This window comes from Streptosporangium heterodermiicola, from assembly GCF_051390675.1.
Taxonomy (GTDB): Bacteria; Actinomycetota; Actinomycetes; order Streptosporangiales; family Streptosporangiaceae; genus Streptosporangium.
Genome location: NZ_JBPJSR010000017.1, coordinates 1 through 112,803 on the forward strand (window position 1 = coordinate 1; position 112,803 = coordinate 112,803).

Here is a 112,803-nt window from a genome sequence, read left to right on the forward strand (position 1 = left end):
TGTGACGGGGCATCGCCGGGTGGTGATGCAGTTGATCGCGGCCAATCGGCACGACGCGCGGATCGGCGCGTTGGTGGGCCCGGCCGCACAGGACGGCATCTTCGCCCTGGAGTTACCGTCCGGCGGCACCCTGGCGGAGGCCACCCGTCTGGGACATCGCCAGGCGCTGACCGGCTACCGCCACGCGCTCTACGAACCGTTCGAGATGATGGAGCTCCAGGCCGAGATCGGCCGCGAGCGGGGCGGCCCCATCGACCTGTCGGCCTACTTCAACGACGCGCGGAGCACCGGCGACTGGCCCGATCTTCCCGCGGTGGAGCCGCCGGGGGATCCGGCCGCGATCGCCGCCCTCACCGCGCGGACCACCTTCTCCCTCAGCGGTTCCTGGACGAGGGTGGACGCCACGGCGCAGTTCGCCACCGGTCAGGCCAGGGACGCCTGTGAGCTGCACCTGCTGGCCGACACCGCGTACCTGCCCCGGAGCACGGTGTACGCGTTGCTGCGCGGGATGGAGACCCTGCTGGTACGCGCCGTCGCCGGGGACGTTCCCCTCGACACCGTCGCCGGGCTGTGCGGCCTCACCCCGGCCGGGCGCCCCGACGGCTGGGATCGCTCCACACCCGGCACCGCCGGGACCGGAGCCGGGGGCCCGGTGCGGGCACCGGCCCGTACGTAAGGGGTCGTGAGCGGGGTGCGGATCGGAATCTTCCTGGTCGCGGCGGGTTTCCCCGGCAGGCCGCAGGGGCGGGTGCTGCGTGACTGCGTGGAGGCGATCGAGGTCGCGGAGGAGGCGGGATTCGACGACGCGTGGATCGCCGAGCACCACTTCATGTCGTACGGGGTCTGCCCGTCGGCGGCGACGTTGGCCGCCGTGGCGCTCGGGCGTACGCGGACGATCGGGGTGGGGAAGGCCGTGAGCGTGCTGTCCACGCGTCACCCGGTGGCGCTGGCGGAGCAGGCGGCGATGTTGCACCACCTGTCCGGCGGGCGTTTCACGCTGGGAGTCGGCAGGGGCGGGCCCTGGGTCGACCTGGAGGTGTTCGGCACCGGCCTGGCGAGGTTCGAGCGCGGCTTCGCCGAGTCGCTCGACCTGCTGTGCCGGGCCCTGGGGCGGCGCACGGTGTCGGCCGAGGGGGAGTTCTTCCGTTTCCGCGAGGTCGCGATGGTCCCGGCGGCGTCGATGCGGCCCGTCGTGGCGTGCACCTCGCCGGAGACGACGCGGCTGGCGGCCGAGCGGGGGCTGCCGATGCTGCTCGGCATGCACCTGGACGACGCGGGCAAGGCCGCGATGCTCGCCGACTACGACACGACGCCTCCATCCGCTTCCTTTATTTCACCCGCGACGGAAGCGGGCATGGAAGCGGGCGCGGACATGGCCCGGCCCGCGGTCCGGCACGTGGCCGCCGTCGTCGGGCACGTGGCCGACTCGACGAGGGCGGCCGTACGGGAGCTGAGAACCGCCATGCCCCGCTGGCTGGAGCCCGGCCTGGCGGGATACGTGCCGGTGGACGGCCGGCGGCGGCCCGTACGGGATGTGGGGGAGTACGTCGACTTCCTGACCGGCGTCCACCCGGTGGGTGACGCCGGCCGCTGCGTGGAGACGATCCGGCGCACCCGCGAGGTGACCGGGCTCGAACACCTGATCCTCATGGTCGAGGGTGCGGGCGAGCACGCCCGCACCCTGGAGAACATCCGCCGGCTGGGCGCCGAGGTGCTGCCCGGCCTCGACGGCTGACACCCGGCGGCCGAGAACGCGTCAGACGTCTCGGACGACACCGCCCGACACTGTTTTGATCTACATTGTAAAGGTGATCGGCGGTTGTCCGAAAATCACAACCCCCAAAACCAGGGGAACCCCTACGGGGTCGCGGGAATTCGCCGCACAGGATTTCGGCTCTCGTTTTACGGCTTTTGAATAACCGTAATGAAATATCTGTCAAAAGGATTTATCTGTCGATTATCGGGATGCATGTGAAATCGCAACTCATATGGCAACAAAACACTGCTTAACGATTTTAATTTTCTTGACACGACGGAATGGAAATGACACTTTTACTTACGCTTGGCGCGCCGATCCAGGTCAGCGCCGCGCACGTTCCCAACCGCCGTCAGGGGCGCGCCCGTCAGGGGGTGCGCGGCAACCCCTGATCCCGCTCGACTCAGCTCGGAGGTGCGGTCATGCGTAACCCTTTTCGTAGGATCTCAACAACGGCAGGCATCGTGGGCGCGATGCTTCTCGCGATGTCCCAGACCTCGGCGATCGCGGTTCCGGAGAGGTCCGCCCCTCCGCCCGCGCCCGCTCCGCTTCCCTCGCCCGCCCCCGCGGGCGGTGAGGCGAACTCGAGAAACTCCGGTTCCCCGGAGAACGGCCGGGCACCCGCCGCGGTGTGCGTCTTCCAGACCAGGGGCGACTACGTCCACATCTCCGGGTCCGCCTTCGAGGCCTCCGGGCACGGCTGGTGGGTCAACGGCAACTGCAACGCCACGCTGGCGGTCGTCACGGTCCAGCTGCAGCAGTATTACGCCGACGGCAGCTGGAGAAACGCCGGCACGGTGGGCACCGCGACGGTGAGGTCCGGCGGCGGGGCCGGAAACCGCGCGACCGGGCGCGGGGCCTGCACCAGCGGCAGCCTGACGGGGTGGCGTAGCGTCGTCGACGTGGACCTGGTCGGCCTGGCCGACGACCCGGGCAAGCTCTACACACCGGGCCAGAACATCTACTGCAGGCGGTAACGCGAAGGGGGGCGACGTGAGCGTCAGACGACCCGGCGGCACCATGTTCGCGGCTCTGTACGGCGAGCTGGAGCCGCATCCGTGGCGGGATCCTCTCGTCGCCTCCTCCGACGCCTACAGCCTGTTCGTCGCGAGGTCGTCCGCGATGGGATGGCTCACCGAGGCCGAGGAGAACGCCCCAGGTGGCTCAGGCGGCCTCTGGGGGATGAACGACGCCGGGCAGGACCCGGCTCCGGCCCCGGCCTCCGAATCGCGGCCGGCCCGTGTCGCGTGGTTCCAGGTGTCGCCGACCGGGCCGGTCCCCGCCGGCGGGCCGTTGCCGGCGCGGGTGTTCCTGTCGTGCGTGGACGACGTCGTGGCGCGTATGGGCACCGCTCGTCTGCGGGCGGTTCAGCTCCTGCTGCCCGCGCGAGAGCTGGAGGCGTCGGCGGGCGCGTCGTCGCACTGGGGCGCCGTGCCGCCCCTGCTCCAGGAGGCGGGCTGGTTCGCCGACGGTGACCCGCGCCTGAGAGCACGGGTACGGGTGACGCTGGACGGCGGCCAGGATCCGGCCGTCCGCTCGGCGGCGCCCGAGATGCTCCGGTGGATGCGGCGGTTCGATCAGGACGTCTTCTCGTGCGACGCGGTCTCCGTGACGGATGACGACGACCCGGCCTCCGCGACGGACGACGGCGGGGTGGTCCTGGAGCCCGCCGTCATCGACGAGGTGTGGCTCGGGCCCGCCCGTCACCGGGCCACCTTCCACGGCGCCCTCGCCGAGTGGTCGCTGGACGCTCTGGGATGGCTGGCGGCCTTCCTCGCCGACGCGGGTTCCCGGCACGGGGTCGACACCCCGCTGCTGCTCACGGCCGTCCGCCTCGCGGAGCCCGGCTCGCGCGCCGGCTGAGCCCCGCGGCGGCGTCACGCCACCTCCGGCGTCCGACCGGCGCCCGACCTCGTCCCGTTCCCGGCCGACGGTGGTGCGTACGGTCATCCGGCGCCGGAGGTGGCGGGCAGGTGCATCCGCAACCGGACGCGGGAGCGGCCGCCGCTCTGGCAGATGGTGAACTCGTCGCAGAGCCTGCCCATCAGCCACAGCCCGAACCCGCGGACCGCGCCCGGCCCCGGCCTGCGGCGGTCGGCCTGGTCGGGGGCGAGGCGTCCGGCGTCGTCGACGACGTCGACGACGAGGTCCGCCTCGTCGCGCCAGACACTTACGCTGCCGGCCGCGTCGCCGTGTTCCAGTACGTTGATGACGGCCTCGTTGGCCGCCAGCAGCAGGTCGTCGCGTCGCGTACCGACCAGGCCCATCTGGCTCATGTAGCGGTACAGATGCCGGCGCAAACCGATCAGGTCGGTACTGATCGGCCAGTGGCCACGCTGATCGGTATGCATGTCCGTCCCCTTACGTGAGTACCGTCTGTGGCGTTCAGCGGGGGGCTACCGACGTGTCTACCATGATCAGAACGGTCGCTGTGAAAGTTGTGTAAGGAGCACTACCCGCTCTGACCTGCTCAATCATCGATCCGGAGTGGGAGCGCTCCCGCCCCAGGTGAAGTCGTCCGGATCGCGTCCGGCCGTCCCGGTGCCGCCGGGTGCGGGCTTGAGGGGGAGGGGGCCCACCACGGGCGGCGGGGTGCCCGGCCGGCGTGCCGGACGCGGGTCCTCACCGATCCGCGCGTTTCTCACGTTTCGCGGCTCCCGGACGTCTTCAAGGGTGAAGGGTGGGGTCGCACGGGTGGTCCCGCAGCGCTGGAAGGGATGAAACGATCATGGTCAGGACCCATACCGTCATCGTGTCGCCGCTGGGTGACCTGCTCGCGGTCGCCGAGGACGGCGTGCTGAGCGGGCTGTACTTCGAGGGGCACCTGCGCGGTCCCGGTCCCGAGGAGCGGGGCACCTGCCGCGATTCGGGCTTCGAGGAGGTCCGCCGCCAGCTGGGTGAGTACTTCGCCGGTGAGCGGACCCGCTTCGAGCTCCCGCTGGCCCCTCGGGGGGACGAGTTCCAGCAGCGGGTGTGGCGGCTGCTGATGGAGATCCCCTTCGGTGAGACCCGCTCGTACGGGGATCTGGCGCGGCGACTGGGGAAGGCGTCGCTGGCCCAGGCGGTCGGCGCCGCGAACGCCCGCAACCCGGTGAGCGTGATCGTGCCCTGTCACCGGGTGGTGGGCGCGAACGGCGGCCTGACCGGTTACGCCGGTGGCCTGGAGCGCAAACGGTTCCTGCTGGACCTGGAGGAGCCGGCCGCGCTGAAGGAGGCGAGGCTGTTCTGAGCGGGACCGTGCCGGGTGAGGTTGTTTCCGAGGGCCGTTGTTCCGTGCGGGGCTGTCGCGGGGGCCGGGGCGCGGCCGGTCAACGGGCAAGGTGGGACCATGCGACCCTTCGAGCAGATCATCACCGAGTACGGCCCCGTGGTGCTGCGCGTGTGCCGGGCCGTCCTCGGCCCCCAGGACGCCGAGGACGCCTGGTCGGAGACCTTCCTGGCGGCACTGAGGGCCTACCCCGGCCTGCCGCCCGACGCGAACGTCGAGGCTTGGCTGGTGACAGTCGCCCATGAGAACGTCCACGGTCCGATCTTCCTTGGTCAGGGCGCCCCGGGTCCCGTTTTGAACTTTGTGCAAGTCGGGTCGGATGGCCTATCGTGTCCGCCTGCCGCGCGACACGCTGACCAGGGAACAGATCGTCCGCACCGCGATCGAGCTGCTCGACGAGGAGGGTCTGGACGGCCTGAACATGCGCAGCCTGGGCGGCCGGCTCGGCACCGCCGCGACGGCGGTCTACTGGCACGTCAAGAGCAAGGACAACCTCATCCTGCTCGCCGGCGACCACGTCTGGGACGAGGTCGAGCTGCCCGACCCCGACGCGGTCGGCTGGCGTACGGCGGCCACCGTGATGGCCACCGGCCTGCACGCGATGTTCGGCCGCCACCCGTGGCTCGTCCAGGCCTTCGGTTCCCACCTTTTTTACGGCCCCGGGAAGGCGCGCCACGACGACCGCAGCCTGGCCGTCTACGAGGCGGCCGGTTTCGAGGGCGCGCGGGCCGACCTCGCCGCGGCGACCGTCTTCACGTTCGTCCTGGGCAACGTCCTCGGCGCGTCGGCCGAGGTCTCCCTGACCAGGCGGCTGGGCCGGGACGGCGCGGACGCCGAGGCGCTGACGCGCGACACGATGGCCAGGGCGAGCGAGGTCGCGATGGGCTTCCCCCGGTTGCGCGCCCGCCTGGAGGCGCCTTCAGGCATGGACCACGCCGTCCACACCGCCCACGCCGCCGCCCCCGACCAGACCTTCGAGTTCGGTCTCCAGGCCCTCCTCGACGGCCTGGAGGGCCGGCTCTCGGCCGCCGGCGTGGCGTAGTCGGCGATGGACGGGGCGGCGAACTCCTCCGCCGTGGCGCGCATGACGAGTTCAAGGCGACGAGCCGGTCGGCACCCGAGCGAAGCGGGACGAACTCCCGCAAAGTCGGGCGAAGGCGAACCGGCGTCAAGAACGCGTATGGATCCGTATGATTTTCTAGGCGCCCGGCGGCCGGACCGGTAGGGAATATGGCGTGTCTCGTCTTCCCCTCCGGCGATCCCTCCCGGTTCCTCCCCTCCCGGCCCCTTTCCGGCGCCCCCTCGCGGCCACGCCGTGCCGCCCGTGCCGCCCATGCCGTTCAGGACGCCCCGCCGTACCTTCGCCGGCCGGTGGCCACCGGCCACGTCGGCGACACCTGCCGGGGTCCCCTCGCTCTCGCCGGACGTGAGCGGCGGCGAGGCGGACATAGGCACCTGGCGGCCGGTGGCGCGACAGCGCGCCGTACACACCCACCAGGGACCGGGCAACGACGTGGAGCGCGGGGAGAGGGAGACAGTGGCAGGTACGTCGGCATCGGCACGGGCGCACTCGGGGCTGCGGGGGTGGTTGCTGAAGGGGCTGCAACGCTCCGACCCCAGGACGAGCGGCCCGCACCACGAGGAGCCGCCCGAGCGTCAGCACTCCTGGTGGCAGGTGATGTGCCTGACGGGGGTGGACTACTTCTCCACCCTGGGCTACCAGCCGGGCATCGCCGCGCTGGCCGCCGGTGCCCTCAGCCCGCTCGCGACGTTGCTGCTGGTGGCGCTGACCCTGTTCGGCGCGCTGCCGACCTACCGGGCGGTGGCCGGGCAGAGTCCCCACGGGCTGGGGTCGCTATCGATGCTGGAGCGCCTGCTGCCCGGCTGGCGCGGCAAGCTGCTGGTGCTGTTCCTGCTCGGGTTCGTGGCCACCGCGTTCATCGTGACCATCACCCTGTCGGCGGCCGACGCCACCGCCCACATCCTGCACAACCCGTTCGTGCCGGAGTTCCTGTCGGGCTGGCAGGTCCCGGTCACCCTGGCGCTGATCGCCGCGCTCGGCGGGGTGTTCCTGGTCGGGTTCAGCGAGGCCATCTCGATCGCCGTCGTCCTGGTCGCCGTCTACCTGGTGCTGAACGTGGTCGTCCTGGGGACGGCCCTGCACGGGGTGTTCGCCGACCCCGCGCTGATCGCCAACTGGGGTGAGGCGTTGACGGCCGAGCACTCCAGCCCGCTCGCGATGGTCGCCGTCTCGCTGTACGTGATGCCCAAGCTCGCGCTCGGCCTGTCGGGCTTCGAGACGGGCGTGGCGGTGATGCCGCTGGTCAAGGGGGACCTCGCTCAGCGGATCGGCGGGGCGAGGAAACTGCTGACCACCGCGGCGGTCATCATGAGCGTCTTCCTGATCACCTCCAGCTTCGCCACCACCGTGCTCATCCCGGCGGAGGAGTTCGCCGAGGGCGGCGCGGCCAACGGGCGCGCCCTGGCCTACCTGGCGCACGAGTATCTGGGGGATGGGTTCGGCACCGTCTACGACCTGTCCACCATCGCGATCCTGTGGTTCGCCGGGGCCTCGGCGCTGGCCGGGCTGCTCAACATCGTGCCGCGCTACCTTCCCCGGTACGGCATGGCCCCCGACTGGTCGCGCGCCGCCCGGCCGATGGTGCTGGTCTTCACCGCCATCTCCTTCCTCATCACCCTGTTCTTCGGCGCCGACGTGGAGTCCCAGGGCGGCGCCTACGCCACCGGCGTGCTCGCGCTGATCCTGTCGGCCGCGGTCGCGGTCACCCTGGCCGCCTGGAACGACGGCCGCACCCGCGCGGCGGTCTCGTTCGGGGTCATCACGCTGATCTTCGCCTACGCCACCGTCGCCAACGTCATCGAACGCCCCGACGGCCTGGTGATCGCCCTGCTGTTCGTGCTGGCCATCGTGATCACCTCGCTGATCTCCCGGGCCACCCGCTCCACCGAGCTGCGCGTCACCAAGGTCACCCTGGACGACCTGGCCCGCCGCTACGTCAGCGAGTCGGGGGAGATCCGGCTGATCGCCAACGAGCCGCACGAGCGTGACTGCAAGGAGTACGTCGACAAGGCCCGCGAGGCCTGGGAGCTGCACCGGCTGCGTACCGGAGAGGGCCTGCTGTTCCTGGAGGTGAGCGTCTCCGACGCCTCGGAGTTCGCCGGTGAGCTGCACGTCGTCGGCGAGGAGCGTCACGGGTTCCGCATCCTGCGGATGGAGAGCCCCACCATCGCCAACGCCATCGCGGCGCTGCTGCTGTACCTGCGTGACCAGACCGGCAAGACGCCGCACGTCTACTTCCACTGGGCCGCCGAGGGCAACCCGGTGGGGGCGCTGCTGCGTTATCTGGTCTTCGGCGGCGGTGACATCCCGCCGCTCACCCGGGAGGTGTTGCGCCAGGCCGAGCAGGAGACCGCGCGCCGTCCCCTGGTCCACGTCGGCTGACACCACCACCGGCGCCCCCGCTCTCGCCCTCGCCTGATCCGCGAGGGCGAGAGCGGGGCCGGAGGAGGGCGGCGAGGCGGGCCGCGGCGGGCTGGCCGAGGAGGATGCCCAGCAGGACCAGTGCCAGCCCGCAGAACTGCCGCGCGGTGAGGGCCTCTCCGGCGACCGTCGTGCCGAGCAGTACCCCGGTCACCGGGTTCAGCAGCCCGACGAGGCCCACCGTCGCCGCCGGCAGGTGCCGCAGTCCCGAGAACCAGGCGGCGAAGGCGAGGGCCGTCGCGACGACGGTGACGTAGCCGAACCCGAGGACAGCGGGCCCGTCCAGGGCGGGCGGAGGGCCCTCCAGGGCGACGGCGAAGGGCAGCAGGACCAGGCCTCCGGCGATGAGCTGCCACGAGGTCGACGCCAGCGTGCCGGCATCGGTGGTCCATCGCTTGGCCAGCACGTAGCCGAACGACGACATCACCATGGCCGCGACGGACGCGAGCACGCCGAGGGCGTCGGCGCCGGCGGTGCCGGTGAACAGCATGAGGCACACCCCCGCGATGCCGATGCCCGCTCCGGCCAGGTGCGGGATCCGTGGCCGCTCGGCGAGCATCGACCAGGCCAGGAGCGTCATCACCACGGGCGACGTCGCCATGATCGTCGAGGCGACGCTCGTCGGCAGCAGCTGGGCCGCCAGGTAGACGAGCGCGAAGAACGCGCTCATGTTGAGCGTGCCGAGGACGAGGGATCTCCACCACCACGGCCCGTGCGGGAGTTTCCCGCTCAGCAGGAGGAGCAACAGGCCCGCGGGCAGCGCCCTGATGGCCGCTCCGTACAGGGGGTGGCCGGCGGGGAGGAACTGGTGGGTGACGAAGTAGGTCGTCCCCCAGGCGATCGGTGCCGTCGCCGTGACCAGTGTCCAGCGAAAGGTAGCTTCCATGGAAGGAATATAGCTTCCCGGGAAGCTATACTGGTGACATGAGCGAACCCCTGGACCACGTCGCCCGCATCCAGCGCGAGTGGGCCCGTGAGCGCCCGGACCTGGACGTGAGCCCGCAGGGGGTGATCGGGCGCCTGCACCGCCTCGCCGGGCACCTCACCGAGCAGCTCTGCGTCGTCTACCGGCGCTACGGGCTCGGGGAGGGGGAGTTCGACGTCCTGGCCACCCTGCGGCGCGGGGGAGCGCCCTTTGAGCGCGCTCCCGGGGAGCTCGCCGCCCACACCATGGTCACCACGGGCGCGATGACCAAGCGCGTCGACCGGCTGGAGCGCGACGGGCTCGTCACGCGCCGCCCGAGCGAGAGCGACGGCCGGGGGCGGGTGGTCGCGCTCACCGCCGCGGGCAGGGAGCTGATCGACCGGGCGTTCGCCGAGCACATGCGCAACGAGCGCCGCCTTCTCGGCGACCTGTCCCCCGAGGAGGCCGCACTCCTGGAGTCACTCCTCACCACCTGGCTGACCCGCTTCGAGACACCTCACTGAATAAATCTACAATGTAAAGGCGATCGGCTTGGTTCAAGATCATTTACAGCGGACTAAAGACTCAGCTCCAAAAAGCAGGAGCCCGGGCCGGTGATCGCGGCGAGCGGTTCACCGGCTCTGACCCGCGGCTTGAAGATGGAATAGGGGCTCACCGACGATCCACGCACTGCCTTCTTGGCCGTCCGCGACACGCTCCTCGTACCAGCAGGGCCGCCGAGGAGGGTGAGTGTGTTGTTATGTGGGTTTTTGGGGGCGGAGGGCTCCGGCAGAGGCGGCCATGAAGGCGGCGAGCAGGGCGGGGATGCCCAGGGCCGCGGGCAGGCCGACGAGTTCGGTGGCGGCGCCGATGACGGCGGGGCCCGCGACGAGGCCGGCGTAGCCGACGGTGGCGACCTGGGCGATGGCCTGTCCGGCGCGGGCGGGGTCGTGGTTGCCGGCGGCGGAGAAGACCTGGGGGAGGATGGGGGCCAGGCCGAGGCCGAAGAGGGTGAATCCGGCGATGGCGATGGGGATCTGTCCGGCGAGCAGGACGGTGCCGAGGCCGATGGCGAGGAGGCCGTAGCTGAGCTGGCCGTAGCCGAGGTCGAGGGTGTGTTTGACGGCGGGGGTGCGGGCGGCCCAGGCGCCGGAGAGGATGCCGAGGAGGGTGAAGAAGTAGCTGACGGCTTTGCGGGCGCCGGTGGGGGGTGGGTGGGTGGTGGTCATGGGTTTCCCCGTGGTTCGTGGCGGGGGTTCGTGATGGGGTTGTGGTGGGCTTCGCGGGGGTCAGTGGACGGAGAAGCCGCCGTCGACGCAGATGGCCTGTCCGGTGATGTAGGCGCCGGCGTCGCCGGCGAGGAGGAGGGCGATGCCGGCGAAGTCGGCGGGGTGGCCGTTGCGGCCGGTCATGGTGCGGGCGGCGAGTGCTTCGACGCGGCCGGGGATGGCTTGGGCGGGTTCGGTGAGGGGGGTGAGGACGAAGCCGGGGATGATGGTGTTGGCGCAGACGCCGTGGGGGGACCAGGCTTCGGCCTGTGAGCGGGTGAGGCCGGTGATGGCGGCTTTGGAAATGCCGTAGGCGCCGCTGTCGCCGAAGGCTTTGTGGGATTGCTGGGAGCCGATGTTGATGATGCGGCCCCAGCCGCGGCGGGCCATGCGGGGGCCGAAGTGCTGGCCGAGGAGGTAGGGGGCGGTGATGTTGACGGCCATGGTCTTTTGGTAGTCGTCGGTGGTGAGGTCTGCCATGGGGGCGCGGATGTTGTTGGCGGCGTTGTTGACGAGGATGTCGATGTCGCCGAAGTGGGTGGGTGCCTGTTGGCAGAGGCGGGTGATGTCGTCGGGGTCGGCGAGGTCGGTGGTGATGGCGGCGGCGGTGATGCCCTGGTCGTGGAGTTCGGTGAGGGTGCGGGTGAGTTCGGTGGTGCGGCGGGCGGCGATGACGACGGCCGCGCCGGCGTGGCCGAGGGCGTGGGTGATGGCGTGTCCGATGCCGGAGCTGCCGCCGGTGACGAGGGCGGTGCGGCCGGTGAGGGAGAAGAGGGTGTCGATGGGTGCTGTCACAGCGACAGAACCTATCATCCGACCTTTTTGTGGGGGTTGTGGTCGCGCAGGGTGAGGGCGGCCCGCTGGATCTTCTCCATGACGGCGGAGAGGTCGTGCAGGGTGGGGGTGTCGAGGTGTAGCAGAAGGCGCCGGAACTCGGCGAGGCCGGCGTCGGCGATCTGTTCGACGAGGGCGCGTCCTGCGGGGGTGAGCTGGGCGCGGCGGATGCGGCGGTCGTGGGGGTCTTCGCGGCGGGCGACGAGGCCGTGGGCGACGAGGCGGTCGACGATGCCGGTGACGGTGCCGAGGCCGACGTCGAGGTGGGTGGCGAGGTCTTGTCCTGAGGCGGAGTCCTGGCCGGAGAGGATCATGACGACTTTGAGCTGGCGCATGGTCAGGTTGGAGTCGAAGAGGGGGGAGGGGGCGCTGTGCTGGGCCAGGAGGCGGCCCAGGTCGCGTTGCATGGCGCCGATCTGGTCGATCAGTTGTTCGCGGTCGTCGTTCACGCTCACCTCTCGCTTCCTGAGAAGGTTATCAGGATTGGTAAGCATCGTTAAATATTCGTATGAGGCGAAGTGTTAGTGTAGGGCGAATCTTGTTGTGATATCCCTCCTTGAGGAGCCCGCCCCCATGACCTCCCTGGCCAGGTTGAGCCTCGCCAACCGCAGCCTCGTCATAATGATCGCGCTGGTGTTGAGCGCGTTCGGCCTGTTCGCGATCCCCTCGCTGAAACAGCAGCTGCTGCCCTCGCTGTCGTTCCCGGGGGCGTTCGTGGCGGCCTCCTACCCGGGTGCCTCTCCTGAGATCGTCGAGGAGCAGGTGACCGAGCCGATCGAGAACAGTTTCCAGGGGCTGGAGGGGGTCTCGGAGGTGACCTCGACGTCCCGGGAGGGGATGACGCAGGTCCAGGTGGCGTTCGAGTACGGCACCGACATCGACGCGGCGGTCGCGGAGATGCAGCAGGCGATCTCGCGGATCGAGGCGCAGTTGCCCGACGGGGTCGACCCGCAGGTGCTCTCGGGCGGGACCGACGACATCCCGGTGATGCAGCTGGCGGTGGGCGACGGCGGTGACCAGCGGGTCATGGCCGAGCGGCTGGGGCGGCTGGTGGTGCCGGAGCTGCAGGCCGTGGAGGGGGTGCGCGCGGCGACGGTGACGGGCACCCGCGACGAGGTGGTGACGATCACTCCGGACGTGCGCAAGCTGGCGTTGCTGGGGTTGTCGCCGACGGCGGTGGCCGAGGTGCTGCGGGCCAACGGGCAGCCGGTCCCGGCGGGCAGCGTGACCGAGGACAAGGTGTCGCTCACGGTTCAGGTGGGGTCGCGGGTCTCGACGCTGGAGGAGCTGAAGGACCTGTACCTGACGCCCGCCGCGCCGGCGGCGCCGCAGCAGCAGGTGCCCTCGCAGGCCCGGCAGGCGCCGGGCGGCGGCAGCGGCGGCAGCGGCGGCACTGCCCAGCAGATCCAGCAGGCACAGCGAGCCCAGGCGCAGGCTCAGGCGCAGCGTCCTCCGGCGGCTCCCAAGCCGGTGCGGCTGGGGGACGTGGCGACGGTGGAGCGGACGCTGGCCGAGGGCACGTCGCTGACGCGGACCAACGGGCAGCCGAGCCTGGGGTTGTCGGTGACGATGACGCCGGACGGCAACGCGGTGACGATCTCGCACGAGGTGCGCGAGAAGCTGCCGGAGCTGGTGCGGGCGATCGGCGACTCCTCGGAGATGACGGTCATCTTCGACCAGGCGCCGTACGTGGAGCGCTCGATCGAGGACCTGACGACCGAGGGGCTGCTGGGCCTGGCGTTCGCGGTGCTGGTCATCCTGATCTTCCTGCTGTCGGTGCGCTCGACGCTGGTGACGGCGGCGTCGATCCCGCTGTCGGTGGTCATCGCGCTGATCGCGTTGTGGGTGGGCGACTACTCGCTGAACCTGCTGACGCTGGGCGCGCTGACGATCGCGGTGGGCCGGGTGGTCGACGACTCGATCGTGGTCCTGGAGAACATCAAACGCCACCTGGGTTACGGGGAGGCCAAGCGCAAGGCGGTGCTGGCCGGGGTGCGCGAGGTCAGCGGCGCGGTGACGGCCTCGACGCTGACGACGGTGGCGGTGTTCCTGCCGATCGCCGTGGTGGGCGGCATGGTGGGGCAGCTGTTCGCGCCGTTCGCGATCACGGTGACGGTGGCGTTGCTGGCGTCGTTGCTGGTGTCGCTGACGGTGGTGCCGGTGCTGGCGTACTGGTTCCTGAAGGCGCCGGTGCTGTCGCCGGAGCAGGCGCGGGTGGTGCGTGAGGAGGCCGAGGCCAAGGAGATGCGCAGCCCGCTGCAGCGGGCGTACCTGCCGGTGCTGCGGTTCGCGACGCGGCGGCGGCTGGTGACGGTGTTGATCGGCGTGGTGGTGTTCGCCGCGACGATGGGCCTGGCCGGGCGGCTGGAGACCAACTTCATCGACTCCTCGGGCCAGGACACGGTGTCGATCAGCCAGCGGATGCCGGCCGGCACCGACCTGGCGACGACGGACGCGGCGGCCAAGAAGGTCGAGGAGGTCCTGGCGTCGCTGAAGGGCGTGCGCGACTACCAGGTGAACGTGGGCGGCGGCGGCGGTTTCCTGGGTACGGGCGGCGGTGGCGGCGACCGGGCCTCGTACTCGGTGACGATCGCCGAGGAGACCGACAGCGCGGTGCTGGAGGAGGAGCTGCGCGCCCGGCTGAAGGAGCTGCCCGAGGCGGAGATCGGTGAGGTCACCGTGGGCGGCGGCCAGGGCGGCCCCGGCGGCGGGGCGACCGACCAGCTACAGGTGATCGTGCAGGCGCCGGACGTGGCGACGCTGCGGACGGCGGCCGAGGCGGTCCGCACCGCGATGACCGATCTGGGCGGGCTGCGGGACGTGACCTCGAACCTGGCGGCCGGCGCCGAGCGGGTGGAGGTGCGCGTCGACCGGGAGAAGGCGGCGGCCAGGGGGCTGACGGAGACGCAGATCGGGCAGCTGGTGGCGCAGCAGTTCCGCGGGGCGCCGCTGGGCGAGCTGACGCTGGACGGCCGTTCGGGCGCGGTGGTGCTGCGGACCGCGGACGCGCCCGAGGACGTCAAGGCCGTGGAGGCGCTGAAGCTGCCGACGGCGACGGGCACGGTGAAGCTGTCGCAGGTGGCGAAGGTGTCCACGGTGGCCGGTCCCACGCAGGTGACGCGGATCGACGGTGAGCGCAGCGCGACGGTGTCGGGTACGGCGACCGGCAGCGACCTGGGCGCGGCGACGACGCGGCTGACGTCGAAGCTGGAGGCCCTGGCGCTGCCCGCGGGGGCGAGCTTCACCATGGGCGGGGTGAGCGCGGACCAGGCCGAGGCGTTCGGGCAGCTGGGGCTGGCGATGCTGGCGGCGATCGCGATCGTCTTCATGATCATGGTGGCGGCGTTCCGGAGTTTCGTGCAGCCGCTGATCCTGCTGGTGTCGGTGCCGTTCGCGGCGACCGGCGCGATCGGCCTGCTGCTGGCGACGGGCACCCCGATGGGGGTCCCGGCCCTGATCGGCATGCTGATGCTGATCGGCATCGTGGTGACCAACGCGATCGTGCTGATCGACCTGATCAACCAGTACCGCGAGCAGGGCATGGGCGTGGTGGAGGCGGTGATCGAGGGCGGCCGGCGCAGGCTGCGGCCCATCCTGATGACCGCGGTGGCGACGATCTTCGCGTTGATCCCGATGGCGCTGGGCCTGACCGGCTCGGGCGGGTTCATCTCCCAGCCGCTGGCGATCGTGGTGATCGGCGGCCTGCTGTCGTCGACGCTGCTGACGCTGGTGCTGGTGCCGACCCTGTACGTGATGGTGGAGCGGCTCAAGGAGCGGCTGCGGCGCACTCCCAAGGACGGCGGGGAGCGGCCGAAGCTGAAGGTCTACGACAAGGACGAGCTGGCGCCGACGACGGCCCGGTAGGGCGTTCAGGAACAGGAAAAGGAGAGCCGGTCGCCCGCGCGGGCGACCGGCTCTCGCCTTCCCCAGCGGTCTTCCCCCGGGGGCTGCTCGTGTCCCGGGCGCGCCCGGGTTCCCGGTTCCCCCGCTCACCGGCGGCCCCCCCCGGGCTTCTCGCGTCCCCGGCACACTCAGGGCCCCCGGCAGGGCCCCGGCCGCCCCTGGTCGGGGCGGGCGGGGGCGGCGGAATATACTGACGCAACGTGACTGCCAAGCCGCGTATCCCCAATGTCCTTGCCGCCCGCTACGCCTCCGCGCAGCTGGCCCATCTGTGGTCCTCCGAGTACAAGGTGGTGGCCGAGCGGCGCCTGTGGCTCGCCGTGCTGGCCGCGCAGGCGCGGCTGGGGGTGGAGGTCCCCCCCGGGGCGACGGCCGATTACGAGAAGGTGGTCGACCACGTCGACCTGGAGTCGATCGCGGCCCGCGAGCGCGTCACCCGCCACGACGTCAAGGCCCGCATCGAGGAGTTCAACGCGCTGGCCGGCCACGAGCAGGTGCACAAGGGCATGACCTCGCGGGACCTGACCGAGAACGTCGAGCAGCTGCAGATCCGCGACAGCCTGGTGGTGGTCCGCGACCGGTGCGTGGCGCTGCTGGCCGCGCTGGCGCGCCTTGCGGCGCAGCACTCGCACCTGGTGATGGCCGGGCGCTCGCACAACGTGGCCGCGCAGTCGACGACGCTGGGCAAGCGGTTCGCCTCGGCGGCCGACGAGCTGCTGGTGGCGTTCGCCCGGCTGGAGGAGCTCATCGCCCGTTACCCGCTGCGCGGCGTCAAGGGGCCGGTCGGCACCGCCCAGGACATGCTGGACCTGCTGGGCGGTGACGCGGCCAAGCTGGCGGCGCTGGAGGACGAGGTGGCCGCGCACCTGGGGTTCGCCCACCGGCTGACGAGCGTGGGGCAGGTGTATCCGCGGTCGCTGGACTACGAGGCGGTCACCGCGCTGGTGCAGCTGGCCGCGGCTCCCTCCTCGCTGGCCAGGACGATCCGGCTGATGGCCGGGCACGAGCTGGTGACCGAGGGCTTCGCCGACGGACAGGTCGGCTCCTCGGCGATGCCGCACAAGATGAACACCCGCTCGTGCGAGCGGGTCAACGGGCTCGCGGTCATCCTGCGGGGGTACGCCTCGATGACCGGGGAGCTGGCCGGTGACCAGTGGAACGAGGGCGACGTGTCGTGTTCGGTGGTGCGCCGGGTGGCGCTGCCGGACGCGTTCTTCGCGTTCGACGGGCTGGCGGAGACCATGCTGACGGTGCTGGAGGAGTTCGGCGCCTTCCCCGCGGTGATCGCCGCCGAGCTGGACCGCTATCTGCCGTTCCTGGCCACGACGAAGATGCTGATGGCCGCGGTACGGGCCGGGGTGGGCCGCGAGAGCGCCCACGAGCTGATCAAGGAGCACGCGGTGGCGTCGGCGCTGGCGATGCGTGAGGGCGCGGGCGGCAACGAGCTGATCGCCCGCCTGGGGGCCGACGAGCGCTTCCCGCTGGACGAGGCGGCGCTGCGGGCCCTGCTGGGCGAGCCGCTCTCCTTCACCGGCGCGGCCTCGGCCCAGGTGGAGGCGGTCGTGGCGCGCGTGGCGCAGGTCGTGACCCGCTACCCGCAGGCCGCCGCCTACCGTCCCGGGGCGATCCTCTGAACAGCACGAACGGCACGCCGGTGCGGCTGAAGGACGCCGCCGAGATCACCGAGGCCTGCTCGGGTGACGCGCTCGTGCTGTGGGGGGCCCAGGCGATGGGGCCCGGGGTGCGGGCGTGGGCGCTGGGGGAGGCGGTGGCGGTGGCCTGCCCCGGCCTCAACCGCCGCGACCGCATCACGGTGCGCGGCGAACCCGGCCCGGTGAGCACCCTGGTGCGGCAGGCGCTGGAGGAGGTCGGCCCGTCCTACCGGGTGACGGGGGAGCGGGCGCTGGTGGAGGAGGTGGCCGCCCGGGACACGCGGCTGCGGGTGCTGGGCACCTTCGGGTGGATGGACACCCCGCCCGGCGACCCGGGACCCGCCCTCACCCGGCCCCCGGAGCCCGGCGCCGGGTGGCTGCACGCCACCCGGGAGGAGGAGGTGAGCGCCCTGCTCGCGCGGGCCGCCCCCACCTCCTGGGCGGTACCGGGCGTGCCGGGGGTGCGGCGCTGGGCCGGGATACGCGGCGACGACGGGCACCTGGTGGCGGTGGCCGCTGAGGCCTGGTCCTGCCCGCCGGTGGGATTCGTCGCCGGGGTCGCCACCGCGCCGGCCCTGCGCGGCCGCGGATACGGCGAGCGGGTGTGCCGGTTCGCCCTCGGCGAGCTGGCCGCCGCCCACGAGAGGGTCGCGCTGATGGTCGACACCGGCAACCACGCCGCCATCGCCCTGTACGAGCGGCTGGGGCTGCGCGGTCGCCCGCTGGCCGCCGCGGGCCTGGACGGCGCCTGAACCCTCCCGCGCCGTCGCCGCTGGTGGTGTTCCGGCGGCCGCCCCGCCCCGGGTGGCAGCCCGGCCCGGGGCGGGGGGAAAACCTGGTGCGGGGCGCGGCCCCGGCAGGCAGAGTGGACGAAATGATGTCCAGTTTCATACCTGGCCTGGAGCTTTCGCGTGCTTTCTACGCCCAGGTCGTGCGGCCGATCGTGGCCGACGTGCCACACAGTGCAGCGCTGATCGGCGCCGGGTCGGAGGTGCTGGCGTTCGACACCGAACGCTCCACCGACCACGACTGGGGGCCCAGGGTGGTGGTGTTCGTCGCGGCGCACCGGGCCGAGCACGTCCGGCGCACGGTCGGCGAGCACCTGCCCGAGGACTTTCGCGGATACCGCACCACCGCCGCGGCCGGTGAACGCCACGGCGTGCAGGTGAGCGATCCGCGGACCTGGTTCACCGAGCGGCTCGGCTTCGACCCGTTGAAGGGGGTGAGCGTGCTGGACTGGCTGTCGACCCCCTGGCAGCGCCTGGCCGAGGTCACCAGCGGGGAGGTCTTCCACGACGGCCTGGAGGTCCTGGAGAGGGCCCGCGCCGCACTGCGCTGGTATCCGCCCGACCTGGAACGCTACGTGCTGGCCGGGCAGTGGCGGCGCCTGGCCCAGCAGGAGGCCTTCCCCGGCCGGTGCGGGGAGGTCGGCGACGACCTGGGCTCGGCACTGGTCACCGCGGAGCTGGCCCGCGACCTGATGCGGCTGGTGGTATTGACCCGCCGCCGCTACCCGCCGTACGCCAAATGGCTGGGCAGCGCCTTCGCCCGCCTGTCAGGGACGGCGGAGCTGGGGGACGCGCTGTCGGCGGCGGTGGCCGCCACCGGGTGGCGCCGCCGCGAGGAGCACCTGGGGGTGGTGTACCGGCGGGTGGCGGCCCTGCACAACCGGATGGGGGTGGCCCCGGCCCTGGAGGGGAGCCTGCGCCCCTACCACCGCAGACCCTTCCAGGTCATCGACGCCGGCCGGTTCGCCGCCGCCCTGGGCGGCGCCATCACCGACGCCCGGGTGCGGGCACTGCCGCCGGTGGGCTCGATCGACCAGTTCGGCGACTGCGTCGACCTGCTGACCGACCCGCGGCGGTGCCGGGCCGCCACCCGCGCCGTCCTGGACCTGTGAGGGTGAGCTCAGGCGGCGACCGGCTCCCGGTGGCGGGCGAGCATGCGCCGCTCGAACCACAAGGTCGCCAGCGGCGGCACCGAGCACACCAGGCCGACGACGATCGTGCCCAGGCTCCAGCGGGCCTGGCGGGCCGCGTACAGCACCGCGGCCAGATAGAGCACGAACAGGGCGCCGTGCACCGGGCCGAAGATCTTCACGCCGAGGTCCCCGGCGGCGGCGACGTACTTGAAGTACATGCCGACGAGCAGCCCCGCCCACGAGCACGCTTCGGCGATCGCCACGTAACGGAACAGGCGGAGTGCGGTAGGCACGGCGGGTACACCTCTCCAAGAAGGAGGAAACGGCCGGGGAACGGGTCGTCCGGACCGGGGGTAAACGGCCTCCAGCCTAGGGGGACAGGGGGCCGCCCACCCCGCCGGGCCCCACCGGGAGGCGTCCCAGGGCCGTACCACCGGGCCCTCCCGGGTACGCGACGGAGGGAGACGCCGCCGCCGTCCTTGACCTGAAGTTAACTTCAGCTTCTAGAGTCGTGACGCGGCACCCCCACACGCCCCCACCCGGTGCCGCGCAGGACGCGGTCCACAGACGACCGCCGACGCCCCCTCGCATGACGAGCACAGGAAACACGGTGAAGTGTGATGAGCATGGAAATGGCGGCCTGGCACTCGCTGTACAGCGCGATGCACGCCCAGGACGACCGGCGGCCCTTCTCGAAGGCCACACTGCGGCGCATCGCCGCCTTCGCCCGCCCGCACCGCACCCTGCTGGTGTGGTTCCTGCTGCTGAGCGTGGTGTCGGCCGTGCTGGCGGTGGCCACACCGGTACTGGCCGGGCGGGTCGTCGACGCGATCGTCGGCGGCGCCGCGACGGGCGTCGTGGTCAGGCTGGCCGCCCTGATCGCGGTGATCGCGCTGGCCGAGGCGGCGCTGGGCCTGGTGACCCGATGGATGTCGGCGAGCATCGGCGAAGGACTGATCCTGCGGCTGCGCGGCGCCGTCTTCGACCACGTGCAGCGCATGCCCATCGCCTTCTTCACCCGCACCCGCACCGGCGCGCTGGTCAGCCGGTTGAACAACGACGTCATCGGCGCCCAGCGGGCCTTCAGCGACACCCTCTCAGGGGTGGCGGGCAACCTGGTGACACTCACCCTGACCCTGGTGGTGATGATCGGCATCTCCTGGCAGCTGACCGCGCTGGCACTGGTCCTGCTCCCGCTGTTCGTCCTGCCGGCCCGGCGCGTCGGCACCCGGCTGGCCCGGATGGAACGCGAGGCCGCCGACCACAACGCGGCGATGAGCACCCAGATGACCGAACGGTTCTCCGCACCCGGAGCCACCCTCGTCAAACTGTTCGGCCGCCCCGCCCAGGAGTCGGCCGAGTTCCTGGCACGGGCGCGCCGGGTGCGCGACATCGGCGTCCGCACCGCGATGGTGCAGTCGGTGTTCGTCACCGCCCTCACCCTGGTCTCGGCGCTGGCCCTGGCCCTGGTGTACGGACTCGGCGGCCTCTACGCGCTCAGCGGGCGGCTGGAGCCGGGCGCGCTGGTGGCACTGGCGTTGCTGCTGACCCGCCTGTACGCGCCGCTGACCGCGCTGGCCGGCGCCCGGGTGGAGGTGATGAGCGCCCTGGTCAGCTTCGAGCGGGTCTTCGAGATCCTCGACCTGCGGCCACTGATCACCGACAGGGCCGACGCCCGCGCGGTGCCCGAGGGGCCGGTGACGGTGGAGTTCGACCACGTCGGCTTCGCCTACCCCTCGGCCGACAAGGTCTCGCTCGCCTCCCTGGAGGAGGTCGCCACACTGGACGCGCGCGGCGGCGCGACCGTGCTGCACGAGGTGTCCTTCCGCGCCGAGGCGGGACAGATGATCGCGCTGGTGGGCTCCTCGGGGGCGGGCAAGTCCACGATCGCGCAACTGCTGGCCCGCCTGTACGACGTCGACAGCGGTGCGGTACGGCTGTCGGGGGTGGACGTCCGCGACCTGTCGGCGGCCTCCATCCGGCAGACGCTGGGCGTGGTGACCCAGGACGGGCACCTGTTCCACGACTCGATCCGCGCCAACCTGCTGCTGGCCCGCCCCGAGGCGGGCACCGAGGAGCTGTGGCAGGTGCTGCGGCGCGCCCGGCTGGCCGAGCTGGTCGAGGCGCTGCCCGACGGGCTGGACACCGTCGTCGGCGAGCGCGGCTACCGGCTCTCGGGCGGGGAGCGCCAGCGGCTGACCATCGCCCGGCTGCTGCTGGCCCGCCCCCGGCTGGTGGTGCTGGACGAGGCCACCGCGCACCTGGACTCCACCTCCGAGGCCGCGGTCCAGGAGGCGCTGGCCGAGGCACTGGCCGGGCGGACGGCTCTGGTCATCGCCCACCGGCTGTCGACGATCCGCGCCGCGGACCTGATCCTGGTGGTGGAGGACGGGCGGATCGCCGAACGGGGCACGCACGCCACGCTGCTGGCCGCCGGGGGCCGCTACGCGCAGCTGTACCGCACCCAGTTCGACCGGCGGGCCGCCACACCGGGGGCTCCCGGGGCTCCCGGGGAGAGCGAGCCCGACGGCGTCGTGGCCGTCGGCTGACCGCTCGAACCTCCCGCCTCCCGTCGGGAGCGTTACCGGAAGCGGGGGAGAGGGGAGTCAGGCCAGACGGTCAGCGCCATCGGCGCCATCGGCGCGGTCGGCGTTGGCGTGGATGGCGTCACGGATGTAGGCGGTCAGGCCGGTGGCCGAGGCCTCGTAGACGGCGGCGAAACGCGGATCGGCGACGTACATGTCGCCCAGGCCGCGGTGGAGGTCGTAGGAGCAGTCGTAACACCAGCGGGTGAGGTGCGCCCGGTGTTCCTCGGCCAGTTCCATCGCCCGCTCGCCGCCGGCCGGCAGCCCCGCGAGGTAGGCGTCGGCGAAGTCGCGCACCGTCCGGGCGGCCTCGCCGGTGAAGCGCGTCCAGTCGTCCTTGGTCATCGCGTCCGCCCTGGCGCGGGACCGCCGCCAGGTGTCGGTGCCGCCCCAGCGCTCGCGCGCCTCCTGCTCGTGGTCCTCGGGAACGAAGTCGCCGAAGACCTCGAAACGCTCCTGGGGGGTCAGGGGGATGCTCAAGACGTTCGCCTCCATGGCGTGCTCGACCGCGTCCGCCATCGCCCGCAACCGGCCGATGCGCCGGGTGAGGAGTTCGTGCTGGCGGCGCAGGTGCGTCAGGGTGTCGGTGGCGGGGTCGTCGAGGATGGCGGTGATCTCCTCCAGCGCGAAGCCGAGCTCGCGGTAGAACAGCACGTGCTGCAGGCGCTGCAGGTCGGCCTCGGTGTAGCGGCGGTATCCCGCGGCGGTGCGCCGCCCCGGCGAGACCAGCCCGATCTCGTCGTAGTGGCGCAGCGTGCGTACGCTGACCGCGGCGATGCGCGCCACCTGCCCGATGGCGTGGTCCGGCGCACGGCCGGGCACCTCCCCATGGGGTACGGCGCCGCCCGCCGCGTGTCTCATGACGCCCCCGTTCACGGTGTCAGCCTGCACCCTCACGTTACGGCAGGGTCAAGCCCCCGGGTCTGGGGTGATGTCGATGACGGCCTTGCCGGTGACCTTCCGCTCGCGGACCGCCCGTACCGCCTCCTCGGCCCGCTCCCAGGAGCCGCGCCAGCCGACCTGCGCCGACAGCGCCCCCGAGGCGAGCAGGCCGGCCAGCAGGCCCAGGTCGGCGCCGACGGCGGCGGCGTCGCCGAAGGAGCTCAAGGTGCGGGCCGTACCGGGAAAGAAGGTCGAGCCCGGAGGGAAGACGGCGGGCTCGCCGCCGGCCCAGCCGATGCTCTGCAGGGTGGCGCCGGGGGCGAGCAGCGTCCAGGCCGCCACCAGGTACGGGCCGCCGACGGTCTCCAGCACCACGTCGACCGGCTCGGCCAGCCGCCGCAGGGCGGTGAGGCCGACGACGACCTCATGGGCGCCGAGCGCGGTCAGGGCGGGAGCGTGGGCGCCGTCACGGACCGAGGCGACGACCTGGGCGCCGGCCCGGGCGGCCAGCTGCACGCCGTAGCGGCCCACGGCGCCGCTCGCCCCGGTGACCAGCACCCGCCGGCCCAGCACGGAACCGGCGGCGCGCAGGGTACGCAGGACCGTCATGCCCGCCATGGGCAGCGCCGCGGCCTCGGCCAGGGAGGCTCCGCGCGGCAGGGGGGCGACGTCGGCGCCGGAGACCGCGAGCAGCTCGGCCCACGCGCCGGGGCCGAAGGCCAGCACGCGGGTGCCGGCCGCCGGTCCGGTGCCGTCGGCGGCGGGGCGGACGACGACCCCGGCGGCGTCGTAGCCGCCCACGTGGCCGGCGGGCAGCCGGGCGAGCATGCCCAGCTCGCCGGGGTTGAGGGAGGCGTGGCGCACCTGGACGAGCACCTGGCCGGGTCCGGGGTCGGGGTCGGGGGCCGTACCCAGGCGCAGGCCGCAGGGAGCCGAGGGGTCGACGACGAGAGCGCGCATGGCGAATGGCTCCTGACCGGGGAGGGGCGGTGCGCGAGAACCTCGCACACCGAACAAAGCGGACCAATGGTCCGGTTACGTGTGGGCTAATATACGGACTCACGGTCCGGTTACGCAAAGGGAACCGGCCACCCGGGCCGGTCACACGGTCACACGAAGCCGACCACGTGAGCCCGGTCACGCGAGGCCGGTCACGCGAAGGGGAGAGGGGGCGGGGGATGGGCGAACGCGCCGACGCCGCCCGCAACCGGCACGCCATCCTGCGCGCCGCCGAGGACCTGCTGGCCACCCACGGCCCCCACATCTCCCTGGACCAGGTCGCCGCGCACGCCCAGGTCGGCAAGGGCACCGTCTTCCGGCGCTTCGGCAGCCGTACCGGCCTGATGCAGGCCCTGCTCCAGGAACGCGCCCTACAACTGCGCGAGGCACTGGAGTCGGGACCCGCGCCACTGGGACCCGGCGCGCCCCCCGCCGAGCGCATCGTCGCCTTCCTCGACGCCCTCTCCCGGCTGGCCGCCGGCAACCTCGCCCTCCTGGCCGCCCACGAACGCTCCTGCGCCACCGACCGCCACGCCGACCCCACCTACGTACGCTGGCACACCCACCTGGAAACCCTGATCGCCCAGGCCCGCCCCGACCTGGACGCCACCTTCGTGGCCCACGCCCTGCTGGGCATGTTCGACGCCGACATGGTGCGCCGCCTCACCCCGCGGGACGACCCCGGCAGGTTCGCCCGCTCACTGCGCCAGCTGGTGGGGGAGCTGCTGACCTGACCTTCTCGGTACACCCGATCCATCGTGCCGCCACCCGGTTCCGGGAACGGATGAGGCACGTCTACCCGGCGCCGAGGCCGGTGCCGTCGGTGCCGTCGGTGTCATTCCCGTCCGGGCCCGGGGTGTACTGTCCCAGGCCCCGGCGGATCGCGATCTGTCCCAGGCCCCGGCGGATCGCGATCTCCACGGGGGAGTACGCGCCGTCGGCCCGCTCCAGTTCGTACGGCGCGGCCGGCATCAGCGGCGGCTGGGCCATGAAACGCGGCCGCACCCCATGGTGCGGTTGCGCCGCGTGCACCAGGAACGGATGGCACAGGAAGACATCACCCGGGGACCCGGTGGCGAGGGCGAGCGGCCGGTGGTCGGACGCCGCCACCAGATCGGGCGCGAGGACCAGCCCGCTCGCCCCCTCCTCCCCGTACTCCTCCAGCACCTTCGGCACGTCGAGGTGCGAGCCGACCCGGATCCGGGTCGGGGCGTCCTCCTCACCGACCTCGCTGAACAGGAACAGCATCAGCAGCGCCCGGCCCCGGGAACGCAGATTCGTGAAGTACCAGCTCTCGCCCTCCGGCAGATAGCTCCCCTCGATGTGCCAGCCCGCGTCCTGCGGCTCCTCCTCGTGCGGGAAACGCAGCGGGAACGTGCCCAGCGAGTAACGCGGCTCCCAGCGTCCCTCACCGACCAGCAGGTCGTACGCGCGCCGCAGGAACGGGGAGTTGGGCGCGGCGGCGAACGGTCCCTGCGCCATACCGGCCACCCAGTGCACCGGCTTCGTCCACGTCGCCGGATCGTCGGGGTCACAGCCCGTCTCCCGCCACAGCAGCCGCGCGCAGTCCGCCGCCACGCGCGGCGCGACGGCGCCCTCCACCTTCACGAAGCCGTCGCGGAGGAAACGGGATACCAAGGTCGTGTCATCCATGCTCCCTAGCGTGCTGCGACACCGGTCCCGGCCGCTCGACATTTTCCGCACCGCCTCTGTCGGGTGCTCGTCGGCCCCTTCCCGCCCAACACCTATACCGGTATTGTTATGACGCTTGCTAGGATCTGGCACATGGTGCGACCCCCGCTGACCGAACTCGACCGCGAACGCGGCCACCGCCTGGGCGCGATCCTGCGCCAGGCGCGCGGCACGCGCAGCATGACCGAAGTGGCCGCCGCCGCCGGACTGTCCGCGGAGACCCTCCGCAAGATCGAGACAGGCCGCATCCCCACCCCGGCCTTCTTCACCGTCGCCGCCCTGGCCCACGCCCTCAGCATCTCCCTGGACGTCCTGGCCGAGGTGTGCGCCGAGGAACGCGCCGCCTGAACACCCGCGCCCCCAAGGGGAGCGGACCCCCGCCCATGAACCGGTGAGCCGGTGAGCCGGCGATCAGCCCGACGCCGGGCCGCGCAGCAGCGGATGCGACCGCATCGCCACCTCCAGCTCCCCGGGCAGCTCATCGCGGTAACGCCCCAGCGTCGCCAGGTCACTGTGCCCCAGAACCCGCCGCACCGCGTCCATGTCCACCGCGTCGGCCAGCAGATGGGTGGCCGTGGTGTGCCGCAACCCGTGCGGCGTCACCGAACGGCGGCTGCCGGGATCCACCCCGCGCTGCACCCGGTCGATCACCGCCTGCACGTCCCCCCGCGCCAGACGCCGCCCCCGCCACGACAACAGCAACGCCTTGTCGGCGGAGGCCATCCGCCCGTGCAGCAGATAGGCCTCCAGCACCAGCGCGACATCACCGGGCAGCGGCACGTCCCGCGTCTTGCCGCCCTTGCCGAAGATCCGCCAGTAACGCACCCCGTCGTTGGTGTAGAAATCCTCCACATTGGCCCGTACCAGCTCCGACACCCGCGGGCCCATCGTCGACAGCATCAACACGATCAGCCCGTCACGCAACTCGGTGTGCTGATCGCGCCGCCGCACCCGCCCCGCACCCGCACCCGCCCCGGGCACCTCTTCTGACGCGGCCGGCGTCTTGGTCACCGCCGCGCCACCGCCCGGCCCGCCACCCAGCTCACGCGCCGCACCGATCAGCCCCCGCGCCTGCTCACGGGTGAGTGCCCGCCGCTCGGGCCGCAGCCCCCCGCGCTCCCTGGCCGTCACCGTCGCCATCGCCATCGGATTGACCTGCACCCACCCCGCCAGCACCGCGTGCTTGAACAACGCCGAGATCGACCGCCGAAACCGCGCCTGGGAGGAGGCCGACTGCGAGGCGCCCGCCCGATCACCGGCCTGCTCGCCCGCCCGCCCGCCGGGCTGCGAGCGCCGACGGCCGTCGGGCTTACGGGCGAAGGCCAGCAGAACGGCGTCCACGTCCTCACCGGACAGGTCGTCCAGCACCACCTCCTCGCCCACCAGATCCACGAAGGTGGCCACATCACGCGCGTACACCTCCGCCGTCGACGTCGACAGCGCGCCGGTCAGGGTCTTGGCCCGCACCAGCTCCACGTAACGATCGGCCGACTCGCTCACGCTGAGACGATTCAGATCAGCTGGCCGCATGATCCCGGCGACACCCCTCCCGCATCCGGGCCGCCGTCGACGGCCGCTCACCTCGCACCAGTGCCACAACCCCGCCCGCCGAAACACCGTCACCGGCGGCACCGGCACCGGGGCCGGGGCTTGCCGGTCACACCGCCGTCACCGGCGACGACCCGGACGGCACCACCGGCCGTGACCACGGGGGAGTGGCACACCCGGCAGACCACCGATCACGTACGTCCCCCACGGTAGACGAACGCCCACCCCCACGGGGCCCGCGCGAGAGGTCCCGCCACCCCGCCCGGGAACGCCGCCGTACACGGGGGAGACCCGGAGCACCACATCGCGTACGGGGGAGAGAGGCCCGGCGCCGCCGAGCAGGTCGGGAGCAACGCCGCAAACAACGCGAAACCGGGGCGAACAGTGTGTTACGGCCTGCACACACCTCTACCGAACCGCCGCGCCAACCGGGAAGCTGACCTCATTCCCCATCCTCAGGGAGCCCGCGGAGGACGCCCACGCTCAGGCGCACAGCCGAGTCCGGTGAGACAGCCTCCGGGACGGCTTCCACTCCGATCCCGCGCCACCTGGCGCACCCACGACTCGGCCACCCTCGCGCAGGCGTCGCGCCGGGACGGTCGAACGCGGCCCCGGCGGCAGCCCCGTCCCGCTCAGCGGGTGTCTCCGGCGCCCTCCGCGACCCTGGCGGTCGCGGCGGCGTGCTCGTCGGCACTCATGCCCCGGTCAGGGGAGTGCCGGTTGAGGTCGTACTGGTCGTCGGCCCACCGCTGGTAGTCCCGCCGGACGGTGAACTCGTCGGAGTCGACGACATGGGCGATCTCCGCCCACGTGACCCCGGCCAGCAACGCGTGGTGAAGGTTGGAGGGATGACGCACCGTACGCGCGACGCACTCCGCCAGCGCCAGCAACTCGATGTGCTCGGCCACGGTGAGCGCGGGACGGTCATCGGCACCATGCCGGGCGGGGTCGTAGACGCCCCGGGCCACCAGCTCGGTCCGGGCGCGAGCCGACGCGTTCTTGGCGGCCAGCTCGTTGTAGCGCTCCAGTTGCCGGCTGACGGGCATGTCGTAGCGGGCGTCGCGCCAGTTCGTGAGGTGCTCGGTGGTCATGACGGCTTCTCCAGGACGGTCGGAGGTCGGCTTCGAAATGTCTCGACAGATGGTATTGAGAGCGACTTCCGCCGCGGACCGCGACGCTGTGACGATCATGGTTCACGGCGGGCTTGACGATCATGAAGGCGGATCGGGCGAGAAGGGGGACGCCGCGAGGCGCGGCGCGCGCCCGCGAAGCGGCCTGCGCCGAGCTTCGCGGAGTGGGTCGCGCGAGACGTGCGGGGAGTTCGTGCGGGCCCGCCGAGCACGAGATGGAAAAGGCCCGGATCGACGACTATTTCCCTTTCTCCTATACCAGACAGAATTGACCTTCTGTCTGGTATAGGATGTTTTATGCTGGTGGGGCCTGTTTAGTGTGCCGTGCGGGTTCTTGTATGCCGGGTGCTCCTCGCTACGGGAAAGCGGAGAATGGCGCAGCTTCCCCGCGTGATCATTCCTCTTGATCGTTTCGCCGAACAAGATCGATAAGTGCTGTGTCGTCCAAAATGATCAAGAGATGGCGCGGTTGCGTCGACGCGTACCGTGCGGGACTGTTCGGTCTTGGATGATCTGCTCGACGTTTCACTCGATCTGCTCGGTTGAGCAGTTTGTCCCGTTTAACCTGTCGCGTCGGGCGTGTTTGATGGCAGCGGCTGTCATCGTCCACGAAGTCGGCGCGTCGGCGGCCTCTCCCCTGTGTTGCCAGGCAGGCATTCACTTTGGCGGACGAACAGGGGCACACTGAGCGTCGCCGAGATCCCGCACGCTGACCGCCACAGCCGGCGCACCCGGATCACCCGGATCACCCTCTTGCTCACCGGTGTGCACCAAGCCGTGCGCGAGCGCTCGAACACCGCCGAGCCGAGCACCCCGTGCGCCGTCTGCCCCACTCCGGCCGAGGTCACGCGCTCCCCCGCGTCGGCCGGCTACCGCCTGACGATGGACGGTGTTACCCAATATCACCAACCGCTTGGGGGGCGTCAGGAGCGGCGGGGGGCGACGGCTATTTCCAGGAAGAAGGCGTCGATGCTGCGGACGGCCTGGAGGAAGTCGTCGAGGTTGATGGGCTTTGTCACATAAGCGTTGGCGTGCTGGTGGTAGGCGGCGCTGATGTCGTCGGGAGCCGAGGAGGTCGTCAGCACCACGATGGGGATGCTCAGCAGGTTCTCGTCGTCCTTGAGTACGGCCAGCAGCTCCCGCCCGTTCATGCGGGGCATGTTCAGGTCCAGCACGATCAGGTCGGGGCGCGGGGTGTCGGACGCGCGCAGGTACTGCAGCGCCTCCACGCCGTCGTGGACGTGGTGGATGTCGCGGGCCATGCCGTGCTCGTTCAGGGCGGCGTCGATCAGTGCGGCGTCGGCGTCGTCGTCTTCGACCAGGAGGACGCTGTAGGTACGCGGGTCGGTGTTCACGCCTGGGTTCCTGTCATGGCCGCCGGGAAGGGGCCGGGTAGAGGGGTGCGTTGCGAAGACCAGCCCCGGCCAGCGGCGGCGGGCTCCTTGCCGGGTGATGTACCAGGCTTCGCCCAGTTGCGGGTAACCGGCACCGCTTTGGGCGGCGCTGGTGGCCTCGTGGTGGGCGCGGCGCTCGATCGCGCGGCTGAGATGCGCCAGGATCCGTAGCCGGTTGAGTGCCGGCACCGGGTACGGCGCCTGCGCCGCCGGGTCATCGATCCCGGGAGCAGGCAGGGCGAAGACATGTTCCGCCAGGTCGTCGGCGAGGCAGGCGACGGCTTTCTCCGCGAGATCGTCGAGTTGTCGTTCGGTGAGGCCGGTCGGGAAGCTGTTCCGCGCCATGCCCCCACCCTACGCACCTCATTGACCGTGGACAACATGTGTTGTCGAGCGGGCGGTAGGATCCGACACACCGCCACCCGGGTGAGTGCACCGGCCGAGTCCCGTCCCGATGGCAGGCCCCCTGTGGCCACCTCGTCGAAGGAGCCGTATGTGAGCACCACCGCACGATCCGCGCCGCCGGTACCACGGGCAGGCGGGCCGGCACGGCCGCCGGGGTCAGGGCGGCCGGTGGACCTGGCCTGGTGGGCGCGCTGGACGACGCGGCGGTGGTTGCGGGTCGGGGTGGTGTCGTCGCTGCTCGTGCTGGCGATCCTGGCCGTGGTCGGCGCGCTGGTGCTGAACCGGATGACCACGCTCAGCGATCACCTGGTGGATCACAGTGCTCCGGCCCTGACCGCCGCTGCCCGGCTGGAGACCGCGCTGGTCAACCAGGAGACCGGCATTCGCGGCTACGGTGTCGTCAGCAATCAGGTGTTCCTGGAGCCCTACCGGCTGGGCCTGGCCCAGCAACGGCGGGCCGAGCGGCAGTTGCAGGTCCTGGCGGGAGACCGGGCCTCCAGAGCCGACCTGCTGCTCGTACGGGAGCGAGCCCGCGCCTGGCAGCAGGGTTTCGCCGCCAAGGTCGCCGCCACCCCCGCCGGTCAGCCGGTCGTGATCGCCGAGGAAGGCGCCAGGGCGGGTAAGGCCGCCTTCGACGATCTGCGGCAGGCGCTGACCGTTCAGCAGCGGCACCTGCAGAGCGCCCGTGACGACAGCCGGGAGGCGCTGAGGGCGGCGACCTCGCTGCGCAACGGGGTCTTCAGCGCGATCGCCCTGCTGATCGTGGCGCTGGCCGTCCTGATCTCCGTCGCCTTGCGTCGCGCCGTCACCGGACCGCTGGAGCGGCTGTCGTCCGATGCGCGCAACGTGGCCGGCGGCGACTTCTCCCACCCCATCCTCGGCAGCGGGCCGGCCGACCTGCGCGCCTTGAGCCAGGACGTGGAGGCGATGCGCTGCCGGCTGGCCGAGGAGCTCGCTCATTCGGAGCGGGCGCGCATCCTCCTGGACGAACAGGCCGCCGAGCTGCGCCGCTCCAACGCCGAACTGGAGCAGTTCGCCTACGTGGCCTCCCACGACCTTCAGGAACCGCTGCGGAAGGTCACCGCCTTCTGTCAGTTGCTGGAGCGCAAATACGGCGGCGGCCTCGACGACCGGGCCCGGCAGTACATCGGTTTCGCCGTCGACGGTGCGGCGCGGATGCAAACGCTCATCAACGACCTGCTGGAATTCTCCCGGGTGGGCCGCCTGCATCACCGGCACGCCACCGTCGACCTGGAGGCCGTCTTCACCGACACCGTGGAGGCCCTGAGCCTGGCCATCACCGAATCCGGGGCCCGCCTCACCCATGACCGGTTGCCCACCCTCACCGGCGACAGGACGCAGCTGGGCATGTTGCTGCACACCCGATCGGCCCTGCCGCGTCCACCTGGCCGTACGGCGTGAAGAGGATGAGGATGTGTGGCGTTTCACTCTCACCGACAACGGGATCGGGATCGAGCCGGAGTACGCCGAACGTGTCTTCGTCATCTTCCAGCGGCTGCACACCCGTCAGGCCTACCCCGGCAACGGCATCGGCCTGGCTCTCTGCAGGAAGATCGTCGAATTCCACGGTGGTTCCATCGCGCTGGATCCCGATCCCCTGGCCGCCGAGCCCGGGACCCGCGTCACCTTCGTCCTGCCCGCCCGCCCATCCGGGCAGGACGACGTCGACGGGTCCGTTCGGCAGGCGGCGCCTCCACCTCATCCTGGCTGAGATTCGGTCAGGGGTTCTTGACGGTCGGCTCGCCGGTCGGTTCGTGGTCCGGTGTGTTCGCCGGCATCTGGTCCATCTTGTGCTTCTGCTTTCCGGTCGGCAGTTGCTCCACCTGGTCGGCGGGCGGGGCCGTGACCGTCACCGGGGTGCCGAAGTCCTCGAAGTCCAGGACGTTTCGCTGGCCGGTGTCGCCGAAGGTGACTTCCAGGCGCCGGACCCGTCCCTGGTCGTCCACGTTCACGGCTCCCGTGATCTCCCCCGGCTCGCCCACGGCCTCCTTGAGGCCGGGCTCGCCCTCGTCCTTCAGTGAGAACGTGAACCTCTGGCCGGTCCAGTCCTGGCCGGAGGCGGGGCCGTCCTCACGGACGTCGGTGGCCGAACGGAGTCGTCGCAGGGCCGTCTGGGGGTCCAGTGGGGCGAGCTTGACCAGGGCGACGGTCTGCGGGGCGCTCTTCAGTTCCTCCTCGATGCGCGGGGAGACCGTCCACTTGCCCTCGCGTTGCTGGCGGACGTACATCAGGTCGCCGACGAACCGGGTTTCGGCGCCGTCCCCGGCCCTGGTGATGACGCCCACGCGCTGGGCGGGGTCGAAGGCGCCGTCGAAGGTCTTGGCGCCGCTGGTGCTGTGGATCCGGTAGCTCTCCCGGCTGGTGGTCTCGGCCGCGGCGGCCACCTGGGCCTGCGCCGAGGGCTGGCCCGCGGGCAGGAAGAGCGCGGCCACGCCCACCGCGGCCGCGACGCCGATCGAGGCGATCGGGACCAGGACCCGGGCCGGTCCCCGCCTCGGCGTCGCCGGTGCCGGTGTCGCCGGTGTCGCCGGCATGAGGTCGATGCCCGCCGGTCGATCCTCGGTGGCCTTGACGAGTAGTGCGCGGATTTCCTTCTCGTTCATGAACGGCTCCTCGTGGTGGTGTCTCACCGGATCCCACTCCCCTGCGCCTCGGTTCGGTTGACCGCGGTGTCGGGCGAGATCATCCGGCGCATCGCCCGCAGGCCGCGATGCGTGTGGGTCTTGACCGTTCCCGCCGAGCAGCCCATCAGGGCGGCGACCTCCGTCTCCGGCAGGTCCACGAAGAAGCGCAGCACCAGAGCCGTCCGCTGCCTGACCGGGAGCCTGGCCAGTGCGTTCCGGACCTCCTCGGCCACCGCCCGGACCTCTCCCCCGTCCCCGCCGGGCAGGTCGGGCAGGTCGGCGCGTGGGATCTCACGGCGCCATCGGGCGCGCCACCAGGATCGGTGGGTGTTGACCAGGATGCGGCGCAGGTAGGCGTCCGGGTCGCTGCTGGTGTCCAGCCGATGCCACACCCGGTACAGCTTGCCGAGGCAGGACTGCAGCAGATCCTCGGCCGTGTGCCAGTCTCCGGTGAGCAGGACCGCCGTTCTTAGGTGGTGGTCGCCTCGGTGTCGTACGAAGTCCGCGAAATCCGCGTCCACCCGGTCTCCTCTCGTCGGTGAAATCTCGTCGGTGAAAGTCACCCCTGGCACTCCCTGGGCCACACCCCGGGTTGACCGGAAGAACATGAAATATCGAGAAATCTCCGCTACGTACGACAATCACCTCCGACAGGTGACCCGGCGAGCACCGGCGAGACCCCGGCCGACGCGGTGATGACTGCCTGAGCGGATCGAGCCGGCTGAAGAGGCTGTCCGACGTGATCAACGCGCTGGCCGAGCCGATCAGCGGGGTCGCGCCGATCGTGGCGAAGTAGGGGCCGTGAACGAACGGATGAGCCGCGGGAAGATGTTCGGCCTCGGCGCGGCCGGGGTCACGGCCGGGGTCGCGGCCGCGGGTGGCGGCCGCGATCGCCGCCCGCTCGTGGACGCACGAGTCTTCCCCCGCGCACGCCGCCTCCGCCTCCGCCCCCTTCCCCTTCTACGGCGAGCATCAGGCGGGCATCGTCACGCCCGCCCAGGACCGGCTGCACTTCGCCGCCTTCGACGTCATCAAAGGAAGCCGGTCAGCGTCGCGGCACGCCGGTCCGGGATGCGCGGACGGTCAGGCGGATCAGCGGCGGCGCCAGGAAGGCCATCACGAACAGCCGGAGGCTCTGCACGCTGGAGATCAGCGGCAGGTTCGCGTGCGCGGAGGAGGCCGTCGCCAGGACCGCGTTGATCCCGCCCGGCGTCGTGGCGAGATAGGTGTCGCCGAACGGCGTGTGGGTGAGGGCGGAGACCGTCCAGGCCAGGGCCGCGCACGCGGCGCCGACGGCCAGCGTGCAGGCCAGCGCGGCGGGCAGGATCCGGCGTAGGTGCCGCACGGTTCGCCGGGAGAAGCGCAGGCCGACATCGAGCCCGATCGTGGTGAACAGCAGGGTCCGCAGCGTCCCGCCGGGGGCGAACCCGGGCGCGAGGCCGCTCACGGTGAGGGCGGCGGACACCAGCATGGGGCCCATCGTGGCCGGGCTGGGCAGTCTCAGGCGCGAGCCCAGCAGCACACCGAGCGGCGCGACGACCGCGAGCACGAGCAGGCCGCCCGCCTGGTCGTGGCCGCAGACCAGGTGCCAGGGGCCGCCGTCACCGCCTTGGGCCCCGGTGCCTCCTTGCTGGGGCCGGGGAGAGATCCAGTTCAGCAGGACCGGCGTGCTCGCCACGACGAGGCCCAGCCGCAGATACTGCATGAACGCCACCAGGCGGCCGTCGGCGCCGAGGTCGTCGGCGGAGGCGACCGCGGCGGCCGATCCCCCGGCGATCATGCCGAGGGTGGCGGTGGCCCGGTCCACTGCGCCGAGACGGACCATGGCGAACGCGGCCGCCTGGCACAGCAGGAGCGTCACCACGGTCACCGCGGCCAGGGGCGCGATCGATCCGGCGACCTGGCCCAGTGACGGCAGGTCCAGGTAGGTTCCCATCAGCACGCCGAGCAGCACCTGGGAGGCACGGTTGAGCACGGCGGGAGCGCGATCACGCACCAGGCCGGTCAGCGCGGCCGTCAGTCCCAGAAGCAGCGGTATCAGGATGTGCGGGGAGGGCAGGGCCGGTTCGCCCAGCTCACCGGCCGCCACGGTGATCGCCAGGACCGCCGCCCACGTGACGATCCTGACAGCCCGGCCGGTGACGCCGCCGATGCCCGCGCGGGGCGCGTTCACGCCCCGCCGCCCTCCGCGGCGGCCAGGGGGGTGATCTCGTCCTTCCCGGTGGCGGTCAGGTAGAGCACGAAGCCCGCGATCGTGACGAGGAAGAGCGCGCTGGTCACGATGGTCCCCAGGCCGAGGCCGCCGTCGGCGCGGGGCTGGGACAGGTAGTCGCCGATCGAGGCGCCCAGCGGCCGGGTCAGGACGTAGGCGATCCAGAAGGTGAGGACCGCGTTCAGCCCGGCGCCGAAGCGGGCGAGGGCGACGAGCGCGATCAGCGCGCCGAACACGAGCGCCGACACCCCGTACCCCAGGCCCAGCCCCTCCGCCGCCAGGTCGCCCGCCGCGGTGCCCAGGGCGAAGGTGAACAGGATGGCCGACCAGTAGAAGGCCTCGCGCCGGATCGTGAAGATGGTGTGGATGGACAGGGTCCTCTCGCCGGCGTACCACGCCACGAAGGTCACGGCCAGGGCGACGCCGAAGGCGACGGTGGTCGCCTCCAGGGAGATCCCGAGGTTGTCGACGAGGTTGTCGGTGATCAGCGTGCCGACGACGCTGATCAGGATCACCGCGAGCCAGTAGATCCCCGGCACGTACCTCCTGGCGCCGAACTGGAGGCCCAGCGCGATGATCAGCAGGCCGCCCATGACGCAGGTGGTGTTGGTCAGGCCCAGGCCCAGGTCCGCGTTCAGGAAGTCGGCCGCCGTCTCGCCCACCGTGGTGCACAGGACTTTGATGATCCAGAAGTGGATCGTCACTTCCGGGACCTTGTTCAGCGTCCGGCGGCCTCGCGGCGTGGCCTTGGGCCGTTCTGCATGGGTTGTCATCGCGCCAGGCTGACACGGTTCACCTGAACGCAACCTGACTGCGTTCCAGGCCCCTCACCTGCACGAGAGCACTCCGGACGGTGTCCGTGCCCGCTGTTTCCCGCGCCGCGTACCCTGGTGGGTGAACCCCGTCGGCCATGGAAAAAGGGGGGACGATCCTTTGGCTCCGAGTGTCGCCATCGTCGAGGACGATCTGGCCCTGCGGGCCGGTCTGGGCCGCGGCCTGCGGGAGGAGGAGTTCGAGGTCCGCCTCTCGGTGGCCGGCGGGACCGACCTGCTGCGGGCTCTCACCGGCCCCGCACCCGACGTGTTCATCATCGACATCGGCCTTCCCGACGTCGACGGCCGTGATCTGTGCCTGGCCCTGCGCGCACGCGGCGTGCACGCGCCGGTCCTGCTGCTCACGGCGCGCGGGGGCATCACCGACCGGCTGTCGGGTTTTCACGCGGGCGCCGACGACTACCTGCCCAAGCCGTTCCACTTCGAGGAGCTGGTGTTGCGGCTGCGGGCCCTGCTGCGGCGCGCGGGCCAGGCCGCGCAGCCGCCTTCGGGCCTGCGCCTGAACCCCGCGGCGCACGAGGTGCGCTACGAGGAGCGGGGGGTCGGCCTCACCCCGACGGAGTTCCGGCTGCTCGCGGCCCTGCTGGCACGCCGCGGGGAGGTCGTCCGCCGCCACTCGCTGATCGCGGCGGCCTGGCCCTCGGGGGCGATCGTCCACGACAACACCCTGGACGCCTATGTCGTACGGCTTCGCCGCAAGCTCGACGGCATCGGCCAGGCGTCGGCGATCACGACGGTCCGCGGCGTCGGATACTCGGCCGGGTGATCCGCCGCAGGCTCGTCGTCACCGCGAGCGCGACCCTCGCCGCCGCCCTCGTCGTCTTGACCACGGGTTTCTACATGCTGCTCTCCTGGCAGCTGGAAAGCGGCGCCGACGGTGTCCTGCGGGCACGGGCCGGTGCGGCGGCGGCCACCGTGACGACCCTCCAGGGGCGGCTGAAGGTCAACGAGACGCCCTTCGACGAGGTCCTCGACAGCGGGGTGTGGGTGTTCGACGCCGCCGGCGCCCCGGTCAGCGGCCCGCCCGTCCCCGGCCGCCTGGACGCCCCGGCCCGCGAGCTCGGCACGGTCTCGCGTCCCACCTTCCGTGACATCGACCACGACCTGAGGATGCTGGCGATCCCTTTGCGCGAGCCTCCGGCGCCCGACGCGGTCGTGGTGGTCGCCCTCTCCCTGGTCCCCTACGAGAACGCCGAGCGGACCGCGCTGATCGGCGCGCTCGTCTTCGACGTGCTGGTTCTCGGGCTCGGCGCCCTGCTCGTGCGGCGCTCGGTGACCCAGGCCCTGCGGCCCGTCGCCCGGATGACCGCGCAGGCGGCCCGCTGGTCCGAACGCGACCTCGACCGCAGGTTCGGCCTCGGCCCCTCCCGCGACGAGCTGACGGGCCTGGCCGCGACGCTGGACGGCCTGCTCGGCCGTCTTTCCGCGGCGCTGCGCCACGAGCAGCGGGTCACCGCCGAGATCGCCCACGAGCTGCGCACCCCGCTGGCCCAGGTGCGCCTGGAGACGGAGGTGGCCCTGCGCCGGGATCGTCCGGCCGCCGAGCTGCGGGACGTGCTGCGGAACGTTCTCGACGGGACCGACCGGATGGCCGCCGCCCTGGACACCCTGATCGGCCTGGCCCGGCGCAGCATCGACCCCTCCGCCGGTACGGCCACGGTCGCCGAGGTGGCGGCGGACGCGCTGCGGGCCTGCCTGGCCCGGGGGCGGGAGATCCGGCTCGACACCGGGCGCGCCGCCGGCCTGGTCGTCGGCTGTGATCGTGAGGTGGTCGGGCGGATGCTCCAGCCGCTCCTGGACAACGCGCTGCGCTACGGCCGTTCGGCGGTGCTGCTGCGCGTCCGGAGGTCCGGCGACCCCGGTGCCCCCGGTGCCCCCGGCGACTCCGGCGACTCCGGCGGCGACGTGGTGTTCGCCGTCGGCGACGACGGCCCCGGGTTCGACGCCGGTGAGCTCGATGCCGTCCTGGCTCCCGGCGCCCAGGGGCGGGCGACCGCGCCCGGCCAGGGCGCCGGGCTGGGTCTCGCGCTGGCCCGCAGGCTGGCCGAGGCCGGTGGCGGCACCCTGACGCCCCGGGTGTCGCCCGAGGGTGGCGGCCTGATCGAGCTGCGCCTTCCGCTGGCCTGAGCCTCGCGTTCGGCGTCGATACGTCGCAGACGTTCCCGCCAGGTTGGTCAGGTCCCCGTCGAGGTCTCCGCCGAGGTCTCCGCCGACGGGGACAGCAGCAGGCTAAAGATCGGCGGTGAGGCGCGGCGCAGGACCAGGCGTCCCGCCTCGGCCTCGGCCAGGGAGCGGGCGAGCGCCAGGCCGATGCCGTGCCCGTCGTCGGCGGAGGAGCGGCGCGTGAACGGGTCGGCCTCCTCCGCGACGCCGCTCCCCTGGTCGCAGACCTCGATGGCGAGCGCGTCCCCGACCTCGGTGACGTCGACGCGGACCTCCCCCGCCCCGTGGACGAGCGCGTTGTCGACGAGCACCCGCAGGATCTGCCGTACGGCGGGAAGTGAGGCGACCACCGAGGGCAGCTCCGCCGGCAGGGTGATGGTCAGCCGGCGGCCCTGGGCGGCGAGCCTGCCGTGCCAGTCGGAACGCACCTCCCGCAGCAGGGCGCTCACGTCGAGGGGTTCGGAGGCGGTGCGCGTGTCGCGGGTCAGCCGGACGAGGTCGTCGATGATGGTGTGCAGGCGCTGGCCGCGCTGGACGGCGGTGGTGAGGGTGCGGGTCAGGTCGGCGCCGGGCCGGGTGAGGGCCGCTTCCAGGCCGAGGAGCAGGCCGGTGAGCTGGGTGCGCAGCTGGTGGGAGACGTCGGCGCTGAAGGAGCGCTCGCGGTCCAGGACGTCGCCGAGGCGGCGCGCGGTGGCCGCCAGAGCCTGCCCGGCGGCGTCGGCCTCGATGATGTCCGAGCGGGGTGGCCTGATGGAGAAGTCCCCCTCGCCGAGCGCCTGGGCGGCCCTGGTCAGGTGCTCCAGCGGAGCCGCCAGGCGAGCCGACTGGCGCAGCCCGAAGGCGGCGGCCAGCGCGAGGGCCAGGACGGCGAGGCCGGCCATCAGCAGCCACGCGAGACGGACGCGCTCCTCGACGCCCTCGTACGGCGTGGCGACCCGTACGACGCCGAGCTGGACCTCGTCGGTGGGGATCGGCGCGGAGGCGACGAGGTACCCGGCCTCGGCGCCCTCGTGGGGGTGTCCGTAGGTGGCGTCGGCGACCAGGCCGGAGACGGCGGGGCCGCCGCCGTGCATGAGGTGGCCGGAGGTGGAGTAGACGCCGACCGTCAGCCCGGCGGGCACGTCGGCCGGCAGGGTGATCGCCCGCGCTCCCCTCTCGACGTCGTCGTCGGGGATGGCGGCGGCGATCCAGGTGGCGTCGCGGCCGAGCGCGGCCATGGTCTCGCCGCGGTAGAGGTGGCTGACCGCGATGGCGAGCGGCACCGCGAACAAAACGACGGTGAACGTCGCCACGGCGGTGATCGCGGCGAGCACGCGCCGTCGCAACGGGGCTGGTCGCGGCGGGGTCGAGGGCATCGGGCCAGGATCGCAAGTCGAAGGTAAACGCCGCGCTAACCTTACTTTTCGTATCGTCGATCTCACTATGAGTAACGAGAATCTGGTGCGGCTGCTGCTGCTCAATCAGTTCACGATCAGGCTCGGCTTCAACATGCTGATGCCGTATCTGGCCTTCCACCTGACCCATCAGCTCGATCTCGCGGCCTGGGTGGTCGGCCTGGTGATGGGGGTGCGCAACGCGAGCCAGCGCGGGATGGCACTGGTCGGCGGCTACCTGGCCGATCGGCTGGGGGCGCGTGTCACGGTGGTGACCGGGTGCGCGCTGCGCGCGGCCGGTTTCGCGCTGCTCGGCTTCGCCGACGGCGTCTGCGCCCTGGTGGTGGCGTCGGCGGCGACCGGGTTCGCCGGGGCCCTGTTCGATCCGGGGACGCGCTCGCTGCTGGCCGTCGCCGCCGCGGACCGGCGGGTGCGGGTGTTCGGCTGGTTCAACATGGCGGGGCAGGCGGGGCTGCTGCTCGGCCCGCTGGTGGGGCTGGCCATGTCGGGACTGGACTTCCGGGTGGTGGCGCTGGTCGCGGCCGGGGTGTTCGTGCTGCTCACCGCCCTGCAGGGGGCCTGCCTGCCGGCCGTGGTCCCCGAGCTTCGGCGCGAGCGCGGGGGGTGGCGGACCGTGCTGGGCAACCGGTCCTTCCGGCACCTCTCGCTGGCGATGTCGGGGGCCTACCTGCTGTCCTTCCAGGTCTACCTGACGCTCCCCCTGGCCATGGGCGAGGCGGTGGGCGCGCGGCGGGAGCTGGGCGTCGGGGTGATGTTCGCGCTGTCGGCGCTCCTGGTCATCACCCTGCAGGGCCGCGTCGGCGCACGGGCGGCCCGCGCGATGACCGCGCCCCGCGCCATGAGCGCCGGCCTGCTGGCGATGGGGCTGGCCTTCGTCCCGCTCGCGGCGACGGCCGGCGCGGATCTCTCCGGCCTGCCCGGGCACCTCTGGTACGTCGCCATGGCGCCGGCGCTGGCCGCGGCCGCGCTCCTGGCGCTCGGCACCATGTTGATCCACCCGTTCGAGATGGAGGTGATCGTCGCGATGTCCCGCGGGCGGCTGATCGCCACCCACTACGGGCTGTACGCCACCGTGTCGGGCATCGGGGTCACGGCCGGCGGCGTGCTGACCGGCACGTTGTGGGACGCCGCCGGGCGGTGGGGCCTGGCCTGGCTGCCCTGGGCCGTCCTGGCCGTGATCGGCTGGGGGTGCGCGCTGGCGATGAGGCTGCTGGAGCGGCGACGGCCGCTCACTCCCTTTGCGGCGGAAGGTAAGCGCGGCGTTAACCTTGCCCTCATCGGGCGCTGACGGGCCGGTTCGTACCGTGACGGTATGCACGTAAGGCACCGCGTTCCTCGCCGCACCCCTCACCTGGCCAATGAGAGCCGGGGATCTCGGGGGTGCCTCGCGTGCTGACGTCCGCCGCCCTGGACGGGATCGCCGGCTGGGCGACCGGGCTGATGGAGACGCTGGGCGCGCCGGGGGCGGGCATCGCCATCGCCCTGGAGAACCTGTTCCCGCCGCTTCCCAGCGAGGTGATCCTCCCCCTGGCGGGATTCACCGCCAGCACCGGCGGCATGTCCCTGTGGGCGGCGCTGGCCTGCACCACGCTCGGCTCGGTGGTGGGAGCGCTCGCGCTGTACGCCGTCGGCGCGCTGCTGGGCAGGCGGCGCACGGTGGCCCTGGCGGCGAGGTTGCCGCTGGTCAAGGTCTCCGACATCGAGAGGACCGAGGCGTGGTTCTCCCGCCACGGCCGCAAGACGGTGTTCTTCGGCCGGATGGTCCCGCTCTTTCGCAGCCTGATCTCCATCCCGGCCGGGGTCGAGCGCATGCCCCTGGTCACCTTCACGTTGTTCACCACGCTCGGCAGCCTCGTCTGGAACACGATCTTCGTCATGGCCGGCTACTTCCTGGGGGCCAACTGGTCGCTGGTCGAGGCCTACGCCGGCGTCGCCACCAACGTCGTCGTCGGCCTGGTGGTGCTCGCGATCGTCGTGTTCGTCTGGGTGCGGCTGGCCCAGGGCCGCGGGCGCCGCGACGAACCGGCCTGACCGGCATCTGCCGCTTTGTGTGACATCAAGGTTCAAAGGTTCATCCGCCTCGTCGAGGCAGGTCTTCCCATCGTCTAGGAGTGACGTGTTCGCCAGTTATCTCATCGGTCTGCGTGAAGGGCTGGAGGGCGCGCTCGTGGTCTCCGTGCTCGTCGCCTTCCTGGTCAAGAGCGACCGCAGGGACCGCCTGCCCCTCGTGTGGACGGGGGTGATCGCCGCCGCCGTCTTGTCCGTCGGGTTCGGCGCGCTGCTGACCTTCACCGCCGCCGGTCTCGGGCACCGGGGACAGGAACTGTTCGACGCGATCACCTCGTTGCTGGCCACGGTCTTCGTCACCTGGATGATCTTCTGGATGCGCGGGGCCGCGTGGTCCCTGTCGGGCGAGCTGCGCTCCCGGCTCACCGAGGCGCTGCGGCTGGGCCCGGTCGCGGTCGTCGTGATGGCCTTCCTGGCGGTCGCCCGCGAGGGCCTGGAGACCGCGCTGCTGTTCTTCGCCTCCGTCCAGGGCGCCACCACCACGGCCAGCCCGCTGATCGGGATCAGCCTGGGACTGCTCACCTCGATCGTGATCGGCTGGGGCCTCTACCGCAGCGCGCTGCGGATCGACCTGTCCACCTTCTTCACCTGGACGGGCCTGCTGCTCATCCTGGTCGCCGCCGGCATCTTCAAGTACGGCGTGCACGACCTGCAGGAGGCGAACCTGCTGCCCGGCCTGTCCGCCCAGGCCTTCGACATCAGCGCCGTCCTGCCGCCCGACTCCTGGTGGGGCGCGCTCGTCTCCGGCATGTTCAACATCACCGCGCAGCCGACCGTGCTGGAAAGCCTCGCCTGGGTCGCCTACGCGCTGCCCACGCTCGTACTCTTCCTGCGCCCGCCGTCCTCCCGGCGACCGGCCTCGCCTGCCTCACCTTCCTCACCTTCCTCATCGGCCTCGCCTGCCTCGCCTGCCGAGAAAGCCGCCTGACGGCGTGCCGCGGGCGGTTTCCGGGCCGGTGGGCGGGGCTGGAGGGCGGGGCCGCTATGGTCGTCCGGTGAACGCTCGCCGGTCCCCCGGGGCCCTGGAAACGGAGATCCTCGCCGTGCTGCACGAGGCGTCCGCCCCCCTGTCGCCCGGCGAGGTACGGACCCGGCTCAGCGGCAAAGGGGGCGGCGAACTCTCCTACAGCGCCGTGGTGACCACCTTGACCAGGCTGCACGAGAAGGGCGTCGTGACGCGGGAGCGGTCCGGGCGGGCCTACCGCTACGCCGCGCCCGCCGACCCCTCGGGACTGATCGCCTGGCGGATGAGACGGCTGCTCGACGCCGAGGCCGACCACGCGCCCGTCCTGACGCACTTCATCTCCGGGCTCTCGGCCGGGGACGAGGAACTGGTCCGGCGGCTGCTGCTGGGCGACGACGAGAACGAAACCCGATGATCGACCATTTCGTCCTGTCGACGCTCGTCGCCCCCGCGGCCCTGGTCGCCTCGATGGCGGTGCTGGCCGACCGGCAACAGCCGGCACCGGCGACGGTGGTCTTCATCTCCTGCGCCGTCGTGGTCGCGGCCGCGAGCTCGGTGAGCGTGGCGGCCGTCTCGGCGCACGCCGTCCTGACCCTCGCGCGGGGGGACGCGCCGCAGTGGCCGTACTGGGCCGCCCTGGCCTTCCTGACGCTCGCCGCCGCCACCTTCGTCGTCGGCGCCCGGCGAGAACGGCGGTCGCTGTGCGCCGCCCGTGACCAGGCCGCGGCCCTGCCCGACGGCGACGTCGTCGTGGTGGTGGCCGAGCGGCGACCGGCCGCCTTCACCCTTCCCGGACAGCCGGGCCGGCCGGGCCGGATCGTGGTGACCCAGGGCATGCTGGACGCGCTCGGCGAGGAGAGCCACGCGGTGCTCGTGGCGCACGAGCACGCCCATCTGAGCGGTCATCACCACCGGTGGCTGCTGGCCGGCCGGCTGGCCGTCGCGGCGCACCCCCTGCTGTGGCGGGTCCGCCACCTGGTGGGATACCTGATCGAGCGCTGGGCCGACGAACAGGCCGCCGCGCAGACCGGTGATCGCAGGGCGACGGCGCGGGCGATCGGCGTGGCGGCCCTGCTGTCCCCGGACGGCGCGACGCCGTCGGGAGCGGTGCCGTTCGCGGGCCGGCGGGCTCCCGGGCCCGTGCCGCGCCGGATCGCCGCCCTGCTCAAACCGCTGCCCAGCCCGCGCGGCGCGTTCCTGCTCGCGGTCCCCGCCCTGGTGGCGCTGGGGTCGGTGGTGTGGACCGGGGAGGCCATCGTCGACCTGGCGGAGTTCGGCCGCCCGTGCCGGCGAGAACCCGGGCGCTGAACGAACCGCCTCCTTCATCCCGCCGCCGTGCCGACGGGAAGCCGAGCGCCGTCGTACCGGCGGAAATCACGGCGCTGGGCGTCCGCGCGCCCCTTCACCCCGTCGCCGGGTAACCGGTTGCGGACCTTTACGGCACCGCCTCTGGCCCCGCCGTGCGTTCTTAGGTTAGCCTCTGCTAACTTCTACAGCGATGTAGTTGTTGAGGCGTCCTCCCATGACCGAAGGAGCACCGCGGTGCCGTTTTTCCTCCCCAGAACCGTGCTCACCCTGGCCACGACCGGCCTGCTCGTCCTCGGACTGGCCGCGTGCGGCGGCGCAGCCACCGACACCACCGGAGCCACCGGAACCGCCGCGAGCCCGGCGACCGGCAAGAAGATCACCGTCTACAGCGGGCGCAGCGAGTCACTGGTCAAGCCCCTGCTGGAGAAGTTCACCGCGCAGACCGGCATCGCCGTCGAGGCCCGCTACGCCGCCACCGCGGCCATGGCCACCCAGCTTCTCGAAGAAGGCGAGAAGTCGCCCGCGGACGCCTTCTTCGCCCAGGACGCAGGCGCGCTCGGCGCCGTCGCCAAGAAGGGCCTGTTCGCCCCCCTCCCGGCCACCGCGCTCGACAAGGTGCCCGCGGCCTACCGCGCCAAGAGCGGCGAATGGGTCGGCGTCACCGCCCGCTCACGGGTGCTGGTCTACAACCCCGGCCTGGTCCCCGCCGCCCAGCTGCCCGCCTCGGTGTTCGACCTCACCGATCCGGCCTGGAAGGGCAAGATCGGGGTGGCCCCGACCAACGCGTCCTTCCAGGCGTTCGTCACCGCCGTGACGGTGCAGCACGGCCAGGACAAGGCCAAGGAGTTCCTCGCCGGGCTCAAGGCCAACGACCCGCAGATCCGCGAGGGCAACGGCCCGATCCTGGAGGAGGTCGACTCCGGCAAGATCGCCGCCGGCCTGATCAACCACTACTACCTGGGCGAGCTGGCCAAGGAGAAGGGCACCACGCCCGACACCCTCACCGCCAAGCTGCACTTCTTCCCCGACGGCGACAGCGGCGCCCTGGTCAACGTGGCGGGCGTCGGCGTGCTGAGGAAGGCCGCCCAGAACCCCGACGCGCAGGCCCTCGTCACCTACCTGCTCAGCGCCGAGGCCCAGAAGTACTTCGCCGAGGAGACCTTCGAGTACCCGGTCCTGGCCGACGCCGTCCCGCCCGCGGGAGTGCCCGCCCTGCAGGAGCTGAAGGCTCCCGCGGTCGACCTCAACGACCTCGACCGGCTTGAGGCGACCATCGCGCTCATCAGGGAATCGGGACTGGTCCCCTGAGAACGTCACCGCCCTTCGCCGCGCGGCCGGACCATGCCGGATCCGCACCTCGCCCCGGCCGCCTGGCGCGGGACGCGGGCCGGTCGAGGACCCACGGCCGGCCGCCACGGCCCGTGCTGCTCACGCTGTCCGTGCTGGCCGTGGCGGTCGCCCTGATCCCGCTGGCCTACCTGGCCGTACGGACCGCCGAGGCGGGCTGGGCCCGGATCGCCGGGGAACTGTTCACCGGGCGGGTCGCGGCGCTGGCGGCGGGCACGCTCGCCCTGGCGGCCGTGGTGACCGCGGCCTGCCTGCTGCTCGGGGTCGGCTCGGCCTTCCTGATCGTGCGCACCGACCTGCCGGGCCGCCGCCTCCTCGCCGTCCTGGCCGTCCTGCCCCTCGCGGTGCCGACCTACATCGCCGGCTTCGCCTGGGTGTCGGCGGTGGACGGCTTCGAGGGGTTCTGGGCGGCGGCGCTGGTGCTGACGCTGTGCTCCTACCCCTACGTCCTGCTGCCGGTGGCCGCGGCCCTGGCCGGTGGCGACCCGGCCCAGGAAGAGGTGTCGCGTTCGCTGGGTCACGGCGGCTGGCACACCTTCACGCGGGTGACGCTGCGCCAGATCCGCCCCGCGGTCGCCGGGGGCGGGCTCCTGGTGGCGTTGTACGTGCTGTCGGACTTCGGCGCGGTCTCGATCCTTCGGGCCGACACCTTCACCCGCGCCATCTTCCTCGCCTTCGACCTCGGCTTCGACCGTACCGGCGCGCTGGTGCTGTCGACCGTGCTCGTGGCGCTGACCGTGCTGATCCTGGCCGGGGAGGGGGCGACCCGGCGGCGCGGGGCCCGCTACGCCCGGCTGGGCGGCACCCGCCGCCCACCGGCCAGGGTCGGCCTGGGCCGGGCGCGCCCGCTCGCCGTGGCCGCCCTGCTCGCCGTCGCGGTGGCGGCTGTCGGCGTCACCGCGTTCAGCCTCGCCCGGCGGATGGCCGAGGGCGTCTCCCGGCCGGGAACCTGGCCGGAGGTGACGGCGGCCGCCGGTAACTCCCTGTGGCTGTCGCTGGCCGGGACGGCGCTGACCATGGTGCTCGCGCTGCCGCTGGGGGTGTTGAGCGCCCGGGTGCCCGGCCGCCTGAGCGGGGCGCTGGAGCGGCTCGGCTATCTCAGCCACGCCCTGCCCGGCGTGGTGATCGGCCTGTCCCTGGTGTTCTTCGGCATCAACGTCGCCTACCCGCTCTATCAGACGACCTGGCTGCTCGCGCTCGCCTACGGCGCCCTCTTCCTGCCGCTGGCCGTCGCCGCCGTCGCCGCGGCCACCGCCCAGGCGCCGCCCGTCCTCGAAGAGGTCGCCCGCTCCCTGGGCCGCGGGCCGCTGGCGGTGCTGGGCACCGTGACCCTGCCGCTCACCCTGCCGGGCATCGGCGCCGGCGCGGCACTGGTCTTCCTCACCTGCGTGAAGGAGTTGCCGGCGACGTTGCTGCTGCGCCCGACCGGCGTCGACACCCTCGCCACCGAACTGTGGTCGAACACCGCGGTGGCCGCCTACGCCGGCGCGGCGCCCTACGCGGCGCTGCTCGTGGCGTTGTCATCGGTACCCACCTGGCTGCTGGCCGCACGCACCGGGATTCTCAGCAAGGAGCCTCGGACATGAGCACGCTGCGACTGCGCGGCGTCACCCGGCACTACGGGCCCGTCGCCGCCCTGGCCGGTGTCGACCTGACCGTGCCCGGCGGCAGCCTGACCGCGGTGCTCGGCCCCTCCGGCTGCGGCAAGACGACCCTGCTGCGGTGCGTGGCGGGCTTCGAGCGGATCGACGCGGGCGAGATCACCGTCGACGGGCGCGTGTTCGCCGGCCCCGCCGTCCACACGCCGCCCCAGCGGCGCCACATCGTGATCGTGCCGCAGGAGGGCGCGCTCTTTCCCCACCTGTCGGTACGCGACAACGTGGCCTACGGGCTGAGCCGGGCCGACCGCCGCCGCGGCCGGGTCGAGGAGGTGCTGCGCCTGGTCGGCCTGGCCGGGTACGGCGCGCGGATGCCGCACCAGATGTCGGGAGGCCAGCAGCAGCGGGTCGCGGTCGCCCGTGCCCTGGCGCCACGCCCCTCCCTCGTCCTGCTGGACGAGCCGTTCAGCGCGCTGGACGCCGGCCTGCGCGCCGAGGTGCGGCACGACGTGCGGGCCGCGCTGCGCGCCGACGGGGCGACCGGCATCCTCGTCACCCACGACCAGGGCGAGGCCCTGTCGAGCGCCGACCGGATCGCGGTCATGCGCGAGGGCGTCATCGTCCAGGACGACTCCCCCACGGGCGTCTACCACCGGCCCGCCGACGCCTGGGTGGCCGCCTTCGTCGGCGACGCGATCGTGCTGCCCGTACCGGCCGGACCCGGACTCGGGCACGGCGGCGATACGGCGACGGTGCGCACCGCGCTCGGCCCGGTCACGGTGGCCGATCTTCCCGCGGGCCACGGGCCGCTCACCGTGCTGGTGCGGCCCGAACAGGTCAAGATCACCACAGCGCCGGCGCCGCGGGCCGTGATCGCGACCGTGACCGGCGACGACTTCCACGGCCACGACGCGCTCGTCACCCTGAAACTGCCCGACGGCACCCACGTCACCGCGCGCGTACCGGCTCCCACCGGCCCGATGACCACCGGCACCAGGGTCGGCGTCCACGTGGAGGGGGTGGCCAGGGCCTGGCCGGACCGGCACGGTGCCGGATGACCCCTCCCAGGGGATCCGCCCATCCGAAGGGCTCGCCCCGGGCGGAGCCGAAACGACCGGCGCCGCTCCCGTGCCCGCCCGCCGGGGTCCCTACCATCGGTTACATGACGCGGGTACTGATCGTCGAGGATGACCCGTCCATCGGCTCGGAGCTGACCGAGGCGCTCTCCAGCAGCGGCTACCAGGTGAGCTGGGCGGTCACCGGGGCCGAGGCGCTGGACCAGGCGCGCCAGGCCGTCCCCGACCTCGTCCTGCTGGACCTCGGTCTTCCCGACACCGACGGGGTGGTGGTCTGCCGGCGGCTGCGCACGGCCCTGCCGCAGGTGGTGATCGTGGTGCTGACCGCCCGCGTCCAGGAGCTTGAGGTCGTGGTGGCCTTGGACGCCGGAGCCGACGACTACCTGACCAAGCCGTTCCGGCTCACCGAGCTGCTCGCCAGGCTGCGCGCGCATCTGCGCCGCCAGACCCTGCCGCAGCACGAGTCCAGCGTATCCGTCGCCCGCCTGCGCCTGGACCTGCGCGCCCGGCGCGCCTACGTCGCCGAGGAGGAGGTCATGCTGCGGCCCAAGGAGTTCGACCTGCTGGCGGTGCTGGCGTGTCGCGCCGGTGAGGTGGTCACCCGCGAGGAGCTGATGGAGCAGGTCTGGGACGCCAACTGGTTCGGGCCGACCAAGACCCTGGACGTGCACGTGTTCGCCCTGCGCCGCAAGCTCGGCGAGTACGGGGAGGACCCGCAGCGGATCACCACGTTGCGCGGGCGCGGCTACCGCTACGAGACAGATCTCTGACACGGGCCGGCGACGACGCGGCGGGGCCGGCCGGAGCGTCTGGTCTCCACCGGTTCAGTGCCTCGAACCCAAGGTAAGCGCAAAACTAACCAACCGCTCATCGGGCGCTCACCGTCTGCTGCACGGGCGCTGACCAGCCGGTTCCTACCGTGTCAAATATGGGCAAAAATCCATATTTCCCGGTGACGCTGCTGGCGGCTCTCGCCGTAGTGGCCGCCTGCGGCGGCACGCAGGCGGCCTCCTCCCCTCCCCACCCGGCCACGGCCGCCGCGACGGCGCGAACACCGGTGCGGGAGCCGGACCCGAACGCCACCGAGTCCAGCCCGCCCGGCGACATCCCCGACGACACCGCCTTCGTCCCCTACCGCGGCAGGCTGTACGAGATCAAGGTCCCGGAAGGCTGGGCACGCACCACCACCCCCTCCGCGGTGAGGTTCACCGACAAGCTCAACACCCTCACGATCACGGTCAGGCGCCGCTCGACGGCTCCCACCCTGGAGGCGGCCAAAGTCCAGGAGGTGGCCGAACTCCAGGCGGCCGGCGGCGACTTCGCCCTCACGGCGATCAACACGCTCACCCGCGCCGGCGGCCGGGCCGTACGCATCGCCTACCAGGTGGACTCGGCGCCCAACCCGGTCACCGGCAAGGTCATCCGCGAGGACGCCGAACGCTACGACTTCCACCGCGACGCCCAGGAGGCGGTGCTGACCCTGTCGGGCCCGGCCGGCTCCGACAACGCCGACCCCTGGCGCACGATCTCCGACTCCTTCCGATGGCGTCCATGATCCGCGCCCAGGAGCTGTACCGCTTCTACCGGGCCGGGGACGAGGAGGTCAAAGCGCTGCGCGGCGTCAGCCTGGAGGTCGCCGCCGGGGAGGTCGTGGTCGTCACCGGTCCCTCGGGATCGGGCAAGTCCACCCTGCTCGCCTGCCTGGCGGGGCTGGACGAACCAGACGGCGGCGCCGTGTGGATCGACTCGATCCGGATCAGCCACCGTCCCGAGGCGCAACGGGCCGCGCTCCGCGCCCGCCGCGTCGGGGTGCTCCTGCGGTCGGGCAACCTGATCGAGCACCTCACCGTCCGCCAGAACCTCGACCTCGCCCAGAAGGTCGCCGGACGCCGCGACCCGCGCTGGGCCGACCAGGTCCTCGACATCACCGGCCTGAGCACGCGGGCCAGGGCCTGGCCGAGCACCCTGTCGGGGGGTGAGACCGCCCGGGCGGGCCTGGTCGTCGCGCTCGCCAACCGCCCGGCGGTCCTGGTGGCCGACGAGCCGACCGCCGAACTCGGCCGCGGCATCGAGAAAGGCGTCCTGACCCTGCTGCGTGAGCGGGCCGACCAGAACTCGGCGGTGGTGATCGCCTCGCACAGCCCCGCGGTCCGCCGTTTCGCCGGCCGCGTCGTCGCCCTGCACGACGGGCGGATCGCATGACGACGATCGTCCGCTGCGCCGGAGTCTCGCGCACCTACGGTACCGGCGGCGACGCGGTCGTGGCCGTCCACGGCCTGACCTGCGCCGTCAAGGACGGCGGCCGGATCGCGGTGGTGGGCTCCTCGGGGTCGGGCAAGACGACGTTGCTGCATCTGCTGGCGGGACTGGACGAACCGACCACCGGAGAGATCCACCGCCAGGACGTCCCCGCCGGAGTGGAACCGCTCCAGCACCGCTTCGCCTACGTCGGCTCCGACCTGCAGGACCTCTACGGCATCCGCCCGGCGACCCTGCCGCGCACCACCCGCCTGCAGGACGCCTACTTCGTCGGCGGCAGCGCGCGCACGATGATGGACCGGCTCGCCCGCCGGCCCGACGCGATCCTGGTGAGCCAGGAAACCGTCCACGACTTCCAGCTGCACCTCGGCGACCAGCTGCGCCTGCGCCTCCAGGACGGCCGCACCGGGCAGCTGCGAACCGTCACCTTCCACTACGCGGGCGTCGCCGCCGAGTTCCCCACCGCCCCCCGCGACAGCTTCCTGGTCGCCAACGCCGCCTACGTGGCCGCCCGGACCGGCTCCGACGCCGTCGGCTCCTTCCTGGTCAGCACCGACGGCACCCCCGCGGGCACCGTCGCCGACCGGCTGCGCACCATCATGGGCCCGCACTCGCACATCACCGACCTGGACACCACCCGCAAAGTGATCGGCTCCAGCCTCACCGCCGTCGACTTCGGCGGGCTGGCCACCGTCGAACTGACCCTCGGCCTCGCCCTGGCCCTCACCGCCACCGCGCTGCTGCTGATCCTCGGCTTCACCGAACGCCGCCGCACCTTCGCCCTGGCCGCCGTCCTGGGCGCCCGGCCCCGCCAGCTCGGCGCGTTCGTCTGGACCGAGGTCGCCGTGGTCGGCGCCGGGACCACCCTGTTCGCGGCGCTGGGCGGCTGGGCGCTGTCACACATGCTGGTCACCGTCCTGAGCGGCGTGTTCGATCCGCCGCCCAGCGCCCTGGCCCTACCTCGGCGCCGTCGCCGCCCTGGGACTCCTCAGCGCCGGGACCGCCGCGCTACGAGCCGCCCGCCGCCCACCGCTGACCGTCCTGCGCGACCTGTGATCGGAGAACTCCCATGAACGACAGCCGGGAAGATCACTCCGAGAAGACGGCACCGGAGCGTCCGGGCCTCGCCGCGCTCCGCCTGCCCCTGCTGTCGCTGATCCTCGCCGCGCTGCTGGGCTCGTTGTCGAAAACCGCCGCCTGGACACGCGCAGACCTTCACCTGGACGAGCTGGTCCACAGCGTCCGCACCCCCTGGCTGAGCACCGTCGCCCGAGGATTCGACGTCGCTTTCGCCCCCATCTCCGCCATCGCCCTCACCGCGCTGCTCACGACCATCCTGATCACGACCGGACGCCTCCACGCCGCGGCGACCACCGTCTCGATGATCGCCGCGGGCTGGGGCATGAGCTCGCTGTTCAAAGCCGTGGTGGCCCGCCCGCGCCCGCCCTTCGACCACCAGCTCATCACCCAGTACGGCCACGACAGCTTTCCCAGCGGGCACGTGTCGATCACCCTGGTGCTGGTGATGGCCCTGGCCGTCCTCGCCCGGAACACCCGCCGGTTCCGCGCCGTGGTGATCATCGGCGCCGTCCTGGTGACGGCGCAGGCCTTCGCCCGCCTCTACCTCGGGGTGCACTACCCGACCGACGTGATCGGCTCCTGCCTGACCGCTCCCGCCGGAGCCCTCATCGCCCTGGCACTGTGGCGACGCCACGACGCCGGCCGCCCGCGTCCTCGTACCACGGTGTCGTCATGACGAGAGGAACGGGAGGGGATGTCGCGATCGAGGTCGCCATCGCGTTGGCGGTGTCGTGGAAGCCGTTGGTGAAGTCGAAGGACGACGCCGTCACGATCACGCAGGTGGCCTCTCCCCGTGTCGTCAGGGCAAGTATTCGCCTTGTTCGCCTCGGAGGTTGAGCCGGGCCAGCCGGTCGGGGTCGGACAGGATGTCGATCGTGGCGATCCCGCCGTTGGAGACGGTGAAGCTCATGACGGAGACGAGCTGGTCGTCGACGGTGTTGACCAGGCCGGCGAGGCCGTTGACGAGCGCCGGGCGGGTGGGGGCTGCCGGGCTGTTCGAGGGGTTTCTCCGTCGGGGCCTTGTCCGCGGCGGAGGGGGGAGCGGCGGGAGGGCCATCTTATGGTGACGGGTTCGTCGTGGCCGGTGGAGGTCGCCCGGGATCCCGGGGTGGGTGATGCCGGTGATCGCCGCTTCGGGGTCCTGGTGTCCGGGGGCGGTTCCCCGGCCGTTCGTCGCGGGGCGTTCGCCGTAAAGTGGGGCAAGGCGCAGTTCGGGGGGTGTCATGCGTTCGCTGACCCGTAAGGGGGCCGCGACGCGGCAGCGTGTTCTTGAGGGTGCGGCCGCGTACATCCGTGAGCACGGGGTGGCCGCCACGACCCTCGACGACGTGCTGGCGATGACGGCGACGAGCAAGAGTCAGCTGTTTCACTATTTTCCCGGCGGGCGGGAGGAGTTGCTGCTGGCCGTGGCCCGCTTCGAGGCCGACCGTGTGCTGTCCGACCAGCAGCCCCAGCTCGGTGATCTCACGTCCTGGGCCGGGTGGTGGCTGTGGCGCGACAGGGTCGTCGAGCGTTACCGCGAGCAGGGTGACCGGTGCCCGCTGGGTTCTGTCATGTCACAGCTGGACGGTGGCACGCCCGGCGCCCGGGCCGTGGTCACCGAGCTGATGCGCCGCTGGCAGGCCGAGATCGCGGTCGGTGTGCGGTACATGCAGGAGGCGGGTGAGATCGATCCGGACCTGGATCCCGACCGGGCGGCGGCCGCCCTGCTCGCCGGTATCCAGGGTGGTGTCCTGATCCAGATGTCCACCGGCCGGACGACCCATCTGGAGGCGGCCCTGGACATGGGCATCGCCCAGCTTCAGGGGCGCAGGCCCCCGCCGCCGTAGCGGGCGGAGGCTTCCGCGTTCCCTGAGCGGGCGGGCTCTACGGGTACGGGACGGGTACGGGAGGCGTCCGGGGATTTCCCTCCGCCCGTTCGCGGCCGGGTTCAGGGGGCCTGCGGGTTTCACCCGAGGCCGTTTCGGCCTGCGGGGCGGGGGTTTTGGGGTGGAGCGGGTGGGCCGTGGTGTTCCGGCCCCTCTTTTTTGGACTTGACAGTCCATTTTTTTGTACGCAAGCTGATGACTGGACCGCGCGGTTCAGAAAAAACGCGCTTCCGGCCCGCCCGGACAGGCCGGAGCGGCAGCACGGGCGCACCCGCCCTTGACATCCGATTACCGCCGGGGGAAACACCCAGGCCCCGGCCGCCCGCGGGAACCGGACGGACCGGGCTCCTCGGCGCCGCTCACGAACGGAGTGACACCTCAATGTCCTTGGATCACTACTATCTGCTCGGGCGTTCCGGGCTGCGCGTCAGCCGGCTGGCCCTGGGCACGATGAACTTCGGCACCGGCGGGTTCCACGCCGCGTACGGCAAGACCGAGGAGGAGTCCGGCGTCATCTTCCATCGCTATCTGGAGGCGGGCGGCAACTTCGTCGACACCGCGGACTTCTACACCGCGGGCGAGAGCGAGACCATCCTCGGCAACCTCGTCGCCGAGGCCAAGGTGCGTGACAGGGTGGTGCTCACCACCAAGTTCACCAACAGCGTCGACCCCGGGGACCCGAACGCGGGGGGCAACGGCCGCAAGCACATGATCAGGGCGGTCGAGGCGTCCCTGCGCCGCCTGCGTACCGACTACATCGACCTGTTCATGCTGCACACCTGGGACCGGATCACTCCCGTCGAGGAGGTCGTGCGGACCCTCGACGACCTCACCCGGGCCGGGAAGATCCGCTACGCGGGCCTGTCGGACGTGCCGAGCTGGTACGCCGCCCGCGCCCAGACCTACGCCGAGGCCCACTCCCTCGAACCGATGATCAACCTGCAGCTGCCCTACTCCCTCCTCGACCGGGCGATCGAGACCGAGCACGTCCCGATGGGGCGGAGCCTGGGGCTGGGCATCACCGCGTGGAGCCCGCTGGGCGGCGGCTTCCTCACCGGCAAGTACCGCCACTCCGGCCGGGGCCTGGACGGGGAGGGCCGCCTCACCGGCGCGGGCTCCCCCGGGCAGGAACACACGGAGCGGGAGTGGCGGCTGCTGGCCACCCTGGAGGGCGTCGCCGGTGAGCTCGGGCTGACGATGGCCCAGGTCGCGCTCAACTGGGTCGCCACCCGGCCCGGTATCGCCTCCGCGATCGTCGGGGCGAGCGGCCCCGGACAGCTCGACACCACCTTGACCGCGCTCGACGTCGAGCTGCCGGCCGAGCTGCGCGCCCGGCTCGACGAGGCGAGCTCCGCGCCTCCCGCGTCGGTGTACCGGATGTTCACGCCCGGCTATCAGGGCTGGCTGGTCAATCCCGGCCTCAAGGTCGGCGACAAGCCCGCCGGGTACGCCCCGGCCGTGCGGAACTGGGTGCCCGAGGGCGGCGGCTGAGCCGTCCGCCGCGACGACCGCGTGGGACGGGCGGGCCCGTCCCACGCGGTGCGCCGGTAAGCGATCAGCCGGCCAGTCAGTAGGCCACGGTCAGTCGGCCACGGTCAGGACCGTGCCCGCGCCGACCGTGAGCCCGCCCTCGCGGATCGCGAAGCCGAGGCCCGGCTCGGCCGCCACCGCCCTGCCCAGCTCCACCGACACCTCCACGGTGTCGCCGGGCCGGGCGGGCGAGGGCAGCGTCAGCTCGCCCGGCACGTCGGTGGTGCGCAGGTAGAACTGCGGCCGGTACCCCGAGGCGATCGGGCGGCGCCGCCCGCCCTCCTCGGCCGTGAGGAGGTACAGCCTGGCGGTGAACGACCGGCGGGCGCGCTGGCTGCGCGGGGCCGCCAGCACCATCCCGCGCCGTACCTGCTCGCGCCTGACCCCGCGCAGCAGGACGGCGGCGTTGTCGCCCGCCTCGCCCCGCTCCATGGTCTTGCCGAACGTCTCCACCCCGGTGACCACCGCGCCGAACCCGTCGCCGAGCCCGACCACCTCCACCGTGTCGCCCACGCGCACGGTGCCCCGCTCGATGGCGCCGGTGACGACCGTGCCCCGGCCGCTCACCGTGAGCACGTTCTCCACCGGCATCAGGAACGGCGCGTCGACGTATCTGACCGGCACGGGGATGTGCTCGTCCACCGCCCGCAGCAGCGCCTGGATCGACGCCGCCCACTCGGGGTCGCCCTCCAGCGCCCGCAGCCCGGAGACCCGCACCATCGGCACGTCGTGGTAGCCGTGCTCGGCGAGCAGGTCCTGCAGCTCCAGCTCGACCAGGTCGGTCAGCTCGGGGTCGGCGCCGTCGGCCTTGTTGACCGCGACGACCAGGTGCTCGACGCCCACCCGGCGGGCGAGCAGGACGTGCTCCCTGGTCTGGGGCATGATGCCGTCGCGGGCGGACACGACGAGGATCGCGCCGTCGAGCTGCGCCGCCCCCGTGATCATGTTCTTCACGTAGTCGGCGTGGCCGGGCATGTCCACGTGGGCGTAGTGCCTGGTGGCGGTCTCGTACTCGACGTGCGAGATGTTGATCGTGATGCCCCGCAGGTGCTCCTCGGGGGTACGGTCGATCCGCTCGAACGGCGTGTAGGTGGCCTGCCCGCGCTCGGCGAGCACCTTGGTGATCGCGGCGGTCAGCGTGGTCTTGCCGTGGTCGACGTGTCCCATCGTGCCGATGTTGAGGTGCGGCTTGTTGCGCACGTAGGCCTGCTTGGCCATGACTTTCTTCCTTCGTACTGCCTGGATCCGGGGTGACCCGTCACGGGCCGGCCACCTCCCCCCGCCGGGTCACCCCGGGACTCACGGGAAGAGGTCAGCGCTCCAGGCCGTCGCGGACACGCTCGAAGGCACCCGCGGCGGCGGGTGTCACGAGGCGAGCGTTCCGGAACATGGCGACCATGATGACCGGCTCAGCAGCGGCGCACAACGGATTATTCCCCACGCAACGGCCAGGGCCCCTGTGACCCGGATCTGTTTCTCCCGCCTCCCGGGGCGGCGGACCGGCGAGGCTTCCCGCCGGTCCTCGGCGGTGGTGAGAGATTGCCGGAGTAGCCGCCGCGCGGTTTCCGGGGGGAATGGCAGGGATCATGCGGGTCATCGGGGCAGGTTTCGGTCGTACGGGAACGCTCTCGCTCAAGACGGCCCTGGAGCGGCTGGGGTACGGGCCGTGTCACCACATGAAGGAGGTGATCGAGCGGCCGGAGCAGATCCGCCGGTGGCTCGCCCTCGCCGAGGGGCGGCCGGTGAGCTGGGACGAGCTCCTGCGGGGATATGACTCCTGCGTGGACTGGCCCTCGGCCGCCTACTGGCGTGAGCTCGCCGGCCACTTCCCCGAGGCGAAGGTCGTGCTCACCGTACGGGATCCGCAGCGCTGGCTGGCCAGCATGAACGCCACCGTCCTGGGGCGGCGCGGGCGCGGGCGCGGGTGGGGCGGCAGGGCGATGCGCGGGCTCTCCTCGGTGCTGGGCACCGACCTCGCCGCGTTCGCGAGGATGACCACGCTCACCGTCGAGGAGCGGGTCTTCCACGGGCGTTGTGAGGATCCCGCGTCGCTGCTGAGGACGTTCCAGGAGCACATCGACGAGGTCGTGGCGGCGATCCCGCCCGGCAGGCTGTTGCGGTTCGAGGTCGGTCAGGGCTGGGAGCCGTTGTGCGGGTTTCTCGGGGTGGCGGTGCCCGATGAGCCGTTCCCGCGGGTCAACGACAGCGCGGCCTTCGGCAGGAACGCGCGGGCGAACGTCGGCGCCATGCTGCTGCGGCGCAGCGGCTAGGGGGCCACTCCCCCGTCCGGGCACGAGAACCCGTCGCAGTCGCAGGGGAGTGGTCTGGGGCCGGGCCGGTTACCGGCCGGGCGGGAGCGGGTCGCCGATCATCCGCAGCAGCGCCGTGTGCGTCTCCCGGTCGGCGGCCGCGACCAGCCCGCCCGCGCCGGTGTGCGGGGGCTCGCCGTGGAGGCCGGTCACCACGCACCCGGCGGCCTGGCACAGCGCGATCCCGGCGGCGAAGTGCACGTTGTCGCGCGGGTCGCCGTCGGTGACGTAGGCCGCTCTGCGGCCCGCGGCCACCCAGGCCAGGGCCAGGGTGGTGGACAGGACCCGTGTCTGGAACCGCTCGGCGAACCGCGCGTCGGCGAGAAGGCGGGCCGCCGCGAAGCCCGGCGCGTTCGGGAACGGCGGATCGAGGTTGACGTCCACCAGCCGCGAGGCGGGCGAGGGCGTGAGTTCCTCGTCCACGCCGTCGTCGCGGCGGACGTGGGCGCGCTCGCCGTCCGTCCAGAACACCTCCCCGCTGAACGGGTCGGCCGAGGCCGCCACCGTGAGGTCCGCCCCTGCCCGCAGGGCGACGTTCACCGCGACCAGCGTGTTGCGCGCGGCGTAGTTCAGCGTGCCGCACAGGGGGTCGACCAGCCACATGCGTTCCGTGCCGGACGCGCCGCCGGGGCCGGTGCTCCCGCTCTCCTCGCCGGTCACGGCGTCCTGGGGCCGGGCGGCCCGGACGAGGTCGAGAATGACCTTCTCGGCTTCGAGGTCGGCGGCCGTGGCGAAGTCTCCGGCGGTTTTCTCGAACCGTGCCAGTGGCGCCCCGTACATGCCGCGCACCACGGCGGCACCCGCCAGCGCCGCCGTCACGGCGAGTTCCGCGTCGGTCCCTTCCCGGGCGGTACGGGAGTCCGCGGCGAGGGCGAGGTCGATCCGGGGCCGGGCGGCGTCGACCCGTACGATCCGCACGGTGAGCGTGTCACCGACCCGCACGGCGCGGCCGGCGAGCTCGTCGTCGCGCAGGAGGCCCTCCGGGCCGTGGGGCGCGGGCCCGACACGGACGAGCACGCCGGTGGGGACGATCTCGGTGACGGGGCCGGTGACGGTACGGCCCGGCCGCGGTACGCCGAGAGGATCATGCTCGCGGCCGGTGGGGGCTGGGTCTGGCATGGCTGGCATGGCTGGCTGCCTTCCGGTCGGCGCCCGGGGACGGGCCGGTACGGTGCTCGCGGGCGACTTTCCCGGATAAATATATACACTATGTACATATGCGTTCTCGGGAGGTAGACCGTGACCCACCCCAGCCCGCCCGCCCGACGCGGGCGTGGGCGCCGCCCGGCCGAACAGGTGCGCCAGGAGGTCCTGCGGGCGGCCGGTGAGCTCCTGCTGGCCGAGGGCATGACCGGTTTCACCGTCGAGAAGGTCGCCACCCTGGCGGGCGCGAGCCGGGTCACGCTGCACAAGTGGTGGCCCTCCAAGGGGGCGCTCGCCCTGGAGGGCTACTTCGGCGTGGTCGGCCCCGTCCTGGCCTTTCCCGACAGCGGCGACATCGCCGCCGATCTCACCGCGCAGCTGAAGGCGTTCGTACGCCTGATGCGCGACACCCGGGCCGGGACCGTCGTGCCGCAGCTCATCGGCCAGGCCCAGACCGATCCCGATCTGGCGGCCGTCTACCGGGAGAGCTACTCGGGCCCGCGCCGGGCTCTGGCCGTGCAGGCCCTGGAGAGGGCCAGGCGGCGCGGCCAGCTGCGTCCCGGCCTGGATCCCGAGGTGGCCGTCGACCAGCTGTGGGGCGCCTGCTATCACCGGCTTCTCATCCCCGACCGGCCACTGGACGAGGAGTTCGCCGAAGCCCTGGTCGCCAACCTGCTGGGCGGCATCGGCTCGTCCGCTCCGGCTTCTTCACCTTCTTCGGCCTCTTCATCCTCTTTGTTCTCCGAGGAGGAGGGGCACTAGAGAGTCGATCTTCATCTCGGCCCGGCGACGTGCACCGGTCAAGGCCCGGCGACGTGCGCCGGTCAGGGCGCCGGGCGGGGTCCCCGTGGCGGCGGCGCTGAGCGTGCTTTGCGCTTCACGCATACAGTTTTGCCCATGACGCAAGACGATGGTGAGCTCGACAGCCTGGTGCGCCAGCGGATCCGTGCCCTGCGGGTGGCGCAGGGCTGGTCCCTGGACGATCTGGCCGCCCGGGCCAGGCTCAGTCCTTCCACGCTCAGCCGGATCGAGAACGGCAGGCGCCGCCTCGCCCTGGACCAGCTCGTCACCCTCGCCCGCGCGCTGGACACCTCCATCGACCAGCTGGTCGAGACGGCCACCGAGGACGTCGTCGGCAACCCGGTGCACGACGCGGCCCGCCGGCAGATGCGATGGACGGTGCGCGCCGACCCCGGCGTCACCGTCATCCGCCAGCGCGTGGTGGACCCGCCGCCGGACAGCCCCTCGCGCCTGCGCGCCCATCCTGGCCGGGAGTGGCTCGTCGTCCTGTCCGGCACCGTGGTGCTGATCCTGGGCAACCACCGCTTCCGGGTGGAGACCAACCAGTCCGCGGAGTTTCCCACGATGCTCCCGCACGCCATCGGCGCCGTCGGCGGTCCGGCCGAAGTCCTCGGCATCTTCGACCGTGACGCCCGACGCGGTCACCAGACCCGCGAGGACGTCCCCGAGGCGAGCCGCCCGCCGCGGTGATCGCTCCCCATGGCCGCTCTTTCCCGCCCGGGAGGGTTCCGCGTTCGTCATGGCCGCTCTTCCCAGGGAGGTTCCGCGCTCGAGTCCGGCTCGTCACGAAGGTCGGGCCACGGGTCCGCTTGCGCGTCACGCGGCCCGGCAGGTCATCATCTTGCCTTATCGGCAAGACTTCACGCCTCTGGCGCATGACGCTCCTAGCGTGGTCGCCATGACACCCACAGCCCCGCACACAACGCACCACCACCACGCGCAGCACGATCATGCGCAAGGGCACGGACACGGACACGGACACGACGCCGAGGACGAGATGGCCCAGCTGCTCGACCTGGACGCGGAGGTGCTCGCCGAGCACATCGCGTCCATCATCGAGTGGCTACCCGTCGAGGCCGCCCCCCGGCGGATCGTGGATCTGGGGTGCGGCACCGGCACGGGCACCTTCGCGCTGCTGAGGCGCTTCCCCGAGGCCGAGGTGACCGCTGTCGACACCTCGTCCCGCTATCTGCGCCGCCTGCGCGACAGGGCGGCCTCGGAAGGCGTCGCCGGCCGGGTCCACCCCGTGGAGGCCGACCTCGACGGCACCTGGCCCGACCTCGGCAAGCCCGAACTGGTCTGGGCGTCGGCCTCGTTGCACCACATGGCCGACCCGGACCGCATCCTGCGCCAGGTTCATGACGCGCTCGCGCCGGGTGGGCTGCTCGCCGTCGTCGAGCTGTCCGGTTTCCCGCGATTCCTGCCGGAGGACGCCCCGCAGGACCGGCCCGGTCTTGAGGAACGCTGCCACGCCGCGCTTGACGATCATCATGCCGAGCAGATGCCGCACCGCGGCGCCGACTGGGGTCCCCTGCTGGCCGCCGCCGGCTTCACCGTCGAGGGCGAACGCACGATCACCGTGAACCTGGGGCCGCCCCACTCCGAGGCCGTCGGCCGCTACGCGCTGAACAGCCTGCGGCGCATCCGCGACGGCGTCGCCCACTCTCTGCAGGCCGAGGACCTCGCCGCTCTCGACCGGCTGCTCGACGCCGACGCCCCCCACGGCATCCTGCGCAGGGACGACCTGACGGTGCGCACCGAACGCACCGTGTGGGCGGCACGGCGGACCTGAGCGGCGCGGTGCGCGCCGAGGCCGGGAACAAAGCCGAAAAGCCAGAAACCCGGGAAGCTGGGAACCCGGGAACAAGGCCGGGAACGCCGTCGAACGCCGTCTCCCCTCAGGCCGTGGTCATCCGGCGCGGCCGGGCGGACGGGCGGTGGCCGGTGGTGCCGCCCCCGGCCGGTGGGGCTCGTTCCTATCGCCGCGACGGGTCCAGGCCGGCCCGGGCGCGGGCCGAGCGGATGGCCGCGGAAAGGCCGTCGAGGTCGAAGGCGCCGTGGTGGCGCCGCCCGTTGATGAAGAACGTCGGCGTGCCGGACACGCCGCTGACGTCGGCGGAGTCGACGTCGGCCGCGATCCGGGCGGCCGCGGCGTGGTCGTGGAGGTCGGCGCGAAAACGCTCGACGTCGAGGCCGAGTTCGCGGGCGTGGCCGACGAGGTCGGCGGGCCGCAGGTGGTCCTGGTGGGCGAGCAGGCGGTCGTGCATCCGCCAGAACGCTCCCTGCGCGGCCGCGGCCTCCCCGGCCTGGGCGGCGAGCTGGGCGAAGGGGTGGACGTCGGTGAGCGGCAGGTGCCTCCAGACGTAGCGGACGTCGCCGAGGTCGGCCAGGATGCGGCGTACGACCGGTTCGGCCTGGCCGCAGTAGGGGCACTCGAAGTCGCCGTACTCGACGACGGTCACCGGCGCGTCGGCGGGGCCGCGAAGGTGGTCGCGGCCGGGGTCGACGGGAGCGGCCAGGTCGACGATGGTCTCGGCGGTGCCCAGCAGGGCGCGGATGCGCAGCCGTACCGGCAGCAGCGCGGTCGCGCGGGAGACGGCCCAGGTGACGACGGGCGCGCACACCGCCGCTGCGAGGATGCCGAACTTGGCCTCCTGCAACCGGGGGCCGTCGAAGGCGAGGGTGGCGATCAGCAGGGAGACGGTGAAGCCGATGCCGGCGATCGCGCCGCCGGCCGTCACGGCGGCCCAGCCGACCGGCGGGCGGACGCGGCCACGGCCGAGCAGGGTGACCAGCCAGGAGGCGGTGATGATCCCGAGGGGTTTGCCGACCGTGTAGGCCAGCAGGATGCCCAGGGTGATCGGGGAGACGAGGGCTCGTGCCAGGAAGTCGCCGCTGAGGGTTATCCCGGCGTTCGCCAGCGCGAACAGGGGGACGACGACGTAGCTCGTCCAGGGGTGGTACAGCTGCTGCAGCCGCTCGTTGGGAGAGATCGCCGAGGTGAGGCCGCCCTGGGCCGAGCGGGCCAGCTCGGGGGTCGGCTGCTCGCGAAAGAGGCGGAACAGGTCGGTGGCGCGTTCCAGGTCGCCGCGTGAGGCCGGGGAGGCGTAGGTCAGCAGTCCCATCGCCAGGCCGATGATCACCGGTTCGACGCCGGAGCGCAGCAGCGCGGCCCATGCCGCGGCGCCCAGCAGCGCGTAGACGAACCCGTGGCGCACGCCGGCGGCGCGGACCGCCAGGATCACGGCGAAGACGGCCGCGGCGGCCAGCAGCGGCATCAGGGTGACGTGCTCGCTGTAGAAGATCGCGATGACCGCGAGGGCGAGCAGGTCGTCGACGACGGTGATGGTGAGCAGGTAGGTGCGCAGCCGGGCGGGCAGCCGGGAGCCGAACAGGGCGAGCATGCCGAGGGCGAACGCGGTGTCGGTGGACATGGCGGCGCCCCAGCCGTGGACGGCCGGGGTGCCCGCGTTGAGAGCGAGGTAGATCGCGACGGGGACGATCATGCCGCCGGCGCCGGCGGCGAGGGGCAGGACGAGCCGTCTGCGGTCGCGCAGCTCCCCCATGTCGAACTCGCGGCGCGCTTCGAGCCCCACGACGAAGAAGAAGAACGTCATCAGGCCGGTGTTGACCCACTGGCGCAGGTCCTGTGAGACGCCCGAGTCCCCGAACGTGATGGACAGCGGGAGGCGCCAGAACCGCTCGTAGGCGGAGGGGGCGATGTTGGCCCAGGCCAGGGCGGCCAGCGTCGCGGCGAGCAGGATGACGGCGCTGCCGGTCTCGGTGCGCAGGAAGTCGCGCAGCGGGGTGGTGGAGGTCTGCGCCCACACGGTCCGGGCGGGCGGTGGGGTGGCCTCCTGGCGGGGGGCCGTCATCGTCGGGTTCTCGTCGGGCGCATCGTGCTCTCCCCGTGCCTGGTGGTCTCGCGTCGCGCGGGGCGCGAGACCGGTGGTTCACGTGTTGTCCTGGCGGGGGGTGGCGCTCTCGCGCCGGCGCGTTCTCGTGTTCGTGTGCCGCTGCTCGTTTCCCGCGCCGCCCGGCGGTGCTCCGGCGAAGGCGTGGGTGTGGGTGTGGGTTCGATCGTATGGCGCGGTCGGCGCGCCTTTACGGCGGGCGAATGCCGCCGCCGGGGCGCCCTGTCCGTGTCGAGGTCGCCCCCAGGGTACCCAAGGGCCCGCACGGCGGTTCTCGCCGGTGCGGGCCGGGGAAGCGGATTACGGGCCGGGGTGAAGGGGGCCGGGCGGGCGCGGTGGCCGTTTCGGCCGATGCCCGCCCGGGACGGAGGACGGGAGAGGTGGGGGGTGGGGGTCAGGGCGGGGGTGACGACCTGAGTTTCCTGACGAAGCGGGCGGCGGCGCGGTGGCTCATGCCGGTCTCGCCGCGGACCAGGAAGACGGCCTGGTCGAACTGGTCGGAGGCCTTGAGTTTCAGGAGCCGTTCGACGAGTTCGGGGCCGATTCCCCCGCCGACCAGGGCGTTTCTGGGGCGCTGTGCCGCCCGTACCGCGAAGACGATCAGGGCGATGACCGCCGCCACGACGACCGCCGTCAGGAGGAGGATGACGATCGGGTTCGACATGGGCTGAGCGTACCGCCGTGAGGCCGTCGAATGGAGGGGGTGATCACCGTATTCGGGGTGGATGCGGTGATCTCGATCGGTTTTTTCGGCTTCGGGGAGGCCGGGCCGGTCTTTTGAAGATTCCCGGAGACTCTCAGAGCGCCCCGCGCAGCAGGAGCATGGCGTAGGCGGCGATCGAGTTGCTGTCGGTGATGGCGCCGTCGAGGATCATCTGCTCGAACTCGGTGCGTGACACCCAGCCCTGGCGCATGTCCTGCTCGGTGTGCTCGCGCTCGTGGGCTCCGGCGGTCAGGCCGGTGGCGAGGAAGATGTCGTAGTTCTGGCCCGTCGTGCCGTGCGCGTTGTCCAGGCGGCCCAGGTGGGTCATCGAGGTGGCGCGCAGGCCGGTCTCCTGGGTGAGCTCGGTATGGGCGGTGAACAGGGGTGAGGGGCTGTCCTTGACCCCGCCCTGGGGGAAGTTCCAGGTGCGGCGCCTGACCGGGTAGCGGTACTCCTCCACGAGGTGGAAGCCGTCGTTCTCCATGGGCATGACGATGGCGAAGTCCGGCACGTCCACGACGCCGTAGATGCCGTGCGAGCCGTCGGGGCGCTCGATGCGGTCCTCGCGCACGCTGATCCACGGGTTGGTGTAGACGACCATGGAGTCGAGGGTGCGGATCGTTGGTCCGGGTCCGGATACGTCGGTCATGCGCGGAGCCTACTGAGCGGGCCGGGACCGGGCGGGGTGAACGGCTGGACGGCCGTCACCGCGCTGACCGGCAGCGGCCCGTAGATGTGCGGGAACGCCTCGGGCGAGTCACCGGGCACCTCCTCCATGCGGACGTCGAGCCCGGCGGGGTCGACGCTGAGCAGCACGAGGGGGTCGGTGACGTCGCGGTAGAAGCGCTCCACGACGCCGCGCAGCTGCTCGTGGTCGGCGCAGGCGTGGATGAAGCCGACGTCGTCGAGGGTGTGGCCGATCGTGGAGACGCGGTACTCCCCCGCCTGCCGGGCGGCGTCCCAGTCGGAGGCCAGGGCGAGATGCAGAATGGTCATCGGATGACATGGTGCCCTGCTCGCGCCCGTCGTTCAAACTGGGCCGGTCGGGGAGGTAGGGGACCGAGCCGGGCCGGTGTCACGGGTCCGGTGTTCCTCAGGCCCGGCGCTGAAAGCCCCGCGGGTTCGCCGTCCGGCGGATCCGGCGCCGCCCGGGCCGGCGCGCCGGGCTTTCAGCGCCGGGACCGCCACTCGCGCCGCAGGACGGCGTAGACGAGCTCGCTGGTCCACTCGCCCTTGACGATCTCGTTGTCGACGAAGTGGGCCTCGCGGCGCATGCCGAGTTTCTCCAGCACCCGGGCCGAGGCCTCGTTGCGGGCGTCCAGGCGCCCGGTGAGGCGGTGCAGGCCCAGGCCGTCGAAGCCGAGCTCCAGCACGGCGCGGGCGGCCTCGGTGGCGTACCCCTTGCCGTGGTGGCCGGGGTGGAAGACGTAGCCGATCTCACCGGAGCGGTGTGCGCGGCTGTGCCACATGAGCAGGACGTCGCCGAGCAGCTCGCCGGTGGCGGCCAGCTCCACCGCCAGGGTGAGGGACTGGCCCTCCTCCAGCAGCGCCGTCTCGTTGATCTTTCTTTCCAGCGCCTCGCGGGTCTGCTCGCGGTCGCGTGGCTCCCAGTACAGGTAGCGGGCGACCTCGGGCAGGCGGTGGATGGCGTACAGGGCGTCGAGATCGGCCGGGGTGTAGGGGCGCAGGATCAGGCGGTCGGTCCGGACGGGGTAGGAAGGCTTCAGCACCGGCCCAGACTAGGGCGAGCGCCGCGCGGCGGGCGAGGCGTTTACCGGGGCCTCAGTGGGCGCCTCCGGCCAGGTTGAGCACCACGACGCCGCCGATGATCAGGACGATGCCCGCGATCTTGGCGAGGCTGATCGTCTCGCCGAGGAAGAGCACGCCGATGACGGCGATGGCGGCGGTGCCCGCCCCGGCCCAGACCGCGTAGGCGACGCCGACCTCCATCTGCAGTTTGAGCGCCTGGGCCAGCAGGACGAACGCGGCGACGTAGCCGACGACGACGAGGACCGACCAGCCCTTGTGGGCGAATCCGTCGCTCAGCTTGAGCGCGGTGGTCGCCACGAGCTCCGCGATGATCGCCCCGGCCAGGATCAACCACGCCATGATTCCCCCACTCCCCCAAAAACGGGCACAAACATACCATTTTCCTTGATCGGGGGTGGCCCTGCCCCCCGGGAGCGAGGCCGTCCGGCGCCACGACCTGCCCGGCTTGCGAGCGGTGTCGAAAGCGTGTTCCACTGGGCCGCATGCCATGGGACGCGCCCGCCCTGCTCGACGCGCCGCCCGACGTCAGGCCGCGCATCGAGCGCTCCGCGCTGACCAGGGTCCACGGGGCTCTGACCTGCTACGAGGTGCAGGCGCGCACCGCGCTGGACCGCACCCCCGAGGGGTGGGCGGTCAGCCCCTACCGGGGGTGCGCCCAGGCCTGCCGTTACTGCTCGGTGCGCCGGGGGCACCGCTACCTGGGGCTGAACGCCGAAGGCGACTTCGACTCCCGGATCGTGGTGCGCACCAACATCGTGCGGAAGCTGCGCCGGGAGCTGGGGTCGCGCTGGGACGGCGAGCACGTCACCGTGGGGGTGGGGGGCGACTGCTACCAGGGCGCCGAGGAGGTCTACCGGCTGATGCCGGGCCTGGTCGGCGCGTTGCGCGAGGCCGGGGCGCCGTTCACCGTGTTCACCAAGAGCCGGTTGATCCTGCGTGACGCCGACCTGCTGGCGGCCACCCCGGGGGCCGGGGTGGTGGTCTCGATCGCCTTCGTCGACGACCGGATCCGCCGCAGCGTGGAGCCCGGCGCCCCCAGCCCGCAGAAACGCCTGGAGCTGGTGGCCGAGCTGAACGAGCGGGGGGTGGCGTGCGGGGTGGCGATGGCGCCGATCCTGCCGCTGCTGACCGACTCCCCCGACCAGCTCGCGGCCACCGTGCGCCGCGTCGCCGACGCCGGGGCCGTCAGCCTCGTCCCGCACGTGCTGCGCCTGCCCCCCGGCGCCCGGGAGTGGTATCTCGCCTGGCTGGGTGAGCACCACCCGGCGCTCGGGCCGCGCTACGCCGAGCTGTACGGCAGGGGCCCCGACGCCGAGCCCGGCTACGTGCGCGGCCTGACCGGCCAGGTGTCGCGGCTGGCCGCCCGTTACGGGATGGGCCCGGCGCGGCCCGAGCAGCCCCTGCCGCTCGCCCTGCCCCGGCAGGCCCAGCTCTCCCTCCTCTGAGCCTCCGACCCCCAAAAGGGCATTACTCCTAAAAGGTGCAATAGGCGGCAAAGGGAATCTTTGTTCTGATTGTGGCGTTCGTCGGCGCGCTCTGGGGAGGGCATAGCGCGTACGGGCCCGCACACCGGGCGGCCGGAACACCGGGAGACACCGGATAACGCTGGGCGACGCCGACGAACGGGGAAGACCATGGGCAAGACGATGGCGCCGGGCAGGAGACGGCGGGCCACGCGGGCGCGCAGAGGCTTCACCGAGAACCCCGACGGCAGCTACACCACCCCGGGGCGCGGCCTGGAGGTCCTGGACAACCCGCTGCTGAACAAGGGCACGGCCTTCACCCCGGCCGAACGCGAGGAGCTGGGCCTGGACGGGCTCCTGCCGGCGGCGGTCGAGACGCTGGAGGAGCAGGCGGGCCGCGCGTACGCGCAGTATCTGGCGCAACCGGACGACCTGCGCGGGAACATCTACCTGACGGCGCTGCAGGACCGCAACGAGGTGTTGTTCTACCGGCTGCTGGGCGACCACCTGCCGGAGATGCTGCCGGTCGTCTACGACCCGACGATCGCCCGCGCGATCGAGGGCTACAGCCACGAGTACCGCCGCCCCCAGGGCCTCTACCTGTCGGTCGACGACGTGGCGGGCATCGAGCGGGCCTTTTCCAACCTGGGCCTGGGAGCGGGCGACGTCGACCTGGTCGTCGCCTCCGACGCCGAGGAGATCCTCGGCATCGGCGACTGGGGGGTGGGCGGCGGCGCGGGCATCGCCGTCGGCAAGCTCGCCGTCTACACCGCCGCCGCCGGAATCGACCCCGCCCGGGTCGTCGCCGTGGCGCTGGACGTCGGCACCGACAACGAGAAGCTGCTCAACGACCCCCTCTACGTCGGCAACCGGCACTCGCGGGTGCGGGGGCGGCGCTACGACGACTTCGTCGACGCCTACGTCTCGGCGGCCACCGACCGCTTCCCCGGCGCGATGCTGCACTGGGAGGACTTCGGCCCCTCCAACGCCCGGCGCATCCTGGAGCGCTACACCGGGCGCCTGCCCACCTTCAACGACGACATGCAGGGCACCGGCGCGATCGTGCTGGCGGCCATGCTGGGCGCCGCCCGCGTCTCGGGCACGCCCATGCGCGACCAGCGGATCGTCGTCTTCGGCGCCGGTACGGCGGGCATCGGCATCGCCGACCAGCTGCGCGACGCGATGGTGCGCGACGGCCTGCGGGCCCAGGAGGCCGTCCGCCGGATCTGGGCGGTCGACCGGCAGGGCCTGCTCACCGACGACATGTCCGGCCTGCGTGACTTCCAGATCCCCTACGCCCGCCCGGCCTCGGAGGTCACCGGCTGGCTCAGGGACGCCAGGGAGAACGGGATCGGGCTGGCCGAGGTCGTCGGCCGCGTCCACCCGACCATGCTGCTGGGCACCTCCACCGCGCACGGCGCCTTCACCGAGGAGATCGTCCGCGCCATGGCCGCCGCCGTCGAGCGGCCCGTCGTCTTCCCCATCTCCAACCCGACCAGCCGCATCGAGGCGATGCCCGAGGACCTGATCCGCTGGACCGGCGGCCGCGCCCTGGTCGCCACCGGCATCCCGGTCGCCCCCGTCACCCACGACGGCCTCACCCACGTCATCGGCCAGGCCAACAACGCCCTGCTGTACCCGGGACTGGGACTGGGCGTGATCGTCTCGCGCGCCCGGCGGGTCAGCGACGGCATGCTCCAGGCCGCGGCCGAGGCGGTCGGCTCGCTGGCCGACGTCTCCACCCCCGGCGCCTCCCTGCTGCCGCCGGTCGGGGACCTGCGGGAGGTCTCGGCCACCGTCGCCGTCGCCGTCGCCCGCCAGGCCGCCGCCGAGGGCCTGGCCCGCGTGGACCTGCCCGACCCCGTCCAGCAGGTGCGGGACGCGATGTGGCAGCCGCGCTACCGGCCGGTCAGGGGATCCTGACGGTGGCCGCCCGCCATCCGCGCCGCGCGCGGGAGACCGCAGGGGAGACCGCGCGGGAAGCCGTACGGGAGACCGCGCCCGAGATCGGCGACGTGCCGATCGGGCTGCGGGCCTCGGGCACCCGTACCGAGAGCGACTCGATGGGTGAGATCCAGGTCCCGGCCGACCACTACTGGGGCGCGCAGACCCAGCGGTCGCTGGTCCACTTCGACATCGGCGAGGACCGGATGCCCAAGGCCGTCTACCACGCCTACGGCGTCGTCAAGAAGGCCGCGGCCCTCGTCAACGGCGAGGCCGGGCGCCTGCCCGCCTGGAAGGCCGCCCTGATCGGCAGGGTCTGCGACGAGGTCGTCGCCGGTGACCTGGACGCGGAGTTCCCGCTGTACGTCTGGCAGACCGGCTCGGGCACCCAGTCGAACATGAACGTCAACGAGGTGATCTCCAACCGGGCGATCCAGCTGCTCGGCGGACGGCTCGGCGCGAAGGAGCCGATCCACCCCAACGACCACGTCAACATGGGGCAGTCCTCCAACGACACCTTCGTCACCGCGATGCACATCGCCGCCGTCCAGGCCGCCACCGGCCGCCTGCTGCCCGCGCTGGAACGGCTGCGCGGCGCCGCCGAGGCCCGGGGCCGCGAGTGGGAGCACGTGGTCAAGATCGGCCGTACCCACCTGGAGGACGCCACGCCGCTCACGGTCGGCCAGGAGTGGTCGGGTTACGCCGCCCAGCTGAAGGACGCCGACGACAACCTCCGCCACGCCCTGGCGGGGCTGTACCGGCTGGCGATCGGCGGCACGGCGGTGGGCACCGGGCTGAACGCGCCGCCGGGGTTCGGGGACGTGGCCGCCGCGCGGATCGCCGCCCTCACCGGGCTCGCCTTCACCGGCGCCCCCAACGCCTTCGCCGCGCAGGCCTCCTGCGACGCGCTGGTGCGCTTCTCGGCGGCGCTGCGCACCCTGGCGGTTCCCCTGTTCAAGTTCGCCGACGACATGCGCTGGCTCGGCTCGGGGCCCCGTACGGGCCTGCACGAGCTGGTGCTGCCCGCCAACGAGCCGGGATCCTCGATCATGCCGGGGAAGGTGAACCCGACCCAGGCCGAGGCGGTGCTGATGGTCTGCGTCCAGGTGACGGGCAACGACACGGCGGTCTCGATGGCGGGCGCGGAGGGCAACTTCGAGCTCAACGCCTTCCGGCCGGTCATCATCGACAACGTCCTGCGCTCGACGCGGCTGCTGGCCGACGCGATGGACCACTTCCGCGCCTACCTCGTCGAAGGGGTCCGGCTCGACACCGCCAGGCTGGAGGACAACGTCGGCCGGTCGCTCATGATGGTCACCGCGCTCAGCCCGGCCATCGGCTACGACAGGGCCGCGCGCATCGCCCACCGGGCGCTGCGCGAGGACCTCACCCTCAAGGACGCCGCCCTGAGATCGGGCGTCGAGGAGGCCCTGTACGACAGGGTCGTCGATCCCGAACGCCTCACCCGGCCCGGCGTGGCCGCCGCCGACTCCGCCAACGGCGACCGAGGCCCGGCCGGAGCCGAGGCCGACGGGAGCTGAGCGACGGGAGTTCCGGGCCTACGGGAGCTTGGACCGTCCCTCAGAAGTGGTCCAGCAGCTCGGGGAACCCGCCCAGCCGCAGCACCCGCTCGTCGCCGGGGTCGAGGTCGCTCCGCTCCAGCGCCCAGGTGTGGTCGTTGGGGATGAACACCGCGTTCATCCCCGCCTGACGGGCGGGGATGATGTCCGACCTCGGGGAGTTGCCGATCATCCAGGTCGTCGCGGGCGCCAGCGCGTGCTCGCGGGCCAGCCACCGGTAGGTGGCGACGTCCTTCTCCGCCACGATGTGCACGTCGCGGAAGTGGTGGGCCAGCCGCGAGGCCTCCAGCTTGCGCCGCTGCTCCTCCAGGTCGCCCTTGGTGAGCAGGAGCAGCTCGTGGCGCCCGCCCAGGGCCGTGAGCGTCTCTGCGACGCCGTCGACCAGTTCCACCCGCCGCTCGACGAGGGCGAGGGCGAGCTCGTCGATGTGGCGGCGCTCGGCCGCGGTCGCGGGGCGCTCGCTCAGCCGCTCGAAGCACTCGCCGAGGCTGCGCAGGAACATCGCGCTGCCGTAGCCGTGGGTGACGGCGTTGGCCGCCTGGATGTCGTCGAGGACGGCGCGGATCTGGGCACGCTCCAGGGTCGGGTGCGCCAGCCAGTCGAGGAAGTCCTCGACGACCCGCTCGAACAGCACGTTGTTCTCCCACAGCGTGTCGTCGGCGTCGAAGATGAGCACCTGCTCCTGGAGCCTCACACGGTCCTCCCCCGAGAACGTCCTCACCGGCCGCGCCGGTCCGCGGCGGCCGTCGTGATGCGCCGCACACGCTACCGCGCCCGCCCCGCCGGGCGCGGCCCCTTTTCCGTGGTCCCTTTCCGTCTCGCTCCGTTTCTCTGCCGCCCTCCGCACCGCAACGGGTCACCGGGGTCAACGGAACCACCGGCCCGGCGCCGGGACAGCGGCAGGGAGAAGCGGGGTGGTCAGGCCTTGGTCAGGGCGCTGCCCTTGCTCCACTCCTTGAACGACATCTGCCAGAAGCCCCAGCCGTTGTTCCACTCCATCTCGCGGTTGGTCCCCCTGATGGTGATCACATCGCCGCGCTGGACCTGGTTGTAGAACCACTTGGCCTGGTCGGGACGGGAGTTGATGCACCCGTGGCTGACGTTCTGGCGTCCCTGGGCCCACACGTTGTTCAGCGCGTGCACGTACTCGCCGCTGTTGGAGAAACGGACCGCGTGGTTGATCATCAGGTCGTAGTAGCCGGGGTCGCCCTTCTTGCGGCCCGGGGAGATCATGCGCTCGGGGTTGGCCTTGCCCATCGCCAGGTGGACGCCGCTGGTGGTGGTGTACTCGCGGGTGCTGGCGTTGCCCGCGCTGATCAGCATGGTCTGCACGACCTTGCCGTCCCGCTTGACGATCATCTTGTGCTTGCGGGTGTCGATCGTGGAGACCTGGGCCGCGCCGATCTGGATGACCTTGGTCATGTCCTTCACGCCGTACATGTCCTTGCCGCCCTGCACGCCCTTGAGACGGGCGGTGAAGGTCACCTTCTGGTGCGGCTGCCAGAACTTCGCGGTCCGGTAGATCACGGTCGTGTCGTTGATCCAGCGCCACGCGCCCTGGGCGGGCTTTTGCGCCTTGACCTCAAGGGCCTTCTCCACCCCGGCCTTGTTGGCGATCTGCTGGTTGAAGGTGACGATGATCGGCGCCCCCACGCCGACCTTCTCCCCCTTGATCGCCGGGGTGACGTCCGCCACCTCTAGCTCGTGCTCGGGCTTGAGCGTCCTGAAGGAGCTCGCGGCGGTCGTGCCGTCCACCGCCCGGGCCGACACGGTGTAGTCGCTGTCCGGCATCATCGGCGTGGAGGAGCTCCACCTCGTGCGCTCGGCGTCGAAGTCGCCTTCCAGCTTCCGGCCGCCGCTTTCCACGGTGACCTCCTCCAACGCCCCGTTGGAGGCCGCGACGACGACCTTCTTGTTCGGGCGCACGGTCTTGCTGCCCTCGGCCGGGCTGATCTTTATCTCCGTCGCGGCCGGAGCGGTGGCCGAGACGGCGCCCGATCCGGCGCCGGGACCGGCGGAGGCCTGCGGGTCCGCCCCCCCGGAGCAGGCGGTGACCAGCACCGCCGCGGTCGCCACGGCCAGACCGGCCAGCGGCGTCCTGAGGCGTCGGCGTTCCACGATCAGCACAATTTCTCTCCCCAACTACAGCAAACTGCTCTTAAAACACTAATAGGAGATGCATGATGACTGAACATGGTTGCGCCTGATTTGGTAACGTTTCGGTCTCTTCGTAAAGTCAAAAAAGTGCCAACCGGGAGTCAGGAAAAGGCAAAACGGCCAGGTGGGCGCCTCTGTCGGAAAAAGGCCGGTCTGTCAGGGACGGGTGCCTACGCCGGCGACATCGAGCCGTAATCGCCGCACCCGGCGGGGCACGGGCCACCCGTGCGGTTTCGCGACCGCGCCCCGGCACGCGGGCGGCGCGCCGGTCGCGAAGACCGCCGTCGCGGGAGCGGCGGGAGCGGCGGGAATCGTGCGAACGGCGGCCCCGGGACGCTTCGGCCGGAGCCGAAGCGTTCCCGGCCGATGATGGAGGCATGACGCCGACCACCCCGGTCCCGCTCGCGGCGCTGGCCGCCCTGCTCGCCGACGGCACCCGCGCCACGTTCTGCCTCGCCCTGCTGGACGGGCGGGCCTGGAGCGCCGGGGAGCTGGCCCGGCACGCGGGGGTCGCGGCCTCGACCGCCAGCGAGCACCTGTCCCAGCTCGTCGGCGGCGGGCTGCTGGCCGAGGAGCGCCAGGGACGCCACCGGTACGTGCGCCTGGCCGGGCCCGAGGTGGCCCAGCTCGTCGAGGACCTGGCCGCCCACGCCGACCTCGGAGCCGCCGCCCGGCCCGCCACGCTGCGCGCCGCGAGCGCGGCCCGCGCGCTGGCCGGGGCCAGGACCTGCTACGACCACCTGGCCGGGCGGCTCGGCGTGACGATCACCGACGCGCTCACCGCCCGCGGGCTGCTGCGCCAGGACGCCGGGTTCGCGCTCAGCGACGAGGGACTGTCGTGGTTCGCCGCCGAGCTGGGGGCCCGCCTGCCCGCCGGCGGGCGCCGCCCGCTGGCCCGGCCCTGCCTGGACTGGACCGAACGCCGCCACCACCTGGCCGGCACCGCCGGGGCCGTGCTGTGCGCGACCGCGCTGGAACGCGGCTGGGTCACCCGGATCGGCTCGGGGCGCGCCCTGAACGTCACCCGCGCCGGGCACGAGGCCCTGGCCCGCCTGCTGGGCCTGGCCGACCTGGGGACCGGCCCGGAGACCGCTTTGAAAACCGGCCCGGCGGCGGGGGCCCCGCGATCCCTCAGTGGGCGCGCAGGCGGTGGGTGAGGCTGGTGTGGCGGCGCCCGGCCCCCCGGGTGCGCACCGCCTGGGCCAGCGCGCGGCGCGAGCCGACGATGACGACGAGCTTCTTGGCCCGGGTGATCGCGGTGTAGAGCAGGTTGCGCTGCAGCATCATCCACGCGCTGGTGGACAGCGGGATCACCACCGCCGGATACTCGCTGCCCTGGGAGCGGTGGATCGACACCGCGTAGGCGTGGGCCAGCTCGTCCAGCTCGTCGAAGGCGTACTCGACGTTCTCGTCCTCGTCGGTCAGCACGATCAGCTTCTGGTCGTCGGGTTTGATGTCGACCACCATGCCGACGGTGCCGTTGAAGACCCCCGCCGCGCCCTTCTCGTAGTTGTTGCGCAGCTGGGTGACCTTGTCGCCGACCCGGAAGACCCGCCCGCCGTAGCGGCGCTCGGGCATGCCCTCCCTGGAGGGGGTGAGCGCCTCCTGCAGCGCGTTGTTGAGGTTGCCGGCCCCGGCCGGGCCCCGGTGCATCGGTGACAGGACCTGTACGTCGCGGCGCGGGTTGAGGCCGAACCTGCGCGGGATGCGGTTGGCGACCACGTCCACGGTGAGCGCCGCGATCTCCTCGGGCTCGTCGCAGGGGAACAGGAAGAAGTCGGTCATGCCCTCCAGCGCCGGGGGCAGGCCGGTGTTGACCCGGTGGGCGTTGACGACCACCCCCGACTCCTGGGCCTGGCGGAAGATGTGGGTCAGCCGCACCCGGGGGATCTCCTCCTCGGCGGCCAGCAGGTCGCGCAGCACCTCGCCCGCGCCGACCGAGGGCAGCTGGTCGACGTCTCCCACGAAGAGCAGGTGCGTGCCCGGGGCGACGGCCTTGACCAGCTTGTTGGCGAGCAGCAGGTCCAGCATCGAGGCCTCGTCGACGACGACCAGGTCGGCGTCCAGCGGGTTGTCGCGGTCGAAGGTGGCGTCCCCGCCGGGCCGCAGCTGCAGCAGCCGGTGCACGGTGGTGGCCTCGTGGCCGGTCAGCTCCGCCAGGCGCTTGGCCGCCCTGCCGGTGGGCGCGGCCAGGATCACCTTCGCCTTCTTGGCGCGGGCCAGGGTGACGATGGAGCGCACGGTGAAGCTCTTGCCGCAGCCGGGGCCGCCGGTCAGCACCGCGACCTTCTCCGTCAGCGCCAGCCGTACCGAGTGGGCCTGCTCCTCGGCCAGGTCGGCGCCGGTCCTGGTGCGCAGCCACTTCAGCGCCGCGTCCCAGTCGACGGAGGCGAAGGCGCCCAGCCGGTCGTGCTCGCAGGCCAGCAGGGAGCGCAACGCCCCGGCCAGGGAAAGCTCGGCACGGTGGAAGGGCACCAGGTAGACCGCCGGGACGCTGCCGTCGCCGACCGGGACGTCCTCGCGGACCACGCCCTCCTCGGCGACCAGCTCCTCCAGGCACCGCGCGGTCAGCTCGGCGGGAACCTCCAGGATCTTCACCGCGTCGCCGACGAGGTTGGGCGCCGGAAGGTAGCAGTGGCCGTCGTCGGCGGCCTGGGACAGGGTGTAGCGCAGGCCCGCCTTGACGCGCTCGGGGCTGTCGTGCGGGATGCCCACGGCCTGGGCGATGGTGTCGGCGGTCTTGAAACCGATGCCCCACACGTCGTCGGCCAGCCGGTACGGCTCGCTCCTGACGACCGTGATGGACTTGTCGCCGTACTGCTTGAAGATGCGGACCGCGATCGAGGTGGACACGCCGACCCCCTGCAGGAAGATCATCACCTCTTTGATGATCTTCTGTTCCTCCCAGGCGACGCCGATCATCTTGGTCCGCTTGGGGCCGAGCCCGGGGACCTCGACCAGCCGCTCGGGGGTCTTCTCGATGACCTCCAGGGTGTCGACGCCGAAGTGGTCGACGATCCGCTCGGCCATCTTCGGCCCGATGCCCTTGATCAGGCCGGAGCCCAGATAGCGCCGGATGCCCTGGATGGTGGCGGGCAGCACGGTGGCGTAGGACCACACCTCGAACTGCTTGCCGTACTTGGGATGGGAGGCCCAGCGCCCGGTCAGCCGCAGCGACTCGCCGGGCTGGGCCCCCAGCAGCGGCCCGACCACGGTCAGCAGGTCGGCGCCGGAGCGGTCGGTGGCCACCCGGGCGATGGTGTAGCCCGTTTCCTCGTTCGCGTACGTGATGCGTTCCAAAACGCAGGATATGGCGACACCCGTAACTCCGCGTTGCTCCGGCTGCACGCCACCTCCTCCGCCCCGAACCCGCTCGCGCAAGTGTAGGACAGCCGCGGAAGCCTCAGACGCGCGTTTCACCCCTCTTCTCCCGCCTCGGGGGTCGCGGGAGTGTCTTCCCCGGCGCCCTCTCGTCTCAGGGGATCGCGGGGAGTGCGTTCCCTCACGCATCCCCCGCGCGCTCGCCCGGGAACGCGTGCCCGCGACGTGAGGGCGGGATTTCGCCGGTTTCGCCGGGCTCCATCCGGGTGGGCGCGGAGCGGTTCCCCCGCCTTTTCCGGACACGCCGACGCCCCGCCCCACTTTCGCGAGCCTCCCCGTCACTTTCTGTGATGGAGTATTCGCTGCTTGTGACGACCTTGGTGTCGGAGTACGAGTGCGACGACACCCGGCCACGAAGCACATGAAGCGCATGAAGCACACGAAGAGCACGAAGAGCACGAAGAGCACGAAGGACACGAAGGAGAGGCACATGCGAAGGACACTCATCGCCACCGTGATGGCACTGAGCACGGTGACGGCCGGTGCGACGAGCGGCGCGGCGGACAACGCGGCCGACAGAGCCGCCGACGGAGTGGCGAGCGGCGCGGCGAGGAGCGCGGTACCGGCGGCGGCCGTGCCCGGCTTCGACGCCATCGGGCTCACCGGCAACCAGCACCTGGTGGGCTTCGAGATCCGCTCCCCCGGCCGCGCCCGCGATCTCGGTGCGGTCAACGGGCTCACCGGCGACACCGCGCTCGTCGGCATCGACTACCGCGTGCAGAACGGCAAGCTGTACGGCGTCGGCAACCAGGGGGGCGTCTACACCCTCAGCGGGCCATCCACCGCGCTCAAGGTCTCGCAGCTGACCGTGCCGCTGAGCGGCACCGGCTTCGGCGTCGACTTCAACCCCGCCGCCAACCGGCTGCGCGTGATCAGCGACACCGGGCAGAACCTGCGCCACAACATCGACGACCCGGTGGGCCTGCCGGCCGTGGGCCAGACCGTCGCCGACGGCCCGCTGGCCGGTCCGGCCCCGTCGCCGGTCGTGACCGGCGTGCTGGGCGCCGGATACACCAACAACGACCTCAACCCGGCCACCGGCACGACGCTCTTCGACCTGGACACCACCTCCGCCCGGGTGCTCCTGCAGTCGCCCGCCAACGCGGGCGTGGTGGTGCCGACCGGCAACCTGCGGGTGGCCGCGACCGGCGCGGCCGGCTTCGACGTCTACAGCTCGCTGAACAACGGCATCACCGTCTCCAACAGCGCCTTCGCCACATTGAAGGTCGGCGGGCGCTACAGGCTCTACGGCGTCAACCTGCTCACCGGTTCCGTCAACTACAACTACGGCGCCTTCCCCGCAGGCCGGCAGGTGGTCGACATCGCCCTGCGGCTCGACCGCGGCTGAGACGGATCCGATCGCGGCCACGTCCCGCCCCGGCGTTCCCGCGGTCGGGCCCTGCGGCCGGGCCCCGCGTCCCGGCCGCCGACGACGCGGGCCCGCCCCGCACCCGTACGGCGGCACCGCACCGCGCCACTCCGCCCGCGCGCCGGTGCGGTGCCGCCGTACACGAGCCGTAGGTGCAGAACGCCGCCGTACGTGAGGATCCAGGGTCTTCCCAGCGCCCGAGCGGGGCGATATGACAGGGAGGCGCCGTTTGTCGGGGGCGGCACGGGCAGCGGACGTCGCGACGGGGAGACCACCATGACCGTACAAGTGATCATCGAGGCGGTCGGCCGGGCGGAGCTGGCGGCCGAGCGGGTACGGGAGGTGGCCGCAGCCCACCCCGATGTGCTCGCCCACCTGGAGGGCGCCGACACCGGGCGGCTGATCGTGGGGCCCGCGGTGGCGCTCGGCCACGACCCGGACGCGGGCGCCCCGTTCCGGGCGGGGGTGTTCGACCCGGTCTCCAACCGGGGCGTCGAGCTGCGCGGCACCCTGGACCGGCCCGAGGAGGCGCGGGTGCTGCCCAGCGCCCACCGGCCCAACCCGCGCCACGAGGAGCTGCGGGCCGCCGCGGCGATCCTGCGCGCCGACGAGCGCTTCCCCGCCGGGGAGGACGTGCTGGTCTACCAGCCCATGCCGCCGCTGGCCGACCTGGACAACCCCGACGGCACCACCACCCGCCGCCCCACCCTGGGCGTCTACGACCCCTCGGGCGCCACCCGGCACCGCGTCGTCGCGGTCGATGTCGGCGCGGGCGTGGTCGACTGGTCCCCCGCCGGGGTCGCCGTCGCGATGCACCACCCCGGCGACTGCGAGTCGCACCTGCCCGTACCCGTGGAGAGCCTGCGCGACCGGGGCGGCCCCGACCAGGTGCGGCTGCGCGTGCTCGACGGCACCACCGAGCTGTGGAACATGATCGTGGTACGGCCGCGCGCCTCGACGCCCGTCGACCCCGGCGACGGCTCGGGGGTCGAGCTGAGGGAGGTACGCCACCGGGGCAGGCTCGTGCTGCGCCAGGCGCACGTGCCGATCCTCAACGTCCAGTACGAGGAGGACGGCGTCACCTACCGCGACTGGCAGTACGAGGAGACCCGCTTCTCGGCGACCGGCGCCGAACCGGTGGGCTGGGGGTGGCGCGTCTGCGCCGGGCCGCCCCGGACCATCCTGGAGCGGCCCGACAACGACGCCGGAAACTTCCAGGGCGTGGCCTTCCACCACGACGGCCACGAGCTGCGGATCGTCAGCGAGATCGCGGCCGGCTGGTACCGCTACGCCTCGGAGTGGCGCCTGACCGACGACGGCACGATCAAGCCGCGCTTCGGCTTCGCCGGGGTGCGCAACCCGCGCACCTGCATGCGCCACCGCCACCACGTCTACTGGCGCTTCGACTTCGACGTGGAGGGGTCGGCCAACGACGTGATCGAGCAGTTCGACGACACCGGCTCGACCGTTCCCCAGGCGGTGCCGATCGTGCGCGAGGTCGCCCGCAAACGACGCCACCCCGCCCTGTTCTGGCAGGTCACCGACAAGACCAGCGGCCGGGGCTGGCGGATACACCCCGGCGAGCACGACAACACCACCGACCCCTACGGCGTCGCCGACCTGTGGTTCCTACGCCACCACCCGGCCGAGCTGCACGACGGCAACCCCGGCCCCGACAACCGGGCGATGCTGAACCGCTTCGTCGACGGCGAGAGCGTCAGCGCCACCAACGTCGTCGTCTGGTACGCCGGGCACTTCCGCCACGACCAGAACGACCCCGAACCCCACCAGGGCCACGTCGTGGGCCCCGACCTGGTCCCCGTCACCTGACCGCCGGCCGCTGGAGGCGTCGAATAACCTGGGGCGCCGGCGATCGGCGAATCCGGTCGCGGCCGGATGTCCGGTGGAGGCCCGCGGCTCCGACGTCTCCGGTGCACGGGCGCCACGGCGGCGCCGGCGGAGAGGAAGAGACCATGAAATACATGATCCTGATGTACGGCTCGCAGCGGGACTACGACGCCATGGCGGGCAGGGACGGCGACCGGCCGGCCCTGTCCCCCGAGGACTTCGCGCCGATGCACGCGTTCATGGAGGCGTTCTCCAGGGACCTGGAGGAGTCCGGCGAGTTCGTCGAGACGCGGGGGCTGGCCGCCCCGGTCCACACCCGCAGGGTGGGGTCGAAGGACGGCGTCCCGGTCGTGACCGACGGCCCGTACGCCGAGACCCAGGAGGTCCTGGCCGGCTACTGGATCGTGGAGTGCGAGAGCTTCGACCGGGCGACCGAGATCGCCGCCCGGCTGGGCGAGTGCCCCGCCCCCGGCGACATCGCCGCGAACTCCTACGCCGACGTACGGCCGGTCGAGGAGTTCCAGGGCGAGATGGCGATCTGATCATCCCCGATCCCGGCCCTGTGACCGGCCCTGTGACCGGCCCTGTGACCGGCCCTGTGACCGGCGCCGAGTTCGAGGACCTGCTGCGCCGGCTGGCGCCGCGGGTCCTCGGCGCGGTGGTGCGGCGCTACGGGCGTTTCGACGCCGCCGACGACGCGACACAGGAGGCGCTCCTCGCCGCCGCCACGCGGTGGCCCAAGGACGGCCTCCCGGACAACCCGCTGGGCTGGCTGATCACGGTCGCCTCGCGCAGGCTGACCGACCTGCTGCGCGCCGAGCAGGCACGCAGGCGCCGCGAGGACACCGTCGCCCGCCGGACGCCGCCCGGCCAATGGCACGCGCCCGCCGCCGACCGGCCCGCCTCCGAGTCCGACGACACGCTCATCCTGCTGTTCATGTGCTGTCACCCCTCGCTGTCGGCGGCCTCGCAGATCGCCCTCACCCTGCGGGCGGTCGGCGGCCTGACCACCGCGGAGATCGCGCGGGCGTTCCTGGTGCCGGAGGCGACCATGACCCGGCGCATCACCCGGGCCAAGGCCGGCGTCAAGGACAGCGGCGTCCCGTTCGGCATGCCCTCGGGCGCCGAGCGCGCCGAACGGCTCCGCGTGGTCCTGCACGTCCTCTACCTGATCTTCAACGAGGGCTACGCCAGCACCTCGGGGCCGCACCTGCAGCGCGTCGAGCTGTCGGCGGAGGCGATCCGGCTGACCCGCCTCGTCCACCGGCTGCTGCCCGACGACGGCGAGGTGACCGGACTGCTCGCGCTCATGGTGCTCACCGACGCGCGCCGTCCGGCACGCACCGGGCCGGACGGCTCGCTGATCCCGATGGCCGAACAGGACCGCGGCCGGTGGGACGCGGCCGCCGTCGCCGAGGGCGTGGCGCTCATCACCGGCGCGCTCCCCGGGGGGACGGCCGGGCCGTACCGGCTCCAGGCGGCGATCGCCGCGCTCCACGACGAGGCGCCGAGCGCCGAGGAGACCGACTGGCCGCAGATCACCGCGTTGTACGAGCTGCTGATGCGGATCTCCGACAACCCGATGGTGGCGCTGAACCACGTGGTGGCGGTGGCCATGGCCCGTGGCCCGCGCGCCGGGCTCGGCCTGCTCGGACCGCTCACGGCCGACGGGCGGATCGCCGGGGACCACCGGCTGCACGCGGTCCGCGCGCACCTGCTGGAGATGGCCGGTGACCACGCGGCGGCGCGTGAGGGCTACCGGGAGGCGGCCCGGCGCGCCACCGGCCTCGCCCAGCAGCGCTACCTGCACGCCAGGGCGGCCCGCCTGGCGGACGGGAGGCCCGGTTCCTGAGCGGGCCGGTTCCTGAGCGAGACCGCCGGGAAGGCGGACGGCGTTGTCGACGAGGTTGACGACCAGGCTCTCGATCGGTCCCGGGTCCCCGGCCGTCACCGCGGCCAGGTGCCCGGCGAGGGCGACGCCCGTCTCCGTCGCCCGCTCGCGGCGGGAGGCGAGCACTCCTCCGGCGATAGCACTCCTCCGGCGATGTGGGCGAGGTCGAGGGGGCCCAGCGGGTGACGCCGCGCTCGCCGGTGGCCAGGGCGAGCAGCGCGGACACCAGCCGCTCCTGGTGCCCGCCCAGGGCGAGGGCCTCCCGGCAGGCCGAGCGCAGCGTTTCGGTGTCGGCGCCGGGGTCGGCGAGGGTGACCTCAAGGAGGGTGCGCAGGCCCGCGAGAGGGGTGCGCAGCTCGTGGGAGGCGTTGGCGACGAAGTGACGCTGAGCCTCGAAGGAGGCCTGCAGGCGGGAGAACAGGCCGTCGAGGGTGTGGCCGAGCTCGGTCAGCTCGTCCGTGGGCTCACCGAGATCGAGGCGCCGGTGCAGGTCTCCGGCGGAGATGATCTGGGCGGTGGCGACGATGGCGCGCAGCGGGCGCAGGAACCGGCCGGCGACGAACCAGCCCAGGGCCAGGGCGACGGGGATCAGCAGGACCAGGGCGACGGCGGATCCCGTGAGGAGCCGGGACAGGCCGATCACGGGCCCGGTTCCGGCCGGGTCGCGGCCGATGCGACCCGGCCGGAACCGGGGGCCGCGTACGACCGTCGGCATGAGTTCGTTCACGCCGCACCGATCCGGCCGGCGGGCCGGGTGGCACGGCTTTTCCCGTCGCTGCGCGCGGAGTGGGCCGGGTTCCGCTCCGCGCGGCGCCTGCTGCTCGCCATGGCGGCTTCCGCGCTGGTCACCGTGTCGCTCGGACTGCTGATCGCCGGAGGTGCCCGCAGCACCTGCGTGACCTCGAAGGGAGAGGGCCCCTGCCCGGCGCCCCTGGTGGGACCCGACGGCACGGCGGTGCGCGACAGGTACTACTTCGTGCAGCGCACCGGCCACGGTGCCGCCACAGTGCCGCCACAGTGCCGCCACAGTGCCGCCACAGTGCCGCCACGGTGCCGCCTCGCTGTCGCCACCGGCCGATCGACCGCGGGGGCCGGGGCGCTCAGGCGGACCGGTCGCGGCGTTCGGGTCCGTGACCGGGGTGGCCGCGCGGCACCAGTGTCGGGTTGACGGTGCCGAGCACGGTGTCGTGGTCGATCACGACGCGGGCCACGTCCTCGCGGCCCGGCACCTCGTACATCACGTTGAGCAGGATCTCCTCCAGGATCGCGCGGGTCGCGCGGGCGCCGGTGCGCCGCAGCAGCGCCTGGTCGGCGATCGCGCCGACGGCCCCCTCGGTGAACTCCAGCTCGACGCCGTCCATCTCGAAGAGCCTGCGGTACTGCTTGATCAGGGCGTTGCGCGGCTCGGTGAGGATCCGCGTCAGCGCCGCGTGGTCCAGCGGCTGGAAGGTCGCCACCACCGGAAGCCGGCCGACCAGCTCGGGGATGAGCCCGAACCTCAGCAGGTCCTCGGGCATGACCCCGGCCAGGACGTCCCGCTCCCGCCCGGTGCGGATCGGGGCGCCGAACCCGGCGCTCCCCTGGCCGGTCCGGGACTCGATGATCTGCTCCAGGCCGGAGAACGCGCCACCGGCGATGAACAGCACGTCGGTGGTGTCGATCTGGATGAACTCCTGCTGAGGGTGCTTGCGGCCACCTTGAGGCGGCACGCTCGCGGTCGTGCCCTCCAGGATCTTCAGCAGGGCCTGCTGCACGCCCTCGCCGGAGACGTCGCGGGTGATCGACGGGTTCTCGCCCCTGCGGGCGATCTTGTCGATCTCGTCGATGTAGACGATGCCGGTCTCGGCCCTCCTGACGTCGTGGTCGGCGGCCTGGATGAGCTTGAGCAGGATGTTCTCGACGTCCTCGCCCACGTATCCCGCCTCCGTCAGGGCGGTGGCGTCGGCGATCGCGAACGGGACGTCGAGCATCCGGGCGAGGGTCTGGACGAGATGGGTCTTGCCGCTGCCGGTCGGGCCGAGCAGCAGGATGTTGGACTTGCCCAGCTCGACCTGCTCCCCGCCCGAGGCGGGCCGCGCGCCGGAGCGCACGCGCTTGTAGTGGTTGTAGACCGCCACCGCGAGGGACCTCTTGGCGCTCTCCTGCCCGACGACGTACCGTCCGAGGAACTCGTGGATCTCCCGGGGCTTCGGCGGAGTTCCGGGCCCGCTCCCCGAGGAGGCGGAGGTCTCCCCGAACTCCTCCTCGATGAGCTCGTTGCACAGCCCGACGCACTCGTCGCAGATGTGGACGCCGCCGGGACCGGCGATGAGCCTCATGACCTGCCGCTGGCTCTTCCCGCAGAACGTGCATCTCAGCGGGTCGCCGCGTTCACCGGTGCGTGCCATGGGAAAGCGTCTCCTCGACGGTCGTACGGGGTGGGAAGAGGGGTCAGAGGGTCACGAGCAGTGAGGCCAGGCGCCAGGTGCCCGGGTCGGGCGCGCGTCCCGCGTTCTCCGGGGCGAGGGCCAGCCCGGGAAAGTGGCGCAGCAGCGCCGTGAGCGCGACCTCGGTCTGCACGCGGGCCAGCGAGGCCCCCAGGCAGAAATGCGGCCCGTGGGCGAATCCGAGGTGTCCCGCCGTCGCGGTGGCCCGGCCCAGGTCGAGCAGGTCGGGGTCGGCGAACGCGCGCGGGTCGCGGTTGGCGGCGGCGATCGCGGCGGTGACGGGCTCGCCCTTGCGCACCGGCGTGCCGTGCAGCTCGACGTCCTCGCGCGCGTAGCGGGGGATCGACAGCAGCGTCGGGCCGCACCAGCGCGTCAGCTCCTCGACGGCGCGCGGCATGAGCCCGGCGTCCCCGCGCAGCGCGGCGAGGTGGCCGGGGTGGGTGAGCAGGACCTCCACGGCGTTGGCGATGAGGTTCGTGGGCGTCTGCCCCGCCATGACCAGGTGCCAGACCATGGTGACCAGCTCGGTGTCACTGAGCCGGTCGCCGTCGTCGGCCTGGGCGCGGATGAGGTCCGACAGCAGGTCGTCGCCGGGTTCGGCGCGCCGGCGCGCGACCGCCGCCTTGGCGCCCTCCATGATGCCCGGGATGGCCTCGGCGAACCGCTGCCCGCCGCCGCCCACGACGGTGGCGCCGTACTCGCGCCAGCGCGGGCGGTCGGCGCCGGGAATGCCGACCAGCTCGCAGATGACGTCCATCGGCAGCGGCCGGGCGAAGTGCCCCAGCAGGTCCACCACGCCGTCCTCGGCGTGACCGGGCAGGGTGTCGAGCAGGGCGTCGACGATGGGCTCGATCCGCGGCCGGAACTCGGCGGCGCGGCGCGCGCTGAAGGCCGGCGACACCAGCCTGCGCAGCCGCAGGTGCTCGGGGCCGTCCATCTCGCTCATGGTCCGCATGTAGGGCAGGCAGTCCTCGGGCACGTCGGGCCGCATGAAGCTGGCGGCGTTGATCTCGAATCGCGGATCGCTCAGCATCGCCCTGACGTCCTCGTACCGGGTGAGGGCCAGCATCGGGCCGAAGCCCGGGGCCACCAGCCGCGCCAGCGGCGAGATCTCCCTGGCGCGCCCGTACGCGGCGAAGGGGTCGCGCAGCACCTCGGTGTCGGTGAGGTGGATCTCGGGAACCTCGGGGGCGCCGCTCACGTCCTGGCCGGCAACGGTCATGGATCCTCCTGAATCTCAGATGATGTAAACAGATGATCCCGTCATCTGAGTGGTCACGGTATCTTGGATCGGGATCGACGGCAACGCGATGACGAGGAGGACGATGACCCGGCTCAGCAGGGCGCAACTGCAGGAGCGCAACCGCGCCAGGGTGCTGGCCGCGGCCGTGGAGGAGTTCGCCGAGCGCGGTTTCCGCGACGCGAAGATCGACGCCATCGCCGAGCGCGCCGAGCTCACCCGCGGCGCGGTCTACTCCAACTTCCCCGGCAAGCGGGCCCTGTACTTCACGGTCCTGGCCGACCTCGCCGAGCGCGCCCCCGAGCCACCGAACCCGGACTCGACCCCGGGACCGAATCCAGGGCCGAACCCGGGGCCGAACCCGGGACCGAACCCGGGGCCGAGCCTCACCCCCCGCGAGGCGCTCGGCGCGTTCGCCCGCGCCTGGCTGGCACGGCTCCCCCTGACCACCGACGGGCGGTACGGCCTGGCCAGGATCGGCGCGGACCTGATGCCGGAGATCCTCGCCGACGAGCGGACCCGGCTGCCGTTCGCGCAGCTGACGAAGCTGAACGCGCTCCTGCTCGGGCTCGCCCTGGAGCGCCTGCGCCCGCCCGCCGTCCCCGGCGGCCGCCTGGTCCGCGTGGCCGAGGCCGCGCTCACCACCCTGCACGGCGCGAGCCAGCTGGCCGCCGCCGCCCCCGGCTTCACCGATCCCTTCACCATCGTCGGCGCCTGCGAGCGCCTCGCCGGCCTCGACCTCGACGACAGGTGGCCCGCCACGCCGTGGATCCCGCGGGCCAGGCCCGCCGACGAGGCGTGGTCCCCGCCGCGGGTTACGGACGCGGTGCGCGCCGAGCCCGCGCGGCTCACCGGCGACGGTGGCGACGGTGGCGACGGCGTGGTGGCGATCCTCGGGCTGCACCGCCTGGAGGCCGTCGAGGAGGCGGTACGGGCCGCACCGCCGGGTGCCGCGATCACCGCCGTCCTGGTCACCGGCGACCCCGACGAGCTGGCACCGCTCGCCCGGCTGGCCCTCGCCGACTTCTGCGGCTGCCTGCGCCAGGCCTTCCCGCCCTCGGCGTGGCCGCGCCTTCAGGTGGTGCTCGACGGCTCGGGCGCCCTGGCCGCGGCGGCCGGCGTCCCGGCCGTCAGCGACGCGACCGAGGTCGCCGTCCGCGTCGAGGCGGGCCGGATCGCCGTGCGCGCCGACGGCCGAGGCGCGTGCCACACGGCCGCCTCGACACCGGGCGAGGCCGTCGCGGGGGAGGTCGTCGCGGGCGAGACCGGGCGCCCCGCGCCGGCACGGCCCTCGGTACCGGCCCCGGGACGGTGAGGCCACCGGAGCGGGATCCGGTCCGCCCGGCCAGGGGATTCGCCGGCTGACGCATCATGTACGGTCACCTGTGACCTTTTCTCCCCCTTCCTCCCAACGGGGAGGCTGATGCCCTCCCTCGACGCCGTCCAGTGGGTCATCCTGCTGGCCGCCCTGTTCCTGGTGGGCTTCTCCAAGACCGGCGTCTCCGGCACCGGGACGGTGGCGGTCGCCCTGTTCGCGCTCGTGCTGCCGACCAAGGAGTCCACCGGCACGCTGCTGCCGCTCCTGCTCGTCGGCGACCTGGTCGCCGTGGCCTCCTACCGGCGTCACGCCGACTGGCCGAGGCTGGTCAGGCTGTTCCCGTGGGTCGCCCTGGGCGTGGTCGCCGGGGCCGTGGTGGTGCGCTGGGTCGACGACGCGCAGATGAGACGGCTCATCGGGGCGATCCTGCTGGTGATCATCGCCGTACACCTGTGGAACCGGCGCCGGGCGCCGGAGGACTCGCTCGCCCACCGCCGCCCGGTGGCCGCCCTCGCGGGCGCCTTCGCCGGCTTCGCCACCATGACGGCGAACGCGGCCGGCCCCATCATGGCCGTCTATCTCCTGGCGGCCGGCCTGCCGATGCTGGGCTTCCTGGGCACCAGCGCCTGGTTCTTCCTGACGATCAACGCCTTCAAGGTGCCGTTCAGCGTCGCGCTGGGCCTCATCACCCCCTCCTCCCTCGTCTTCGCCGCGCTGGGCGCCCCGGCGGTCCTCGCCGGGGCCGCGACCGGGCGCGCCGTCATCGGCCGCATCGACCGCACGCTCTTCGAACGGATCACGCTGACCCTCACCCTGCTCGCCGCGATCCGCCTGCTGCTGTGACCTCCCGCCCCGGTCACCCCTCGGGATCGCGGGCCAGCACCGTCCGGCCGCCGTCGACGGGCACGGTCGCGCCGGTGATGAAGGCCGCGTCCTCGGAGAGCAGGTGGACGATCGCGGACGCGACCTCCTCGGGACGCGCCACCCTGCCGATCGGATGCAGCAGGGCCATCTCCTTCTCCACCTGGGCGGCCTCGTCCGGCCCGCGCGAGCCGAGGAACTCCGCGTAGCGCTCGGTGCCGACCGAGCCCGGCGCCACGGCGTTGACCCGGATCCCCCGCGACCCGTACTCGACCGCGAGCGCCCGGGTCATCCCCTCCACGGCCGCCTTGGCCGTCACGTACGGCAGGCAGCCAACCACCGCCTGCCTGGCCTGGTGCGAGGAGACGTTGACGATCGCCCCCGGCGTCGCGGCGGCGAGGAAGCGGCGGACGGCGGTGGCGCACCCCACGACGGCCCCGTCGAGATTCAGCGCGATCAGGTCGAGCACCTCCCGTGCGGTGGCGGAGTGGATCGAGGCGTCCCTGAAGACGGCGGCGTTGTTGACCCACCCGGCGAGCGGGGCGAGCTCCTGGGCGACGTCGGCGGCGCGCCCGGCGACGGCCTCATCGGCGGCGTCCCCCACCACCGCGGCCAGGCGCGGCCCCGCCGGGTGGCCGGCCGTCCAGTCCAGGGCCGCCGGATCGAGCTCGACGGCCACGACGGCGCCACCGTCGCCGAGCAGCCGCTCGACCACCGCCCTGCCGATGCCCCGGCCGCCACCCGTCACCACGTACGAACCGTTCACGCTCTCCCGCTCCCCTCTTCGTGCTCTCCGTGGACCGGCGCGGACCCGGGGGCAGCCGCCACCCTCCGGCACGCGCCGGTCGCCCCCGAGGGCACGCCTCGCCCCGGTCGCGGGCGCGCAAGAGCGGCACTTCCCAGGGCCGGGACCTCTACACGCCGCGCCGCCGATCTCCGGGCAGGTACCCCGCAGGTGGTGGCGAGGAACCAGAGCCGGACGATCCGCGTGAATCACCGCAGACGGGTACGGCGGCTCAGGACAGCCGCCCGGACGTCCGGCGCGCGACGGAGGCGGTGTCGCGTTCGAGCCGGGCGAGGAAGTGGCCGAAGCCGTCCGGTGCCCGGGGGTCGCGGCGCGCCGAGGTCACCACGCTCACCCCGGTGGTGCGCAGGACCCGCCTGCCGGCCGACTCCAGGGCCCGGACCAGGGCGTCGTCCTCACCGGTCGGCAGCGCGCTGAACCCGCCGACCGCCAGGTAGGCCGCGGCGGTGAGGCCCAGGTTGGCGCCGTGCACGTGCGAGTGCCATCGCGCGCCGCCCGTCTCCGTGCCGGTCGTGTTTCCGCCCGTCTCCGTGCCCGCCGTGTTTCCGCTCGTCTCCGTGCCACTCGTCTCCGTGCCGGTCGCCTCCTCGTCGTTCGCCTTCACCCCGGCCGCCTCGGTTTCGCCCGTCTCCATCCCGTCCGCGTACCCCTCGGCGTAGGCGGTCTGGCACCACGACGGGTAGCCGGACCAGTCGGTGACCGTCACCGTGCCGACGACGGCCTCCCACCCCTGGGCGGCGTGCCTGAGCTGGCGGCTGAGCCAGCAGGGCGGCACCAGGGTGTCGGCGTCGGTGGTGGCGACCCAGACGGTGGCCGGATCCAGCCCCCGGGTCCGCCGCAGGAGCACCTGCGCGCCCGCCAGCCGCGCCTGCCCGACGTTGGTCATGGTGCCCTCCACGACGGTCGCCCCGGCCCGCGCGGCGATGGACGCCGTACGGTCGCCGCAGGTGTCGGCGACGACGATCAGGTGGACCGCGACATCGGGGACCACGCGCCCGGCCAGGTCCAGCGAGGCCAGGCAGGCGGGCAGCAGATCCTCCTCGTCGCGGGCGGGCACCACGACTCCGACGGCCTGGATCACACGATTCCCTCGGACTCGGCCACCGAGGGAGCCCCGCGGCCGCGCAGGTAGACCTCGGCGATGAAGTCCGGCTCACGGTGATCGACGAGGCGGGTCAGCTCCTCACGCCCGGCCAGGGCCCGGTGCACCTCCTCGCCGCCGCGCGGGTACTCCGCGACGGGATGCCTCCAGTGCACCGCGAGCAGGGTGCCCCCGGGGGTCAGCGAGGCGACCGCCAGGTCCAGCACTCGCTCCAGGTCCGCCCCGCCGAAGTAGTAGAGCACCTCCGACAGCACGACGAGGTCGAACCCTCCCTCCCGCTCGGGCCACTCGCCGGGCAGGACGCGCCGCTGCACCCGCGTCCCCGGGTGGCCCGCGGTGCGTTCCGCGGCCGCCGCGACCGCGACGGAGGACAGGTCGCAGGCCAGCAGCCGGTCGCAGCGCGGGGCGAGCAGAGCGGTGAACACGCCTATGGAACAGCCCGCCTCGAAGGCGTGACGGTAGCGGCGCGCGGGCAGCAGCGCGGCACTGATGGCGTACTTGCGCTCCTCGTACCAGCGGGAGGTGAATCCCCACGGGTCGGGGGAGGCCGCGTACATGTCCTCGAAGTACTCCGGTCCGAGTGTCGCCGGATGAGTCGTCATCTGATACCTCCAGCGTGGATGCCCCGGGCCCCTCTTCCTGGGTCCCGGGGAGGGGTGTCAATGGAAGAGCACCTCGTCGTCGCGGGTGAAGTGGGCGACGACGCCGGGCGGGAGCACCGCCTCCAGACCGGCGCCGCGAGGCTCCAGCTGGCTGGCGAAACAGCCGATGGCCGCCCGCTTGCGGGCCAGGACCGCCGGGGGCAGCGGGACCCGCAGCGCCCGGTCCCAGGGCAGCCGCGCGTCGCCTGGCCTGGCCCAGTGCCAGGCCCAGATCGGATAGAAGTGGGGCCGCAGCCCCGCCGAGGCCGCGGCCCTGCCCGCCGCCTCGTGGTCGGAGTGCACGTCCGCCTCCCACGGGGCCAGGCACACCTCGAACCCCGAAGCCGCCCGTCCCAGCGCCCCGGCGAGCTCACCCTCGCGCTCCGCCAGCCCGGTGTCGGGCAGGCCGAGCCGCACGATCTCGACGCCGCCGGCCCCCAGGGCCTCCAGCGCGGACGCGGTCTCCTCCACCCTTCGCGCCACCAGCCCCGCCACGTCGGCGACTCCCGGGTGGGAGGCCTCGCCGTCGGTGACGGCGACCAGGCGCAGCCGTACGCCCGAGGCCGCCAGCAACGACAGCAGCCCGCCGAGCCCCAGCACCTCGTCGTCGGGGTGGGCGGCGATCACCACCGCGCTGCGCCAGCCGCCGTACGCGAGCTCCGGGAGGGCGCCGAGCCCCGGCCAGGCACGCCACTCGGCCTCGGAGGTTCCCGGGGCGTCGATGGGGTTGAGGTCGGTACCGTCCCGGCCGTCCCAGCGGTCCCGGTCCTCCCAGCCGACGCCTCCCGCCCTGCCGGTTCGTTCGGTCCCGATTCGTTCGGTATCGGCCTGTTCGGTGTCGGTCCGTTCGGTGCTCACCAGCCGGCTCCCTGCTCGGCGACGATGGCCCCCAGCGCGGCGAGGTCGCGTTCGGCGTGATGCTGGCGCAGGTAGACCGTGAGGTCGGCGACCCTGCGCCCGTGCGCGGCGTCGTGGCCGAGCGGCCCGGCGCCCAGCGCCCTGCCCACCCGGCCCATGACGTCGGTGGCCACGGACTCCACCAGCGCCTTGAGACGCAGGGACCGCGTCCCCGCCGCGTTCTTGAGGTCGTACGGGTCGGCGTCGATCTCGTCTGCCGCCTCCTCCAGGGCGGCCCTGGCGGTCCGCAGCGCCACGTCGACCGCGCCCAGGTGGGCCAGGGCGTGCGGGCCGACGTCCCGCTCGGCCGCGGCGGCCAGCAACGTCTCGGCCACGCCCCTGGCCCCTCCGTACCAGCACGCGGCCACCCCCGCGCCGCCGTGGTGGAAGCCGGGCCTCCTCACGTAGCCGTCCACCGGTCCCACCGGTTCGCCGGGGACCTCGTCGAAGCGGACGTCCAGGGTGTCACTGGCCGCCATCCCCGTCGCCGGCCAGCTGCCGGCCACCGGGCGCAGGTCGCGGGCCGGCACGGCGAACAGCCGGGGGCCGTCCGGCGCGTCCGCGGTCACCAGGGCGTGGGTGCACACCCGCGCCCCCGAGCAGTACTGCTTGGTCCCGCTCAGCAGCCACCCTCCCCCCTCGGGACGCGCCGAGAGGGACGGGCCGGGAGGCCGCGCCGCCCACACGCCCCACCGGTCGCCGTCCGCCGGCGCGGGACCGGCGAGCTCGGCGAGGATCGCGACGGCGTCGGTGTGCCCCTCGCACAGCCGCGCCAGCGACAGATCCCGCCGGGCCAGCGCGCTCAACGCCTCCCATCGCCGCCTGGTCTGTCCCGAACCGGGCAGCGGCAGGTCCAGCCGCCCCGACTCCACCTCGGCGGCGAACCCTCTTTCGACCTCACCGCGCCAGGCGGTGCCATCCTGGTCACCTTGGTCATCCCGCTGTTCCCCGTCCATGGACGGGGCCTACCCGACAGGGGGTATTCATATCATTCCTGGTAAAAGGGTTAGCTCTGCTCCGGCAAGATCTTCACTGGATTTCCGGAAAACGAAATCCGTAAGCCCCTTGATGTTTTCGTTTACCTTCTTCGGCAAGTATTCGCGGCGATGAAGGGAGAATCGATGTTACGAGGACTCACCACCGTCAGATTTCACGCCGCCGACCTGGACGCGGCCAAGAAGTGGTACACCGAGGTGCTGGGTGTCGAGCCGTACTTCGACAAGCCCGGGTATGTCGAGTTCCGGTTCGGCGACTACCAGCACGAGCTGGGCCTGCTCGACAGCGGTTACGCCCAGCAGCTCGCCGACGACGTGGAGACCGGCCCGGCCGGCGTCGTCACGTACTGGCACGTCGACGACGTGCAGGAGTCCCTCGACCGGCTGCTGTCCCTGGGGGCCGAGGAGCACGAGCCGCCCCGCGAGTTCGGCCAGGGATTCGTCGGCGCCTCCGTGGTCGACCCCTTCGGGAACATCCTCGGCATCATGTACAACCGGCATTATCTGGACGTTCTCCACTCGATCGAGAAAGCCTGACCTCCGGCCGATTCCCTCGAACGGAGGGGTCAGCGGTGATCGTCCGGTCGAAGGCGGGAATGACCGCGTGAGACGGCTTCCGGCCGTTGAGAACGCCCGATGGTTCCCAGAGCGTCCGGAGCCGATCGCACAGCTCGGCGCGTTCGGCGACGCGGCTCGGGACACACCCGCCCTCGGCCGGCTCCGGCGCGGCCCCGCCGACCGGCGCCCGCGGGTGAGGCGACCCGCACCGGTCGCCTCACCGCTCCCTCCGCTCCCTCCGCTCCCTCCGGTCTCGCCGGTCTCGCCGGGAGGCGGGAGGCGAGGGGCGGGAGGCGAGGGGCGGGAGGCGGGAGGCGAGTCACGCCGGGCGGGGTGTCATCGCGCTCCGGTCGTCCGGCGCGAGAGCAGGTCCCGCAGGGCCCCGGCGACCTCGGCGGGGGCCTCCTCCGCCATGAAGTGACCGAAGGTGACGGGGATGTGCCGCAGGTCGGACGCCCAGGCGCCCCACAGCGCCGCCGCGTCGAAGCCGAGGGCGGCGCCCCAGTCCTGCTGGAGCACGGTCACCGGCATCCGCAGCCGGTTGCCCGCCTCCCGGTCGGCCCGGTCGTGGGCGACGTCGACCCCGGCGGAGGCCCGGTAGTCGGCCACGATCGAGGGCACCGCCGCGCGTGAGGCGTCCAGGTAGGCGGCGCGGACATCGGCGGGAATCGCCCGCGGGTCCTTGGTCCAGACGTCCAGGAAATACCCGAAGAAGGCGTCGGAACTGGCGGCGATCATCTGCTCGGGCAGGCCGGGAGGCTGGGCCATCAGGTACAGGTGGAAGCCGACGGCGGCGGTGACGCCGTGCATCACCTCCCACATGTCCAGCGTGGGCAGCACGTCGAGGCCGGCCAGGTGGGTGATCACCTCCGGGTGGTCCAGGCCGGCGCGGATGGCGACCAGGGCGCCCCGGTCGTGCCCGGCCAGCGCGAAGCGCTCATGCCCCAGCGCGCCGGCCAGGGCGACGATGTCGGCGGCCATGGTGCGCTTGGCGTAGGTGCCGCCGCCGGTCTCGGCCGGTTTGTCGCTGGCTCCGTAGCCGCGCAGGTCGGGGCAGATCACGGTGTGGTCGGCCGCGAGGTCGGCGGCGACGTGCCGCCACATCAGGTGGGTCTGGGGGAAACCGTGCAGCAGCACGATCGGGCTGCCCGTCCCCGCGACGGCCGCGTTCAGGGACACGCCGTCGGCGACGGGGACGCGCCGATAGTCGAATCCGGGGATGACAGGCGCCATGGCCGTGCTCTCTTCCGTAGGTGACAGGTGGTCGGACGCCTTCAGCCTGCCGGTCGCGAATGAGCGTCCGGTCAGCGCGCTACCGTGGCCAGGGGGGATGCCCAGGGAAGGGACGGGCCGAGGGTGCGGGTCGTGTTCGGGGTGCTGGGGCCGGTGACGGCCTGGGACGCCGCCCGGGACGCCGCCGGGGGCGCGATCGCCCTCAGGGGGCCGAGGCACCGCGAGGTGCTGGCCCGGCTGATCGTCGCCAGGCGCCGCGTCGTCCCGATCACCGGCCTGGTCGAGGACCTGTGGGACGACCCGCCCCCCGGCGCGGTGGGCGCGGTACGCACCTTCGTGGCCGCGCTGCGCCGCGCGCTGGAGCCCGGACGCCCGCCCAGGACCCCGGCCCGGCTGCTGGTCACCGAGGGGCCGGGGTACGCGCTGCGCGCGGAGCCGGACGCGGTGGACGCCTGGCGCTTCGAACGGGCGGTGTCGGCCGCCGCGACGCTGCCGCCCCAGGACGGGCTCGCCGGGCTGGCCGAGGCGCTGGGGTGGTGGCGCGGGCCCGCCTACGCCGAGTTCGCCGGCCAGGACTGGGCCCGTACGGAGCGCGCCCGCCTGGCCGAGCTGCGGCTGCAGGCCGTCGAGCGCCGGGCCGAGCTGCGGCTCGCCCTCGGCCTGGCCGCCGAGGCGGTGCCGGACCTGGACGCGCACGTGAGCGAGCACCCCTGGCGCGAGGACGCCTGGCGGCTGCTGGCGCTCGCGCTGTACCGCACCGGCCGCCAGGGCGACGCGCTCGCCGTGCTGCGCAGGGCACGGACGACGCTGGTCCGGCAGCTGGGGGTGGATCCGGGCCCGCCCCTTCGCCGCCTGGAGACCGACATCCTCCACCACGCCGGCCACCTCGACCTCGCGCCCGGCCCCGGCGGGGCGGCGGCCCGGGTGTGGGCGCAGACCGCCGCCGTCTACGACCGCACCGTGACCTCCGGCCCCCGGGCCCGGCTGGAGTCGACGGTGGGCCTGCTGCGCAGCCTCGCGGTGACCGGGGGCGCCGGGCTGGAGGCGGCCCGCCGGCACCGCCTGGCGGCCGTCGACGCCGCCGAGGAGCTGGGCGACGTGGAGCTGACCGCCCGGGTGATCGGCGCCTACGACGTCCCGGCGATCTGGACCCGTTCCGACGACCCCGGACAGGCGGCGCGTGTCGTGGCGGCGGCCGAACGCACCCTGGCCGGTCTCCCGCCGGGAGAGCACGAGGCGGCGCGGGCCGGCCTGCTGGCCACGATCGCCGTGGAGTCACGCGGCACCCGCTCGGCGCGCGGGCCCCGGGCCGCCCGCGAGGCCGAGGAGATCGCCCGCCGCCTGGACGATCCCGCGCTGCTGGCGTTCGCCCTCAACGGGGTGTTCATGCAGACCTTCCACCGCGCGGGCCTGGCCCCGCGCCGGGACGAGGTCGGCGCCGAGCTGGTCGCCCTGTCCACCCGGCACGGCCTGGTGGCCTTCCAGATCCTCGGGCATCTCATCCGCGTCCAGGCCCGGGGCGCGCTCGCCGACTTCGCCGGGGCCGACCGGCACGCGGCGGAGGCGGACCGGCTCGCCGAGCGTTACGAGCGGCCGCTGGCGGGCGTGTTCACCCGCTGGTACCGGGCCCTGCGGCTCGCCGAGGCCGGGCGGGCGCCCGCGGCCGAGGTCGAGGCGGCCTACCGGGACGCCGCCGCGCGGCTGGACGGCTCCGGCATGCCCGGCCTGGAGCACGGCCTGCTGCCGCTCGCGCTGCTGTGCCTGCGCCTGCGGCACGGGCTGCCCGCCCCCTCCGGCGAAGGCTCGGGCGAGCACGCCGACTGGGGTCCCTACGAACCGTGGGCCCGTCCCCTGGTGCTGCTGGCCCGGGATCGTCCCGCCGAGGCGGCCGACGCGCTGCGCGACGCCCCCGACCCGCCCCGCGACCTGATGTCCGAGGCCCTGTGGTGCCTCCTGGCGCGGGCCGCGATCGCCGTCGGCGACAGGACGACGATGGAACGCGCGTACGGCGAGCTCGCCCCCGCGGCGGCGGAGCTGGCCGGGGCCGGCAGCGGCCTGCTCACCCTGGGGCCGGTCTCCCGGCACCTCGACGACCTCACCGCCGCCCTCGCCCGCCACGACCCCCCGGCCCGCTCCCGCCGGGCGCGGTGAGGCCCGCGGGAGAGGGTCACAGCCGGGCGGCCGTGCGGATCAGCCCGGCGAGGGCGAGGGAACGGCTGTGCGCGGGCCAGGCGATGTGGGTGACGACGGGGGGCGCGTCGGTCAGGGGGACGGCGGCGTGCTCGGCCCACAGCCAGGCGCGGGCGGAGTCGGGCACGACGCCCACGGTGCGTCCGAGGGCGATCAGCTGGGCCAGCTGTGTCAGGTTCTGGATCTCGGGACCCGGGCCGGGCGGGTAGGTGCCGTGGCGGGGCCAGCGGGCGAGCGGAAGACCGGGGATGTCGCCGACCTCGGCCAGGGACAACGTCTCGCGCGCGGCGACGGGGTGCCCGGCGGGCAGGACGGCGACCTGCCCCTCGGTCATCAGTTCCTCGCTGTCGAACCCGGCCAGGGAGTTGAACGGCGCGTGCATGAGCGCCACGTCGGCGCGGCCGTCGCGCAGCAACTCCTCCTGCTCGCAGATGCCGCACGGCAGCACCTCGATCTCGGCGGCGCCGGGCTCGGCCGCGTGGGCGTCGAGAAGCTTCCGCAGCAGCTCGTGGGAGCCGGCGGCCTTCACCGCCAGCACCAGGCGAGGGCGGGGGCCACCCGGCCCACCCCGCCCACCGGGACCGTCGGCGCCACCGGCGCGACGGGTGCGGCGAGCGGCGGCGGTGGCCGCGTCGAGGGCCGCGCGGCCCTCGTGCAGCAGCACCTCTCCGGCGCCGGTCAGGGAGACGCCTCGGCGGTTGCGTTCCAGCAGGCGGACGCCGAGGCGCCGTTCGAGCTGCTGGATCGCCCGCGACAGCGGCGGCTGGGCCATGCCGAGGCGTTCGGCGGCGCGGCCGAAGTGCAGCTCCTCGGCGACGGCCGTGAAGTATCTCAACTCGCGGGTCTCCAGGGTGTCCACGGCCACAGCGTACGCGGTGATACCTGCCGGGTATGACAGGGCACCGCATCGGTGTTGGATGCGCCGCTCGCCCGCGAGCGACCATCGACGGCATGAGCGAAACGAGGATCGCGCTGGTGACCGGCGCGAACAAGGGCATCGGGTACGAGATCGCGGCCGGGCTGGGCGCCCTCGGGTACCGCGTGGGCGTGGGAGCCCGCGACGAGGCCCGGCGCGAGACCGCCGTCGAGAAGCTGCGCGCCGCCGGGGCGGACGCGTTCGGGGTGCCGCTGGACGTGACCGGCGACCGGAGCGTCACCGACGCCGCGAAACTGGTCGAGCGGCGGGCCGGGCGCCTGGACGTCCTGGTCAACAACGCCGGGATCTCGGGAGAGACGGGTCCTGGGTGGGCGCAGGACCCGACCACGCTCGACCTCGACGTGGTCCGCGCGGTCGTGGAGACCAACGTCATCGGTGTCATCCGGGTGACCAACGCGATGCTGCCGCTGCTGCGGCGCTCGGCGTCACCCCGCGTCGTCAACGTCTCCAGCGCCGTCGCCTCCCTGACCCGGCAGGCGGACCCGGACATCGAGATCGGCCCCGTCATGGCGGCCTACTCGCCGTCGAAGTCGTTCCTCAACGCCGTCACCGTGCAGTACGCCCGGCAGCTCGCCGGTACGAACATCCTGATCAACGCCGCCTGCCCCGGTCTGGTCGCGACCGACTTCACCGGTTTTCACGGGCCCCGCACCCCCGGGCAGGGCGCGGCCACGGCGATCCGGCTCGCCACGCTGCCCGACGGCGGCCCGACCGGTTCGTTCTTCGAGGACGACGGCGTCATCCCCTGGTGACCGGGGTTGAGGAACCTGTGGACAGCCGTTGGCGGTACCCGCGAGTAACTCAGCTGGACGCTTCGGCAGGGATGCGCGGCGGCGGCGACCTTCGCGAACGCAGGCCGCTCCAGCGCCGGGATCTTCGACGTGGTCGCCGGGCCCCCAAACAGCGGCACCCCCTCGGCCGGGCGAAACCCCTCGGCGACGCCTTCGGTCCGCACCAGCGGTCCGGCCTCGGTGAGGATGTGCCGCTGCCGCAGCAGGGACCGGGTCGAGGCGGGCGATGTCGTGGTCGGAATCGGCCTGGTGCCTGGGTAGCTGACCCGGCCCGCCCAATTTTCGATCTCGCCGACGCGGGTCGGTGGTCTGTACGCGGCGGCTCGACAGCGCGGGCCCGGTCGGCAGCGGTGGACAGGGTGTAGATCCGGATCGAGTTCGGCGAGGCGTGCCCGAGCAATTCGGAGGCCGGCACGATGTCCGCGCCGGCTCGTGTCCGCCTGCTGTCGCCGCCAGACACACGAATCCGCCGGTGGACTTGACCCTGACGCCGCGTCAACCCTGCATGCTGGCTGTCATGAGCAGCCCGCCAGCAACCGGTCAGGTCCAGGAGACCGCATGTGAGTTCCGGCGAAAAACGGCCGGGAATCTCCGGAGCCACGTGGCCAGACATGATCCCTTGACGGCGGATGTACGGCCCCGCCGTGTGGCGGGTTCGTACATCCGCCGGTCGTTGCCTACCTGTTCGCCAACCCCTCCTACCGGCGCCGACCGGGTCCAGGCGAAGCTGAGAGCATGCTGACCATCAGTCAATTGGCGGCGTATGCCGGCGTCACGGTGCGGGCGGTGCGGCACTATCACCAGATCGGACTCCTGCCCGAAGCGGATCGGGATGCCTCGGGCTACCGGCGCTACGGCGCAAAGGCAGTCGTGTCGCTCATCAAGATCCGATACGACATGCGGGGGCGTGGTAGGTCGAAGCGTTCGGCGGATTACTCGTTCGAGACGAACATCCGAGACGTCGATGCTGTCCTCGCAGCCCGGGGTGTGGCCCGGGCGGTAGTGGTGGGCTGGTCCTATGGAGCGTTTGTCGCGGCGCACTGGGCCAGCCGGAATCCGGCCCGTACCGTGGGCGCGGTCTTGGTGGAGGGCGCGCAGCCCTACGACTGGTTCGAGGAGTCCATGGAACCGGGGATGCGCAGGATATGGAAGCGGATCTGGTGGCCCATGCAGCTGCCGCGCCCGTTCGGTATGGCTCCACGAATGACCGCCGACCAGCTGGCAGACAGCAACATCGAGGTCGGCAAGATCGCCCGCGAGCGTGACCTGGGCCCCGTGCTGGACAGCATCACCGTCCCGGCGCGCTACGTGGTCGCTTCTGGGGAGTCCTTCGGAAGCCAGGGCGGGCACGAACGGATACGCGCAGGCCGGGTGCGGCCCGTTCCGGTGGTGTCCCGGCGGGCCGCACCCGGAGGTGTCACGGGGTCAGCCGGTGGAGGTCACGGGGGAACAGGGTGGCGCGGCGGATGTTGTCGGCCCCGGTCAGCCGGGTGGTCCACCGTTCCAGGCCGAGGGCGAAGCCGCCGTGCGGAGGCATCCCGTGCCGGAAGGCGGCGAGATAGCCGGCGTACGGCTCCGGCGACTCCCCGCGAGCCGCCAGGGCCGCGAGGTAGTCGTCGTGGCGGTGCAGGCGCTGGCCGCCGGTGACGAGCTCCAGGCCGCGAAAGAGCAGGTCGAAGCTGTTGGAGTACTCCGGCCTGCCGGGCTCGGGGTGGGTGTAGAAGGGGCGTTTCGACATCGGGTAGCCGGTGACGAACAGGAACTCGCTGCCGTGCTCGCGCAGCGCCCACCCCGACAGCCAGCGTTCGTGGGCCGGGGCGAGGTCCGGCTCCCCCCGGGGGTCCTCGCCGGTGTGGGCGGCCAGGAGTTCCTGGGCCCGGGTGAAGTGGATCTCCGGGATCCGTTCCGGGACGTCGGGCGGCTCGACGCCCAGCAGCGCGCACGCCTCGCCGGCGTGCCGGCCGACGGCGGCCGACATGCCCGCGAGGACCTCGCGCAGCACGGCCATCACGTCCCGGTGGTCGGTGACGAAGCCGAGCTCGGCGTCCAGCGAGGTGTACTGGGCCAGGTGCCGCGCGGTGTCGTGCGGCTCGGCCCGGAAGACCGGCCCGGTCTCGTAGACGCGCTCGAAGACGCCGACCATGGCCTGCTTGAAGAACTGCGGCGACTGGGCCAGGTAGGCGCGGGTGCCGAACCAGTCGATCCCGAAGACGTTGGCACCGGACTCCGTCGCCGAGGCCACCACCTTGGGCGTGTGGATCTCGGTGAAGCCGAGCGCGTCCAGCGTCGTACGGAAACCCGCCACCGAGACCGCGGAGATGACGTGGGGTGCCCGCAGCAGCGGATGGCGCAGGGCGACCGGGGCGTGGTCGAGGATGGTCGGCAGGGTGGCCGGTACCGAGGGACGGTAGAGGTCGAACGGCGGGGCCTCGGCCGGTCCCGACAGGGCGGTCACCACCGGGGAGGTCACCTCGGCCCCGCCGGGGGCCTGGGGGTTGGCGGTCACGGTCCCGGTGATCTGAAGGACCGTCTCCTCGGGGTGGCCGCCGGCCGCGATCATGGCCTCGGGGTCGGAGACCACGGCCTGGACCAGGCCGGAGCGGTCCCGCAGGACGAGGAAGACCACGGATTTCAGGGCCCGTCTGCGGTGGAGCCAGCCCTGGACGGTCACCTGCCGGCCGATTCGCCGCGGAAGCTCCGCGGCGAGGGTTCTGCCGGTGGACAGGACAGTTGCGGATGAGGAGATCATCACAAACCTCTTGGCAGTGAGTGGTGATCCCTTGGGAGTGCGGGCGAGAAGGGAACTCGCGGTGCCACCGCACTTTCACCGCCGTGACGACGGCGGCCTCGAAGGGCCCGGTGACGGGGGCCGGCCGGCGGGGCATTGGGCGCGGACGCCGTTTCTCCCCGCACTCGGGAGGGTCTTCGTCACCGGGGGCAGGGCCGCCTTCACAGCTGCCGGCGGCTCTCTCCTACCTGCCCTGATCCCGTGACTACTCGTCTCCGTCAACGCGTTGCCGGAAGAGTACGCGTGCGCCGTCGCGCGTCGCAACCACGATCGCCGCGTGTCGAGGAGCGCGGGGCACCGGGGGTACGACGTCACCCGGCGGCCGGCGGCCGGCCTTCTGGCTACGCTGGCGTTCCAACCTGGAGCCGCCGGAGACGACGGTGCTCCCGCTGCCCGCCAGGGGGGCCGGGCCGGTCGAGCAGGCGTACAGGCAGGGGTGCCCGATGACCGGAGATCCGTGTCCCAGGCGCGCCTGGCGGGTCGTGACCGGCGAGGGCGACACCTACGAGCTGGACGAGGCGTCCGAGAAGGGGCCGCTGGAGGTCACGCGCCTACTACAGCGCGAGGCATCGCGGGATCGTGGTGCGCGACCTGGCGAGCGGCAGGACGTGGAAGGCGCCGCTGAGGCAGCCCGAGGAGGACTTCGCGGTCGAGTTCGCCCTGCGGCTGTCCCCCGGCGGGCTGCGGTTCGTCGTGTCGGGGTGGGGCGGGCGGCGGGAGCCCAACAAGCTGGTGGACCTGGTACGGGGAACGGTGACCGACCTCAAGCGCGGGTGGTGGCCGGTGAGCGTGTCGGACGGGTCAGGACCCGTCGTGCTCGCCAAGCCGTACGACAAGACCAGCCAGGTGTGGGCGCTGGACCGCGAGCCGATCACCATCCGGGACTTCACGTACCACTACAGCGCCCTCGCGCCCGACGGGAGGACACTCGCCCGGCTGGAGCGGATCGCCCCCGACGATCGGGGCCGGCGTCCGACGACGCGGCAGGGCGGCTCGGTCGTCGTCTTCGACGCGCTGCGGGGCGGCGGGGAGACCCGTACCCCGGTGTCCGGCATCGCGGAGGGGCTCCACCTGTCGAAGCTCGGCGGCTGGCTGAACTCCACGGAGGTGACCGCGCTGGCCGTGGCGGAGTCGCCGGCCGGGCCGGCGCCGGTGGTCTACGCGGTGGACGTGCGGACGGGCGGGAGCAGGGAGCTGTTCACGCTCCGCGAGGACGGGGGGGTGTACGTGGTACCGGGCCTGGTGCGCTGACCGCGTGGCCGGGGGGTGGCTGGGGTCCGGACCCCGGCCGCTCGCCGGTCATGCCGGCGGGGGCGGTCCCCCGGAGGGCGGGAGACGGGTCGAGAAGGGACGGCCGGATGCGCGGCTCTGCGAAGACGATTCTCCTCGCCGCGGCGCTGTCGTTCGGGGGGATCGTCGCCGGTCCCGCGCACGCGGCCACCTCCGCCCCCGGCCCCGAGCGGGTGTGCGGGGCCGGATTCGCCCGGGTCGCCCACGGCAAGCAGGCCGTGAGGACCCCCTCCGGGGCGGTGTTCGGCCACGTGTATCTGCTGTACAACCGCAGGACCGGCTACAACTGCGTCACCACGATCAAGACCAGGAACGTCGGCGTCGCCACCTTCGTCTCCGCCACGGTCACGACGCAGAAAATGGGGGCGAGCTCGGGCGGGGGCGGCAAGAACGAGGGCCGCCAGGTCAAGTACCACCTGGGCCCGCTGAAGGTCTACGGCAAGGGCCGGTGCGTCAGATACTCCGGCACGATCTGGGACGACGGGCGCGGTGCCGCCGTCGCCACGGCCCGCTGGAAGTCCTGGGGCAGCTGCGGCTGAGCCGGGGGCGTGTTCCTCTTCCTCTTTTTTCGGAACCGTACGCGCTTCAGCGATCGGCCGGGACCGGAGTATCAGCCGGGGCGAGGATATCGGCCGGGGCGGAAGCGTTGGCCGGGGCGGGGGCGAGGCCGTCGGCGACGAGACCGGCGAGGACCGCCTCGCCCAGGGCCTGGACCGCGGACTGCGGGCGGACCATCACGGTGAACTCCTTGATCAGGCCGTCCTGGTCGAACTGGAGCAGATCCATGCCGTGGACCTGCTTGCCGTTCACGGTGGCCCGGAACAGCAACACGACCGACGGGGCCTCGGTGCCGTCCGCGCTGGTCAGCGCGGTGCCGTCGAGGTGCCCGATATAGCGGAAGTCGTCTTCGAAGGTGCGCAGCAGGACGCCGAAGAGCCCCAGGACCATGGGTTTGCCCTCGAAGGGGGTGAACTTCACCGGGCTGTACAGGCGGATGTCGTCGGTGAACAGGTCACCCAGGGCGGTGAGGTCGCGACGCTCGACGGCGGCCCGGAAACGGTCTGCGGTGGTCATGGTTGCATCCCAGTAGTCAATAAAGTGATTAGTCACTTAATTGACTATCATGGCGGACACTCACCTAATGCCCAGCGGTGAGCACCCGCGCCGGCAGGGCCCGCCCGCGATTCGCCGGACGGCTCAGCGGATCTCGTTGATGCGGATGTGGTTGCCCGCCGGGTCGCGGAAGGCGCAGTCACGGACGCCGTACGGCTGCCGGGTCGGCTCCTGGACGACCTCCGCCCCGCTGTCCCGCAGCCGTTCGAAGGCGCCGTCGAGGTCGGCGGTGGCGAGGATGATGCTGGCGTAGCTGCCCTTGGCCATCATCTCGGTGACGGTGCGGCGCTCGTCGTCGGTGATACCGGGGTCGACGGCCGGGGGCTCCAGGACGATGGACGTGCCGGGCTGCCCGGCGGGGCCGACCGTGATCCAGCGCATCCCGTCGTATCCGACGTCATCGCGCACCTCGAAGCCGAGGGCGTCACGGTAGAAGGCCAGCGAGGCGTCCGGGTCGTCGTGCGGCAGGAAGGTCGCGTGAATGGTGATGTCCATGGCGGCCAGGCTAGACGCGGCCCGGTGACCCCCGCTTCTCGATTCCTGACCGGTCCGGCCACCCGTTTCACCACGCGGGACGGCGCGCGACCCGCTCGCGGGCACCGTGGGAGGAGTCCCACGGTGCCCGCGAAGGCCCCGCTCAGGTGCCGACGTAGGCCGCGAGGTGCTCGCCGGTGAGGGTGGAGCGGGCGGCGACGAGGTCGGCGGGAGTGCCCTCGAAGACGATCCGGCCGCCGTCGTGGCCCGCGCCTGGGCCGAGGTCGATGATCCAGTCGGCGTGCGCCATCACCGCCTGGTGGTGCTCGATGACGATGACCGACTTGCCGGAGTCGACGAGCCGGTCGAGCAGGCCGAGCAGCTGCTCGACGTCGGCGAGGTGGAGACCGGTGGTCGGCTCGTCGAGGACGTAGACGCCGCCCTTCTCCGCCATGTGGGTGGCCAGCTTGAGCCGCTGCCGCTCCCCGCCGGACAGCGTGGTGAGCGGCTGGCCGAGGCTGAGGTAGCCGAGCCCGACGTCGGCGAGGCGGCCGAGGATGGCGTGCGCGGCCGGCGTGCGGGCCTCCCCCGCGCCGAAGAACTCCCCGGCCTCGACCACCGACATCGCGAGCACCTCGCTGATGTCGCGGCCACCGAGATGGTGGTCGAGCACCGACGCCTGGAACCGCTTCCCCTCGCAGTCCTCGCAGGTGGTGGAGACACCGGCCATCATCCCTAGGTCGGTGTAGATGACGCCGGCGCCGTTGCAGCCGGGGCAGGCGCCCTCGGAGTTGGCGCTGAACAGCGCGGGCTTCACGCCGTTCGCCTTCGCGAACGCCTTGCGGATCGGGTCGAGCAGCCCGGTGTACGTCGCCGGGTTGCTCCGCCGCGAGCCGCGGATCGCCCCCTGGTCGATCGAGACCACACCCGCGCCGGCGGGGAGCGACCCGTGCACGAGAGAGCTCTTACCGGACCCGGCGACGCCGGTGACGACGGTGAGCACCCCGAGCGGGATGTCGACGTCGACGTCGCGCAGGTTGTGCGTCGCCGCGCCGCGGATCTCCAGCGTGCCGGTGGGCTCGCGCACCGTCTCCTTGAGGGCGGCCCGGTCGTCGAGATGGCGGCCGGTGACGGTGCCGCTGGCCCGCAGCCCCTCGACGGTGCCCTCGAAGCAGACGGTGCCGCCCGCCGTACCGGCGCCGGGGCCGAGGTCGACGACGTGGTCGGCGATCACGATCGCCTCCGGCTTGTGCTCCACGACGAGCACCGTGTTGCCCTTGTCCCGCAGCCGCAGCAGCAGGTCGTTCATCCGCTGGATGTCGTGGGGGTGCAGGCCGATGGTGGGCTCGTCGAAGACGTAGGTGACGTCGGTGAGAGAGGAGCCGAGGTGGCGGATCATCTTGACGCGCTGCGCCTCGCCGCCCGACAGCGTGCCCGACGAGCGGTCGAGGGAGAGGTAGCCCAGCCCGATCTCCACGAACGAGTCGAGGGTGTGCCGCAGCGAGGCGAGCAGCGGCGCCACCGACGGCTCGCCGAGATCGCGGACCCACCCGGCCAGGTCGCTGATCTGCATCGCGCACGCGTCGGCGATGCTGACCCCGCCGATCCGCGACGACCTGGCCGCCTCACTGAGCCGGGTGCCGTCGCACTCGGGGCAGGTGGTGAAGGTGACCGCCCGGTCCACGAACGCCCGGATGTGCGGTTGCATCGCCTCCCGGTCCTTGGACAGGAACGACTTCTGGATCTTCGGGATCAGCCCCTCGTAGGTGAGGTTGACGCCGTCGACCTTCACCTTGACCGGCTCCTTGTAGAGGAAGTCGTGCAGCTCCTTCTCGGTGTACTTGCCGATCGGCTTGTCCGGGTCGACGAAGCCCGACTCGGCGTAGACCCGTACGGTCCAGAAGCTGTCCGACTTCCAGCCGGGGATGGTGAACGCCCCCTCGGCGAGCGACTTGGAGTCGTCGTAGAGCTGGGTGAGGTCGATGTCGGAGACCGCGCCCTGGCCCTCGCAGCGCGTGCACATGCCGCCGACGCGGGTGAAGGTCGCCTTCTCGGTCTTGCGGGCGCCGCGTTCGACCGTGATCGCACCGCTCGCCCGGACCGTGGGGACGTTGAAGGAGAACGCGTTGGGCGAGCCGATGTGCGGCTGCCCGAGCCGGCTGAAGAGGATGCGCAGCATCGCGTTGGCGTCGGTGGCCGTGCCGACCGTGGAACGGATGTTGGCCCCCATCCGCTGCTGGTCGACGATGATCGCGGTCGTCAGCCCTTCGAGCACGTCGACCTCGGGCCGCGCCAGCGTCGGCATGAAGCCCTGCACGAAGGTGCTGTAGGTCTCGTTGATCAGCCGCTGCGACTCCGCGGCGATCGTGCTGAACACCAGCGAGCTCTTGCCCGAGCCGGAGACGCCGGTGAAGACCGTCAACCGGCGCTTCGGGAGCTCGATGCTGACGTCCTTGAGGTTGTTCTCGCGCGCGCCGTGCACGCGGATCAGATCGTGGCTGTCGGCATCGTGCGGCGCAGGCGACCGCGTGCCCGCCCCCGGGGTCATGCTCATCGTGTCTCCATCCGTGTTCGGCGTCGCCTGGCTCGATCTAACCAGTTTCGAGCGGTACGTCTGCTTGTCCTTCGTTAGCACGGTCGCGGCAACGGCCCACCGCCCATCTGGGGCGACCCAGATGGGCGGTGGGCGGCTCAGCTGATCTCGTTGATGCGGATCAGGTTGCCCGCGGGGTCGCGGAAGGCGCAGTCACGGACGCCGTACGGCTGCCGGGTCGGCTCCTGGACGACCTCGGCGCCCCCGGCCTGCACGCGGGTGAAGGTGCCGTCGAGGTCGGCGGTGGCCAGGGTGATGCTGGCGTAGCTGCCCTTGGCCATCATCTCGGTGACGGTGCGGCGCTCGTCGTCGGTGATACCGGGGTCGACGGCCGGGGGCTCCAGGACGATGGACGTGCCGGGCTGCCCGGCGGGGCCGACCGTGATCCAGCGCATCCCGTCGTATCCGACGTCATCGCGCACCTCGAAGCCGAGGGCGTCACGGTAGAAGGCCAGCGAGGCGTCCGGGTCGTCGTGCGGCAGGAAGGTCGCGTGAATGGTGATGTCCATGGCGATCACGCTAGGCGTGGCCCCGAGGCCGGCGCTTCTCGATTCCTGATCGGTTTGGTCACCCGTTTCGCCACGCACGGCGGCATCCCCGCCGTCGCGCGCGCCGCCTGGCGCCGGTAGGTGCTGGGCGGCATGCCGACCAGCTCGGTGAAGCGGGTGCTGAAGGTGCCCAGCGACGAGCAGCCGACCGCGAAACAGACCTCGGTGACGCTGAGGTCGCCACGGCGCAGCAGCGCCATCGCGCGCTCGACGCGCCGCGTCATGAGGTAGCCGTACGGCGACTCTCCGTAGGCGAGCCGGAACTCGCGGCTGAGGTGCCCGGCCGACATGTGCACGCCACGGGCGAGGGCCTCGACGTCCAGCGGCCGCGCGTACTCCCGGTCGATCCGGTCGCGGACGCGGCGCAGCCGCGCGAGGTCACGCAGGCGCTGCGCGGGGACGGATCTGCTGGTCATCCGCCCAATCGTACGTCGCGCCGGAACCCTCCGGAGCCTCCCGGATCCGGAGGCGCCCCGCCCACCCTGAGCGATCCCCCGGCGGCGCGGCGGAAGACAGGCCCGACGGTCCCCCCCGCCCGTCACGCCGGGCCGCCGCCGACTGCTCTCGCGGCCCGGACGGCACTAACCTGGGGACACTTTTTCACGTTGAATTCCCGTGTCGGGTGAGGAGCCATTTGATGTCGCCGGTTCTGGAGAGTACGGCTCGCGCGCTGCTGCGCAGGATCGCGGTCGAGCAGGCCCAGGGACGCCTGCCCTCGCTGACCGCCGCGGTGGTGCGCGACGGGGAGCTCGCCTGGTTCGGCGCGCGGGGCCGGGTGGAGGGGATCGCCCCCACCCCCGTCACCCAGTACCGCATCGGCTCGATCACCAAGAGCATGGTCGCCGCCGTGGTGATGCGCCTGCGCGACGAGGGGAAGGTCGACCTGCTCGACCCGGTCGGCAAGCACGTCCCCGACCTCCGGTTCGGCGAGGTGACCGTCGCCCAGTTGCTGTCGCACACCTCTGGGCTGAGCGCCGAGTCCCCGGGGCCGTGGTGGGAGCGGACCCCGGGAGTGCCGGTCGCCGAGCTCTTCGCCGGGCTCGGTCCCGAGATGGCCAAGCACCGGCCGGGCCGCCGCTTCCACTACTCCAACGTGGGTTTCGCCCTGCTGGGCGACCTGGTGGCCCGGCACCGCGGCGTGAGCTGGGCCCAGGCCGTGCGGGAGGAGATCCTGCTGCCCCTGGGCATGAACGACACCACCGCGCGGCCGCGCGCCCCGCACGCCACCGGCTACGCCGTGCACCCCTGGGCGGACGTGCTGCTGCCCGAGCCCGAGCACGACGCGGTCGCGATGGCCCCGGCCGGGCAGCTGTGGTCCACCCCCGCCGACCTCGCCCGGTGGGCGGCGTTCGTGGCCGGGGACACCGGGGACGTGCTCGCCCCCGACACCGTGGCGGAGATGCGCGAGCCCGCGACCGTCGACGACGGTGACGCCTGGACCAGCGGTTTCGGCCTGGGCCTGCAGCTGGCCCGCGCGGGCGGCCGCCGCCTGGCCGGTCACAGCGGCTCCATGCCGGGCTTCCTGGCCACGGTGTGGGCCGACCCGTCCGACAAGGTCGGCGTGCTGTTCACCGCCAACTCCACCGCGGGCGTCAGCCGCAACCTGCTCACCGACCTGCTGGCGATCCTCGACCGGCACGAGCCGCGCCTGCCCGCCGAGTGGGAGCCCGTCGCCGACACCGCTGGCCTGCTGGAGCTGGCCGGCCCGTGGTACTGGGGGCCCAGCGCGTACGCGCTGCGGCTGCTGCCCGAGGGCGGCGTCTCCCTCAACCCGGTCGGCGGCGCGGGACGGGCCTCGCGGTTCACCGCCCAGGCCGACGGGACCTGGCTGGGGCTGGACGGCTACTACGCGGGCGAGACCCTGCGGGTGGTCCGCAGGCCAGACGGCTCCCTCAGCCACCTGGACCTGAACACCTTCGTCTTCACCCGCACCCCCTACGACCCGGAGGCGGAGGTGCCCGGCGGGGTGGACGAGGGCGGCTGGCGCAGCTGAGCGGCGAGCGCGGCGGCCGGGCCGCCGGCCTCGGCGTACAGGGCCTCCACCCGGTGAACCACGCGCGGTGAGCTCAGCGGCACCCCCGTCGTCCCGGCCACCGTGGTCACCGCGGCCGCCTCGGCGGCCACGGAGGCGGGCAGCAGGACCAGCCCGTGCCCGGCGGCGACCAGGTTCAGCACCGTGCGCACGTCCTCGCCGTCGTAGCGGGACGCGGCGCGGAACCCGCCCCCGCCGGCCAGCTCGCGCAGCCGCTCCACCGGTACGGCGACCGGCGCCCGCAGCCACAGGGCGTCGGTCAGGTCGGCCAGGTCCAGGCCGCGACGGTGCGAGAGCGGGTGACCGGCGGGCAGGACCACCACCAGTTCCTCCTCGGCGATCCCGAAGCCCGACAGCGGTCCCACGTCGGGGAGCCGCAGCGGGTCGCTGGGGGCGGCGATCCCGTCGACGAGGCCGAGACCGGCCGCGCCCGAGGCGACCTCGGCGGCGACGCGCTCGCGGGCGACGGCGCGCAGCCCGCATCCCGGGGGCAGGCTCCGCACGATCGCCGGGACGCAGGCCAGTGGGGAGGCGGCCACCGTCAGCCGCCCGGCCACCCCCGCCGCGGCGCGCAGCACGTCCGCGCGGGCGGCCCGGTGGCGCAGCAGCAGCGGTCCGGCGTGTTCCAGCAGGCGCTCCCCCGCCCGGGTGGGCGCCACCGGGCGGCGGTGCAGCAGCTCCAGCCCCAGGTCGGCCTCCAGCGCGGCGATCTGCTGCGAGACCGCCGACTGGGTGTAGCCGAGTTCGGTGGCGGCGGCGGAGAAGGAGCGCCGGTCGGCGACGGTGACGAACGTGCGCAGCAGGTGCGGGTCCACGGTGCATCAGTATCGCTTATCGACCCACCAGTAATCATCGTTGGCGCTTACCCGGACGCCGGGGCCAGGATCGGGACATGACCACCGCGAGAATCGCCCTGGTGGGCGACAAGTCACCGTCCGTCCGGTCCCACGCCCGCATCCCCGTCCTGCTGGAGGCGCTGCGCGAGCGCGACGGGCTGGCACTGGACGCCTACTGGATCCCCACCACCGAGGCCGTCGGCCTTGAGGGGTTCGACGGCGTCTGGATGGTGCCCGGCAGCCCGTACCGCAGCGAGGCCGGCGCGGTGAACGCCGCCCGCACCGCCCGCGAGCACGGCATCCCGTTCCTGGGCACCTGCGGTGGTTTCCAGCACACCCTGCTGGAGTACGCGCGCAACGTGCTGGGCCTGTCCGTCGCGCACGCCGAGAACGACCCGGGTGCCGAGGACATGCTGCTGCTCCCGCTGGCGTGCTCGCTCGCGGGCCACGAGGACGCCGTCCGGCTGACCCCGGGATCGCTGGCCGAGAAGGTCATCGGTGCGGAGAGGACCGTGGAGCGATACTCCTGCGCCTTCGGGCTCAACGCCGACTACGTGCCCGCGCTGGAGGCGGGCGGGCTGCGCTTCACCGGCCACGACGAGGCGGGGCTGGTACGGGTCCTGGAGCTGCCGGGCCACCCGTTCTTCCTGGCCACCCTCTTCCAGCCGGAACTGGCCGGGGACGGCAGCCGCCCGCACCCGGTCATCACCGCCTTCGCCTCGGCCTGCGTCACCCGCGCCACCACGTCCGTTCGAGCGTGACCACCCCGGAACGCCGACGGGAAGGCCACCGCCCCACGCGGACAGCCCACGCGGACGCTTCGGCGGGGGCCGAAGCGTCCGGCGTCTAGCCTTTCGGACATCGCCGGGCCACCGGGCATACCGGGCACCACGCCGCGCGGTCCCCGGCGGGGAGCGTGGCGGCCTCGCGTCTCCCCCTCTCCCGAGGAGAAACGATGACATCCGATCCGCTGGTCCTGAGCCGTCCCGCCGAGATACGGGCCGTGCTGTCCGATTCCCGCTTCACCGTCGAGCCCGTACCGCGCCCGCCGTTCGCGCTGACCGTGGCGTGGCTGCGCGGAGCGGTCGGCCGCTTCGCCGAGGGGGCCGAGCACGCCGGGCGCAGGGCCTCGGCGGAGGCGGTGCTGGCCGGGCTGGACCCGGACGCGCTGCGCGCCGAGGCGTTCCGGCTCGCCTCGCGACACACCGGTCCTCTCCCCTGTCCCCGGGAGGCGGTTCCGGTGCTGGTCCTGTCCGTCGCCCTGGGGGTACGGGCCGAGGACGGGCCGGAGGCCGTGAAGGCCGTCGCGGCGATCGCCCCGGCCTACCTCCCCGGACCGGGACCGAAACCGGGACCGAAACCGGAATTGGAACCGGGACCGGGACTCGGGGAGGCGGGCATCGCCTCGGCCGACGAAGGGCTGGCGCGGCTCTCGCGTCTGCTGGGCGACCCGGCCCCGGAGCGGCTGGCCGTGGTGGCGGGGCTGCTCGCCCAGGCGTACGGCCCGACGACCGCTCTGGTCCGCGCCGCCCTGGCCGCCGCACCGGCACGGTTCGCGGGGTCGCGCACGGCCGGGACCCCGCGAACCGTGCCGGTGCGGGAACTGCTGGACGAGACACTGCGCCACGATCCTCCGGTCCGGACACTGCGCCGCAGGGCACCCGGCGACGGAAGGACCGTGCTGCTCGACGTCGCGGCGGCCGGCCGGGACCCCGAGACGGCCCACCGCCCGGACCTCGCGCGTACGGCAGACGAACCGGAGCACCTGACGTTCGGGGCGGGACCGCGCGCCTGCCCGGGCAGGCGGGTCGCGCTGGCCCTGGCGGCCGGGACGATCGAGGCGGCGACCCGATGACGTTCGCGCGGTTCAGGGCGCTGCACCACGCGGACGAGCCGCTGCTGCTCCCCTGCGCGTGGGACCACGCCTCCGCGGCGGCCCTGGCGCGGGCGGGGTTCGCCGCGATCGGTACGACGAGCCTGGGGGTGGCCGCCGCGGCGGGCAAACCGGACGCCGGGCGGGCGACGCGGGAGGAGACGCTGACGCTGGCACGGACGATGACGGGCCTGGGGATCCCGGTGACGGTGGACATCGAGGCGGGGTTCGCCGAGGCACCCGGCGAGGTCGCCGACCTGGTGACGGAGCTGGCGGGGCTGGGAGTGGCGGGGATCAACCTCGAAGACGGTCGTGGCGACCACCTGGCCGATGTCGCGGCACAGGCGGAACTGCTCGCGGTCGTCAGGCGGCGGGTTCCCGAGGTGTTCCTCAACGCGCGCACCGACGCGTTCTGGCTGGACCTGCCCGACGCCCGTGCTCTGGCGCTGGAGAGGGTCCGCGCCTACGCGGCGGCTGGGGCCGACGGGGTCTTCGTGCCGGGCGCGAGTGACGAGCGGGACATCGAGGCGCTGGTGGCCGGGGCCGGGGTGCCGCTGAACGTGCTCGTCCAGCCCGGCGTGCCGGTACGACGGCTGGCCGGGCTGGGCGTGGCCCGCCTCAGTTACGGGTCGCTGCTGTTCCGGGCCGCGTTGCGCGCGGCCGTCACCACGGCGCTCGCGGTGGCACAGGGCGAACCGGTCACCGGCGACGTGCCCTCCTACCAGGAGGTCGAGGCGCTGCACCGGTACGGCTCGCGCACCGGCGACGGCACCCACGGGACGAATCACCGCTGACGCGCGATCACAGCCGCGGGCCACCGTGTCGCGGGGCGGCCGAGAGAGCCGTCGCCCACGAGCCGGAAAGGGCCGGGCGGTCGGCCGGGTCCGGCCCCAAGCGGTCCGGCCGAACGGTCCGGCTGAGAGGGCCGCGCCGATGCGTCCGCGCCGGGTCGCGGTGTGAAGCCTCCGCCGCGCTCCGCCCCTCCCACCGGCCCGACCTGGCCTCGTCACTTCCGATGGCGTACGGACCATCACCCCGCCTGTCCGAACTTGGCTGTCCGGTGGCCCGATTCCGGACGAGTCCGTCCGCGGCCCTGTTGGACACCGTGGCGACGCGGCTTGGCTGACGTTCGACGCGGTGAACGGGTCGGACACGACCGGTGAGCCACGACGAGGAGCAGCCGCCGGGCGGTCCCGACACGGGGGCCCGCCCGGCCGGAAACCCTGCCCACCTCCCACCTCATCAGGTGAGGAAGCGGGAATCCGGCCCGGATCCCGGCGGAATTCCTTACCTGATTTCCCGAAAAGTCGGCACATGTGACCGACCGGAACAACGGAGACCACCATGAACGCACACCGCAAGCTCGCCGCGACCCTCGCCGCCACGGTCATCACCGCCGGCACGGCGCTGCTGATCGGCCAGCCCGCCCAGGCCGCGGAGACCTCGTCCGACGGCGTACGAATCTCCATGGCGGCCTACCCCTGCGGCCTGTACCGGGACGGGGCCAACGCGATGTACAAGAACTGCAGCTCGGCCAACGAGAGGATCTTCGTGACCTACCTCGTCGGCGGCAACCAGTACTTCTGCGTGCCCCCCGGCGAGGCCAAGCGCGTCGGGTCCTGGGCCTTCACCTTCCGGGTCTACAACCGGGGCACCTGCTAACCGGCCGGGCCGCGGCCACCCCTCCCCGCGGCCACCCCTCCTCGCGGGCCTCCGCGCCGACCCGTGCGACGAGCCGCCGAACACGCCGAACACCGCCGAACAGAACGTTCGCCCAGGTCAGGGCCACCGTAGAACCACCTCTCCGAACTTCACGGGGGCGGGAGGAGTTCTCTCGGCGGTGACCTGGGCGAACGCCGCGCCGAGCGCGATCCTTTCCGGGGGTCGTTCAGCGATCGCCTCGGGCGTCGGCGAACGTGGCGCCGATCTCCACCATCCGCTCGACCGCGTAGGCGGGGTCGATCAACGCCTCGGGGGTGTGGAGACCCGGCGCCACGGGTTCGCCGCGCAGGCCGAGCAGCCGTTCGACACCGAGGGCGACGCCGAGCGCGGTCAGGGGGTTCTGCCCCGCCGGGTGGAGGAGGTAGCGGCTCGTGCCGAGCGGTGCGCCCGTGCGGTCCGCTCCTTCGAGGTCGATCCTGACCTCGGCGGAGGCGGGCTCGCCACGGCGCCTGCTCGCGGACTCACCGACCGCGAACTCGAAGCTGACGTTCGGCGCGCCCGTCGCGACGGCCAGGCTCGGAACGTCGAGGGTGGGCATGATCTGGCCGGACATGACGGTGCCGTCGACACCGGTCACCTCCGTCTGCGCCTCGGGGCCGCTGACCCAGCCGAAGACGCCGTCGCGGCGGACGAGCCCCGCCGAGGTGGCGGTCGTCAGGCGTTCCATGTCCGCCGTCGCCGCGGGCCCGCCGATGTCCAGTTCGTCCAGTACGCCGCTGACCCGGACGGTGTCGACCCGGCCGAACTCCCTGGCGAGGTCCAGCGTCGCGAGGACGATGACACCGGCGTACCAGTGACTGGCCAGCAGGATCGGCGCGGCATTGGCCCGCTGGCCGCCCGCGACGACCTCGGGGGCGATGTCCGTCAGGCCGCTGGAGAGGCTGAGGTACGGCAGCCCGCGGTCCTGCGCGTAACGCAGCCCGTTCAGGTGGCTGTCCCACACCGTCGCCACGACCGCCGAGTAGCCGTGCTCGGCCGGGAAGCCGGAACCCGGGAAGCCGGAATCCAGGAGATCGGAATCCGGGAGGCCGGAATCCGGGAGGCCGAGATCGCTTCGCCGCAGGTCGATGGTGACGGCCGTCGCGACGCCGAGTTCGTCGGCGACACGCCGCGCGCGACCGAGGTCGCGGCCCGCGATCGTCAGCGGCAGCTTCGGATACCACCGGCGCAGGAGGGCGGCGGCCTCCGCGCCCGCCTGGCCGGAACCGCCCATGATCAATACTGGTTTCGAGTGCTCCACGATGCTGCCCTCTCACGTCCTCGCTAAGTTACATTTTGTAACC

103 protein-coding genes and 3 pseudogenes are annotated in these 112,803 nt (G+C 72.7%); 60 read left to right on the plus strand and 46 right to left on the minus strand.

What is annotated here, in order from left to right:
• The 4 genes from ACSC1Q_RS30810 to ACSC1Q_RS30825 form a co-directional block, all read left to right on the plus strand.
• Positions 1-676: hypothetical protein (locus ACSC1Q_RS30810; RefSeq protein WP_436762197.1), on the plus strand; the 676-nt coding region annotated here is incomplete at its 5' end.
• A 6-nt stretch (positions 677-682) separates the two neighbouring features.
• Entirely contained in the window at positions 683-1,735 is a 1,053-nt protein-coding gene (locus ACSC1Q_RS30815) for an LLM class flavin-dependent oxidoreductase (protein ID WP_495573949.1), read from the plus strand.
• A 494-nt stretch (positions 1,736-2,229) separates the two neighbouring features.
• Positions 2,230-2,733 (plus strand): hypothetical protein, encoded by a 504-nt coding sequence (locus ACSC1Q_RS30820; RefSeq protein WP_436762198.1) that lies wholly within the window; start codon positions 2,230-2,232, stop codon positions 2,731-2,733.
• A gap of 16 nt (positions 2,734-2,749) precedes the next feature.
• On the plus strand, positions 2,750-3,619 hold the full coding sequence (locus ACSC1Q_RS30825) for a hypothetical protein (RefSeq protein ID WP_436762199.1): 870 nt from the start codon (positions 2,750-2,752) through the stop codon (positions 3,617-3,619).
• A gap of 83 nt (positions 3,620-3,702) precedes the next feature.
• Here ACSC1Q_RS30825 and ACSC1Q_RS30830 read toward each other — a convergent pair whose 3' ends face one another.
• Positions 3,703-4,107, minus strand: coding sequence for an ATP-binding protein (locus tag ACSC1Q_RS30830; protein WP_436762200.1), 405 nt, complete (start codon positions 4,105-4,107; stop codon positions 3,703-3,705).
• A 377-nt stretch (positions 4,108-4,484) separates the two neighbouring features.
• On the opposite strand from ACSC1Q_RS30830, the gene ACSC1Q_RS30835 reads away from it, so the two are divergent.
• The 4 genes and pseudogenes from ACSC1Q_RS30835 to ACSC1Q_RS30850 all read left to right on the plus strand — a co-directional run bounded on the left by ACSC1Q_RS30835 (position 4,485) and on the right by ACSC1Q_RS30850 (position 8,487).
• Positions 4,485-4,985, plus strand: coding sequence for a methylated-DNA--[protein]-cysteine S-methyltransferase (locus tag ACSC1Q_RS30835; protein WP_436762201.1), 501 nt, complete (start codon positions 4,485-4,487; stop codon positions 4,983-4,985).
• Positions 4,986-5,084: 99 nt separating this feature from the next.
• A pseudogene (locus ACSC1Q_RS30840) lies at positions 5,085-5,255 on the plus strand (RNA polymerase sigma factor); the annotation flags it as partial.
• Positions 5,256-5,343: 88 nt separating this feature from the next.
• On the plus strand, positions 5,344-6,066 hold the full coding sequence (locus ACSC1Q_RS30845; RefSeq protein ID WP_436762202.1) for a TetR/AcrR family transcriptional regulator: 723 nt from the start codon (positions 5,344-5,346) through the stop codon (positions 6,064-6,066).
• 291 nt (positions 6,067-6,357) lie between these two features.
• On the plus strand, positions 6,358-8,487 hold the full coding sequence (locus tag ACSC1Q_RS30850) for an APC family permease (protein ID WP_436762203.1): 2,130 nt from the start codon (positions 6,358-6,360) through the stop codon (positions 8,485-8,487).
• Here the strand turns inward: ACSC1Q_RS30850 and ACSC1Q_RS30855 are convergent.
• Complete coding sequence (locus ACSC1Q_RS30855) at positions 8,420-9,412, minus strand: EamA family transporter (protein WP_436762204.1); 993 nt, start codon at positions 9,410-9,412, stop codon at positions 8,420-8,422. The two genes, ACSC1Q_RS30850 and ACSC1Q_RS30855, sit on opposite strands and share 68 nt — an antisense overlap.
• Before the next feature lie 38 nt (positions 9,413-9,450).
• Between ACSC1Q_RS30855 and ACSC1Q_RS30860 the strand changes: the two genes are divergently transcribed.
• Positions 9,451-9,954, plus strand: coding sequence for a MarR family winged helix-turn-helix transcriptional regulator (locus ACSC1Q_RS30860; RefSeq protein ID WP_436762205.1), 504 nt, complete (start codon positions 9,451-9,453; stop codon positions 9,952-9,954).
• A gap of 234 nt (positions 9,955-10,188) precedes the next feature.
• Here ACSC1Q_RS30860 and ACSC1Q_RS30865 read toward each other — a convergent pair whose 3' ends face one another.
• From ACSC1Q_RS30865 to ACSC1Q_RS30875, 3 genes are read right to left on the minus strand one after another with little or no spacing between them, the layout of a single operon-like run.
• Positions 10,189-10,659 carry an MFS transporter gene (locus tag ACSC1Q_RS30865; protein ID WP_436762206.1) on the minus strand — a complete coding sequence of 157 codons (471 nt, stop codon included), beginning with the start codon at positions 10,657-10,659 and terminating at the stop codon, positions 10,189-10,191.
• 60 nt (positions 10,660-10,719) lie between these two features.
• A complete protein-coding gene (locus ACSC1Q_RS30870) occupies positions 10,720-11,493 on the minus strand; it encodes an SDR family NAD(P)-dependent oxidoreductase (protein ID WP_436762207.1) in 774 nt (257 codons plus the stop codon).
• Positions 11,494-11,507: 14 nt separating this feature from the next.
• Positions 11,508-11,987 (minus strand): MarR family winged helix-turn-helix transcriptional regulator, encoded by a 480-nt coding sequence (locus ACSC1Q_RS30875; RefSeq protein WP_436762208.1) that lies wholly within the window; start codon positions 11,985-11,987, stop codon positions 11,508-11,510.
• 118 nt (positions 11,988-12,105) lie between these two features.
• Here ACSC1Q_RS30875 and ACSC1Q_RS30880 point away from each other — a divergent pair, with 118 nt between their 5' ends.
• The 4 genes from ACSC1Q_RS30880 (at position 12,106) to ACSC1Q_RS30895 (ending at position 18,984) form a co-directional block, all read left to right on the plus strand.
• Complete coding sequence (locus ACSC1Q_RS30880; RefSeq protein ID WP_436762209.1) at positions 12,106-15,396, plus strand: efflux RND transporter permease subunit; 3,291 nt, start codon at positions 12,106-12,108, stop codon at positions 15,394-15,396.
• Positions 15,397-15,635: 239 nt separating this feature from the next.
• Positions 15,636-17,066, plus strand: a complete 1,431-nt coding sequence (gene purB / locus ACSC1Q_RS30885) for an adenylosuccinate lyase (RefSeq protein WP_436762210.1) — start codon at positions 15,636-15,638, stop codon at positions 17,064-17,066.
• Positions 17,067-17,086: 20 nt separating this feature from the next.
• Positions 17,087-17,836: a GNAT family N-acetyltransferase gene (locus tag ACSC1Q_RS30890; RefSeq protein ID WP_436762211.1), complete on the plus strand. Its 750-nt coding sequence runs from the start codon at positions 17,087-17,089 to the stop codon at positions 17,834-17,836.
• 200 nt (positions 17,837-18,036) lie between these two features.
• The gene (locus tag ACSC1Q_RS30895) at positions 18,037-18,984 is read left to right on the plus strand and encodes a DUF4037 domain-containing protein (RefSeq protein WP_436762212.1); all 948 of its coding nucleotides are present in this window, start codon (positions 18,037-18,039) and stop codon (positions 18,982-18,984) included.
• 8 nt (positions 18,985-18,992) lie between these two features.
• Here ACSC1Q_RS30895 and ACSC1Q_RS30900 read toward each other — a convergent pair whose 3' ends face one another.
• On the minus strand, positions 18,993-19,298 hold the full coding sequence (locus ACSC1Q_RS30900) for a DUF3817 domain-containing protein (RefSeq protein WP_436762213.1): 306 nt from the start codon (positions 19,296-19,298) through the stop codon (positions 18,993-18,995).
• Between the two features lie 327 nt (positions 19,299-19,625).
• Here ACSC1Q_RS30900 and ACSC1Q_RS30905 point away from each other — a divergent pair, with 327 nt between their 5' ends.
• Complete coding sequence (locus tag ACSC1Q_RS30905) at positions 19,626-21,554, plus strand: ABC transporter ATP-binding protein (RefSeq protein WP_436762214.1); 1,929 nt, start codon at positions 19,626-19,628, stop codon at positions 21,552-21,554.
• Positions 21,555-21,611: 57 nt separating this feature from the next.
• On the opposite strand, the gene ACSC1Q_RS30910 is transcribed toward ACSC1Q_RS30905, so the two are convergent.
• Together ACSC1Q_RS30910 and ACSC1Q_RS30915 are read right to left on the minus strand one after the other, a co-directional pair.
• Entirely contained in the window at positions 21,612-22,487 is an 876-nt protein-coding gene (locus ACSC1Q_RS30910; protein WP_436762215.1) for a MerR family transcriptional regulator, read from the minus strand.
• A 12-nt stretch (positions 22,488-22,499) separates the two neighbouring features.
• Entirely contained in the window at positions 22,500-23,432 is a 933-nt protein-coding gene (locus ACSC1Q_RS30915) for a zinc-binding dehydrogenase (protein ID WP_436762216.1), read from the minus strand.
• 218 nt (positions 23,433-23,650) lie between these two features.
• Between ACSC1Q_RS30915 and ACSC1Q_RS30920 the strand changes: the two genes are divergently transcribed.
• Positions 23,651-24,205 carry a TetR/AcrR family transcriptional regulator gene (locus ACSC1Q_RS30920; RefSeq protein WP_436762217.1) on the plus strand — a complete coding sequence of 185 codons (555 nt, stop codon included), beginning with the start codon at positions 23,651-23,653 and terminating at the stop codon, positions 24,203-24,205.
• 61 nt (positions 24,206-24,266) lie between these two features.
• On the opposite strand, the gene ACSC1Q_RS30925 is transcribed toward ACSC1Q_RS30920, so the two are convergent.
• The gene (locus tag ACSC1Q_RS30925; RefSeq protein ID WP_436762218.1) at positions 24,267-25,124 is read right to left on the minus strand and encodes a phytanoyl-CoA dioxygenase family protein; all 858 of its coding nucleotides are present in this window, start codon (positions 25,122-25,124) and stop codon (positions 24,267-24,269) included.
• 132 nt (positions 25,125-25,256) lie between these two features.
• On the opposite strand from ACSC1Q_RS30925, the gene ACSC1Q_RS30930 reads away from it, so the two are divergent.
• Positions 25,257-25,511, plus strand: a complete 255-nt coding sequence (locus ACSC1Q_RS30930) for a helix-turn-helix domain-containing protein (protein WP_436762219.1) — start codon at positions 25,257-25,259, stop codon at positions 25,509-25,511.
• Positions 25,512-25,574: 63 nt separating this feature from the next.
• Here the strand turns inward: ACSC1Q_RS30930 and ACSC1Q_RS30935 are convergent, their stop codons facing one another.
• From ACSC1Q_RS30935 to ACSC1Q_RS30945, 3 genes are all read right to left on the minus strand, one after another.
• Positions 25,575-26,693, minus strand: coding sequence for a tyrosine-type recombinase/integrase (locus ACSC1Q_RS30935; protein WP_436762220.1), 1,119 nt, complete (start codon positions 26,691-26,693; stop codon positions 25,575-25,577).
• Between the two features lie 650 nt (positions 26,694-27,343).
• Positions 27,344-27,802: a hypothetical protein gene (locus tag ACSC1Q_RS30940; protein ID WP_436762221.1), complete on the minus strand. Its 459-nt coding sequence runs from the start codon at positions 27,800-27,802 to the stop codon at positions 27,344-27,346.
• 962 nt (positions 27,803-28,764) lie between these two features.
• Positions 28,765-29,580, minus strand: a complete 816-nt coding sequence (locus ACSC1Q_RS30945; protein WP_436762222.1) for a response regulator — start codon at positions 29,578-29,580, stop codon at positions 28,765-28,767.
• A 228-nt stretch (positions 29,581-29,808) separates the two neighbouring features.
• Here ACSC1Q_RS30945 and ACSC1Q_RS30950 point away from each other — a divergent pair, with 228 nt between their 5' ends.
• Complete coding sequence (locus tag ACSC1Q_RS30950) at positions 29,809-31,062, plus strand: sensor histidine kinase (RefSeq protein ID WP_436762223.1); 1,254 nt, start codon at positions 29,809-29,811, stop codon at positions 31,060-31,062.
• A 13-nt stretch (positions 31,063-31,075) separates the two neighbouring features.
• A complete protein-coding gene (locus ACSC1Q_RS30955; RefSeq protein WP_436762224.1) occupies positions 31,076-31,372 on the plus strand; it encodes a sensor histidine kinase in 297 nt (98 codons plus the stop codon).
• A 7-nt stretch (positions 31,373-31,379) separates the two neighbouring features.
• Here the strand turns inward: ACSC1Q_RS30955 and ACSC1Q_RS30960 are convergent, their stop codons facing one another.
• From ACSC1Q_RS30960 to ACSC1Q_RS30975, 4 genes are all read right to left on the minus strand, one after another.
• Positions 31,380-32,264 (minus strand): hypothetical protein, encoded by an 885-nt coding sequence (locus ACSC1Q_RS30960; protein ID WP_436762225.1) that lies wholly within the window; start codon positions 32,262-32,264, stop codon positions 31,380-31,382.
• Positions 32,265-32,287: 23 nt separating this feature from the next.
• Complete coding sequence (locus ACSC1Q_RS30965; RefSeq protein ID WP_436762226.1) at positions 32,288-32,806, minus strand: SigE family RNA polymerase sigma factor; 519 nt, start codon at positions 32,804-32,806, stop codon at positions 32,288-32,290.
• Between the two features lie 524 nt (positions 32,807-33,330).
• Positions 33,331-34,458, minus strand: a complete 1,128-nt coding sequence (locus ACSC1Q_RS30970) for an AbrB family transcriptional regulator (protein ID WP_436762227.1) — start codon at positions 34,456-34,458, stop codon at positions 33,331-33,333.
• Positions 34,455-35,270 carry a COG4705 family protein gene (locus tag ACSC1Q_RS30975; RefSeq protein WP_436762228.1) on the minus strand — a complete coding sequence of 272 codons (816 nt, stop codon included), beginning with the start codon at positions 35,268-35,270 and terminating at the stop codon, positions 34,455-34,457. The genes ACSC1Q_RS30970 and ACSC1Q_RS30975 overlap by 4 nt, the downstream gene beginning before the upstream one ends.
• Before the next feature lie 160 nt (positions 35,271-35,430).
• Here ACSC1Q_RS30975 and ACSC1Q_RS30980 point away from each other — a divergent pair, with 160 nt between their 5' ends.
• Together ACSC1Q_RS30980 and ACSC1Q_RS30985 are read left to right on the plus strand one after the other, a co-directional pair.
• Complete coding sequence (locus ACSC1Q_RS30980; protein WP_436762229.1) at positions 35,431-36,096, plus strand: response regulator transcription factor; 666 nt, start codon at positions 35,431-35,433, stop codon at positions 36,094-36,096.
• Positions 36,093-37,457, plus strand: a complete 1,365-nt coding sequence (locus tag ACSC1Q_RS30985; RefSeq protein ID WP_436762230.1) for a sensor histidine kinase — start codon at positions 36,093-36,095, stop codon at positions 37,455-37,457. Before ACSC1Q_RS30980 ends, ACSC1Q_RS30985 begins: the two co-directional genes overlap by 4 nt.
• Before the next feature lie 47 nt (positions 37,458-37,504).
• On the opposite strand, the gene ACSC1Q_RS30990 is transcribed toward ACSC1Q_RS30985, so the two are convergent.
• On the minus strand, positions 37,505-38,848 hold the full coding sequence (locus ACSC1Q_RS30990; protein WP_436762231.1) for a sensor histidine kinase: 1,344 nt from the start codon (positions 38,846-38,848) through the stop codon (positions 37,505-37,507).
• A 67-nt stretch (positions 38,849-38,915) separates the two neighbouring features.
• Between ACSC1Q_RS30990 and ACSC1Q_RS30995 the strand changes: the two genes are divergently transcribed.
• The 15 genes from ACSC1Q_RS30995 to ACSC1Q_RS31065 all read left to right on the plus strand — a co-directional run bounded on the left by ACSC1Q_RS30995 (position 38,916) and on the right by ACSC1Q_RS31065 (position 53,945).
• Positions 38,916-40,175 (plus strand): MFS transporter, encoded by a 1,260-nt coding sequence (locus ACSC1Q_RS30995; protein WP_436762232.1) that lies wholly within the window; start codon positions 38,916-38,918, stop codon positions 40,173-40,175.
• Between the two features lie 152 nt (positions 40,176-40,327).
• Positions 40,328-40,918 carry a DedA family protein gene (locus tag ACSC1Q_RS31000; protein WP_436762369.1) on the plus strand — a complete coding sequence of 197 codons (591 nt, stop codon included), beginning with the start codon at positions 40,328-40,330 and terminating at the stop codon, positions 40,916-40,918.
• 85 nt (positions 40,919-41,003) lie between these two features.
• Positions 41,004-41,882 (plus strand): iron uptake transporter permease EfeU, encoded by an 879-nt coding sequence (gene efeU / locus ACSC1Q_RS31005; RefSeq protein ID WP_436762233.1) that lies wholly within the window; start codon positions 41,004-41,006, stop codon positions 41,880-41,882.
• Between the two features lie 67 nt (positions 41,883-41,949).
• Entirely contained in the window at positions 41,950-42,333 is a 384-nt protein-coding gene (locus ACSC1Q_RS31010; protein ID WP_436762234.1) for a BlaI/MecI/CopY family transcriptional regulator, read from the plus strand.
• A complete protein-coding gene (locus ACSC1Q_RS31015; protein WP_436762235.1) occupies positions 42,330-43,226 on the plus strand; it encodes a M56 family metallopeptidase in 897 nt (298 codons plus the stop codon). Before ACSC1Q_RS31010 ends, ACSC1Q_RS31015 begins: the two co-directional genes overlap by 4 nt.
• 234 nt (positions 43,227-43,460) lie before the next feature.
• The gene (locus ACSC1Q_RS31020; RefSeq protein ID WP_436762236.1) at positions 43,461-44,534 is read left to right on the plus strand and encodes an iron ABC transporter substrate-binding protein; all 1,074 of its coding nucleotides are present in this window, start codon (positions 43,461-43,463) and stop codon (positions 44,532-44,534) included.
• A gap of 113 nt (positions 44,535-44,647) precedes the next feature.
• The gene (locus ACSC1Q_RS31025; RefSeq protein ID WP_436762237.1) at positions 44,648-46,159 is read left to right on the plus strand and encodes an ABC transporter permease; all 1,512 of its coding nucleotides are present in this window, start codon (positions 44,648-44,650) and stop codon (positions 46,157-46,159) included.
• Positions 46,156-47,229, plus strand: a complete 1,074-nt coding sequence (locus ACSC1Q_RS31030; RefSeq protein ID WP_436762238.1) for an ABC transporter ATP-binding protein — start codon at positions 46,156-46,158, stop codon at positions 47,227-47,229. The genes ACSC1Q_RS31025 and ACSC1Q_RS31030 overlap by 4 nt, the downstream gene beginning before the upstream one ends.
• Positions 47,230-47,333: 104 nt before the next feature.
• Positions 47,334-48,017: a response regulator transcription factor gene (locus ACSC1Q_RS31035; RefSeq protein WP_436762239.1), complete on the plus strand. Its 684-nt coding sequence runs from the start codon at positions 47,334-47,336 to the stop codon at positions 48,015-48,017.
• Between the two features lie 158 nt (positions 48,018-48,175).
• The gene (locus ACSC1Q_RS31040; RefSeq protein WP_436762240.1) at positions 48,176-48,802 is read left to right on the plus strand and encodes a hypothetical protein; all 627 of its coding nucleotides are present in this window, start codon (positions 48,176-48,178) and stop codon (positions 48,800-48,802) included.
• Positions 48,790-49,449, plus strand: coding sequence for an ABC transporter ATP-binding protein (locus ACSC1Q_RS31045; RefSeq protein WP_436762241.1), 660 nt, complete (start codon positions 48,790-48,792; stop codon positions 49,447-49,449). The genes ACSC1Q_RS31040 and ACSC1Q_RS31045 overlap by 13 nt, the downstream gene beginning before the upstream one ends.
• The gene (locus ACSC1Q_RS31050; protein ID WP_436762242.1) at positions 49,446-50,579 is read left to right on the plus strand and encodes an ATP-binding cassette domain-containing protein; all 1,134 of its coding nucleotides are present in this window, start codon (positions 49,446-49,448) and stop codon (positions 50,577-50,579) included. Before ACSC1Q_RS31045 ends, ACSC1Q_RS31050 begins: the two co-directional genes overlap by 4 nt.
• Positions 50,576-51,262 carry a phosphatase PAP2 family protein gene (locus tag ACSC1Q_RS31055; RefSeq protein ID WP_436762243.1) on the plus strand — a complete coding sequence of 229 codons (687 nt, stop codon included), beginning with the start codon at positions 50,576-50,578 and terminating at the stop codon, positions 51,260-51,262. Before ACSC1Q_RS31050 ends, ACSC1Q_RS31055 begins: the two co-directional genes overlap by 4 nt.
• Before the next feature lie 547 nt (positions 51,263-51,809).
• Complete coding sequence (locus ACSC1Q_RS31060) at positions 51,810-52,415, plus strand: TetR/AcrR family transcriptional regulator (protein ID WP_436762244.1); 606 nt, start codon at positions 51,810-51,812, stop codon at positions 52,413-52,415.
• A gap of 420 nt (positions 52,416-52,835) precedes the next feature.
• Complete coding sequence (locus tag ACSC1Q_RS31065) at positions 52,836-53,945, plus strand: aldo/keto reductase (protein WP_436762245.1); 1,110 nt, start codon at positions 52,836-52,838, stop codon at positions 53,943-53,945.
• Positions 53,946-54,035: 90 nt separating this feature from the next.
• Here ACSC1Q_RS31065 and tuf read toward each other — a convergent pair whose 3' ends face one another.
• Positions 54,036-55,202, minus strand: coding sequence for an elongation factor Tu (gene tuf / locus ACSC1Q_RS31070; protein WP_436762246.1), 1,167 nt, complete (start codon positions 55,200-55,202; stop codon positions 54,036-54,038).
• Between the two features lie 368 nt (positions 55,203-55,570).
• Here tuf and ACSC1Q_RS31075 point away from each other — a divergent pair, with 368 nt between their 5' ends.
• Positions 55,571-56,254, plus strand: coding sequence for a sulfotransferase family protein (locus ACSC1Q_RS31075; RefSeq protein ID WP_436762247.1), 684 nt, complete (start codon positions 55,571-55,573; stop codon positions 56,252-56,254).
• 69 nt (positions 56,255-56,323) lie between these two features.
• On the opposite strand, the gene ACSC1Q_RS31080 is transcribed toward ACSC1Q_RS31075, so the two are convergent.
• Entirely contained in the window at positions 56,324-57,412 is a 1,089-nt protein-coding gene (locus ACSC1Q_RS31080; protein WP_436762248.1) for an inositol monophosphatase family protein, read from the minus strand.
• A 120-nt stretch (positions 57,413-57,532) separates the two neighbouring features.
• Between ACSC1Q_RS31080 and ACSC1Q_RS31085 the strand changes: the two genes are divergently transcribed.
• From ACSC1Q_RS31085 to ACSC1Q_RS31095, 3 genes are all read left to right on the plus strand, one after another.
• The gene (locus ACSC1Q_RS31085) at positions 57,533-58,198 is read left to right on the plus strand and encodes a TetR/AcrR family transcriptional regulator (protein ID WP_436762249.1); all 666 of its coding nucleotides are present in this window, start codon (positions 57,533-57,535) and stop codon (positions 58,196-58,198) included.
• Positions 58,199-58,333: 135 nt separating this feature from the next.
• Positions 58,334-58,927 carry a helix-turn-helix domain-containing protein gene (locus tag ACSC1Q_RS31090; RefSeq protein WP_436762250.1) on the plus strand — a complete coding sequence of 198 codons (594 nt, stop codon included), beginning with the start codon at positions 58,334-58,336 and terminating at the stop codon, positions 58,925-58,927.
• 208 nt (positions 58,928-59,135) lie between these two features.
• Positions 59,136-60,029 carry a class I SAM-dependent methyltransferase gene (locus ACSC1Q_RS31095; protein WP_436762251.1) on the plus strand — a complete coding sequence of 298 codons (894 nt, stop codon included), beginning with the start codon at positions 59,136-59,138 and terminating at the stop codon, positions 60,027-60,029.
• 184 nt (positions 60,030-60,213) lie between these two features.
• Here ACSC1Q_RS31095 and nhaA read toward each other — a convergent pair whose 3' ends face one another.
• The 6 genes from nhaA to ACSC1Q_RS31125 form a co-directional block, all read right to left on the minus strand.
• Positions 60,214-62,112, minus strand: a complete 1,899-nt coding sequence (gene nhaA, locus ACSC1Q_RS31100; protein ID WP_436762252.1) for a Na+/H+ antiporter NhaA — start codon at positions 62,110-62,112, stop codon at positions 60,214-60,216.
• Between the two features lie 433 nt (positions 62,113-62,545).
• Positions 62,546-62,815, minus strand: coding sequence for a hypothetical protein (locus ACSC1Q_RS31105; protein WP_436762253.1), 270 nt, complete (start codon positions 62,813-62,815; stop codon positions 62,546-62,548).
• Between the two features lie 133 nt (positions 62,816-62,948).
• Positions 62,949-63,503 carry an NUDIX domain-containing protein gene (locus tag ACSC1Q_RS31110; protein WP_436762254.1) on the minus strand — a complete coding sequence of 185 codons (555 nt, stop codon included), beginning with the start codon at positions 63,501-63,503 and terminating at the stop codon, positions 62,949-62,951.
• On the minus strand, positions 63,500-63,850 hold the full coding sequence (locus tag ACSC1Q_RS31115; protein WP_436762255.1) for a DUF952 domain-containing protein: 351 nt from the start codon (positions 63,848-63,850) through the stop codon (positions 63,500-63,502). The genes ACSC1Q_RS31110 and ACSC1Q_RS31115 overlap by 4 nt, the downstream gene beginning before the upstream one ends.
• 173 nt (positions 63,851-64,023) lie before the next feature.
• A complete protein-coding gene (locus ACSC1Q_RS31120) occupies positions 64,024-64,584 on the minus strand; it encodes a GNAT family N-acetyltransferase (RefSeq protein ID WP_436762256.1) in 561 nt (186 codons plus the stop codon).
• A 52-nt stretch (positions 64,585-64,636) separates the two neighbouring features.
• The gene (locus ACSC1Q_RS31125) at positions 64,637-64,963 is read right to left on the minus strand and encodes a DMT family transporter (protein WP_436762257.1); all 327 of its coding nucleotides are present in this window, start codon (positions 64,961-64,963) and stop codon (positions 64,637-64,639) included.
• A 143-nt stretch (positions 64,964-65,106) separates the two neighbouring features.
• On the opposite strand from ACSC1Q_RS31125, the gene ACSC1Q_RS31130 reads away from it, so the two are divergent.
• From ACSC1Q_RS31130 to ACSC1Q_RS31140, 3 genes are all read left to right on the plus strand, one after another.
• Positions 65,107-66,069 carry a radical SAM protein gene (locus ACSC1Q_RS31130; protein ID WP_436762258.1) on the plus strand — a complete coding sequence of 321 codons (963 nt, stop codon included), beginning with the start codon at positions 65,107-65,109 and terminating at the stop codon, positions 66,067-66,069.
• Between the two features lie 189 nt (positions 66,070-66,258).
• Positions 66,259-68,010 carry an NAD-dependent malic enzyme gene (locus tag ACSC1Q_RS31135; protein ID WP_436762259.1) on the plus strand — a complete coding sequence of 584 codons (1,752 nt, stop codon included), beginning with the start codon at positions 66,259-66,261 and terminating at the stop codon, positions 68,008-68,010.
• Positions 67,974-69,572 (plus strand): class II fumarate hydratase, encoded by a 1,599-nt coding sequence (locus tag ACSC1Q_RS31140; RefSeq protein ID WP_436762260.1) that lies wholly within the window; start codon positions 67,974-67,976, stop codon positions 69,570-69,572. Before ACSC1Q_RS31135 ends, ACSC1Q_RS31140 begins: the two co-directional genes overlap by 37 nt.
• 40 nt (positions 69,573-69,612) lie before the next feature.
• Here ACSC1Q_RS31140 and ACSC1Q_RS31145 read toward each other — a convergent pair whose 3' ends face one another.
• Together ACSC1Q_RS31145 and ACSC1Q_RS31150 are read right to left on the minus strand one after the other, a co-directional pair.
• Positions 69,613-70,305: an HAD family hydrolase gene (locus ACSC1Q_RS31145; protein ID WP_436762261.1), complete on the minus strand. Its 693-nt coding sequence runs from the start codon at positions 70,303-70,305 to the stop codon at positions 69,613-69,615.
• Between the two features lie 224 nt (positions 70,306-70,529).
• The gene (locus tag ACSC1Q_RS31150) at positions 70,530-71,729 is read right to left on the minus strand and encodes a L,D-transpeptidase (protein ID WP_436762262.1); all 1,200 of its coding nucleotides are present in this window, start codon (positions 71,727-71,729) and stop codon (positions 70,530-70,532) included.
• A 416-nt stretch (positions 71,730-72,145) separates the two neighbouring features.
• Between ACSC1Q_RS31150 and ACSC1Q_RS31155 the strand changes: the two genes are divergently transcribed.
• Complete coding sequence (locus ACSC1Q_RS31155; protein WP_436762263.1) at positions 72,146-72,925, plus strand: helix-turn-helix domain-containing protein; 780 nt, start codon at positions 72,146-72,148, stop codon at positions 72,923-72,925.
• Here the strand turns inward: ACSC1Q_RS31155 and recD2 are convergent.
• On the minus strand, positions 72,900-75,116 hold the full coding sequence (gene recD2 / locus ACSC1Q_RS31160; protein ID WP_436762264.1) for an SF1B family DNA helicase RecD2: 2,217 nt from the start codon (positions 75,114-75,116) through the stop codon (positions 72,900-72,902). The two genes, ACSC1Q_RS31155 and recD2, sit on opposite strands and share 26 nt — an antisense overlap.
• A 463-nt stretch (positions 75,117-75,579) precedes the next feature.
• Between recD2 and ACSC1Q_RS31165 the strand changes: the two genes are divergently transcribed.
• The 4 genes from ACSC1Q_RS31165 to ACSC1Q_RS31180 all read left to right on the plus strand — a co-directional run bounded on the left by ACSC1Q_RS31165 (position 75,580) and on the right by ACSC1Q_RS31180 (position 80,218).
• The gene (locus ACSC1Q_RS31165; protein ID WP_436762265.1) at positions 75,580-76,497 is read left to right on the plus strand and encodes a DUF4394 domain-containing protein; all 918 of its coding nucleotides are present in this window, start codon (positions 75,580-75,582) and stop codon (positions 76,495-76,497) included.
• A gap of 297 nt (positions 76,498-76,794) precedes the next feature.
• Complete coding sequence (locus tag ACSC1Q_RS31170) at positions 76,795-78,348, plus strand: hypothetical protein (RefSeq protein ID WP_436762266.1); 1,554 nt, start codon at positions 76,795-76,797, stop codon at positions 78,346-78,348.
• Positions 78,349-78,491: 143 nt separating this feature from the next.
• Complete coding sequence (locus ACSC1Q_RS31175) at positions 78,492-78,908, plus strand: YciI family protein (protein ID WP_436762267.1); 417 nt, start codon at positions 78,492-78,494, stop codon at positions 78,906-78,908.
• A 44-nt stretch (positions 78,909-78,952) separates the two neighbouring features.
• Positions 78,953-80,218 carry an RNA polymerase sigma factor gene (locus ACSC1Q_RS31180; RefSeq protein WP_436762268.1) on the plus strand — a complete coding sequence of 422 codons (1,266 nt, stop codon included), beginning with the start codon at positions 78,953-78,955 and terminating at the stop codon, positions 80,216-80,218.
• A 289-nt stretch (positions 80,219-80,507) separates the two neighbouring features.
• On the opposite strand, the pseudogene ACSC1Q_RS31185 reads toward ACSC1Q_RS31180, so the two are convergent.
• From ACSC1Q_RS31185 to ACSC1Q_RS31195, 3 genes and pseudogenes are all read right to left on the minus strand, one after another.
• A pseudogene (locus ACSC1Q_RS31185) lies at positions 80,508-80,762 on the minus strand (histidine kinase dimerization/phospho-acceptor domain-containing protein); the annotation flags it as partial.
• A gap of 595 nt (positions 80,763-81,357) precedes the next feature.
• On the minus strand, positions 81,358-82,644 hold the full coding sequence (gene clpX, locus ACSC1Q_RS31190; protein ID WP_436762269.1) for an ATP-dependent Clp protease ATP-binding subunit ClpX: 1,287 nt from the start codon (positions 82,642-82,644) through the stop codon (positions 81,358-81,360).
• 43 nt (positions 82,645-82,687) lie between these two features.
• Positions 82,688-83,905 (minus strand): cytochrome P450 family protein, encoded by a 1,218-nt coding sequence (locus ACSC1Q_RS31195; protein WP_436762270.1) that lies wholly within the window; start codon positions 83,903-83,905, stop codon positions 82,688-82,690.
• A 103-nt stretch (positions 83,906-84,008) separates the two neighbouring features.
• Here ACSC1Q_RS31195 and ACSC1Q_RS31200 point away from each other — a divergent pair, with 103 nt between their 5' ends.
• Positions 84,009-85,238: a TetR/AcrR family transcriptional regulator gene (locus ACSC1Q_RS31200; RefSeq protein WP_436762370.1), complete on the plus strand. Its 1,230-nt coding sequence runs from the start codon at positions 84,009-84,011 to the stop codon at positions 85,236-85,238.
• Between the two features lie 108 nt (positions 85,239-85,346).
• Positions 85,347-86,084 (plus strand): sulfite exporter TauE/SafE family protein, encoded by a 738-nt coding sequence (locus ACSC1Q_RS31205; RefSeq protein WP_436762271.1) that lies wholly within the window; start codon positions 85,347-85,349, stop codon positions 86,082-86,084.
• Between the two features lie 13 nt (positions 86,085-86,097).
• On the opposite strand, the gene ACSC1Q_RS31210 is transcribed toward ACSC1Q_RS31205, so the two are convergent.
• From ACSC1Q_RS31210 to ACSC1Q_RS31230, 5 genes are all read right to left on the minus strand, one after another.
• Entirely contained in the window at positions 86,098-86,868 is a 771-nt protein-coding gene (locus tag ACSC1Q_RS31210; protein ID WP_436762272.1) for an SDR family NAD(P)-dependent oxidoreductase, read from the minus strand.
• A 250-nt stretch (positions 86,869-87,118) separates the two neighbouring features.
• Positions 87,119-87,988: a glycosyltransferase family 2 protein gene (locus ACSC1Q_RS31215; RefSeq protein WP_436762273.1), complete on the minus strand. Its 870-nt coding sequence runs from the start codon at positions 87,986-87,988 to the stop codon at positions 87,119-87,121.
• A complete protein-coding gene (locus ACSC1Q_RS31220) occupies positions 87,985-88,611 on the minus strand; it encodes a class I SAM-dependent DNA methyltransferase (protein ID WP_436762274.1) in 627 nt (208 codons plus the stop codon). The genes ACSC1Q_RS31215 and ACSC1Q_RS31220 overlap by 4 nt, the downstream gene beginning before the upstream one ends.
• Positions 88,612-88,668: 57 nt before the next feature.
• The gene (locus ACSC1Q_RS31225) at positions 88,669-89,508 is read right to left on the minus strand and encodes a PIG-L deacetylase family protein (RefSeq protein ID WP_436762275.1); all 840 of its coding nucleotides are present in this window, start codon (positions 89,506-89,508) and stop codon (positions 88,669-88,671) included.
• Entirely contained in the window at positions 89,505-90,503 is a 999-nt protein-coding gene (locus ACSC1Q_RS31230) for an acyl-CoA dehydrogenase family protein (protein ID WP_436762276.1), read from the minus strand. Before ACSC1Q_RS31230 ends, ACSC1Q_RS31225 begins: the two co-directional genes overlap by 4 nt.
• A gap of 165 nt (positions 90,504-90,668) precedes the next feature.
• On the opposite strand from ACSC1Q_RS31230, the gene ACSC1Q_RS31235 reads away from it, so the two are divergent.
• The gene (locus ACSC1Q_RS31235) at positions 90,669-91,079 is read left to right on the plus strand and encodes a VOC family protein (RefSeq protein ID WP_350973249.1); all 411 of its coding nucleotides are present in this window, start codon (positions 90,669-90,671) and stop codon (positions 91,077-91,079) included.
• A 357-nt stretch (positions 91,080-91,436) separates the two neighbouring features.
• On the opposite strand, the gene ACSC1Q_RS31240 is transcribed toward ACSC1Q_RS31235, so the two are convergent.
• Positions 91,437-92,333, minus strand: a complete 897-nt coding sequence (locus tag ACSC1Q_RS31240) for an alpha/beta fold hydrolase (protein WP_436762277.1) — start codon at positions 92,331-92,333, stop codon at positions 91,437-91,439.
• A 123-nt stretch (positions 92,334-92,456) separates the two neighbouring features.
• Here ACSC1Q_RS31240 and ACSC1Q_RS31245 point away from each other — a divergent pair, with 123 nt between their 5' ends.
• Positions 92,457-94,484: an AfsR/SARP family transcriptional regulator gene (locus ACSC1Q_RS31245; protein WP_436762371.1), complete on the plus strand. Its 2,028-nt coding sequence runs from the start codon at positions 92,457-92,459 to the stop codon at positions 94,482-94,484.
• A 16-nt stretch (positions 94,485-94,500) separates the two neighbouring features.
• Here ACSC1Q_RS31245 and ACSC1Q_RS31250 read toward each other — a convergent pair whose 3' ends face one another.
• Positions 94,501-95,382 carry a LysR family transcriptional regulator gene (locus ACSC1Q_RS31250; RefSeq protein ID WP_436762278.1) on the minus strand — a complete coding sequence of 294 codons (882 nt, stop codon included), beginning with the start codon at positions 95,380-95,382 and terminating at the stop codon, positions 94,501-94,503.
• Positions 95,383-95,474: 92 nt separating this feature from the next.
• Between ACSC1Q_RS31250 and ACSC1Q_RS31255 the strand changes: the two genes are divergently transcribed.
• The gene (locus ACSC1Q_RS31255) at positions 95,475-96,212 is read left to right on the plus strand and encodes an SDR family oxidoreductase (RefSeq protein ID WP_436762279.1); all 738 of its coding nucleotides are present in this window, start codon (positions 95,475-95,477) and stop codon (positions 96,210-96,212) included.
• A 774-nt stretch (positions 96,213-96,986) separates the two neighbouring features.
• Positions 96,987-97,604 (plus strand): annotated as a pseudogene (locus ACSC1Q_RS31260) (alpha/beta fold hydrolase); the annotation flags it as partial.
• Positions 97,605-97,668: 64 nt separating this feature from the next.
• On the opposite strand, the gene aspS reads toward ACSC1Q_RS31260, so the two are convergent.
• Positions 97,669-99,000, minus strand: a complete 1,332-nt coding sequence (gene aspS, locus ACSC1Q_RS31265) for an aspartate--tRNA(Asn) ligase (protein WP_436762280.1) — start codon at positions 98,998-99,000, stop codon at positions 97,669-97,671.
• A gap of 618 nt (positions 99,001-99,618) precedes the next feature.
• Between aspS and ACSC1Q_RS31270 the strand changes: the two genes are divergently transcribed.
• Positions 99,619-100,290, plus strand: a complete 672-nt coding sequence (locus ACSC1Q_RS31270) for a hypothetical protein (protein WP_436762281.1) — start codon at positions 99,619-99,621, stop codon at positions 100,288-100,290.
• 107 nt (positions 100,291-100,397) lie between these two features.
• Positions 100,398-100,868, plus strand: coding sequence for a hypothetical protein (locus ACSC1Q_RS31275; RefSeq protein ID WP_436762282.1), 471 nt, complete (start codon positions 100,398-100,400; stop codon positions 100,866-100,868).
• Positions 100,869-100,914: 46 nt separating this feature from the next.
• On the opposite strand, the gene ACSC1Q_RS31280 is transcribed toward ACSC1Q_RS31275, so the two are convergent.
• From ACSC1Q_RS31280 to ACSC1Q_RS31300, 5 genes are all read right to left on the minus strand, one after another.
• Positions 100,915-101,403: a nuclear transport factor 2 family protein gene (locus ACSC1Q_RS31280; protein ID WP_436762283.1), complete on the minus strand. Its 489-nt coding sequence runs from the start codon at positions 101,401-101,403 to the stop codon at positions 100,915-100,917.
• A gap of 123 nt (positions 101,404-101,526) precedes the next feature.
• A complete protein-coding gene (locus tag ACSC1Q_RS31285) occupies positions 101,527-101,937 on the minus strand; it encodes a VOC family protein (protein ID WP_436762284.1) in 411 nt (136 codons plus the stop codon).
• Positions 101,938-102,079: 142 nt separating this feature from the next.
• Positions 102,080-104,464: an ATP-binding cassette domain-containing protein gene (locus ACSC1Q_RS31290; RefSeq protein ID WP_436762372.1), complete on the minus strand. Its 2,385-nt coding sequence runs from the start codon at positions 104,462-104,464 to the stop codon at positions 102,080-102,082.
• A 143-nt stretch (positions 104,465-104,607) separates the two neighbouring features.
• Positions 104,608-105,018, minus strand: coding sequence for a VOC family protein (locus ACSC1Q_RS31295; RefSeq protein ID WP_436762285.1), 411 nt, complete (start codon positions 105,016-105,018; stop codon positions 104,608-104,610).
• Between the two features lie 5 nt (positions 105,019-105,023).
• Positions 105,024-105,473 carry a helix-turn-helix transcriptional regulator gene (locus ACSC1Q_RS31300; protein ID WP_436762286.1) on the minus strand — a complete coding sequence of 150 codons (450 nt, stop codon included), beginning with the start codon at positions 105,471-105,473 and terminating at the stop codon, positions 105,024-105,026.
• Between the two features lie 221 nt (positions 105,474-105,694).
• Between ACSC1Q_RS31300 and ACSC1Q_RS31305 the strand changes: the two genes are divergently transcribed.
• Positions 105,695-107,050 carry a serine hydrolase domain-containing protein gene (locus ACSC1Q_RS31305; protein WP_436762287.1) on the plus strand — a complete coding sequence of 452 codons (1,356 nt, stop codon included), beginning with the start codon at positions 105,695-105,697 and terminating at the stop codon, positions 107,048-107,050.
• Here the strand turns inward: ACSC1Q_RS31305 and ACSC1Q_RS31310 are convergent.
• Entirely contained in the window at positions 106,993-107,904 is a 912-nt protein-coding gene (locus ACSC1Q_RS31310) for a LysR family transcriptional regulator (protein ID WP_436762288.1), read from the minus strand. The two genes, ACSC1Q_RS31305 and ACSC1Q_RS31310, sit on opposite strands and share 58 nt — an antisense overlap.
• A gap of 77 nt (positions 107,905-107,981) precedes the next feature.
• On the opposite strand from ACSC1Q_RS31310, the gene ACSC1Q_RS31315 reads away from it, so the two are divergent.
• The 4 genes from ACSC1Q_RS31315 to ACSC1Q_RS31330 all read left to right on the plus strand — a co-directional run bounded on the left by ACSC1Q_RS31315 (position 107,982) and on the right by ACSC1Q_RS31330 (position 111,460).
• A complete protein-coding gene (locus ACSC1Q_RS31315) occupies positions 107,982-108,686 on the plus strand; it encodes a CTP synthase C-terminal region-related (seleno)protein (RefSeq protein WP_436762289.1) in 705 nt (234 codons plus the stop codon).
• Between the two features lie 194 nt (positions 108,687-108,880).
• Complete coding sequence (locus ACSC1Q_RS31320) at positions 108,881-109,780, plus strand: cytochrome P450 family protein (RefSeq protein ID WP_436762290.1); 900 nt, start codon at positions 108,881-108,883, stop codon at positions 109,778-109,780.
• Positions 109,777-110,592, plus strand: a complete 816-nt coding sequence (locus ACSC1Q_RS31325) for an isocitrate lyase/PEP mutase family protein (RefSeq protein WP_436762291.1) — start codon at positions 109,777-109,779, stop codon at positions 110,590-110,592. Before ACSC1Q_RS31320 ends, ACSC1Q_RS31325 begins: the two co-directional genes overlap by 4 nt.
• A gap of 550 nt (positions 110,593-111,142) precedes the next feature.
• Positions 111,143-111,460 carry a DUF6355 family natural product biosynthesis protein gene (locus tag ACSC1Q_RS31330; RefSeq protein ID WP_436762292.1) on the plus strand — a complete coding sequence of 106 codons (318 nt, stop codon included), beginning with the start codon at positions 111,143-111,145 and terminating at the stop codon, positions 111,458-111,460.
• A 226-nt stretch (positions 111,461-111,686) separates the two neighbouring features.
• Here ACSC1Q_RS31330 and ACSC1Q_RS31335 read toward each other — a convergent pair whose 3' ends face one another.
• Positions 111,687-112,760, minus strand: a complete 1,074-nt coding sequence (locus tag ACSC1Q_RS31335) for a hypothetical protein (RefSeq protein WP_436762293.1) — start codon at positions 112,758-112,760, stop codon at positions 111,687-111,689.
• Positions 112,761-112,803 lie beyond the last annotated feature (43 nt).

Coding starts and splice junctions, on each gene's coding strand:
- ACSC1Q_RS30820 (WP_436762198.1), top strand. CDS start 2,230: ATGCTTCTCGCGATGTCCCAGACCTCGGCGATCGCGGTTCCGGAGAGG.
- ACSC1Q_RS30830 (WP_436762200.1), bottom strand. CDS start 4,107: ATGCATACCGATCAGCGTGGCCACTGGCCGATCAGTACCGACCTGATC.
- ACSC1Q_RS30835 (WP_436762201.1), top strand. CDS start 4,485: ATGGTCAGGACCCATACCGTCATCGTGTCGCCGCTGGGTGACCTGCTC.
- ACSC1Q_RS30845 (WP_436762202.1), top strand. CDS start 5,344: ATGGCCTATCGTGTCCGCCTGCCGCGCGACACGCTGACCAGGGAACAG.
- ACSC1Q_RS30850 (WP_436762203.1), top strand. CDS start 6,358: ATGCCGTTCAGGACGCCCCGCCGTACCTTCGCCGGCCGGTGGCCACCG.
- ACSC1Q_RS30855 (WP_436762204.1), bottom strand. CDS start 9,412: ATGGAAGCTACCTTTCGCTGGACACTGGTCACGGCGACGGCACCGATC.
- ACSC1Q_RS30860 (WP_436762205.1), top strand. CDS start 9,451: ATGAGCGAACCCCTGGACCACGTCGCCCGCATCCAGCGCGAGTGGGCC.
- ACSC1Q_RS30865 (WP_436762206.1), bottom strand. CDS start 10,659: ATGACCACCACCCACCCACCCCCCACCGGCGCCCGCAAAGCCGTCAGC.
- ACSC1Q_RS30880 (WP_436762209.1), top strand. CDS start 12,106: ATGACCTCCCTGGCCAGGTTGAGCCTCGCCAACCGCAGCCTCGTCATA.
- ACSC1Q_RS30905 (WP_436762214.1), top strand. CDS start 19,626: ATGAGCATGGAAATGGCGGCCTGGCACTCGCTGTACAGCGCGATGCAC.
- ACSC1Q_RS30915 (WP_436762216.1), bottom strand. CDS start 23,432: ATGCGCGCTCTCGTCGTCGACCCCTCGGCTCCCTGCGGCCTGCGCCTG.
- ACSC1Q_RS30920 (WP_436762217.1), top strand. CDS start 23,651: ATGGGCGAACGCGCCGACGCCGCCCGCAACCGGCACGCCATCCTGCGC.
- ACSC1Q_RS30925 (WP_436762218.1), bottom strand. CDS start 25,124: ATGGATGACACGACCTTGGTATCCCGTTTCCTCCGCGACGGCTTCGTG.
- ACSC1Q_RS30930 (WP_436762219.1), top strand. CDS start 25,257: ATGGTGCGACCCCCGCTGACCGAACTCGACCGCGAACGCGGCCACCGC.
- ACSC1Q_RS30935 (WP_436762220.1), bottom strand. CDS start 26,693: ATGCGGCCAGCTGATCTGAATCGTCTCAGCGTGAGCGAGTCGGCCGAT.
- ACSC1Q_RS30940 (WP_436762221.1), bottom strand. CDS start 27,802: ATGACCACCGAGCACCTCACGAACTGGCGCGACGCCCGCTACGACATG.
- ACSC1Q_RS30945 (WP_436762222.1), bottom strand. CDS start 29,580: ATGGCGCGGAACAGCTTCCCGACCGGCCTCACCGAACGACAACTCGAC.
- ACSC1Q_RS30960 (WP_436762225.1), bottom strand. CDS start 32,264: ATGAACGAGAAGGAAATCCGCGCACTACTCGTCAAGGCCACCGAGGAT.
- ACSC1Q_RS30975 (WP_436762228.1), bottom strand. CDS start 35,270: ATGACAACCCATGCAGAACGGCCCAAGGCCACGCCGCGAGGCCGCCGG.
- ACSC1Q_RS30990 (WP_436762231.1), bottom strand. CDS start 38,848: ATGCCCTCGACCCCGCCGCGACCAGCCCCGTTGCGACGGCGCGTGCTC.
- ACSC1Q_RS30995 (WP_436762232.1), top strand. CDS start 38,916: ATGAGTAACGAGAATCTGGTGCGGCTGCTGCTGCTCAATCAGTTCACG.
- ACSC1Q_RS31000 (WP_436762369.1), top strand. CDS start 40,328: ATGGAGACGCTGGGCGCGCCGGGGGCGGGCATCGCCATCGCCCTGGAG.
- ACSC1Q_RS31015 (WP_436762235.1), top strand. CDS start 42,330: ATGATCGACCATTTCGTCCTGTCGACGCTCGTCGCCCCCGCGGCCCTG.
- ACSC1Q_RS31030 (WP_436762238.1), top strand. CDS start 46,156: ATGAGCACGCTGCGACTGCGCGGCGTCACCCGGCACTACGGGCCCGTC.
- ACSC1Q_RS31035 (WP_436762239.1), top strand. CDS start 47,334: ATGACGCGGGTACTGATCGTCGAGGATGACCCGTCCATCGGCTCGGAG.
- ACSC1Q_RS31040 (WP_436762240.1), top strand. CDS start 48,176: ATGGGCAAAAATCCATATTTCCCGGTGACGCTGCTGGCGGCTCTCGCC.
- ACSC1Q_RS31045 (WP_436762241.1), top strand. CDS start 48,790: ATGGCGTCCATGATCCGCGCCCAGGAGCTGTACCGCTTCTACCGGGCC.
- ACSC1Q_RS31050 (WP_436762242.1), top strand. CDS start 49,446: ATGACGACGATCGTCCGCTGCGCCGGAGTCTCGCGCACCTACGGTACC.
- ACSC1Q_RS31055 (WP_436762243.1), top strand. CDS start 50,576: ATGAACGACAGCCGGGAAGATCACTCCGAGAAGACGGCACCGGAGCGT.
- ACSC1Q_RS31060 (WP_436762244.1), top strand. CDS start 51,810: ATGCGTTCGCTGACCCGTAAGGGGGCCGCGACGCGGCAGCGTGTTCTT.
- ACSC1Q_RS31065 (WP_436762245.1), top strand. CDS start 52,836: ATGTCCTTGGATCACTACTATCTGCTCGGGCGTTCCGGGCTGCGCGTC.
- tuf (WP_436762246.1), bottom strand. CDS start 55,202: ATGGCCAAGCAGGCCTACGTGCGCAACAAGCCGCACCTCAACATCGGC.
- ACSC1Q_RS31075 (WP_436762247.1), top strand. CDS start 55,571: ATGCGGGTCATCGGGGCAGGTTTCGGTCGTACGGGAACGCTCTCGCTC.
- ACSC1Q_RS31080 (WP_436762248.1), bottom strand. CDS start 57,412: ATGCCAGACCCAGCCCCCACCGGCCGCGAGCATGATCCTCTCGGCGTA.
- ACSC1Q_RS31090 (WP_436762250.1), top strand. CDS start 58,334: ATGACGCAAGACGATGGTGAGCTCGACAGCCTGGTGCGCCAGCGGATC.
- ACSC1Q_RS31095 (WP_436762251.1), top strand. CDS start 59,136: ATGACACCCACAGCCCCGCACACAACGCACCACCACCACGCGCAGCAC.
- nhaA (WP_436762252.1), bottom strand. CDS start 62,112: ATGACGGCCCCCCGCCAGGAGGCCACCCCACCGCCCGCCCGGACCGTG.
- ACSC1Q_RS31105 (WP_436762253.1), bottom strand. CDS start 62,815: ATGTCGAACCCGATCGTCATCCTCCTCCTGACGGCGGTCGTCGTGGCG.
- ACSC1Q_RS31110 (WP_436762254.1), bottom strand. CDS start 63,503: ATGACCGACGTATCCGGACCCGGACCAACGATCCGCACCCTCGACTCC.
- ACSC1Q_RS31115 (WP_436762255.1), bottom strand. CDS start 63,850: ATGACCATTCTGCATCTCGCCCTGGCCTCCGACTGGGACGCCGCCCGG.
- ACSC1Q_RS31125 (WP_436762257.1), bottom strand. CDS start 64,963: ATGGCGTGGTTGATCCTGGCCGGGGCGATCATCGCGGAGCTCGTGGCG.
- ACSC1Q_RS31130 (WP_436762258.1), top strand. CDS start 65,107: ATGCCATGGGACGCGCCCGCCCTGCTCGACGCGCCGCCCGACGTCAGG.
- ACSC1Q_RS31135 (WP_436762259.1), top strand. CDS start 66,259: ATGGGCAAGACGATGGCGCCGGGCAGGAGACGGCGGGCCACGCGGGCG.
- ACSC1Q_RS31155 (WP_436762263.1), top strand. CDS start 72,146: ATGACGCCGACCACCCCGGTCCCGCTCGCGGCGCTGGCCGCCCTGCTC.
- ACSC1Q_RS31165 (WP_436762265.1), top strand. CDS start 75,580: ATGCGAAGGACACTCATCGCCACCGTGATGGCACTGAGCACGGTGACG.
- ACSC1Q_RS31170 (WP_436762266.1), top strand. CDS start 76,795: ATGACCGTACAAGTGATCATCGAGGCGGTCGGCCGGGCGGAGCTGGCG.
- ACSC1Q_RS31175 (WP_436762267.1), top strand. CDS start 78,492: ATGAAATACATGATCCTGATGTACGGCTCGCAGCGGGACTACGACGCC.
- clpX (WP_436762269.1), bottom strand. CDS start 82,644: ATGGCACGCACCGGTGAACGCGGCGACCCGCTGAGATGCACGTTCTGC.
- ACSC1Q_RS31195 (WP_436762270.1), bottom strand. CDS start 83,905: ATGACCGTTGCCGGCCAGGACGTGAGCGGCGCCCCCGAGGTTCCCGAG.
- ACSC1Q_RS31200 (WP_436762370.1), top strand. CDS start 84,009: ATGACCCGGCTCAGCAGGGCGCAACTGCAGGAGCGCAACCGCGCCAGG.
- ACSC1Q_RS31205 (WP_436762271.1), top strand. CDS start 85,347: ATGCCCTCCCTCGACGCCGTCCAGTGGGTCATCCTGCTGGCCGCCCTG.
- ACSC1Q_RS31220 (WP_436762274.1), bottom strand. CDS start 88,611: ATGACGACTCATCCGGCGACACTCGGACCGGAGTACTTCGAGGACATG.
- ACSC1Q_RS31230 (WP_436762276.1), bottom strand. CDS start 90,503: ATGGACGGGGAACAGCGGGATGACCAAGGTGACCAGGATGGCACCGCC.
- ACSC1Q_RS31235 (WP_350973249.1), top strand. CDS start 90,669: ATGTTACGAGGACTCACCACCGTCAGATTTCACGCCGCCGACCTGGAC.
- ACSC1Q_RS31240 (WP_436762277.1), bottom strand. CDS start 92,333: ATGGCGCCTGTCATCCCCGGATTCGACTATCGGCGCGTCCCCGTCGCC.
- ACSC1Q_RS31255 (WP_436762279.1), top strand. CDS start 95,475: ATGAGCGAAACGAGGATCGCGCTGGTGACCGGCGCGAACAAGGGCATC.
- aspS (WP_436762280.1), bottom strand. CDS start 99,000: ATGATCTCCTCATCCGCAACTGTCCTGTCCACCGGCAGAACCCTCGCC.
- ACSC1Q_RS31275 (WP_436762282.1), top strand. CDS start 100,398: ATGCGCGGCTCTGCGAAGACGATTCTCCTCGCCGCGGCGCTGTCGTTC.
- ACSC1Q_RS31280 (WP_436762283.1), bottom strand. CDS start 101,403: ATGACCACCGCAGACCGTTTCCGGGCCGCCGTCGAGCGTCGCGACCTC.
- ACSC1Q_RS31285 (WP_436762284.1), bottom strand. CDS start 101,937: ATGGACATCACCATTCACGCGACCTTCCTGCCGCACGACGACCCGGAC.
- ACSC1Q_RS31290 (WP_436762372.1), bottom strand. CDS start 104,464: ATGACCCCGGGGGCGGGCACGCGGTCGCCTGCGCCGCACGATGCCGAC.
- ACSC1Q_RS31295 (WP_436762285.1), bottom strand. CDS start 105,018: ATGGACATCACCATTCACGCGACCTTCCTGCCGCACGACGACCCGGAC.
- ACSC1Q_RS31300 (WP_436762286.1), bottom strand. CDS start 105,473: ATGACCAGCAGATCCGTCCCCGCGCAGCGCCTGCGTGACCTCGCGCGG.
- ACSC1Q_RS31305 (WP_436762287.1), top strand. CDS start 105,695: ATGTCGCCGGTTCTGGAGAGTACGGCTCGCGCGCTGCTGCGCAGGATC.
- ACSC1Q_RS31315 (WP_436762289.1), top strand. CDS start 107,982: ATGACCACCGCGAGAATCGCCCTGGTGGGCGACAAGTCACCGTCCGTC.
- ACSC1Q_RS31320 (WP_436762290.1), top strand. CDS start 108,881: ATGACATCCGATCCGCTGGTCCTGAGCCGTCCCGCCGAGATACGGGCC.
- ACSC1Q_RS31325 (WP_436762291.1), top strand. CDS start 109,777: ATGACGTTCGCGCGGTTCAGGGCGCTGCACCACGCGGACGAGCCGCTG.
- ACSC1Q_RS31330 (WP_436762292.1), top strand. CDS start 111,143: ATGAACGCACACCGCAAGCTCGCCGCGACCCTCGCCGCCACGGTCATC.